95 protein-coding genes (2 of these 95 running past the window's edge) are annotated in these 112,948 nt (G+C 68.5%); 51 read left to right on the top strand and 44 right to left on the bottom strand.

Translation table 11 applies throughout. From position 1 onward, the window contains the following. The 4 genes in view from AC1RGU_RS02390 to AC1RGU_RS02375 are tightly spaced (each overlapping or abutting the next) and all read left to right on the top strand, a layout consistent with a single transcriptional unit that may run on beyond the window. A protein-coding gene (locus tag AC1RGU_RS02390) for an acyl-CoA dehydrogenase family protein (protein ID WP_492694466.1) crosses the window boundary here: on the top strand, nt 1-868 show its 3' portion. Its footprint begins 365 nt before the window's first position; only the last 868 of its 1,233 coding nucleotides appear in the window; its start codon lies off the left edge, out of view; its stop codon occupies nt 866-868. Continuing rightward, a complete protein-coding gene (locus tag AC1RGU_RS02385) occupies nt 865-1,836 on the top strand; it encodes an ABC transporter substrate-binding protein (RefSeq protein ID WP_492694464.1) in 972 nt (323 codons plus the stop codon). The genes AC1RGU_RS02390 and AC1RGU_RS02385 overlap by 4 nt, the downstream gene beginning before the upstream one ends. Continuing rightward, a complete protein-coding gene (locus tag AC1RGU_RS02380; protein ID WP_062477560.1) occupies nt 1,833-2,432 on the top strand; it encodes a cysteine dioxygenase family protein in 600 nt (199 codons plus the stop codon). The genes AC1RGU_RS02385 and AC1RGU_RS02380 overlap by 4 nt, the downstream gene beginning before the upstream one ends. Continuing rightward, nucleotides 2,429-4,057, top strand: coding sequence for a rhodanese-related sulfurtransferase (locus AC1RGU_RS02375; protein ID WP_492694462.1), 1,629 nt, complete (start codon nt 2,429-2,431; stop codon nt 4,055-4,057). The genes AC1RGU_RS02380 and AC1RGU_RS02375 overlap by 4 nt, the downstream gene beginning before the upstream one ends. 72 nt (nt 4,058-4,129) lie before the next feature. Here AC1RGU_RS02375 and AC1RGU_RS02370 read toward each other — a convergent pair whose 3' ends face one another. From AC1RGU_RS02370 to AC1RGU_RS02350, 5 genes are all read right to left on the bottom strand, one after another. Continuing rightward, nucleotides 4,130-5,599 carry a DEAD/DEAH box helicase gene (locus tag AC1RGU_RS02370; RefSeq protein WP_062477554.1) on the bottom strand — a complete coding sequence of 490 codons (1,470 nt, stop codon included), beginning with the start codon at nt 5,597-5,599 and terminating at the stop codon, nt 4,130-4,132. Nucleotides 5,600-5,729: 130 nt separating this feature from the next. Beyond that, the gene (gene ypfJ / locus AC1RGU_RS02365; RefSeq protein ID WP_159277955.1) at nt 5,730-6,617 is read right to left on the bottom strand and encodes a KPN_02809 family neutral zinc metallopeptidase; all 888 of its coding nucleotides are present in this window, start codon (nt 6,615-6,617) and stop codon (nt 5,730-5,732) included. Nucleotides 6,618-6,729: 112 nt separating this feature from the next. Further along, nucleotides 6,730-7,296, bottom strand: coding sequence for a dCTP deaminase (gene dcd / locus AC1RGU_RS02360; RefSeq protein WP_062477547.1), 567 nt, complete (start codon nt 7,294-7,296; stop codon nt 6,730-6,732). A gap of 85 nt (nt 7,297-7,381) precedes the next feature. Next, the gene (guaD, locus tag AC1RGU_RS02355; protein ID WP_095744216.1) at nt 7,382-8,668 is read right to left on the bottom strand and encodes a guanine deaminase; all 1,287 of its coding nucleotides are present in this window, start codon (nt 8,666-8,668) and stop codon (nt 7,382-7,384) included. Between the two features lie 102 nt (nt 8,669-8,770). Continuing rightward, nucleotides 8,771-9,886, bottom strand: coding sequence for a BMP family ABC transporter substrate-binding protein (locus AC1RGU_RS02350; RefSeq protein ID WP_095744215.1), 1,116 nt, complete (start codon nt 9,884-9,886; stop codon nt 8,771-8,773). Between AC1RGU_RS02350 and AC1RGU_RS02345 the strand changes: the two genes are divergently transcribed. Further along, nucleotides 9,885-10,823 carry a hypothetical protein gene (locus tag AC1RGU_RS02345; RefSeq protein ID WP_157754981.1) on the top strand — a complete coding sequence of 313 codons (939 nt, stop codon included), beginning with the start codon at nt 9,885-9,887 and terminating at the stop codon, nt 10,821-10,823. The two genes, AC1RGU_RS02350 and AC1RGU_RS02345, sit on opposite strands and share 2 nt — an antisense overlap. 89 nt (nt 10,824-10,912) lie before the next feature. Here AC1RGU_RS02345 and AC1RGU_RS02340 read toward each other — a convergent pair whose 3' ends face one another. Together AC1RGU_RS02340 and AC1RGU_RS02335 are read right to left on the bottom strand one after the other, a co-directional pair. After that, the gene (locus tag AC1RGU_RS02340) at nt 10,913-11,740 is read right to left on the bottom strand and encodes an SDR family NAD(P)-dependent oxidoreductase (protein WP_492694458.1); all 828 of its coding nucleotides are present in this window, start codon (nt 11,738-11,740) and stop codon (nt 10,913-10,915) included. Between the two features lie 104 nt (nt 11,741-11,844). Then, nucleotides 11,845-12,792: a GlxA family transcriptional regulator gene (locus AC1RGU_RS02335; protein WP_492694456.1), complete on the bottom strand. Its 948-nt coding sequence runs from the start codon at nt 12,790-12,792 to the stop codon at nt 11,845-11,847. A 175-nt stretch (nt 12,793-12,967) separates the two neighbouring features. Between AC1RGU_RS02335 and AC1RGU_RS02330 the strand changes: the two genes are divergently transcribed. Continuing rightward, nucleotides 12,968-14,233, top strand: a complete 1,266-nt coding sequence (locus AC1RGU_RS02330) for an MFS transporter (protein ID WP_492694454.1) — start codon at nt 12,968-12,970, stop codon at nt 14,231-14,233. Here the strand turns inward: AC1RGU_RS02330 and AC1RGU_RS02325 are convergent. From AC1RGU_RS02325 to AC1RGU_RS02315, 3 genes are all read right to left on the bottom strand, one after another. Continuing rightward, the gene (locus AC1RGU_RS02325; RefSeq protein WP_492694452.1) at nt 14,223-16,760 is read right to left on the bottom strand and encodes a penicillin acylase family protein; all 2,538 of its coding nucleotides are present in this window, start codon (nt 16,758-16,760) and stop codon (nt 14,223-14,225) included. The two genes, AC1RGU_RS02330 and AC1RGU_RS02325, sit on opposite strands and share 11 nt — an antisense overlap. Nucleotides 16,761-16,876: 116 nt before the next feature. After that, nucleotides 16,877-17,686 (bottom strand): helix-turn-helix domain-containing protein, encoded by an 810-nt coding sequence (locus tag AC1RGU_RS02320; RefSeq protein WP_492694450.1) that lies wholly within the window; start codon nt 17,684-17,686, stop codon nt 16,877-16,879. A gap of 88 nt (nt 17,687-17,774) precedes the next feature. Continuing rightward, nucleotides 17,775-18,728 (bottom strand): LysR substrate-binding domain-containing protein, encoded by a 954-nt coding sequence (locus AC1RGU_RS02315; RefSeq protein WP_492696437.1) that lies wholly within the window; start codon nt 18,726-18,728, stop codon nt 17,775-17,777. Nucleotides 18,729-18,834: 106 nt separating this feature from the next. Between AC1RGU_RS02315 and AC1RGU_RS02310 the strand changes: the two genes are divergently transcribed. Beyond that, nucleotides 18,835-20,148, top strand: coding sequence for an MFS transporter (locus tag AC1RGU_RS02310; RefSeq protein ID WP_492694448.1), 1,314 nt, complete (start codon nt 18,835-18,837; stop codon nt 20,146-20,148). Here AC1RGU_RS02310 and AC1RGU_RS02305 read toward each other — a convergent pair. Beyond that, nucleotides 20,109-21,176, bottom strand: a complete 1,068-nt coding sequence (locus AC1RGU_RS02305) for an adenosine deaminase (RefSeq protein ID WP_369631876.1) — start codon at nt 21,174-21,176, stop codon at nt 20,109-20,111. The genes AC1RGU_RS02310 and AC1RGU_RS02305 overlap by 40 nt on opposite strands. Nucleotides 21,177-21,409: 233 nt before the next feature. Between AC1RGU_RS02305 and fabA the strand changes: the two genes are divergently transcribed. The 3 genes from fabA (at nt 21,410) to AC1RGU_RS02290 (ending at nt 23,653) form a co-directional block, all read left to right on the top strand. Then, a complete protein-coding gene (gene fabA / locus AC1RGU_RS02300) occupies nt 21,410-21,925 on the top strand; it encodes a 3-hydroxyacyl-[acyl-carrier-protein] dehydratase FabA (protein ID WP_095744206.1) in 516 nt (171 codons plus the stop codon). 10 nt (nt 21,926-21,935) lie between these two features. After that, complete coding sequence (gene fabB / locus AC1RGU_RS02295) at nt 21,936-23,156, top strand: beta-ketoacyl-ACP synthase I (RefSeq protein WP_492694446.1); 1,221 nt, start codon at nt 21,936-21,938, stop codon at nt 23,154-23,156. 104 nt (nt 23,157-23,260) lie between these two features. After that, on the top strand, nt 23,261-23,653 hold the full coding sequence (locus AC1RGU_RS02290; protein WP_095744204.1) for a nuclear transport factor 2 family protein: 393 nt from the start codon (nt 23,261-23,263) through the stop codon (nt 23,651-23,653). Between the two features lie 6 nt (nt 23,654-23,659). Here AC1RGU_RS02290 and AC1RGU_RS02285 read toward each other — a convergent pair whose 3' ends face one another. From AC1RGU_RS02285 to AC1RGU_RS02235, 11 genes are all read right to left on the bottom strand, one after another. Beyond that, nucleotides 23,660-24,037 carry a hypothetical protein gene (locus tag AC1RGU_RS02285; protein ID WP_492694444.1) on the bottom strand — a complete coding sequence of 126 codons (378 nt, stop codon included), beginning with the start codon at nt 24,035-24,037 and terminating at the stop codon, nt 23,660-23,662. An 84-nt stretch (nt 24,038-24,121) separates the two neighbouring features. Next, nucleotides 24,122-25,291 carry a BMP family ABC transporter substrate-binding protein gene (locus AC1RGU_RS02280; RefSeq protein ID WP_062477516.1) on the bottom strand — a complete coding sequence of 390 codons (1,170 nt, stop codon included), beginning with the start codon at nt 25,289-25,291 and terminating at the stop codon, nt 24,122-24,124. A gap of 52 nt (nt 25,292-25,343) precedes the next feature. Then, a complete protein-coding gene (locus AC1RGU_RS02275; RefSeq protein WP_492694442.1) occupies nt 25,344-26,264 on the bottom strand; it encodes an ABC transporter permease in 921 nt (306 codons plus the stop codon). Nucleotides 26,265-26,267: 3 nt separating this feature from the next. After that, nucleotides 26,268-27,431, bottom strand: coding sequence for an ABC transporter permease (locus AC1RGU_RS02270; RefSeq protein ID WP_062477508.1), 1,164 nt, complete (start codon nt 27,429-27,431; stop codon nt 26,268-26,270). Continuing rightward, the gene (locus AC1RGU_RS02265; protein ID WP_492694440.1) at nt 27,418-28,968 is read right to left on the bottom strand and encodes an ABC transporter ATP-binding protein; all 1,551 of its coding nucleotides are present in this window, start codon (nt 28,966-28,968) and stop codon (nt 27,418-27,420) included. Before AC1RGU_RS02265 ends, AC1RGU_RS02270 begins: the two co-directional genes overlap by 14 nt. Before the next feature lie 99 nt (nt 28,969-29,067). Next, nucleotides 29,068-30,465, bottom strand: coding sequence for an NCS2 family permease (locus AC1RGU_RS02260; RefSeq protein ID WP_095744200.1), 1,398 nt, complete (start codon nt 30,463-30,465; stop codon nt 29,068-29,070). Nucleotides 30,466-30,541: 76 nt separating this feature from the next. Then, on the bottom strand, nt 30,542-31,534 hold the full coding sequence (locus tag AC1RGU_RS02255; protein WP_095744199.1) for a LysR family transcriptional regulator: 993 nt from the start codon (nt 31,532-31,534) through the stop codon (nt 30,542-30,544). Between the two features lie 94 nt (nt 31,535-31,628). Next, the gene (gene xdhB / locus AC1RGU_RS02250; RefSeq protein ID WP_492694439.1) at nt 31,629-34,088 is read right to left on the bottom strand and encodes a xanthine dehydrogenase molybdopterin binding subunit; all 2,460 of its coding nucleotides are present in this window, start codon (nt 34,086-34,088) and stop codon (nt 31,629-31,631) included. A gap of 2 nt (nt 34,089-34,090) precedes the next feature. Continuing rightward, nucleotides 34,091-35,704 carry a xanthine dehydrogenase small subunit gene (xdhA, locus tag AC1RGU_RS02245; protein ID WP_492694438.1) on the bottom strand — a complete coding sequence of 538 codons (1,614 nt, stop codon included), beginning with the start codon at nt 35,702-35,704 and terminating at the stop codon, nt 34,091-34,093. 186 nt (nt 35,705-35,890) lie between these two features. Beyond that, the gene (locus AC1RGU_RS02240; protein WP_083259231.1) at nt 35,891-36,670 is read right to left on the bottom strand and encodes a sulfite exporter TauE/SafE family protein; all 780 of its coding nucleotides are present in this window, start codon (nt 36,668-36,670) and stop codon (nt 35,891-35,893) included. A 277-nt stretch (nt 36,671-36,947) separates the two neighbouring features. Then, nucleotides 36,948-37,862 carry a LysR family transcriptional regulator gene (locus AC1RGU_RS02235; protein WP_095744196.1) on the bottom strand — a complete coding sequence of 305 codons (915 nt, stop codon included), beginning with the start codon at nt 37,860-37,862 and terminating at the stop codon, nt 36,948-36,950. A gap of 87 nt (nt 37,863-37,949) precedes the next feature. On the opposite strand from AC1RGU_RS02235, the gene AC1RGU_RS02230 reads away from it, so the two are divergent. Genes AC1RGU_RS02230 through AC1RGU_RS02215 form a run of 4 tightly spaced genes read left to right on the top strand, consistent with a single transcriptional unit; the run spans nt 37,950 to nt 43,220 of the window. Further along, a complete protein-coding gene (locus AC1RGU_RS02230) occupies nt 37,950-40,109 on the top strand; it encodes a thiamine pyrophosphate-dependent enzyme (protein WP_492694436.1) in 2,160 nt (719 codons plus the stop codon). Nucleotides 40,110-40,123: 14 nt separating this feature from the next. Next, entirely contained in the window at nt 40,124-41,746 is a 1,623-nt protein-coding gene (locus AC1RGU_RS02225) for an indolepyruvate oxidoreductase subunit beta family protein (protein ID WP_492694434.1), read from the top strand. 14 nt (nt 41,747-41,760) lie between these two features. Beyond that, nucleotides 41,761-42,753: a Bug family tripartite tricarboxylate transporter substrate binding protein gene (locus AC1RGU_RS02220; RefSeq protein WP_492694432.1), complete on the top strand. Its 993-nt coding sequence runs from the start codon at nt 41,761-41,763 to the stop codon at nt 42,751-42,753. Between the two features lie 20 nt (nt 42,754-42,773). Further along, nucleotides 42,774-43,220 (top strand): acyl-CoA thioesterase, encoded by a 447-nt coding sequence (locus AC1RGU_RS02215; protein WP_492694431.1) that lies wholly within the window; start codon nt 42,774-42,776, stop codon nt 43,218-43,220. A 15-nt stretch (nt 43,221-43,235) separates the two neighbouring features. On the opposite strand, the gene AC1RGU_RS02210 is transcribed toward AC1RGU_RS02215, so the two are convergent. Beyond that, on the bottom strand, nt 43,236-43,712 hold the full coding sequence (locus AC1RGU_RS02210) for a low molecular weight protein-tyrosine-phosphatase (protein WP_492694429.1): 477 nt from the start codon (nt 43,710-43,712) through the stop codon (nt 43,236-43,238). 201 nt (nt 43,713-43,913) lie between these two features. Here AC1RGU_RS02210 and AC1RGU_RS02205 point away from each other — a divergent pair, with 201 nt between their 5' ends. From AC1RGU_RS02205 to AC1RGU_RS02185, 5 genes are all read left to right on the top strand, one after another. Further along, nucleotides 43,914-44,192, top strand: a complete 279-nt coding sequence (locus AC1RGU_RS02205; protein WP_492694427.1) for a hypothetical protein — start codon at nt 43,914-43,916, stop codon at nt 44,190-44,192. 289 nt (nt 44,193-44,481) lie between these two features. Beyond that, nucleotides 44,482-44,697: a hypothetical protein gene (locus AC1RGU_RS02200; RefSeq protein ID WP_095946751.1), complete on the top strand. Its 216-nt coding sequence runs from the start codon at nt 44,482-44,484 to the stop codon at nt 44,695-44,697. A gap of 218 nt (nt 44,698-44,915) precedes the next feature. Continuing rightward, a complete protein-coding gene (locus tag AC1RGU_RS02195) occupies nt 44,916-45,659 on the top strand; it encodes a PA4824 family protein (RefSeq protein ID WP_492694425.1) in 744 nt (247 codons plus the stop codon). A 24-nt stretch (nt 45,660-45,683) separates the two neighbouring features. Beyond that, a complete protein-coding gene (gene mgtA, locus AC1RGU_RS02190) occupies nt 45,684-48,449 on the top strand; it encodes a magnesium-translocating P-type ATPase (protein WP_492694423.1) in 2,766 nt (921 codons plus the stop codon). Between the two features lie 88 nt (nt 48,450-48,537). Continuing rightward, nucleotides 48,538-49,254, top strand: a complete 717-nt coding sequence (locus AC1RGU_RS02185; RefSeq protein WP_062480849.1) for an MgtC/SapB family protein — start codon at nt 48,538-48,540, stop codon at nt 49,252-49,254. Here AC1RGU_RS02185 and AC1RGU_RS02180 read toward each other — a convergent pair whose 3' ends face one another. The 4 genes from AC1RGU_RS02180 to xdhC all read right to left on the bottom strand — a co-directional run bounded on the left by AC1RGU_RS02180 (nt 49,255) and on the right by xdhC (nt 54,516). Continuing rightward, complete coding sequence (locus AC1RGU_RS02180) at nt 49,255-50,697, bottom strand: NAD-dependent succinate-semialdehyde dehydrogenase (RefSeq protein ID WP_307584601.1); 1,443 nt, start codon at nt 50,695-50,697, stop codon at nt 49,255-49,257. It abuts the gene before it with no gap. A gap of 175 nt (nt 50,698-50,872) precedes the next feature. Further along, nucleotides 50,873-52,213 carry a glycerate kinase type-2 family protein gene (locus AC1RGU_RS02175; RefSeq protein WP_492694421.1) on the bottom strand — a complete coding sequence of 447 codons (1,341 nt, stop codon included), beginning with the start codon at nt 52,211-52,213 and terminating at the stop codon, nt 50,873-50,875. Between the two features lie 69 nt (nt 52,214-52,282). Then, nucleotides 52,283-53,494 carry a urate hydroxylase PuuD gene (locus AC1RGU_RS02170; RefSeq protein ID WP_159274485.1) on the bottom strand — a complete coding sequence of 404 codons (1,212 nt, stop codon included), beginning with the start codon at nt 53,492-53,494 and terminating at the stop codon, nt 52,283-52,285. A 215-nt stretch (nt 53,495-53,709) separates the two neighbouring features. Further along, the gene (gene xdhC, locus AC1RGU_RS02165) at nt 53,710-54,516 is read right to left on the bottom strand and encodes a xanthine dehydrogenase accessory protein XdhC (RefSeq protein ID WP_492694419.1); all 807 of its coding nucleotides are present in this window, start codon (nt 54,514-54,516) and stop codon (nt 53,710-53,712) included. 53 nt (nt 54,517-54,569) lie between these two features. On the opposite strand from xdhC, the gene AC1RGU_RS02160 reads away from it, so the two are divergent. Next, nucleotides 54,570-55,073: a hypothetical protein gene (locus AC1RGU_RS02160; RefSeq protein WP_095946742.1), complete on the top strand. Its 504-nt coding sequence runs from the start codon at nt 54,570-54,572 to the stop codon at nt 55,071-55,073. A 2-nt stretch (nt 55,074-55,075) separates the two neighbouring features. Here AC1RGU_RS02160 and uraH read toward each other — a convergent pair whose 3' ends face one another. Then, nucleotides 55,076-55,426: a hydroxyisourate hydrolase gene (gene uraH, locus AC1RGU_RS02155; protein ID WP_070061690.1), complete on the bottom strand. Its 351-nt coding sequence runs from the start codon at nt 55,424-55,426 to the stop codon at nt 55,076-55,078. A gap of 94 nt (nt 55,427-55,520) precedes the next feature. Between uraH and AC1RGU_RS02150 the strand changes: the two genes are divergently transcribed. The 9 genes from AC1RGU_RS02150 (at nt 55,521) to AC1RGU_RS02110 (ending at nt 67,053) form a co-directional block, all read left to right on the top strand. Continuing rightward, complete coding sequence (locus AC1RGU_RS02150) at nt 55,521-56,195, top strand: GntR family transcriptional regulator (RefSeq protein ID WP_056574067.1); 675 nt, start codon at nt 55,521-55,523, stop codon at nt 56,193-56,195. 8 nt (nt 56,196-56,203) lie between these two features. Continuing rightward, nucleotides 56,204-57,166, top strand: coding sequence for an allantoinase PuuE (gene puuE / locus AC1RGU_RS02145; protein ID WP_062480836.1), 963 nt, complete (start codon nt 56,204-56,206; stop codon nt 57,164-57,166). Then, nucleotides 57,163-58,950 carry a 2-oxo-4-hydroxy-4-carboxy-5-ureidoimidazoline decarboxylase gene (gene uraD, locus AC1RGU_RS02140; protein ID WP_139702711.1) on the top strand — a complete coding sequence of 596 codons (1,788 nt, stop codon included), beginning with the start codon at nt 57,163-57,165 and terminating at the stop codon, nt 58,948-58,950. Before puuE ends, uraD begins: the two co-directional genes overlap by 4 nt. 23 nt (nt 58,951-58,973) lie before the next feature. Beyond that, entirely contained in the window at nt 58,974-60,200 is a 1,227-nt protein-coding gene (locus AC1RGU_RS02135) for a M20 family metallopeptidase (RefSeq protein WP_492694416.1), read from the top strand. 185 nt (nt 60,201-60,385) lie between these two features. Continuing rightward, nucleotides 60,386-62,083 (top strand): CehA/McbA family metallohydrolase domain-containing protein, encoded by a 1,698-nt coding sequence (locus AC1RGU_RS02130; protein WP_492694414.1) that lies wholly within the window; start codon nt 60,386-60,388, stop codon nt 62,081-62,083. Nucleotides 62,084-62,302: 219 nt separating this feature from the next. Continuing rightward, nucleotides 62,303-63,796 carry an NCS1 family nucleobase:cation symporter-1 gene (locus tag AC1RGU_RS02125; RefSeq protein WP_492694412.1) on the top strand — a complete coding sequence of 498 codons (1,494 nt, stop codon included), beginning with the start codon at nt 62,303-62,305 and terminating at the stop codon, nt 63,794-63,796. 30 nt (nt 63,797-63,826) lie between these two features. Beyond that, the gene (locus AC1RGU_RS02120; protein ID WP_492694410.1) at nt 63,827-64,564 is read left to right on the top strand and encodes an aspartate/glutamate racemase family protein; all 738 of its coding nucleotides are present in this window, start codon (nt 63,827-63,829) and stop codon (nt 64,562-64,564) included. Nucleotides 64,565-64,578: 14 nt separating this feature from the next. After that, nucleotides 64,579-65,340: a GntR family transcriptional regulator gene (locus AC1RGU_RS02115; protein ID WP_062479384.1), complete on the top strand. Its 762-nt coding sequence runs from the start codon at nt 64,579-64,581 to the stop codon at nt 65,338-65,340. 222 nt (nt 65,341-65,562) lie between these two features. Next, nucleotides 65,563-67,053, top strand: coding sequence for a nucleobase:cation symporter-2 family protein (locus AC1RGU_RS02110; protein WP_062479381.1), 1,491 nt, complete (start codon nt 65,563-65,565; stop codon nt 67,051-67,053). 4 nt (nt 67,054-67,057) lie between these two features. Here AC1RGU_RS02110 and AC1RGU_RS02105 read toward each other — a convergent pair whose 3' ends face one another. After that, entirely contained in the window at nt 67,058-67,915 is an 858-nt protein-coding gene (locus tag AC1RGU_RS02105) for an aldo/keto reductase (protein ID WP_492694408.1), read from the bottom strand. Between the two features lie 273 nt (nt 67,916-68,188). Between AC1RGU_RS02105 and AC1RGU_RS02100 the strand changes: the two genes are divergently transcribed. From AC1RGU_RS02100 to AC1RGU_RS02060, 9 genes are all read left to right on the top strand, one after another. Then, nucleotides 68,189-69,280, top strand: coding sequence for a tartrate dehydrogenase (locus AC1RGU_RS02100; RefSeq protein ID WP_070061680.1), 1,092 nt, complete (start codon nt 68,189-68,191; stop codon nt 69,278-69,280). A gap of 197 nt (nt 69,281-69,477) precedes the next feature. Continuing rightward, nucleotides 69,478-70,428: an ABC transporter permease gene (locus AC1RGU_RS02095; RefSeq protein ID WP_070061679.1), complete on the top strand. Its 951-nt coding sequence runs from the start codon at nt 69,478-69,480 to the stop codon at nt 70,426-70,428. After that, nucleotides 70,425-71,309 carry an ABC transporter permease gene (locus tag AC1RGU_RS02090; RefSeq protein WP_492694406.1) on the top strand — a complete coding sequence of 295 codons (885 nt, stop codon included), beginning with the start codon at nt 70,425-70,427 and terminating at the stop codon, nt 71,307-71,309. The genes AC1RGU_RS02095 and AC1RGU_RS02090 overlap by 4 nt, the downstream gene beginning before the upstream one ends. 6 nt (nt 71,310-71,315) lie before the next feature. Continuing rightward, the gene (locus AC1RGU_RS02085; protein ID WP_070061677.1) at nt 71,316-72,308 is read left to right on the top strand and encodes an ABC transporter ATP-binding protein; all 993 of its coding nucleotides are present in this window, start codon (nt 71,316-71,318) and stop codon (nt 72,306-72,308) included. Between the two features lie 8 nt (nt 72,309-72,316). Next, on the top strand, nt 72,317-73,132 hold the full coding sequence (locus tag AC1RGU_RS02080; RefSeq protein ID WP_492694404.1) for an ATP-binding cassette domain-containing protein: 816 nt from the start codon (nt 72,317-72,319) through the stop codon (nt 73,130-73,132). Between the two features lie 52 nt (nt 73,133-73,184). Next, nucleotides 73,185-74,678: an ABC transporter substrate-binding protein gene (locus AC1RGU_RS02075; RefSeq protein WP_492694402.1), complete on the top strand. Its 1,494-nt coding sequence runs from the start codon at nt 73,185-73,187 to the stop codon at nt 74,676-74,678. A 7-nt stretch (nt 74,679-74,685) separates the two neighbouring features. After that, entirely contained in the window at nt 74,686-76,086 is a 1,401-nt protein-coding gene (locus AC1RGU_RS02070; protein WP_492694400.1) for an amidase, read from the top strand. Nucleotides 76,087-76,122: 36 nt separating this feature from the next. Beyond that, the gene (locus tag AC1RGU_RS02065) at nt 76,123-77,571 is read left to right on the top strand and encodes an aldehyde dehydrogenase family protein (RefSeq protein WP_492694398.1); all 1,449 of its coding nucleotides are present in this window, start codon (nt 76,123-76,125) and stop codon (nt 77,569-77,571) included. Between the two features lie 4 nt (nt 77,572-77,575). Then, nucleotides 77,576-78,472, top strand: a complete 897-nt coding sequence (locus AC1RGU_RS02060; protein WP_447741999.1) for an NAD(P)-dependent oxidoreductase — start codon at nt 77,576-77,578, stop codon at nt 78,470-78,472. A gap of 182 nt (nt 78,473-78,654) precedes the next feature. Here the strand turns inward: AC1RGU_RS02060 and pyrF are convergent, their stop codons facing one another. The 3 genes from pyrF to AC1RGU_RS02045 are packed head-to-tail and all read right to left on the bottom strand — an operon-like array spanning nt 78,655 to nt 80,313. Continuing rightward, the gene (gene pyrF / locus AC1RGU_RS02055) at nt 78,655-79,365 is read right to left on the bottom strand and encodes an orotidine-5'-phosphate decarboxylase (protein WP_492694396.1); all 711 of its coding nucleotides are present in this window, start codon (nt 79,363-79,365) and stop codon (nt 78,655-78,657) included. Nucleotides 79,366-79,406: 41 nt separating this feature from the next. Continuing rightward, nucleotides 79,407-79,733, bottom strand: coding sequence for an EthD family reductase (locus AC1RGU_RS02050; protein ID WP_492694394.1), 327 nt, complete (start codon nt 79,731-79,733; stop codon nt 79,407-79,409). Nucleotides 79,734-79,770: 37 nt separating this feature from the next. After that, complete coding sequence (locus tag AC1RGU_RS02045) at nt 79,771-80,313, bottom strand: carboxymuconolactone decarboxylase family protein (RefSeq protein ID WP_492694392.1); 543 nt, start codon at nt 80,311-80,313, stop codon at nt 79,771-79,773. Between the two features lie 115 nt (nt 80,314-80,428). Here AC1RGU_RS02045 and AC1RGU_RS02040 point away from each other — a divergent pair, with 115 nt between their 5' ends. The 3 genes from AC1RGU_RS02040 to AC1RGU_RS02030 all read left to right on the top strand — a co-directional run bounded on the left by AC1RGU_RS02040 (nt 80,429) and on the right by AC1RGU_RS02030 (nt 83,556). Next, nucleotides 80,429-80,695 carry a winged helix-turn-helix transcriptional regulator gene (locus tag AC1RGU_RS02040; RefSeq protein WP_492694390.1) on the top strand — a complete coding sequence of 89 codons (267 nt, stop codon included), beginning with the start codon at nt 80,429-80,431 and terminating at the stop codon, nt 80,693-80,695. Nucleotides 80,696-80,835: 140 nt separating this feature from the next. Further along, the gene (locus AC1RGU_RS02035) at nt 80,836-81,282 is read left to right on the top strand and encodes a hypothetical protein (protein WP_492694388.1); all 447 of its coding nucleotides are present in this window, start codon (nt 80,836-80,838) and stop codon (nt 81,280-81,282) included. Between the two features lie 144 nt (nt 81,283-81,426). Further along, nucleotides 81,427-83,556: a tripartite tricarboxylate transporter substrate-binding protein gene (locus AC1RGU_RS02030; protein ID WP_492694386.1), complete on the top strand. Its 2,130-nt coding sequence runs from the start codon at nt 81,427-81,429 to the stop codon at nt 83,554-83,556. Between the two features lie 27 nt (nt 83,557-83,583). On the opposite strand, the gene AC1RGU_RS02025 is transcribed toward AC1RGU_RS02030, so the two are convergent. The 4 genes from AC1RGU_RS02025 to AC1RGU_RS02010 form a co-directional block, all read right to left on the bottom strand. Then, the gene (locus AC1RGU_RS02025) at nt 83,584-83,979 is read right to left on the bottom strand and encodes a hypothetical protein (protein WP_062479336.1); all 396 of its coding nucleotides are present in this window, start codon (nt 83,977-83,979) and stop codon (nt 83,584-83,586) included. A 467-nt stretch (nt 83,980-84,446) separates the two neighbouring features. Continuing rightward, nucleotides 84,447-90,065 carry an alkaline phosphatase D family protein gene (locus AC1RGU_RS02020; RefSeq protein ID WP_492694384.1) on the bottom strand — a complete coding sequence of 1,873 codons (5,619 nt, stop codon included), beginning with the start codon at nt 90,063-90,065 and terminating at the stop codon, nt 84,447-84,449. A 30-nt stretch (nt 90,066-90,095) separates the two neighbouring features. After that, nucleotides 90,096-91,865, bottom strand: coding sequence for a hybrid sensor histidine kinase/response regulator (locus tag AC1RGU_RS02015; protein ID WP_492696436.1), 1,770 nt, complete (start codon nt 91,863-91,865; stop codon nt 90,096-90,098). A 2-nt stretch (nt 91,866-91,867) separates the two neighbouring features. Next, nucleotides 91,868-92,551, bottom strand: coding sequence for a response regulator (locus AC1RGU_RS02010; RefSeq protein ID WP_062472054.1), 684 nt, complete (start codon nt 92,549-92,551; stop codon nt 91,868-91,870). 208 nt (nt 92,552-92,759) lie between these two features. Between AC1RGU_RS02010 and AC1RGU_RS02005 the strand changes: the two genes are divergently transcribed. Further along, entirely contained in the window at nt 92,760-94,472 is a 1,713-nt protein-coding gene (locus AC1RGU_RS02005; RefSeq protein ID WP_492694382.1) for a phospholipase D-like domain-containing protein, read from the top strand. 168 nt (nt 94,473-94,640) lie between these two features. Beyond that, nucleotides 94,641-95,021, top strand: coding sequence for a cupin domain-containing protein (locus AC1RGU_RS02000; protein WP_062472060.1), 381 nt, complete (start codon nt 94,641-94,643; stop codon nt 95,019-95,021). A 129-nt stretch (nt 95,022-95,150) separates the two neighbouring features. Here the strand turns inward: AC1RGU_RS02000 and AC1RGU_RS01995 are convergent, their stop codons facing one another. Further along, nucleotides 95,151-95,384 (bottom strand): ATP-binding protein, encoded by a 234-nt coding sequence (locus tag AC1RGU_RS01995; protein ID WP_492694380.1) that lies wholly within the window; start codon nt 95,382-95,384, stop codon nt 95,151-95,153. A 200-nt stretch (nt 95,385-95,584) separates the two neighbouring features. On the opposite strand from AC1RGU_RS01995, the gene AC1RGU_RS01990 reads away from it, so the two are divergent. From AC1RGU_RS01990 to AC1RGU_RS01980, 3 genes are all read left to right on the top strand, one after another. Then, nucleotides 95,585-96,229, top strand: coding sequence for a hypothetical protein (locus tag AC1RGU_RS01990; RefSeq protein WP_492694378.1), 645 nt, complete (start codon nt 95,585-95,587; stop codon nt 96,227-96,229). 182 nt (nt 96,230-96,411) lie between these two features. Further along, complete coding sequence (locus AC1RGU_RS01985) at nt 96,412-96,675, top strand: DUF7336 domain-containing protein (protein ID WP_307637269.1); 264 nt, start codon at nt 96,412-96,414, stop codon at nt 96,673-96,675. Between the two features lie 249 nt (nt 96,676-96,924). Next, nucleotides 96,925-97,422, top strand: coding sequence for a hypothetical protein (locus AC1RGU_RS01980; RefSeq protein ID WP_492694375.1), 498 nt, complete (start codon nt 96,925-96,927; stop codon nt 97,420-97,422). Nucleotides 97,423-97,594: 172 nt separating this feature from the next. Here the strand turns inward: AC1RGU_RS01980 and AC1RGU_RS01975 are convergent, their stop codons facing one another. Both AC1RGU_RS01975 and AC1RGU_RS01970 read right to left on the bottom strand, forming a co-directional pair. Further along, nucleotides 97,595-98,080 (bottom strand): hypothetical protein, encoded by a 486-nt coding sequence (locus tag AC1RGU_RS01975; protein WP_492694373.1) that lies wholly within the window; start codon nt 98,078-98,080, stop codon nt 97,595-97,597. 190 nt (nt 98,081-98,270) lie between these two features. Continuing rightward, nucleotides 98,271-98,615, bottom strand: a complete 345-nt coding sequence (locus AC1RGU_RS01970) for a hypothetical protein (RefSeq protein ID WP_492694371.1) — start codon at nt 98,613-98,615, stop codon at nt 98,271-98,273. Nucleotides 98,616-100,084: 1,469 nt separating this feature from the next. Between AC1RGU_RS01970 and tuf the strand changes: the two genes are divergently transcribed. After that, on the top strand, nt 100,085-101,281 hold the full coding sequence (gene tuf, locus AC1RGU_RS01965; RefSeq protein WP_492696435.1) for an elongation factor Tu: 1,197 nt from the start codon (nt 100,085-100,087) through the stop codon (nt 101,279-101,281). 64 nt (nt 101,282-101,345) lie between these two features. Here tuf and AC1RGU_RS01960 read toward each other — a convergent pair whose 3' ends face one another. Further along, the gene (locus AC1RGU_RS01960; RefSeq protein WP_492694368.1) at nt 101,346-101,780 is read right to left on the bottom strand and encodes a VOC family protein; all 435 of its coding nucleotides are present in this window, start codon (nt 101,778-101,780) and stop codon (nt 101,346-101,348) included. A 71-nt stretch (nt 101,781-101,851) separates the two neighbouring features. Between AC1RGU_RS01960 and AC1RGU_RS01955 the strand changes: the two genes are divergently transcribed. Next, a complete protein-coding gene (locus tag AC1RGU_RS01955) occupies nt 101,852-102,505 on the top strand; it encodes a dihydrofolate reductase family protein (protein WP_492694366.1) in 654 nt (217 codons plus the stop codon). Between the two features lie 9 nt (nt 102,506-102,514). Here AC1RGU_RS01955 and AC1RGU_RS01950 read toward each other — a convergent pair whose 3' ends face one another. Continuing rightward, nucleotides 102,515-103,402 carry a LysR family transcriptional regulator gene (locus tag AC1RGU_RS01950; protein ID WP_062472076.1) on the bottom strand — a complete coding sequence of 296 codons (888 nt, stop codon included), beginning with the start codon at nt 103,400-103,402 and terminating at the stop codon, nt 102,515-102,517. 263 nt (nt 103,403-103,665) lie between these two features. On the opposite strand from AC1RGU_RS01950, the gene AC1RGU_RS01945 reads away from it, so the two are divergent. Next, complete coding sequence (locus AC1RGU_RS01945) at nt 103,666-107,211, top strand: indolepyruvate ferredoxin oxidoreductase family protein (RefSeq protein ID WP_492694364.1); 3,546 nt, start codon at nt 103,666-103,668, stop codon at nt 107,209-107,211. 25 nt (nt 107,212-107,236) lie between these two features. Here AC1RGU_RS01945 and AC1RGU_RS01940 read toward each other — a convergent pair whose 3' ends face one another. Beyond that, a complete protein-coding gene (locus AC1RGU_RS01940) occupies nt 107,237-108,706 on the bottom strand; it encodes an HD domain-containing phosphohydrolase (RefSeq protein ID WP_492694362.1) in 1,470 nt (489 codons plus the stop codon). Between the two features lie 149 nt (nt 108,707-108,855). Between AC1RGU_RS01940 and AC1RGU_RS01935 the strand changes: the two genes are divergently transcribed. Next, nucleotides 108,856-109,470 (top strand): DUF308 domain-containing protein, encoded by a 615-nt coding sequence (locus AC1RGU_RS01935; RefSeq protein ID WP_492694360.1) that lies wholly within the window; start codon nt 108,856-108,858, stop codon nt 109,468-109,470. Here AC1RGU_RS01935 and AC1RGU_RS01930 read toward each other — a convergent pair. Further along, a complete protein-coding gene (locus AC1RGU_RS01930; protein WP_492694358.1) occupies nt 109,439-110,413 on the bottom strand; it encodes a metallophosphoesterase family protein in 975 nt (324 codons plus the stop codon). The two genes, AC1RGU_RS01935 and AC1RGU_RS01930, sit on opposite strands and share 32 nt — an antisense overlap. Nucleotides 110,414-110,510: 97 nt before the next feature. Beyond that, nucleotides 110,511-112,301, bottom strand: a complete 1,791-nt coding sequence (locus AC1RGU_RS01925) for a SulP family inorganic anion transporter (protein ID WP_492694356.1) — start codon at nt 112,299-112,301, stop codon at nt 110,511-110,513. A gap of 207 nt (nt 112,302-112,508) precedes the next feature. Here AC1RGU_RS01925 and AC1RGU_RS01920 point away from each other — a divergent pair, with 207 nt between their 5' ends. Beyond that, nucleotides 112,509-112,948, top strand: the beginning of a protein-coding gene (locus AC1RGU_RS01920) for a 3-methyl-2-oxobutanoate dehydrogenase (2-methylpropanoyl-transferring) subunit alpha (protein WP_492694354.1). The gene runs 802 nt beyond the window's last position; only the first 440 of its 1,242 coding nucleotides appear in the window; it begins with the start codon at nt 112,509-112,511; its stop codon lies off the right edge, out of view.

Genomic DNA, 112,948 nt, shown 5'->3' with positions numbered 1-112,948 from the left:
GCGCGACGCGGTGGCGCACGGCGCGCTCATCAACGCACTGCGCGTGGAGCCCGCGCTGGGCTCGCCGGCGCGCGGCGGCCTGCCCGGCACCGTGGCGCGGCGCACGCCCGAGGGCTGGCGCATCGACGGCCACAAGCTCTACACGACGGGCATCGAGGGCCTGTCGTGGCTGGCGGTCTGGGCGCGCACCGACGAGGCCGCGCCGCGCACCGGCGTGTTCCTGGTGCCGCGCGACGCGCCCGGCATCCGCGTGATCGCGAGCTGGGACCACCTGGGCCTGCGCGCCTCGGGCAGCCACGAGGTGGTGTTCGAGGACGTCGCCATTGCCGCCGACCACGCCGTCGACCTGCGCGCGCCCGCCGACTGGGCGCCCAGCGCCGGCAGCCAGACCGACATCGACGCCCATGCGGCGCAGCAGGCCTGGATGGTCGTGCTGCTGGGCAGTCTCTACGACGCCGTGGCGCGCGCCGCGCGCGACTGGCTGGTCCACTTCCTGAACCGGCGCGCGCCCGGCAGCCTGGGTGCGCCGCTGGCGAGCCTGCCGCGCGTGCAGGAGCAGGTGGGCGAGATCGAGGCGCTGCTGCGCACCAACCGCGTGCTGCTCGACGACGCCGCCGCCGCGGTCGACAGCGGCCACACGCCGCCCGCCGCCGACAGCGGCCTGCTCAAGCACACCGTGACCACGCACGCCATCCGCGTGGTCGAGCTGGCGCTGCAGCTGAGCGGCAACCACGGCCTCACGCGCCAGAACCCGCTCGAACGCCACTACCGCGACGTGCTGTGCAGCCGCATCCACACGCCGCAGAACGACGCGATCCTGGTCGCGGCGGGCCAGCGTGCGCTGCAGGCTTCAGGAGCTGCAGCATGAGCGCGCTGCCAATTTCTCGCCGCACCTGGCTCGCACAAGGCGCCGCGCTGTCGCTGGCCGTGGCCGGCCCGTTGCGCGCCCTGGCGCAACCCCAGGCCACGCTGGTGCTCGGCGACCAGGCCGGCGGTCTGCGCTCGCTGTTCGAGGCCTCCAAGGCCCTCGACGACGCGCCCTTCGCCTACCGCTGGGCCAACTTCCAGGGCGCCGCGCCGCTGTTCGAGGCGCAGCGCAGCGCCGCCGTCGACACCGCGATGGCCGGCGACCTGCCCGTGCTCGCGGCGGCCGTCGGCAAGACGCCGCTGAAGATCGTCGCCACGCGCGTGGGCAAGGCCGAGTCGCTGGGCATCGTGGTGCAGCCCGACTCGCCGCTGCGCCGCGTGGCCGACCTGCGCGGCCAGACGGTGGTCGTCTCGTCGGCGCGCGGCAGCATCTCGCAGTACCAGCTCTACGGTGCGCTCGAAGAGGCCGGCGTGCGGCGCGACGAGGTCACGGTGAAGTTCGTGCTGCCCACGGACGCGGCCGCCGCGTTCGCGTCGAAGCAGATCGACGCCTGGGCCATCTTCGATCCCTACTACGCGATCGCGCTGCAGCAGGGCGGGCGCATCCTGCGCGACGGGCGCGGCATCAACACGGCGCTGGGCTTCATCACCGCGAGCGAGCATTCGCTGGCCGATGCGGCCAAGCGCGCGGCCATCGTGCAGTTTCTCGAGCGGCTTGCCCGCGCGGGCGACTGGGCGCTGGCCAACCCCGAGGCCTATGCGCAGGCCTACAGCCAGCTCACGCGGCTGCCGATCGCGTCGGCGCGCCTCATCACGGCGCGCGCCTCGGTAGCGGGGCGGCCCGTGAGCGAGGCCGACATCGTCGCGCTGCAAACTGTGGCCGACCGCTCGGCGCGTGACGGTATCCTTCCCACACGCGTGGATGTGCGCGCGATCACCGACACCCAACTCTGGAAACGCCCCGCATGATTGCTCCGCTGCGCGATTTCGTCGGCGCCTTCGGCCGGCTGCTCGACAGCCGGCCCGACGAGCCGCGCATCCTGTCCGAAGGCGGCGCGCTGCTGCGCACGCTGGTGGCGCGCGACGACTGGCTGCCCGACGCCTTCGCCGTGGCCGACCCGACCTACTACCAGCAGTTTTTGCTGCACGCCGACAGCACCGAGCGCTTCTCGGTCGTGAGCTTCGTCTGGGGACCAGGCCAGGCCACGCCGATCCACGACCACACGGTGTGGGGCCTCATCGGCATGCTGCGCGGCGCCGAGTACAGCCAGCCCTACGCGCTCGACGCCGACGGCACCGCGCGGCCCCAGGGCGAGCCGGTGCGGCTCGACGCGGGCCATGTCGAGGCCGTGTCGCCCACCGTGGGCGACCTGCACCGCGTGCACAACGCGCACGCCGACCGCGTGTCGATCAGCATCCACGTGTACGGCGCCAACATCGGCGCCGTGCGCCGCCACACCTACCCGGCCGAAGGCGGGCGCAAGCCCTTCGTCTCCGGCTACTCCAACACGCTGCTGCCCAACCTGTGGGACCGCTCCGCCGAACTCCGAAACACTGCCGCATGACGACGACAACGACCGCCTCCTTTCCCCTGCTGCCCTTCGCCGCGCTGCGCGAACGGCTGATCGCGCGCGAGGAGACCGCGCTGCTCGACCTGCGCGAGGAAGACCCGTTCGCGCAGGAGCACCCGCTGTGGGCCGCCAACCTGCCGCTGTCGCGCATCGAGATCGAAGCGTGGCGGCGCATTCCGCGGCGCGACACCTTCATCGTGCTGTACGGCGCACACGACGGTGTCGATCTCGCGCCGCCGGCGGCACGCACCTTCGCCGCGCTCGGCTACACCAACGTGCACCTGCTCGACGGCGGGCTCGAAGGCTGGCGCGCGGCGGGCGGCGAGCTGTTCCGCGACGTGAACGTGCCGAGCAAGTCCTTCGGCGAACTGGTCGAGCACGAGCGGCACACGCCGTCGCTGTCGGCGCCCGAGGTGAAGGCGCTCATCGACAGCCGCGCCGACGTGGTCGTGCTCGACGCGCGCCGCTTCGACGAATACCAGACCATGAGCATCCCCTCGGCCACCAGCGTGCCGGGCGCCGAGCTGGTGCTGCGCGTGCGCGAGCTCGCGCCAAACCCGGCCACGCGCGTGATCGTGAACTGCGCGGGCCGCACGCGCAGCATCATCGGCACGCAGTCGCTCGTGAACGCGGGCATCCCGAACCCGGTCGCGGCGCTGCGCAACGGCACCATCGGCTGGAAGCTCGCGGGCCAGGAGCTCGACCACGGCGCGGGCCGGCAGGCACCGGCTGCAGTTTCGGAAGCCAACCGCGCCCACGCACAAGCCGACGCGCGCCGCGTGGCCGACGCCGCGGGCGTGCGCCGCATCGCGCTCGACACGCTCGAGGCCCCGGGCCGCACCGTGTACCGCTTCGACGTGCGCACGCCCGAGGAATACACCGCCGGCCACCTGCCCGGCTTCGCGAGCGCGCCCGGCGGGCAGCTGGTGCAGGAAACCGACCACCAGGTGCCGGTGCGCGGCGCACGCATCGTGCTGGCCGACGACGACGGCGTGCGCGCATCGATGAGCGCCTCATGGCTCGCGCAGATGGGCTGGGAGGTGTATGTGCCCGATGCGGTGCCGCCAGCCGCAGCGCACAGCGAGACCGGCACGCCGACGTCGGCCTACCCGCCCGTCGCGGCCACGGTCGCCGAGATCGCGCCCCAAGCCTTGGCCGAGTTGCTGAAGCAGCAACCCGCCACCGCCGTGATCGACGTGACCACAAGCGCCAACTACGTGAAGCGCCACATTCCCGGCGCCTGGTACGCGATCCGCGCGCAGCTCGCCCAGGCGCTCGACCGCCAGGCCCTTCCGTCCGCGCCGCGCTACGTGCTGACCTGCGGCAGCAGCCTGCTCGCACGCTACGCCGCCGCGGACCTGCGCGCCCTGCTCGACGCACGCGGCCAGCGCGATGTGGAGGTGCAGGTGCTCACGGGCGGCAACACCGCCTGGTTCGCCGCCGGGCTGCCGGCCGAGACCGGCGAGACCCGCCTGGCCACCGCCCGCACCGACCGCTATCGCCGGCCCTACGAGGGCACCGACGCACCCGCAGAAGCCATGCAGGCCTACCTGGACTGGGAGTTCGGGCTGGTGGAGCAGCTGGGGCGCGACGGCACGCATCACTTCCGCGTGGCCTGAGCGCGCAGAGCGCAGACGAAAAAAAGCCGGGCATGCCCGGCTTTTCTGCTTTCACTGTCGCGCGACCCCGGCTCAACCCGGCTCGGCCGCCTTGAACAGCGCCGCGACCTTGCGCTTGCTCTTGATGTTGCTCGAGATGCCGCGTGCGGGCGCGGCCTTGGCCGACGCTTCCCAGGCCGGCGCGGCTTCGCGTTCGCCGGATTCGTAGGGCTTGTCGAAGAACGGATCGCGCGGCGCGGACGGTGCGCGGTGCGGGCGTCCGCCTCCGCTCATGCTGCGGCGGGTATCGGCTTCGCGGCGTTCGCGCGGCTGGTCGAGCACGTCGCGTGCGTCGCCGGCTTCGCCTTCTTCACGCCAGTGGCGGCGTCCGTCGTTGATGCGACCGCGCGGGCGGTCTTCTTCGAACTCGACGGGTTCGAGCTCGATCTTCTTCTTGATCAGCTTCTCGATGTCGGCCACCAGGCGCGCATCGTTGCCGCCGCTGGCGAAGCTCACGGCCAGGCCCGAAGCGCCGGCACGACCCGTGCGGCCGATGCGGTGCACGTAGTCTTCGGCGTTGAACGGGATGTCGAAGTTGAAGACGGCGGGCACGTCCTTGATGTCGAGGCCGCGGGCCGCGACGTCGGTGCACACCAAGAGGTCGACTTCGCCGGCCTTGAACGAGGCGAGCGCCTTCAGGCGTTCGTCCTGGCTCTTGTCGCCGTGCAGTGCGGTGGTACGCAGACCGTCGCGCTCCAGCGAGCGTGCGAGGCGCGCGCAGCCGAGCTTGCTGTTGACGAACACGAAGGCCTGCGTAATGCCGCGCTGCTTGACGATCTGCTTGAGCGCACGGCGCTTGTCGTCGTCAGAGACGCTGTAGAAGTGCTGTTCGACGGTGGAGGCCGTTTCGTTCGGCCGCGCCACTTCGATGGTGACCGGGTTCTGCAGGTAGCTGCTGGCCAGTCGCTTGATCTCGGGCGAGAAGGTGGCCGAGAACAGCAGCGTGGTGCGCTGCTTGGGCAGGTAGCTCAGGATGCGCTGCAGGTCGGGCAGGAAGCCGATGTCGAGCATGCGGTCGGCCTCGTCGAGCACGACGTATTCGACCTGGTTGAGCACCGCGTTCTTGGCTTCGATGTGATCGAGCAGACGGCCCGGCGTGGCCACGAGCACTTCGACGCCCTTCTTCAGCTCCAGCGTCTGGGGCTTCATGTCGATGCCGCCGAACACGACCGTGCTGCGCAGGTTGGTGTACTTGGCGTACAGCTTGACCTGTTGCGCGACCTGGTCGGCCAGTTCACGCGTGGGCAGCAGCACCAGCGCACGCACCGGATGCCGCGCGGGCGAGGTAGAGGCGTTTTCGTGCTTGAGCATGCGCTGCAGCAAGGGCAGCGAGAACGCCGCCGTCTTGCCGGTGCCGGTCTGCGCGGCGCCCATCACGTCCTGGCCTGAAAGCACGACCGGAATGGCCTGTGCCTGGATGGGCGTCATGGTCTCGTAGCCCATTTCGGCCACGGCGCGGGCCAGCGGTTCTGCCAGCGATAGATTGGAGAAGGACATTGTCATTGAGCCTTCTATTGTCGCATTGCCGCAAAAAACGGCAGTGACAACGAAACGACAACATCCGCGCAGGCCGAATTGCTATTTATTCAATAGCAAAAACCCCAATGAATCCGGGGCTCTCGGGAGACAATCTTTACAGATTGCGCGCGTTGAAGGTGTCGCAGGACTTCATTTCACCCGTCTGGTAGCCCGTGCCGAACCAGCGTTGGCGCTGTGCACTGGAGCCGTGGGTGAAGCTGTCGGGCACCACGGCGCGGCCCGCCGAGCGCTGCAGGGCGTCGTCGCCGATCTTCTGCGCGGCGTTCATGGCGGCCTCGATGTCGCCCGGGTCGAGCCACTTCTTCGACTCCTGCGAGTGGTGCGCCCACACGCCGGCGAAGCAGTCGGCCTGCAGCTCGACGCGCACGCTGATGGCGTTGTTCTGCGACTGGCTCAGGCGCCCGCGCATGCCGTCGACCTTGGCGGTGATGCCCAGTTCGTCCTGCACATGGTGGCCCACCTCGTGCGCGATGACGTACGCCTGCGCGAACTCGCCCGGCGCGCCGAGCTGGTTCTTGAGGGTGTCGTAGAACGCCAGGTCGATGTAGACCTTCTTGTCGCCCGGGCAGTAGAACGGCCCCATGGCCGACTGACCGGTGCCGCAGGCCGTGGGCGTGGCGCCGCGGAACAGCACGAGCCGGGGCGCCTGGTAATTGCCGCCGCTCTTGCGGAAGAGATCGGTCCAGACCACTTCGGTGTTCTTCAGCACGGTGGAGACGAAGGCCGCCTCGCGGTCGCCGGTGGGCGGCTTGGGCGCGGGGCCTTGTTGCTGTTGCTGCACCTGGACTGGGTCGCCGCCGCCGCTGAGCAGGCTCAGCACGGTGAGCGGGTTGATGCCGAAGATCCAGCCGGCGATGAGCGCGACCGCTATGGTGCCGATGCCGATGCCTCGCCCGCCGATGAAGCCGCCGCCTCCGCCGCCACCCCCGCCGTCACGGCGGTCTTCGACGTTGTCGGATTGTTCGTTGCCTTCCCATCTCATCGCAGTCTCCTTGCCGGCTTGCTGAACGGCGTATTTGCCGGAACGTCGCAGGATGGTACTTGGCCCGGCCGCCCGGAACGTAACCGGCAGTCAGGATGCCTGTATCAGGCTGTCAGGTCTTGGGCAGCGTGACGCCGCGCTGGCCCTGGTACTTGCCGCCGCGGTCCTTGTAGCTGGTCTCGCAGACCTCGTCGCTCTCGAAGAACAGCACCTGCGCGCAGCCTTCGCCCGCGTAGATCTTGGCGGGCAGCGGCGTGGTGTTGCTGAACTCCAGCGTCACGTAGCCTTCCCACTCGGGCTCGAACGGGGTCACGTTGACGATGATGCCGCAGCGTGCGTAAGTGCTCTTGCCCAGGCAGATGGTCAGCACGTTGCGCGGGATGCGGAAGTACTCCACGGTGCGCGCCAGCGCGAAGCTGTTGGGCGGAATGATGCAGTAGTCGCCGTGCATGTCGACGAAGCTCTTCTCGTCGAAGTTCTTCGGGTCGACCACGGTGCTGTGGATGTTGGTGAAGACCTTGAACTCGGGCGCGCACCGGATGTCGTAGCCGTAGCTCGAGGTGCCGTAGCTGATGATCTTGTGGCCGTCGTTCTCGCGCACCTGGCCCGGTTCGAAGGGATCGATCATTCCTTCGTTCTCGGCCATGCGCCGGATCCATTTGTCGCTCTTGATGCTCATATGCGCTCGCTGATGCTGCTGCGGGGGAAATCGGGGCCGAATTGTGGCATGGGCGCCCTGCGCGCCCTCCCCCTGCCGGCGCCGCTCAGCCCGCCTGCGAAATCACCGTGCGCTCGACCAGCCGGTCGTCGCCCAGCACGATCATCGCGAACAGCAGCTCTTCGAGGTTGTTGGCCAGCGAGGTCTTGCGCGCCAGGAGCGGCGTGGCGGACGGGTTCAGCACCAGGAAGTCGGCCTCACAGCCCGGCTGCAGGTTGCCGACCACGCCGTCCAGCCCCAGCGAACGCGCCGCGCCGCCGGTGTGGTGCCACCACAGCCGCGAGGGCGCGATGCTCAGGCCGGTTTTGGTCTGGCCCTCGCGGCCCACGTAGTACGCGGCCAGCATGGTGTGGAAGGGGCTGAAGCTGGTGCCGCCGCCCACGTCGCTGGCCAGGCCGTAGGGTTGCTCGAGGCGGTCGGCCGCGCCGAAGTCGAAGAAGCCGCTGCCCAGAAACAGGTTGCTCGTGGGGCTCACGGCGGCGGCCGTCTTGGTCTCGTGCATGAGCGCACGATCGGTGTCGTCCAGGTAGATGCAGTGGGCGTACACGGCGCGCTCGCGCAGCAGGCCGAAGTCGGCGTACACGTCCAGGTACGAGCGCGACTTGGGGTACAGCTCGCGCGCCCACTTCACCTCGTCGCGGTTCTCGGCCACGTGCGACTGGATCCAGGTGTCGCCGTACTTCGCGGCCAGCTCGCCGGCACCGCGCATCTGCGCGTCGGTGCTGGTGGGTGCGAAGCGCGGCGTGATGGCATAGCCCAGGCGATCGACGTTGTGCCACTTGCGGATCAGCGCCTCGGTGTCGACCAGGCTCTGCTCGGTGTCGTCGCGCACGCCGTCGGGCGAGTTGCGGTCCTGCAGCACCTTGCCGGTGATCATGCGCAGCTGGCGGCGCTGCGCGCTCTCGAAGAAGGCGTCGACCGAGGCGACGTGCGAGGTCGCGAAGGTCAGCGAGGTGGTCACGCCGTTGCGCAGCAGCTCGTCGAAGAACACGTCGGCCACCACGCGCGAGTGCGCGGGGTCGGCGAACTTGCTTTCGGCCGGGAAGGTGTAGTTCTCGAGCCAGGGCAGCAGGCCGGCGGCGGGCGCGCCGATGATGTCGGTCTGCGGGTAATGCACGTGCATGTCCACGAAGCCCGGCGCCAGGATGCGGCCCGGCAGGTGGGTGGTGTGGGCGCCGGCATGGCGCTGCGACACGTCGGCATGGCTGCCGGCGTCGAGCACGCGCTGGCGGCCGGTGCTGTCGGGGGCGACGACCAGCAGGCCGTCCTCGTCGAAGACAGGCAGGCCGGCGGCGTCGAATCGCAGGAGGGAGGCGCGGTAGGCTTTTTTCATCGTAGATGCGGAGGGTAATCCAGCCTCGGACGGCGGGAATTGCCCTGCGCGTATGAGTGCTATACGCGCAACGCTCTCTTCAAACGGGGCAAAAGGCCGCGCTCAGCGCGTCACCCGCCCCTGCACGCCCTCGGCCAGCCAGTTCATCTGCAGGATCTGTTCGTCGCTCAGCTGCGCACCCTTGGCGATCGCGACGCGGCCTTCGTTGTCGCGCACATCGGCCGCCACCGCGCGGAACGGCTGCAGCTTGCCGGCCGCGATGTCCTTCTGCCGCGCCAGCACCTCGTCCTGCACGGCCTTGGGTACCTTCGTGCCGAAGTCGCCGACGCGGATCATTCCTTCCTTCACGCCGCCCCAGAGGTTGCTGCTCTTCCAGGTGCCGTCGAGCACGGCCTTCGCGCGTTGCGTGTAGTAACCGCCCCACTGGTGCGTGACCGCGACGATCTGCGCGTCGGGCGCGATCTTGCGCATGTCGGAGTGGTAGGCCACGGCCATCTTGCCGCGCTCCTGCGCGGCGGCCATCACGGCGGTCGAGCCCGTGTGGAAGGCGAGCACATCGGCGTTCTGGTTGAACAGCGCCATGGCCGCGTCGCGCTCCTTCGGCGGATCGAACCACTCGTTGAGCCACACCACGATCACCTTGGCCTTCGGGTTCACCGAGCGCATGCCGAGCGTGAAGGCGTTGATGCCCTGCAGCACCTCGGGAATCGGAAAGCCCGCCACGTAGCCGGCCACGTTCGTCTTCGTCATGCGCCCGGCCGCGATGCCCGCGAGGTAGCGGCCTTCGTAGTAGCGGGCGTTGGCGGTCGCCACATTGGGCGCGGTCTTGTAGCCGGTGATCGATTCGAACTTCACGCCAGGAAAGTCCTTCGCGACCTTCAGCGTCGGCTCCATGTAACCGAAGCTGGGCGTGAAGATCAGCTGGCTGCCCTGCTGCGCAAGGTCGCGGATCACGCGCTCGGCGTCGGCGCCCTCAGGCACGTTCTCGACGAAGACGGTGTTCACGCGGGGGCCCAGCGCGGCCTCGACAGCCTTGCGGCCTTCTTCATGCTGGCGCACCCAGCCGGCATCGGTGACCGGCGTGACGTAGACAAAGCCGACCTTCAGCGCATCCTTGGCGAGAGGCGGCTTCGGCGGCGCGGTCTGGGACAGGGCGGGAGATAAAAAGCAAGCGGCTGCCAGCGCCAGAACGGCGCGGCCCGCGAGGTTTTTGTACATGGTGGTCCTCTACATGGCCCCGGAAAAGCAAAACCCCGCAGCAGGCCGGGACGCCCTGCTGCGGCGTTCGGATTTTAATGCCGCAGCCTCCCGCCAGCCATGGCCGCCGCAGAACGCGAACGCATCCTGCCGAACAGACGCATCGGATGCCGCGGCCAGGAACGCCGCACACTCACTACGATCCGTGCCTCCGCATCACACCCTGCCAGCCATGACCCTCAGCATGCATTTCGACTTCACGCCGCTGCCCCGAACGCCCGTGCTCGAGCCATGCATCGTCGCCAACGCGGCGGGCTACGACCTCTTCACCAACGAGACCGTCACCCTGGCCTTCGGCACGAAATGCGTGATGGTGAAGGCCAAGAACCGCGATCCGATCCCCTTGCCCTACTTCGAGCTGGCCGAGCTCACGATCGAGAACCGCGAAGTCGCGACAACGGGCGAGACCACGCAAGGCCTGGCGGGCCGGGAACACATCTCCGCCACGACGCAACCGACCCTGCAGAGCTTCATTTCCTTCGTCACGCATCTCGGCGAACTGCACCTGTTCTACCGCGGCATGCCGCCGACCGTGCTGCGCATGGCACTGGCCGAGGCCTTCGCCGTCTGGCGCCAGCACCAGCCGGAATGGCTCGAGAAGCGACGCAAGGTCGTGGATGCCTATGCCGACAGCGAAGGACTGGACGCGCAGACACGCGACGCGCTGAAAGCAAGGTTGCTGACGCCGATCGTGCCGCCTGCGTCGGCCGCGCCGCTCTCGTTTCCTTCCGCGGGCTTCCCCACCGACGACATGCCGGCGCCGGACACCTTCGACCCCGCGACCCGCCTCGGCGTGTGCCCCTCGTGCAATGCGGAGATTCCGTACTTCTCCGAGGAATGCCCCCAGTGCCGGGCACTTTTCGGACCGGACTCCGCATGGCAGGTGCGGCCGCTCTGACCGACCCTGAAGTGAAGTCTGGCAGGCGGAGTTCCCGGGGCACATCTTCTTCGTGCACGACCGACGGCCTCACCTGCCGAACGCAGGCGTCATGCAGGTAGCGCGGCGGCACCGGCGCCATAGCGCGCGGCCGGCGCCGTGCTGGACAACCGGCCCGACATCGCACGCCGCGCCGCATCGAACGCATCCCACTCGGCCGGATCAGGCAGCGCCGGAATCGTGACCTGCTCGCCCTGGTCGAGCCCCGCAAGGGCGGCATCGACCATGTCTTCCGCGGTCATCACGATCTCCTTGGGCAGGTGCGCCATCGGCACGCCCGCGACGCCCCAGAACTCGGTGGCTGTCGCGCCGGGCAGCACCGCCTGCACGCGCACGCCCTTGTCCTTCAGCTCGTGCTGCAGCGACTGGCTCAGCGCCAGCACGAAGGCCTTGGTGCCGCCGTACACGCCGTTGAGCGTCTCGGGCGAGATCGCCACGATGGAGGCGATGTTCACCAGCGTGCCGCCGCCGCGTTCGACGAAACCCGGCACAGCCGCGTAGGTGAGCCGCGTGAGCGCGCTCACGTTGAGCTCGATCATGTCCGCCATCTTGTCGATGTCCGAGCCGAGCAGCGGCGCGGCGGCGCCGAAGCCGGCGTTGTTCACCAGCAGGGTGATGTCGCCGCGGGTGCGCAGCACGGCTTCCACGGACGCGATGTCCTTCCGGTCGGACAGGTCGGCCGGGAGAACCTCGACCTTGCGCCCGGTCTCGTCCGAGAGCTTCGCGGCCAGCGCGGCGAGGCGTTCGCGGTTGCGCGCCACCAGGATCAGGTCGAAGCCGCGCCGCGCGAGACGGTCCGCGTACACGGCGCCGATGCCCGACGACGCGCCGGTGATGAGGGCCGTGCCCTTGTTCAGATTTGCTTGCGTTGCAGTCATGGAGTTTCCTTCGTCGCCACGGGTGTGTGGCCGTGGGGAGAAGTCTCTTCCTGCAAGGAGATGGCGTAAATGTCATATAAGCCACCTTTCAGGACATACGCTGCTCAAGCCGCCGCAGCCTCCCGACGGGCCACGCGGCGCACGCTCTGCGGCGGATGCCCCAGCGTGCGCAGGAAGGCGCGGCGCATGCGCTCGGGGTCGCCGAAGCCCGTTTCGCGCGCGACCACGCCGAGCGCGAGGCTGCCCTCGTCGATCAGCGCGCGTGCCGCCTCCACGCGCAGGTTCTCGACCGCATGCGCCGGCGACTGCCCGGTCTCGGCCTTGAAGGCGCGGCTGAACTGGCGCGGGCTGAGGTGCACGACCTCGGCCAGCTCGTCCACCGACAGCGTCTCGCGCAGGTTGGCGCGCGCATGCACCAGCGCCTTCTGGATGCGGTCCGACTTGGGCGCCAGTTCGAGCAGCGCGGAATGCTGCGACTGCCCGCCCGCGCGGCGGTGGTACACGACCAGTTTCCTCGCCGCGAACCGCGCCGCCTCCACCCCGAGGTCTTCTTCCACCAGTGCCAGCACGAGGTCGATGCCCGCCGTCATGCCGGCCGAGGTCCACACCGGCCCGTCGTTGATGAAGATGCGGTCGGGCTGCACCTTGACGGCGGGATGGCGCTTCTGCAGCTCGCCCGCAAAGGACCAGTGCGTGGTCGCCCGGCGTCCGTCGAGCAGGCCCGCGTCCGCCAGCCCGAAGGCGCCGGTGCAGATGCTGGTCACGCGGCGCGCGTTGCGCAGCCCCGCGCGCAGGAAGCGGCACATCTTCTCGGACGTGGGCGCGATGAAGAGCGCGCCGCTCATCACCAGCGTGTCGAACTTCCCCGTGCCGAAGCGCTTGCTGTCGGTGACCACGCCCGACGAGCTGGTCACGGGGCCGCCCTCCTCCGACAGCAGCTCGACCTGGTAGACCGGCTTGCCGGCATGGATGTTCGCGAGCTCGAACGCGGCGATGGCAGCGAGGTCGAGGATCTGAAAACCGGGGAAGACGAGCATGCCGATGCGTTTCATGGCCATGTCCTGAAAAGAGGGTTGTTTGAGGTAGCAGACGCAAGGCTAGACCAACCCGTCCCACCGCGCCAGCGGGAGGGATACGGCCTGCGCCCTTCCCGCACGGCGATGGGTGCCCCCACCAATCGGCAAGCGCCAGCCCGCGCGGGTCGTCCCACAATGGGCGTTCCCCACCATGACCAACCCGACGACAACGACAACAGGCGCCCCCACAGCCGAACCGGGCGCCCACGCACACTGGCAGCGCAACCTCGCCGTCTGCATGTTCGGCTCCTTCACGACCATCATCGCGATGACGCTGCTGCTGCCCTTCCTGCCGCTGTACGTCGAGCAGCTTGGCGTGAAGGACCACGCGGCCATCGTGCAGTGGTCGGGCGCGGCCTATGGCGCCACTTTCCTGAGCGCCGCGCTGGTCGCGCCGCTGTGGGGCCGGCTGGCCGACCGCTACGGGCGCAAGCCGATGCTGATCCGCGCGAGCCTCGGCATGGCCGTGGCGATGGCGCTGATCGGCCTGGCGGCCAACGTGTGGCAGCTCGTGGGCCTGCGGCTGCTGGCGGGGCTGCTCGGCGGGTACGCCTCGGGCTCGATGGTGCTGGTCGCCACGCAGACGCCCAAGGACCGCACCGGCTGGGCGCTGGGCACGATGTCGTCGGCCATCATGGCGGGCAACCTCGTGGGGCCGCTGGTGGGCGGGGTGCTGCCGCCGCTGGTCGGCATCCGCAACACCTTCTTCGCGGCGGGCGCGATGATCTTCATCGCCTTTCTCGCGACGGCCTTTCTCATCCGTGAAGAGAAGAAGGCGCCTTCCGCAGCGAAGCAGCGCGGCGCCTCCGACGACATCGGCTGGGCCGCCGTGCCCGACAAGCGCCCGCTGGTCGCGATGCTCTTCACCGGCATGCTGCTGATGCTCGCGAACATGTCGATCGAGCCGATCATCACGGTCTACGTCGCCACGCTGCTTGACGACCCGCAGCGCGTGACGATGATGGCCGGCCTCGTGATGTCGGCCGCCGCGCTCGGCAGCATCCTCTCGGCCTCGCGGCTGGGCAGGCTGGCCGACCGCGTGGGGCACTGGAACGTGATCGTCGGCTGTCTCGCGGTGTCGGCGCTGCTGCTGATTCCGCAGGCCTTCGTCACGGCGGGCTGGCAGCTGGTGGTGCTGCGCTTCCTGATGGGGTTGTCGCTCGGCGGGCTGCTGCCCTGCATCGCGAGCGTGATCCGCCACAACGTGCCCGAGCGCGTGGCCGGCAACATGCTGGGCTACTCGACCTCGGCGCAGTACACGGGCCAGGTCGCCGGCCCGCTGCTCGGCGGCTTCGTGGGCGGGCACATCGGCATGCGCGCCGTGTTCCTCGGCACCTGCGTGCTCATGGCCGCAGGCGCCGGGTGGAACTGGCTCGCGCAGCGAGCCGCGTCCCGTACGTCGTCCGCTACTCGCTGACGACCGCGCTGCGGTAGGCCGCGTCGGCCTTGATCTCCGCTTCGGAGAACGGCACCTTCAGCCACTGCCCCGCGCTGTAGGCCCGGGTGTAGTCGGCGTTGTGCGCCGAGGCCGGGTCGTCCGACAGCGAGAACGTGAGGAAGGTGTGGGCCTCGACGCCGCCCTCGGGGAACCGCACGATCTGCATGTAGCTGTTGCCGTTCGGGTTGCCGTCCATGGTGTAGCCGCCCTTGTCCAGACGGTTCTCCGAGCACGCGATGGTGAAGTAGCCCGGGCCGTGGCAGCCGCCGTACAGCGGGATCTTCTGGCCGCCGCGCGTGGCGAACAGGTAGTCGCCGCGCTGTGCATCGAGTGCGAAGCCGCTGGCCTCCACGCGCGCGACCGCCGCGCCGAAGGCCTGCTGCAGCGCACTCGCGGCGCCTGCCTTCAGGTCACGTGGCGTGTGGATCGGATCGCTCGCGCTGAAGGGCACGTTGTAGAGCGTGGCGGCGGATTGCAGCGACGCGCGGTTCCAGAACTCGTCCCAGATGTGTGCGCCGCGCGCGCCGAGCGTGCCCGTGTTGTTCCAGGCCCTGAGCACCGCGCAGGCCGGGCCGGTGTCCACGTCGCGTCCGATGGCGCCGCCGCCTTGCGGATCGGTCGCCACGTTGATCGTCGGCGTCGCGCACACCATGGCCAGCGCCTGGTCCTTGAACAGTTCGGCCGTCAGCACGCGGCTGTTGAGCACCATCTGCTTGACGGTCTCGGGCGTGGCCGCCTTGCCGGCGTAGCTGTCGGTGCCGTCGATGCGCGCCTGCGCCATCAGGTTGCCCAGGCGCGTGCGGAAGCTCACTGGCGCCGTGCCCGCGGGTCCCATGATCGCCGGGTAGCCGGTCATCGGCGCCTTCGGGTTCGCGAGCCAGTAGCTGTCGTTCGAGTTCTCGACATAGTCGTCGCGCAGCAAGCTCGGCAGCCGCGCCGCGCCGATGGCGCCCTTCTGCGCCGAGTCGGCATCGGTCTGCCAGTCGCATTCGCTCTTCGAGCCGTCGAAGAACGGCGCGAGCGGGAACGAGGAGGCGGCTGCCGCACCCAGCGGCGTCGTGCAGCTGGCCACCTGGGTGGGCGACACGTTGGGAACCGCGCCGATGTCGGCATACCAGGCCTTGGCCGCGCCGCGGCCCACGGCCACGGTGTTGACCCACGGAATGGCCGCTTCCTCGCGCTGGATGGCAATGAACTCGTCGAGCGACTTGGCCTGGTTCCAGCGCAGCCAGTTCTTGAAGGTGCGGTAGTTCTCGCCGTTGATGTCGCGGATCGCGAAGGCGGTGGTCTGGCTCCAGGCATAGGGCGCACCCGCCGCGGCCAGGTTGACCATCGGCCCGTACTCCGACTTGTAGAGCGTGCGCGTCACCGGCGCCACGCTGCCGTCGGCCTGCTTCACGTTGACGGTGATGTTCAGCGCCTGCATCTTCACGGGCTTGCCGTCGCGCATGTAGCTGGTCGGGTCGCCCGCCGCGAGCTTCAGTTCGTAGAAGCCGAAGCGGCGCGCGGTCGACACCGTGTGGCTCCACGCGATGTTGTCGTTGAAGCCGATGAGGATCACCGGAATGCCGAGGAACGAGGTGCCGCTGATGTTGAGCTGGCCCGGAATCGTGAGTTGCGCCTGGTAGAAGCGGTCGGGCCCGCGCCAGTACCAGTGCGGGTTGCCGAAGAGCAGCGGGCTGCTGTCGCCGGTGGCGGCCGTGCCGAAGCCGATCATGTTGCTGCCCACGCCCTCCTTGCCGCCCACCTGCAGCAGCTTGGGCACGGGCACGCTGGCCGCCGCCAGCTGCAGCGCAGGCTTCTTCGCGCCGCCGCGCGCGGCCATCTTGGTGGGCGCGGCCGGTGCCGGTGCGATCGCATTGGCGATGTTCGCAAGGAAGACGCTGTAGCCGCCCGCGAGGTTGGCCGCGTACATGCGGCGGTAGATGTCCTCGGCCGTGATGGGCTTCACCCAGGCTTCGTTGCGGCAGGCCTGGTGCGCCGTGCCGCCGGCCTTCACGTCGCGCACGTAGCGGTTGTAGCCGGCGGCGAAGCCCTCGACCAGCTGCTTCAGGTTGTCGGGCTGGGCCGCGATCATCTTCGCGAGCACGTCGGCCGAGATCACCTGCTTGTGGAAGAAGTCGGAGTCGATGTTCTTCGGCCGCGCGATGGTGCTGCTGGCCACGAGCTGCGCATCGCCGCCGAGGTACTGCGAACGCTCGCCGCGGTAGGTGAGGAAGGAGTCGGCCATCGTGCACAGGTCGTCTTCCGCCTGCGCAAAACCGTAGCCGTAGCCCACGCCGGGCCAGTTGTCGGCCTTGATGTGCGGCACGCCCAGGGCGGTGCGGCGGATCTCGGCCTTGTAGCTGCCTTCGGCCGGCGGGTTGGTGGGCGGGGTGCCGCCGATGGGAAAGAACGGGAACCCGTTGCCGCCTCCACCACCGCCACCGCAGGCGGTGAGCGTGGTCGCTGTGACCAACGCGAGCAGGGACAGCGGCATGGCGCCGCGCGAGGATGTCTGTCTCATGGATGTCTCCGGTTGATGCTCTCTTGATGGAGCACCGCCAGCTTAGGCAGGCAGACCTGTTGCGGCTTGAACGCAGCCGCTGTCCTGCGCCGCGCCTGGAGACCTTCGAAGGCGCCTCAGTGCGCGAGCCCGCGCCCCCACGCGTGCGAGGCCTGCTCGTCGGCCGTCACGCGCACCTGGTTCGACAGGAAGGACGGCGACAGGCCGAAGTAGCGCTGGAAGGTGCGGCTCATGTGCGCCGCGTCGGTGAAGCCGCTGACCAGCGCCACGTCGGTCAGCGGGCGGCGCGCGGTGAACTGCTGCACCGTGCGGCGCACCTTGGTCCACAGCGCATAGCGCTTGATCGACACGCCCACCTGCTGCGCGAACAAATGCGTGAGCCGGTCGGGCGAGAGAAAGGCCAGCGCCGACAGCTCGCGCAGCGGGATCTGCCCCGCATGCGTGCGGATGGCCTGCAGCACGCGGTCGATGCGCGGGTCGATGACGGCCTGCAGCTCGGGGCACTCGGTGATCGACGTGACCAGCTTCGAACTCAGCACCTGCAGGCGCCGGTCGGACAGCACGCCGTGCTGCGCCGGCTCGAAGTCGTCGCGCGCGCGGCCGAAGCGGCGCGCGTCGAGCGGCTGGATGCCGTGGCCGCCCAGGTGCCGCGAGAGCATGCGGTAGGCGCTGGAGGCCGGGTCGAGGTTGAGCGACAGCAGCCCGCAGCCGTCGACGTCGAGCCGGCGCGACACGTGCGGCCCCACCAGCGCGGCGGTGCAGCGCACGCGCGTGCCGTCGACCGCCTCCAGCGTGAAGGGATGGCCGCTCACCGAGGCCAGCAGCGTGGCCGACGAACGGGCCGTGAGCCCCGACTGGATCGCCGGCGTGATGTAGAGGAACCTGTCGTCCCACAGGTGCAGGGAGTTGTGCCGCGTGGTGGTCATGCCGTCTCGCTTGGGTCTTGTCTCTTGTACTTGTCTCCAGCGGCGGATTCTCACGCATCGCGGCAGCGGCCCGCGCAAGGGCCTGCGCTCAGCGGGGTTGCACGGTCTCGAGCTGCAGATGCTGGCGCACGGCCTCCAGCAGCAGCGTGGCCAGCCGGCTCGCCGGCGCCTCGGCGCGGGCCTGCGCGCGGTACAGCACGAGCGAGATCTGCGGCAGCGCCGGCAGCGAGAGCACCGCGCGGTCGAGCGCGCGCACATGCGCAGGCAAGCCGAACGGCGTGCGCACGGTCAGGCCCAGCCCGGCCGAGGTCGCGGCCCACAGCGCCGCCAGGCTGGCGCTGCCGAAGGCGCGGCGCCACGGCAGGCCGGCGCGGTCGAGCGCGGTGATGACGATCTCGCGCAGCGGGCACGGGGCGTCCAGCATGATGAGCGGCAGCGGCTCCTTGCTCTTCACGGCGCGAACGCCCGCGCGGTGCTCGCGCTCGGTCCACCAGGGCGCATCGACGCGCTCGGGCGCCGTGGGGCCGATCCACAGTAGCGGCATCCGCGCCACGCGCTCGGCATGCGGCGACAGCGGCTGGTCGCCCGCGTCCCATGCCAGCGCCAGGTCGAGCTGGCCCAGCTCGAGCCGCTCGCGCAGCTCGGCGCTGCGCGCCACGCAGGCCTCGATGCGCACCTTGGGGTGGGCGCGCGCGAAGCGGCCGAGCACGGCCGGCAGCAGGGTCTCGCCGAAGTCTTCCTGCAGGCCCAGCCGCACCCAGCCCTGCAGGTCGGCGCCGCGCAGGGCGGCGCTGGCCTCGTCGTTGAGCTCGAGCATGCGGTGCGCGTAGGCCAGCAGCGTCTCGCCCGCATCGGTGAGCGCCAGGCCGCGCCCCTCCTTGCGGAACAGCACGGTGCCGGCCTGCGACTCCAGCTTCTTGAGCTGTGCGCTCACGGCCGAGGTCGAGCGGCCCAGCTTGTCGGCCGCGCGCGCGTAGCTGCCGAGGGCCATGCCGGTGGAAAAGGTGCGCAGCACGTCGAGGTCGAACATCACCTGGGTCATCGCGGGTCCTTGCATGAGGCTTTTCGATCATCCTGAATTTCAGGATGATCCGCTCATTATTTTCTGATTTTCAAAACCTTTGCAGCGGCGGACACTGCGCTGCAACATGACCCATTCGCCCTCCTCCACCCCGCTGTCGCCCCGCCACCGCTGGAAGGTGCTCGCCGCCGGCGTGGCCGCCAACGCGGCCTTCTCGGTCGCCTTCAGCGGCATTCCCATGACCGCCGTGCTCATGCGCACCGGCTACCAGCTGGACAACGCCGCGCTCGGCCTGGTGCTCGGCCTCATGGGCCTGGGCATCGCCGTGAGCGAGCTGCCCTGGGGCCTGCTGACCGACCGCTGGGGCGACCGCCCCGTGCTGCTGGCCGGGCTGGGCAGCACGGCGATCGCGCTGGTGGCGATGGCGCTGTGGGCCGCGCCGGGCGCCGGCCATGTGCCGGGCCTCGGCGTGCTGGGTGCGGGGCTGCTGCTGGTGGGCCTGCTCGGCGGCAGCGTGAACGGCGCCAGCGGGCGCGCGGTGATGACCTGGTTCGACGCCGGCGAACGCGGCCTGGCCATGAGCATCCGCCAGACCGCCGTGCCGATGGGCGGCGGCATCGGTGCGCTGGTGCTGCCCTTCGTGGCGCTGCACTACGGCTTTGCCGCGCTGTACGGCCTGCTCGCGCTGCTGTGCGCGCTGAGCGCGGCGATGAGCTGGGCCTGGGTGCACGAGCCGCCCGTGGCGCCCCGCCACACGAACATGGAAGCGCCGGCGCCGAAGACCGGCCCGCTGCGCGATGTGCGCGTGTGGCGCATCGTGGCCGGCATCGGCATCCTGTGCGCGCCGCAGTTCGCGGTGCTGTCCTTCGGCACGGTGTTCCTGCACGACTTCGGCCACGTGGGCCTGGGCACGATCACCGCGGCCATGGTCTTCGTGCAGGTCGGCGCGATGGCGATGCGCGTGTGGAGCGGCCGCTGGACCGACCGCCGGCGCAACCGCCCAGCCTACCTGCGCGCCTGCAGCGCGCTCAGCGTGCTGCTGTTCGCAGGCTTGGCTGCGCTGGTGATGGCGGCGGGCACCGAGCCGCCGTCCATGTCTCTACGCTTGGCGCTGATCGCGCTGCTGACCGTGAGCGGGGTGTGCGTGTCGGCCTGGCACGGCGTGGCGTACACCGAGCTGGCCACGCTGGCCGGCGCGGCGCGTGCCGGCACCGCGCTGGGCATGGCGAACACCAGCGTGTTCCTCGTGTGCTTCGTCACGCCCTTCTCGATTCCGCACCTGCTGGCGCTGCAGGGCTGGCCGGTCGTGTGGCTGGCGGCCAGCGCCTGTGCGCTGGTGGCGATGCCGCTGCTCGTGCCGCGCCGCGACGCCGGTCCCGGCGCCTGCACGGCAGAGCTGGCTCAGAAGGTCGCGAAGACGGCGTTGAGCCGGTCGACGTAGGCGCGCTTGGCGGCCGCGTCGATGAAGCTGCCCTCGAAGCTGTTGGCCGCGAGCTGCCAGGCCTGCTGCACGCCCAGGCCGGTGGCGGCGAAGGTCTGCGTGAAGTTCTGGTTCATGTAGCCGCCGAAGTAGGCCGGGTCGTCCGAGTTGACGGTGGCGACCAGCCCCGCGTCGAGCAGCGCGCCCAGGTTGTGCTGCGACAGGTCGGGGAACACGCACAGCTTGAGGTTCGACAGCGGGCACACGGTGAGCGGAATGCGGTCCTGCGCCAGCCGCTTCATCAGTGCCGGGTCTTTCGCGCTTTGCACGCCGTGGTCGACGCGCTCGACCTTCAGCACGTCGAGCGCGCTCCACACGTAGGCCGGCGGGCCCTCTTCGCCCGCGTGCGCGACGAGGTGAAAGCCCAGTTCGCGGCAGCGTGCGAACACGCGCGCGAACTTCTCGGGCGGGTGGCCGACCTCGCTCGAGTCGAGCCCCACGCCGATGAACTTGTCGCGGTACGGCAGCGCCTGCTCCAGCGTCTCGAAGGCCTCTTCCTCGCTCAGGTGGCGCAGGAAGCACAGGATGAGCGAGGCGCTCACGCCCAGCTTGGGCAGCGCATCGACGCAGGCGCGGTGCAGGCCGTTGACCACCGTCTCCATGGCCACGCCGCGCGCCGTATGCGTCTGCGGGTCGAAGAACATCTCGGTGTGCACCACCTGGTCGGCGGCGGCGCGCTCCAGGTAGGCCCAGGCCATGTCGTAGAAGTCTTGCTCTTTCAGCAGCACGCTGGCGCCGGCGTAGTAGATGTCGAGGAAGGTCTGCAGGTTGGTGAAGGCGTAGGCCTTGCGCAGGTCTTCCACGCTGGCATACGGGATCGAGACACCGTTTCGCTGCGCGAGCGCGAAGATCAGCTCGGGCTCGAGCGAGCCTTCGATGTGCATGTGCAGCTCGGCCTTGGGCATGGCGCGCAACAACTCGGGCAGGCGTTCGGCGGGGATGCGCTGCGCGAAGCTGGGGTCGAAGAGGGGGCGGCTGGAATCGGTCATGGGGCGTGGGAAATCGACGTTGTGATCGCGCACAGCATAAGGGCAGACACCCTGCGCGGCATCCCCGAAAACGTATACGCTGCCAGCCCCATTTCCCCCAAACTGATCTGGGTCAAATCGGGCCATGGCGGATGCGCTAGGCTTGGACCCCGGCAGGCCCGGCATCGGGCGTGTTCCCTCCAATCCGCGCGCAGCGTGCATTCGTGCCCTGGCGCCGTCCTTGATCGACTCGCATGACCCTACAAAACGCCTTCACCCGCGAAGACCTGCTGCGCTGCAGCCGCGGCGAACTGTTCGGCCCCGGCAACGCACAGCTGCCCGCTCCGAACATGCTGATGGTGGACCGCATCACCCACATCAGCGCCGAGGGCGGTACCTACGGCAAGGGCGAACTCACGGCCGAGCTCGACATCACGCCCGACCTGTGGTTTTTCGCCTGCCACTTCGAAGGCGACCCGGTCATGCCCGGCTGCCTGGGCCTGGACGCCATGTGGCAGCTGGTGGGCTTCTTCCTCGGCTGGCAGGGCCTGCCGGGCCGCGGCCGTGCGCTGGGCTCGGGCGAAGTGAAGTTCACGGGCCAGGTCCTGCCGACCGCCAAGCTCGTCACCTACAACATCCAGATCAAGCGCGTGCTCAAGGGCAAGCTGAACCTGGCCATCGCCGACGGCTCGGTGAGCGTCGACGGCCGCCAGATCTACACCGCCGAGGGCCTGCGGGTCGGCGTGTTCACTTCCACCGACAACTTCTGAGGGTTTCGCCATGCGACGCGTCGTCATCACCGGTCTGGGCATCGTTTCGTGCCTGGGCAACGACAAGGAGACCGTCTCCGCCAACCTGCGCGCCAGCCGCCCCGGCATCCGGTTCCAGCCGGCCTACGCCGAAATGGGCCTGCGCAGCCAGGTGGCCGGCTCCATCGACCTTCCCCTCGAAGACCTCATCGACCGCAAGCTCTACCGCTTCGTCGGCCACGCGGCGGCCTACGCCTACCTGGCCATGAAGGACGCCATTGCCGATGCCGGCCTGACCGAGGAGCAGGTGTCCAACCCGCGCACCGGCCTCATCGCCGGCTCGGGCGGCGCCTCCACGCTGAACCAGATGGAAGCGCTCGACCTGCTGCGCGAAAAGGGCGTCAAGCGCGTCGGCCCCTATCGCGTGACGCGCACCATGAGCAGCACCGTGTCGGCCTGCCTGGCCACGCCCTTCAAGATCAAGGGACTGAACTACTCCATCGCCTCGGCCTGCGCCACCAGTGCGCACTGCATCGGCAACGCCATGGAGCAGATCCAGATGGGCAAGCAGGACATCGTGTTCGCCGGCGGCGGTGAAGAAGAGCACTGGACCCAGTCGTTCCTGTTTGACGCCATGGGTGCGCTGTCCACCAAGTACAACGACACGCCTGAAAAGGCCTCGCGTGCCTACGACGCCGACCGCGACGGCTTCGTCATCGCCGGCGGCGGCGGCATGGTCGTGGTCGAGTCGCTCGACCACGCACTGGCACGCGGCGCAAAAATCTACGCCGAGATCGTCGGCTACGGCGCCACCTCCGACGGCTACGACATGGTCGCGCCCAGCGGCGAAGGCGCCGTGCGCTGCATGCAGATGGCGCTGTCGACCGTCGACACGCCCATCGACTACCTGAACACCCACGGCACCTCGACGCCCGTCGGCGACGTCATGGAAATGAAGGGCGTGCGCGAAGTCTTCGGCGACAAGGCGCCGGCCATCAGCTCCACCAAGAGCCTGTCGGGCCACTCGCTGGGCGCCGCCGGCGTGCACGAGGCGATCTACTGCCTGCTGATGATGGAAGGCAACTTCATGGCCGGCTCGGCCAACATCGAGGCGCTCGACCCCGAAGTGGCCGACATGCCCATCCTCACCGCCACGCGCGAGAACGCTACCGTCGACACCGTGATGAGCAACAGCTTCGGCTTCGGCGGCACCAACGCCACGCTGGTGCTGAAGCGCTGGCAAGGCGCGTAGCCCGGCCGCCTGCCGGCCCCGTCGCGCCCGCGACGACGGGCCCGCAGGCGCTTCGCTAGACTGGGTTTTCCGTTCTTCCATCCATCCACCGCGCGAGGAGACCCATGGCGATCGACACCCTTTCCACCTGGCACCGGCTCGTCAAGACACGCGACGTGGCGGGGCTCGACGCCCTGCTGGCCGACGACGCCGTCTTCCTCTCGCCCGTGGTGCACCGGCCGCAGGTCGGCAAGGCGATCACCAAGCAGTACCTGGCCGCGGCCTTCCAGGTCTTCTTCAACGAGAGCTTTCGCTACGTGCGCGAACTCCAGGGCCCAAACGACGCCGTGCTCGAGTTCGAACTCGAGCTGGACGGCATCGCCATCAACGGCGTGGACATGATGAAGTGGAACGCCGAAGGCCGGATCACCGAGTTCAAGGTGATGCTGCGGCCGTTGAAGGCGGTGAACCTGATCCATCAGAAGATGGCGGCGCAGCTGCAGGCGGCGGCGCAGTAAGCGGGCTCAGGGGCAGGCCAGTTCCGTCTTGGCCACGGCACACAGCCGGGCCTTCTCGGCCGCGGGCAACGTGAGCCCCGGCATCAACCCGTCCAGCCGCAGCACCGCCGGGTAGAGGCGCGTGTCCTGCGGGTTCTTGCGGTAGGCGCGCAGCACCAGTTGCTGGCCTTCCTTGCCGCAATGCTGGCGCTGCTGGCGCGCCACTTCCTTGTCGTGCGCCGAACCGTCGCCGTTGAATTCGCCGGCGAAGTGAAAGCACATTTCCGCGTCGTCCACGGCCTTGCGCAAGCGCTGCTCCTCTTTCGAGAACGCCGGCGGTGCGGCGAACGACATCGACACGGCCAGCAGTGCCGCACCTGCCGCCATGACCCTCTGCAGCTTCATGGTGTGAATCCTTTTCCTGAATGAAAAAAGGGCCGTCCGCAGACGACCCTTCTCGTGGCAATCGCCGAAGCGATCGACCAATGATTACTTCTTGTCGCCGCCCGGCACCTTGCCTTCGACGCCCTTGACGTAGAAGTTCACGCCCGACAGGAACTTGTCGTCGGCGACCGCGTCCTTGGCGATCAGCTCCTTGCCGTCCTGGCCGACGATCGGGCCCTTCCAGATCGAGAAGCTGCCGTCCTTCAGGCCCTTCTTGATTTCCTCGACCTTGGCCTTGGCTTCGGCCGGCACGTCTTCGGCGATCGAGACGATGTCGATCGCGCCTTCCTTCACGCCCCACCAGGTCTGGCCGGTGGCCCACTTGCCGTCCAGCGCGTCCTGCGTGGTCTTGATGTAGTACGGCGCCCAGTTGATGATGGCCGAGCCCAGGTGGGCCTTCGGGCCGTAGGCGGTCATGTCGGAGTCCCAGCCGAAGGCGCGCTTGCCCTTCTCTTGGGCGGTCTTGAGCACGGCCGGCGAGTCGGTGTTCTGGAACAGCACGTCGGCGCCGCCGTTGATGAGGGCGGTGGCGGCTTCGGTTTCCTTGGGCGGGCTGAACCACTCGTTCACCCACACGACCTTGGTCGTGATCTTCGGGTTGACCGACTGCGCGCCCAGCGTGAAGCTGTTGATGTTGCGCAGCACTTCAGGAATCGGCACCGAGCCGACCACGCCCAGCGTGTTGCTCTTGGTCATCGAACCGGCGATCACGCCGGCCATGTACGCGCCTTCGTAGGTGCGGCTGTCGTAGGTGCGCATGTTCTCGGCGGTCTTGTAGCCGGTGGCGTGCTCGAACTTCACGTCCTTGCTGTCGTTGGCGACCTTGAGCATGGGTTCCATGTAGCCGAAGGTGGTGCCGAAGATCAGCTTGTTGCCCTGGCCCACGAAGTCGCGGAACACGCGCTCGGCATCGGCCGACTCGGGCACGCTTTCGACGAAGGTGGTCTTGATCTTGTCGCCGAATTCCTTCTCGAGCGCCTTGCGGGCGTTGTCGTGCGCGAAGGACCAGCCGCCGTCGCCCACGGGACCGACATAGGCGAATGCGATGTTCAGCGGGGCCGCCGGTGCGGGCGCCGGGGCGGCCGCGGGGGCCGGCGCCGGCGATGCTGCGGGGGCGGCCGCCTCTTCCTTCTTGCCGCAGCCGATGAGGGCCGCCGAAGCCACCGCGGTGAGGGCGGCGAGCTTGAGAAGGGAACGCTTGTTCAGATCATTCATTGTCGAAATCCTCGGAAGAAAAGGACGGGTTGGCAAAAAAACGAGAACGCGATTATGAGCCGGGGTAGAACGGTTTCCCCATCGAAGCCGGCATGTTGATGCGGATGAAGGCGGGGTTGCGCGAGATCAGCGCCAGCACCACGATCGGCGCGATGTACTGGGCCATGCTGAGGAACTGCGAGGGCACGTCGACGCCGCTGCTTTGCAGGTGGAAACCCAGCATCGAGACGCCGCCGAACAGGTAGGCGCCGAGCAGCACGCGGATCGGGCGCCAGGTGGCGAAGGTGGTCAGCGCCAGCGCGATCCAGCCGCGGCCGGCGACCATGCCCTCGACCCACAGCGGCGTGTACGCGGTCGACAGGTACGCGCCCGCCAGCCCGCACAGCGCGCCGCCCGCGATCACCGCCAGGAAGCGGATGCGCCGCACCGGGTAGCCCAGCGCATGCGCCGACTCGGGCGACTCGCCCACCGAGCGCAGCACGAGGCCGGCGCGGGTGCGGTACAAAAACCAGATGAGCCCGATGGTCAGCAGCACGGCCACGTACACCATCGGGTGGTGCCGGAACAGCGCCGGGCCGGCCAGCGGAATGTCGGCCAGCACGGGAATGGCGAAGGGCGTGCTCTCGGGCAGCTTGGCCTGCACGAAGCTGATACCCGCGAAGGCCGAGAAGCCGACGCCGAACAGGCTCAGCGCGAGCCCCGTCGCGTACTGGTTGGTGTTGAGCCAGATCACCAGCACGCCGAAGAAGGCCGCGAGCAGGGCACCGGCCGCCATGCCGGCCAGGAAGCCGAGCCACGGGTTGTGCGTGATGACCACCGTCGCGAAGCCCGCGATGGCGGCGCACAGCATCATGCCCTCGGCGCCGAGGTTGACGACGCCGGCCTTCTCGTTGATCAACAGGCCCAGCGCCGCGATGGCGAGCACGGTGCCCGCGCTCAGGGTGGAGCCCAAGAGGAGTGCGTAGCTTTCCATGGTTCAGAGACCCCCTTCGGTGGCACGCGCGGTCGGCGCAACGGGCGCGGTCGGCGCGGTGATGGGCGTGCTGACCTGCAACGAACTCGTGGTCAACGTGGCGGCCTTGGCGCCGGCCTTGCGGCGGATGCGGTAGGCGATGAGCGTGTCGCAGGCCAGGAGCGTGAACAGCAGCAGGCCCTGGAACACCCCGGTGAGCGACTTGGGCAGGCCCAGGCGCGACTGCGCGAGTTCGCCGCCGATGTAGAACATGCTCATCAGGATCGCCGAGAAGATCATGCCCACCGGATGCAGCCGCCCGACGAAGGCCACGATGATGGCCGCGAAGCCGTAGCCTGCGGGCACATAAGGCGTGAGCTGGCCGATGGGGCCCGCCACTTCGAGCGCGCCCGCCAGGCCGGCCGCGCCGCCCGAGGTGAGCAGCGCGATCCACACCGCGCGGCGTGCCGAGAAGCCGGCATAGCGCGCCGCCGCAGGCGCCAGCCCGCCGACCTGCTGCGCGAAGCCCGCGCGCGTGCGGAACAGGAACACCCACAGCGCGCCCGCGCCGACGAGCGCGATGATCAGCCCGATCGACACGCGCGAGCCCTTCATGAGCCGCGGAATCTGCGTCACCGCCTCGAAGGTCTTGGTCTGCGGGAAGTTGTAGCCCTGCGGATCTTTCCAGGGCCCGAAGACCAGGTAGCTCAGCATCAGCGTGGCCACGTAGACCAGCATCAGGCTCACGAGGATTTCGTTGGCGTTGAACTTGTCGCGCAGGAACGCGACGATGCCCGCCCACACCATGCCCCCCAGAATGCCCGCCAGCAGGATGGCCACGACGATCCAGCTGCCGGTGCTCTTGTCGGCCAGCAGCGCCACGCCGCCCGCCGCGATGGCGCCGCACACGAACTGCCCTTCGGCGCCGATGTTCCAGACGTTGGAGCGAAAGCACACGGCCAGGCCCAGCGCAATGATGAGCAGTGGCGTGGCCTTCACCATCAGCTCGCCGATGGCGTAGCCGCTCTTGATCGGTTCGTAGAAGAACACCTGCAGGCCCTTGACCGGGTCCTTGCCGAGCGCGGCGAACAGCGCCACGCCGATGAGCACGGTGATCAGCAGCGCCAGGATCGGCGAGCCGTAGCTCCAGAAGCGCGACAGCTCCGGGCGGGGTTCAAGCTTGAGCATGCGCGCCCTCCTTCGTGTTGTTGTTCTGGTGGGGCTGTGCCTGCGGCCACAGGCCGCTCATCCACTCGCCGATCTGCGGCAGCGTGGCCGCCGCGCGGTCGATCGAGGGCGACAGCCGCCCCTTGGCGATCACGTGCAGCCGGTCGCAGATGTTGAACAGCTCGTCCAGCTCCTCGCTGATCACGAGCACGGCGCAGCCGGCATCGCGCAGCGCCAGGATCTCGGCGTGGATGAGCGCGGCCGCACCCACGTCCACGCCCCAGGTGGGTTGCGAAACGATGAAGAGCTTGGGGTTGGCGTCGATCTCGCGACCGACGATGAATTTCTGCAGGTTGCCGCCCGACAGCGAGCGCGCCGCCGCGCCCGGGCCGCCGGCCTTCACCTTGAAGCGATCGATGATGGAACGCGCCTGCTTGTCGAGCTCGGCGGTGCGGATCCACCCGCCCTTGCCCACCGCGTTGCTGCGCGTGAGCAGCAGGTTGTGCGCCAGGCCCAGCGTGGGCACGGCACCGCGCCCCAGCCGTTCCTCGGGCACGAAATGCAGGCCCAGCGCACGCCGCGCACGCGGGCGCAGCCGGCCGGCCGGCTGGTCGAACACGCGCACCATGGCGGGCTCGGCGCGCACGTCCTCGCCCGAGAGCGTGTACAGCAGTTCCTTCTGGCCGTTGCCCGAGACGCCGGCGATGCCGACGACCTCGCCCGCGCGCACGTCGAACGAGATGCCGTCCAGGTCGACGCCGAACTGGTCTTCGCGCGCCAGCTTCAGGCCCTGCACGCGCAGCGCCACCGCGCCGGCATGCAGCGGGCGGTGCTGCAGCGGCGGCGGCTCGCTGCCGATCATGAGGCGCGAGAGCGACTCGGTGCTCTCGTTGCGCGGGTTGCACACACCCGTGACCTTGCCGCCGCGCAGCACGGTGCAGGCCGTGCACAGCTCCTGGATCTCGTTCAGCTTGTGGCTGATGTACAGGATGCTGCAGCCTTCCGAGGCCAGCTTGTTCAGCACGCCGAACAGGCGGATCACGGCCTGCGGCGTGAGCACCGAGGTCGGCTCGTCCAGGATCAGCAGCTTGGGGTTGGTGAGCAGCGCGCGGATGATCTCCACCCGCTGCATCTCGCCCACCGACAGCGTGTGCACGGGGCGCGAGGGGTCGATGTCCAGCCCGTATTCGCTGGCCTTGGCCGTGATGCTGCGGGCCACCTCGGCCAGCGCGAGCGACTTGTCCAGGCCCAGCCAGACGTTCTCGGCCACGGTGAGCGTGTCGAACAGGCTGAAGTGCTGGAACACCATGCTGATGCCCAGCGCGCGCGCCTGCTGCGGGTTGCGCAGGTTGACCGCCTGACCGTCGAAGGTGACGGTGCCTTCGTCGGGCTTGACCGAGCCGTAGATGATCTTCATCAGGGTCGATTTGCCCGCGCCGTTCTCTCCGAGCACGGCATGGATTTCGCCGGGCTGCACGGCCAGGGAGATGTCGCTGTTGGCCACCACCGCGGGGTACCGCTTGGTGATGTGCGCCAGCTGGAGTCTGGGGGTTGTCATGCCGGGTTTCGTGGGTTTGTCTCGTTCAACATCAACAAGCGGGGACAGCTATAAGTTTAATAGCGTCCCCGCGACCATCGGCGCCCGACGGCGCGTCCTTCAGTGTCCGCCGATGTAGGCGAACTTGAACAGGAAGATCGCCGCGATCACCCACACCATCGCATGCACTTCCCGTGCCCGGCCGGTGCACAGCTTGAGCACGGCGTAGGTGATGAAGCCGAAGGCCAGGCCGTTGGCGATCGAGTAGGTGAAGGGCATGGCCAGCGCCGTGACGGCGGCCGGGATCACCTCGGTGGTGTCTTCCCAGTCGAGCTCGACCAGGTCGCGCAGCATCAGGCAGCCCACGAACAGCAGCGCCGGTGCGGTGGCGTAGGCCGGCACCGAGCCCGCCAGCGGCGAGATCATCAGGCAGGCCAGGAACAGCACCGCCACCACCACGGCCGTGAGGCCGGTGCGGCCACCGGCTTGCACGCCGGCCGCGCTTTCCACGTAGGCCGTGGTGCTCGAGGTGCCCAGCAGCGAGCCCGCGAAGATCGCGCCGCTGTCGGCCAGCAGCGCCTTGTTCATGCGCTCCATCTTGCCCGGCACCAGCAGGCCCGCGCGCTTGGCCACGCCCATCAGCGTGCCGGTGGCGTCGAACATCTCGACCAGGAAGAACACCAGCACCACGTTCAGGATGCCGCCCTTGAGCGCGCTCAGGATGTCCAGCTGCATGAAGGTGGGCGCGATGGACGGCGGTGCGTCGAACACGCCGTGGAACTTGTTGCCGCCGAAGAAGAACGACAGCACCGTCACCGTGAGGATGCCGATCAGGATGGCGCCGCGCACCTTGAGCCGGTCGAGCGCCACGATCATGAGGAAGCCGATGGTCGCCAGGATCACGGGCGCCGAGTGCAGGTCGCCCAGCGTGACGAAGGTGGCCGGCGAAGCCGCGACCACGCCCGCGCTCTTGAGCGCGATGAGCGCCAGGAACATGCCGATGCCCACGGTGATCGCCGTTCGCAAGGACTGCGGTATGCCCGCGATGAACAGCTCCCGCAACCCGGTGACCGTCACGATCAGGAACAGGCACCCGGAGATGAACACCGCGCCCAGCGCGGTCTGCCACGTGTAGCCCATGCCGAGCACGACCACGTAGGCGAAGTAGGCGTTCAGGCCCATGCCCGGCGCCATGGCGATCGGGTAGTTGGCGTACAGGCCCATGATCAGCGTGCCGATGGCTGCGATCAGGCAGGTGGCGACGAAGACGGCGCCCTTGGGCATGCCCGCGTCCCCGAGGATCGACGGGTTCACGAAGATGATGTAGGCCATCGTCAGGAAGGTGGTCAGCCCTGCGATGACTTCGGTGCGCACGGTGGTGTTGTGCTCGGTCAGCTTGAAAAAGCGTTCCAGCAGACCCGTGCTGGCCGGTGCGGTGGCCGCGCGCAACGGCGCCGCCTCGGTGGCCCCGGCGGCCCGGGGAGTGGTGGCCTTGGGCACCTCTTCATACCTGTTCATTTCGCTTGTCTCCAGCTGTTGTATGTGGCGGTTCGTTCATCGTTGCCTCGGTCGCGACGCCGGCGCGACGGAGGGCTCAGGGAGGATCGGAAAGCGGCTCAGCCGGCAGGGCTCGGGCGGCAGCAGGCGCGGCATCGAAGCCGGGCCGCAGCGACGCCGCCACGCCCTTGATGCATTCGCGCAGCCAGCGCGCGGAGCTCGACGAATGCGTGCGTTCGTGCCAGAGCTGGTAGTACATGAGGCGCGGCAGCGCGGCCGGGCACTCGAGGATCTTCACGGGCAGCCGTGCGGCGAAGCGTTCGCAGTACTGGCGCCCGGTGGTCAGCACCAGCAGGCTGGAGGCCACCATGTCCGGGATGAGGCTGAAGTGCGCGCAGCGCGCCGTGATGTTGCGCTGCCGCCCCAGCTCGTCGAGCATCTGGTCGATGATGCCGCGCCCGCCCGGATGCATGGGCGTGGGCGCAATGTGCTCGGCCGCCAGCCAGGTCTCCAGGTCCCAGCCGCGGCGCACCGCCGGATGGTCCTGGTTGACCAGCGACACCACCTCGTCGCCAAAGAGGCGCGCCATGTGCAGGTCTTCCGGCGGCTTGAGCCAGTTGCCGATCACCAGGTCGACCTGCCCGAGCGCCAGGTGCCCGTGGTAGTCCGAATCGGGCGAGAGCGCATGGATCTCGATCTGGCACAGCGGCGCCTCGCGCTTGACCTGCGCCACCAGCATCGGCAGGAACAGCGGGTCCATGTAGTCGCTGGCCGCGATGCGGAAGGTGGTGGCCGCCGACTGCGGCTCGAAGCCGCGCGCATCCGAGAACAGCATCTCGGCCGCCCGAAGAATGCTGGCCGCGGGCTCGATCATGCGAAGCCCCGCATCGGTGGGCACCATGCCCGAGCCCGATCGCACCAGCAGCGGGTCGCCCGACAGCTCGCGCAGGCGCTTCAGCGCGGCCGAGACGGCCGGCTGGTACATGCCCAGGCGGATGGCGGCGCGCGAGACGCTGCGGTCGGTCAGCACGGTATGAAGCACCCGAATCAGATGAAGGTCGATCTTGTCGAAAAGCGCCTGGTCTCTCATGGCTGTTCACACCTTTCTTGTCTGTGCGAACAGTTATACAGCGCAGCATTTGGAGAACGGAAGGACGCTCGGACCGTGCGAGCACGGCCGGTGCTCATTCGCCAGAGGCTGCCTGCACCGCGATCAGGGCGCGGAGGATGGATTCGCTCGTGGCCGGCGCCTTCAGCGGCGGATCGACCCGGTGCCCGCCCGCGGCCGACACGGCATCGCGGATGGCGAAGAACACCGAGAACGGCAGCAACAGCGGCGGTTCGCCCACGGCCTTGCTGCGGTGAATCGAGTCTTCGAAGTTCTGGCCCTCGAACAGGCGCACGTTGAACACCGGCGGGCAGTCGTTGGCCGTCGGGATCTTGTAGGTGCTCGGCGCGTGCGTGGTGAGCTTGCCGCTCGCCGGGTGCCACACCAGTTCTTCGGTGGTGAGCCAGCCCATGCCCTGGATGAAGGCGCCCTCGACCTGGCCGATGTCCACGGCCGGGTTCAGCGACTTGCCCGCGTCGTGCAGGATGTCGGCGCGCAGCAGCTTCCATTCGCCCGTGAGGGTGTCGACCACCACCTCGCTCACCGCCGCGCCGTAGGCGTAGTAGTAGAACGGGCGGCCCTGCATCTTGTCCTTGTCCCAGCTCAGGCCGGGCGTGGCGTAGAAGCCGTCGGACCACAGCTGCTTGCGGTCGAGGTACGCCTCGCCCACCACGGTGCTGAAGGCCAGCGTGCGGCCGTTCACCTCGACCTGGTCGTTGGCAAAGCGCACGTCGGCGGCGTTGCCGCCATGGCGCTCGGCGGCGCAGGCGGCCAGGCGTTCGCGGATCTGGCGGGCGGCGTCCTGTGCGGCCTTGCCGTTCAGGTCGGCGCCGGTCGAGGCGGCCGTGGCCGAGGTGTTGGCCACCTTGGTCGTGTCGGTCGCGGTGACGCGCACGCGCTCGAAGCTCACGCCCAGCTCGTGCGCCACCACCTGCGCCACCTTGGTGTTCAGGCCCTGGCCCATCTCGGTGCCGCCGTGGTTCACGAGGATCGAGCCGTCGGTGTACACATGCACCAGCGCGCCGGCCTGGTTGAAGTGCTTCACGTTGAACGAGATGCCGAACTTCAGCGGCGCCAGCGCCAGCCCGCGCTTGAGCACCGGGCTCTTGGCGTTGAAGGCGGCGATCTCTTCGCGGCGCAGGCGGTAGTCGCTGGTTTCTTCCAGCTCGGCCACGAGTTCGTGGACGATGTTGTCGGTCACGGTCTGGCGGTACGGCGTGACGTTGTTCTCGCCCTTGCCGTAGAAGTTGACGCGCCGCACGTCGAGCGGGTCGCGCTTCAGTTCGCGCGCCACCGAGTCCATGATGTTCTCGATGGCGATGGCGCCCTGCGGGCCGCCGAAGCCGCGGAACGCCGTGTTGCTCTGCGTGTTGGTCTTGCCCGAGAAGCCGTGCATGCTCACGTTGGGCAGCCAGTAGGCGTTGTCGAAGTGGCACAGCGCGCGCGTCATCACCGGGCCCGACAGGTCGGCCGAATGGCCGGCGCGCGACACCATCGTGATCTCGGCGCCGAGGATGCGGCCCTCGTCGTCGTAGCCCACCTCGTACTCGTACCAGAAGCAGTGGCGCCGCCCGGTGACCATGAAATCGTCGTCGCGGTCCAGGCGCAGCTTCACGGGGCGCTGCAGCTGGCGCGCCGCGATGGCCGCCACGCAGGCGAACAGCGCCGACTGCGATTCCTTGCCGCCGAAGCCGCCGCCCATGCGCCGGCATTCCACATGCACCTCGTTCGAGGACAGGTGCAGCGCGTGCGCCACCAGGTGCTGCATTTCGCTCGGGTGCTGCGTCGAGCAGTGGATGTGCAGCGTGCCGCCCTCCTTCGGGATGGCGTAGCTGATCTGGCCTTCGAGGTAGAACTGTTCCTGCCCGCCCACGTCGAGCGTGGCCTGGTGGCGGTGCGGTGCCTTCGCGATGGCGGCGCGCACGGCGGCCTCGTCGCCTCCGTTGGCGGCCCCGCCGCTGCGCACGATGTGCATCGGCGGCACCACGTACTGGCCGCGCGCATGCGCGTCCTGCGGCGTGATGACGGGCGGCTGCGCCTCGAGGGTGATCGCGTCCTTGGCCTTGGCGGCGGCGCGGCGCGCGGCATCGCGGGTTTCGGCGATCACGGCGAACACGGGCTGGCCGAGGTAGCGGATCTCACCGCCGTCGTTCACGGGCAGCAGGATCGGGTCGTCGTGAATGATCGAGCCGCAGTCGTTGGTGCCGGGAATGTCGTCGGCGGTGAGCACCGCGACCACGCCGGGCATGGCGCGGATGGCGTCGAGCGACAGCGCCGTCACGCGGCCGTTGGCGGCCGGCGACAGGCCCAGCGCGCAGTGCAGCGTGCCGGCGAGCTCGGGAATGTCGTCGATGTAGGTGGCTTCGCCGGCCACGTGCAGGTGCGCCGACTCATGCGGGCGGCTGATGCCCACGCGCATGCCGCGGCCGTGCGCCAGCGCTTCGGCGCCCACGTCGATGCGGGCGGCGGTGTTCTTCAGGTAGTCGGCAAAGGCCTCGGCGGGCTGCAGCAGGCGGGCGTCGATGGGTTTGTTCATGGTCAGAGTCCTTCCGCCGCAACCTTGGCAACGACATGGGGCATCACGCTCCAGACGCTGGTTTCTTCGATGGACAGCGCGTCCTGCGTGCGGGTTTCGAGCCACAGGCGCTGGATCAGGTTCTGCGCCACCTGCAGGCGGTAATCGGCCGAGGCCCGCATGTCGGAGAGCGGCTTGAAGTCCTGTGCCAGCGCCAGCTTGGCGGTGGCCACGCTGGCCTGCGTCCAGGGCTTGCCCACGAGCGCGGCTTCGGCGTTGGCGGCGCGCTTGACGGTGGCGGCCATGCCGCCGAAGGCCAGGCGCACGGCCTTCACCGTGTCGCTGCCGGCTTCCAGTTCGATGGCGAAGCCCGCGCACAGCGCTGAGATGTCGCAGTCGAAGCGCTTGCTGATCTTGTAGGCGCGCACCTGGCGGCGCATGGCGGCCAGCGGCACGGCCAGGCCCTGCACGAACTCGCCGGGCTGCAGCTCGTTCTTCATGTAGTCGAGGTAGAACGCGGGCAGCGGCATGCGGCGCACGACGTCGCCGCGGCGCAGCTCGATCTCGGCGTCGAGCGACATCAGCACCGGCGGCGAGTCGCCGATGGGCGAGCCGTTGGCGACGTTGCCGCCCATGGTGCCGGCGTGGCGGATCGGCGGCGAGGCAAAGCGCAGCCACACGTCGGCCAGGCTGGGCACGCGCTCGACCAGCGCGCCGAAGGCGGCTTCGAGCGAGGCGCCAGCGCCGATGTAGAGCTCGTCGGCGCGCTCTTCGACCGTCTTCATCTCGGCCACGTCGCCGACATAGATGATGTCGCCGAGGTCGCGGAACTGCTTGTTGACCCACAGGCCGACGTCGGTCGAGCCGGCCAGCAGCTGGGCGCGCGGCTTCTGCACGCGCAATGCGGCGAGCTGGGCCAGGGTCTTGGGGGCGTGGAAGTGGTCGATGCGGGCGCCCAGCGGGGCCGCGTAGTCCAGGCCGTCGTTTTTCAGCGCGGTGAGCGCGGCCACCACGGGGGCGGTGTCCAGGCGCACGGCCGGCAGGTCGAACATGCGCTGGCCGGCGTCGAGGATGGGGCGGTAGCCGGTGCAGCGGCACAGGTTGCCCGACAGGTCGTCGGCCAGCTGCTGGCGCGTGGGCTGCGTGCCCTCGGCCTGGTGGTGTTCGTAGGTGGCCCACAGCGACATCACGAAGCCCGGCGTGCAGAAACCGCACTGCGAGCCGTGGCAGTCGACCATGGCCTGCTGCACGGGGTGCAGCGGGTGGACGGCGTGCTTGGCGGCGGGTTCCGTCTTGGGCTTGCACTGCGATGCGCACTGGCCCTTGAGGTCTTCGACCGTGAACAGCGCCTTGCCGTGCAGCGTGGGCAAAAACTGGATGCAGGCGTTGACGGTCTGCAGCTGCAGGCCGTCGACCGCGCCGGGTGCGTGGGCGTCGGTGGCCAGCTCGCCGATGACGACGGTGCAGGCGCCGCAGTCGCCTTCGTTGCAGCCTTCCTTGGTGCCGGTGCAGCGCGCATCTTCGCGCAGCCAGTCGAGCACGGAGCGGGTCGGATGGACCCCGCTGACGTCGACGATCTTTCCGCGATGGAAGAAGCGGATCGGTTGAATCGGTGTACTGCTGCTCTCGGTGCTCATGCTTTTTCAGGCTCGTGGGCGGCCCGTCATGGGCCAGTCATGGACGTTAGCGGCTTGCGTGGGGTCTTGCATACGGGCACGCCCATAACGCGTATGTGAGGGTCGGTATGCCACGTCCGGGGAAACCCTTGGATTGACGCTGCAATTCCCGGGCCACGCCGGAAACCGAGGGTTTTCAGCCGTTTTTCAGCCGTGTGCGATGGCGGTCCAGGCGGTGGCAAGCAGCGTCACGCCGGCCACGAAAAGCAGCCCGGCGACCAGCCATTGCAAGGTGCGCGGCTGCAGCTTGTTCGGCAGACGGTGGTGCAGCCGCGTCGCGGCGTAGACCACGGGCATGGCGCAGCCGGCCAGCAGCGCCGAGTGCCACGAGAAGTGGCCCGTGGGCACCACGATGACGAGCCGCACGAGCGAGTTGAAGGCGAACATCAGCAGCAGCGCGCGGCGCACGAGTTCGCGGTCCAGCGGCTGGCGGTACATGTGGAAGACGATGGGCGGTCCGGAGGCGGAAAACAACCCGCCCAGCACGCCCGAGAGCCCGCCGATGAGGGCGAAGCTGGTGCGGCCCGACACGGCCGGCAGCGGCTTGCCCTGCAGCAACAGCAGCACGGCGCAGATCAGGATCGACACGCCCAGCAAGCCCCGCAGCCACGACACGGCGCTGCCGCTGAGCCACACGAGCAGCATGAGCCCGACGATGACGCCGACAGTGCTGCCGTTGAGCGCGGGCTTCATCAGCTGCCAGGGCACGGGGCCGGGGCGCGCGCGGAAGTAGGTCCAGGCGTTGATGAGGCTCAGCACGGTCGCGGCATTGGCCGCGTCGTTCACGCTGGCGATGTCGAACACCGACACGAGGCCCAGCAGGATGAGGCTGAACGCAAAGCCCGTGAGGTTCTGCGCGTAGGTGGCCAGGCCCACGCAGGCCATGAAGATCAGGACCGGGACGGCCCCGGAAAGAATCGCTTGCACCGGGGGTTTCGTCAGCGCGCGCCGAAGCTTGCGGGACGGTGAAGGGAGACGGGGGAAAGGGGATGCGGGACGGACATTCGGACGGGGATCGGGGGACGGGGCGCGAGGCGGGAACGCTTGAGAATAACGCGACCTGCGCATGAGCGTTCGGGGTGCGCGCCCAGGCCACCGGGTACTTCCCTCCGCGAATGTCCCCCGGCCTGCGGCCTCCTCCTTGATTTCGCTGCGGGAAGCACCCAGTGCCCTGGTCACGAGGGGCGCTGCGGGTGTTCGCAGGTCAGCCGCGCTCCGAGAACAACGCCACGATCACCTGCCGCAACCACCGGTTGCCCGGGTCGGCCTCGAAGCGCTTGCTCCAGTGCAGCGACACGGTGAAGTCGCGCAGCGGAAACGGCGGCTCGACGATGGCGTAGCCGCCCTCGGCCGCGAAGCCGCGCGCGATGTTGCGCGGCATCACGACCGCGAGGTCGGTGGCGCGCACGATGGCCGGCAGCACCATGAAGTGCTCGGTCGTCAGGCGCAGGCGGTCCTCGAGGTTCAGCAGCTGCAGGATGCGCAGCGTGTCGGCGTGGGTGCGCACGGCCACGTAGTCGAGCTCGTGCAGCGCGGCCAGCAGCGCCTGGCCGCTGCGCCGGCGCTTCACGAAGGGATGGTCGTGGCGCAGCAGCACGATGTAGCGGTCTTTCAGCAGCTGCGTGCGCTGGGTGTCCTCCACGTGCGGCAGGAAGCCGAAGGCGAAGTCGACCCTGCCGCTGTCCAGCGCGGTGGCGATCTCGCCCGGCGCGAGCGGCATGGTCTCCACGCGCACGCCCGGCGCCAGCTCGCGCAGCCGCGCCATCAGCGCGGGCAAGAAGCGGCCCTCGCCGATGTCGCTCATGTGGATGCGGAACAGCTTGCGCGACGCGGCCGGGTCGAAGCGCTCGGGCTCGGCCAGCGCCTGCTGCAGCATCGCCAGCGCCGACTGCACGGGCACCGCCAGCCGCTCGGCGCGCGGCGTGGGCGCCACGCCGCCGAGGCTGCGCGTGAACAGCGCGTCGCCCAGCAGCAGGCGCAGCCGCGTGAGGCCGTGGCTGGCCGCCGGCTGCGTGAGGCCCAGCGCCTCGGCGGCGCGGCTCACGTTGCGGGTGCGGTAGACGGCGTCGAACAACCGGAGCAGGTTGAGGTCGACCGAATCAATATGCACCCCATTCATATTCGATAGCTGGCTCATTGCATTGAAGTATGACGCAGGCCCGCCCACACTCCCGCGTTCTCCCCACGACAAGAAGCACGAGACACGATGGAAGTTTCATTCAGCAAGGAAGTGGAAATGCTGCGCCTGGGCGCGGGCGATACCTTCCACGGCGAGGGCATCCTCGCGATCACCAAGGGCCTGCTGCAGTCGGGCGTGGCCTACGTCGGCGGCTACCAGGGCGCGCCGGTGTCGCACCTGCTGGACGTGATGGTGCAGGGCAAGGCCTACATGGACGAGCTGGGCGTGCACGTCGAGGCCTGCTCCAACGAGGCCTCGGCGGCGGCGATGCTCGGCGCGTCCATCCACTACCCGCTGCGCGGCGCCGTGACCTGGAAGTCGATCGTCGGCACCAACGTGGCGGCCGATGCGCTGTCGAACCTGTCGTCGCCGGGCGTGACGGGCGGCGTGCTGATCGTGGTGGGCGAGGACTACGGCGAAGGCGCCAGCGTGATCCAGGAGCGCACGCACGCCTACGCGCTCAAGTCGAGCATGTGCCTGCTCGATCCGCGGCCCGACCTGGGCGTGATGGTGCGCATGGTCGAGCAGGGCTTCCAGCTGTCGGAGGCCTCGAACATGCCCTGCCTGATGGAGCTGCGCATCCGCACCTGCCACGTGCGCGGCAGCTTCGACTGCAAGGACAACATCGCGCCCGCCGTGTCCACGCGCGCGCTGATGGACGAGCCCGCGGGCTTCGACTACATGCGCCTGGCACACCCGCCCGTCACCTTCCGCCACGAGAAGCTCAAGGGCGACGAGCGCATGCCGGCCGCGCGCCGCCACATCATCGCCAACGGCCTCAACGAGCTGATGCCCGGCCGGCGCCACCCCGACCTGGGCATCGTGGTGCAGGGCGGGCTGTACAACGCGCTGATCCGCAGCCTGCAGCAGCAGGGCCTGGCCGATGCCTTCGGCGACACCGACATCCCGATCTTGGTGCTCAACGTGACCTACCCGCTGGTGCCCGAGCAGGTGGCCGACTTCTGCATCGGCAAGCGCGCGGTGCTGGTGGTGGAAGAAGGCCAGCCCGAGTACATCGAGCAGGACATCGCCACCTTGCTGCGCCGCCGCGACATCCAGACCCCGCTGCACGGCAAGGACCTGCTGCCGCAGGCCGGTGAGTACGGCGTGGAGGTGCTGTCGGGCGGCCTCGCGGCCTTTGCCGAACGCTACCTCGGCGCGAGCGAAGCCGCCACGTCGGCGCAGGCCTGGCTGGCCGGCAACCGCGAACGCCGCGAAGCGGTGGCGCGCCGACTCGATGCGCCGCTGCCCAACCGCCCGCCGAGCTTCTGCGTGGGCTGCCCCGAGCGGCCGGTGTTCTCGGCCCTCAAGCTGGCGCAGCAGGAGACCGGGCCGGTGCACATCGCGGCCGACATCGGCTGCCATGCCTTCGGCACCTTCGAGCCGTTCTCGATGGGCCACTCGATCCTCGGCTACGGCATGAGCCTGGCCAGCCGCGCGGGCGTGGCGCCGATGATGAACCGGCGCACGCTGTCGATCATGGGCGACGGCGGCTTCTGGCACAACGGCCTGCTCACGGGCGTGCAGAGCGCGCTGTTCAACGACGACGACGCGGTGCTGCTGATCTTCAAGAACGGCTACACCTCGGCCACCGGCACGCAGGACATCATCTCCACGCCCGACGACGAGATCAAGGAACGCGCCGTCGACAAGCAGCAGAGCCTGGTCGACAAGAACCAGACCATCGAGGCCACGCTGAAGGGCCTGGGCGTGCAGTGGATGCGCACCGTGACCACCTACGACGTGGAGCGCATGCGCAAGACCCTCACCGAGGCGCTCACGAGCGACTTCAACGGCCTGAAGGTGGTGATCGCCGAGGGCGAGTGCCAGCTCGAGCGGCAGCGCCGCATCAAGCCGTGGATCGCCGGCCTGCTCAAAAAGGGCAAACGTGTGGTGCGCGTGAAGTACGGCGTCGACGAGGACGTGTGCAACGGCGACCACGCCTGCATCCGCCTGTCGGGCTGCCCCACGCTCACGCTCAAGGACAACCCCGATCCGCTGAAGGTCGACCCGGTGGCCGTGGTCATCGACGGCTGCGTGGGCTGCGGCCTGTGCGGCGCCAACGCGCACGCGGCCACGCTGTGCCCGAGCTTCTACCGCGCCGAGGTGGTGCAGAACCCGAAATGGCACGAACGCCTGCTGCACGGCCTGCGCAGCGCGATCGTCGGCGCCCTGCGGCCGGCATGAAAGAGAACCGAGACATGGAACAGAACCGTCCCACCACCCTGCTCGTCTGCGCCCTCGGCGGCGAAGGCGGCGGCGTGCTCACCGAATGGCTGGTCGACGCCGCACGGCACGCGGGCTACGCGGCGCAGAGCACGTCGATCCCCGGCGTGGCGCAGCGCACCGGCGCGACCACCTACTACCTCGAAGTGTTCCCGGTGCCGATGGCACAACTCGGCGGCCGGCGCCCGGTGTTCAGCCTGGGCCCGGTGCCGGGCGCGCTCGACGCGATCGTCTCGTCCGAGCTGCTGGAGACCACGCGCCAGATCGGCAACGGCATGAGCGCGCCGCTGCGCACGCTGGTCATCAGCTCGTCGGCGCGCGTCCTCACCACGGCCGAGCGCATGGTGCCCGGCGACGGCCGCGCCGACGCGCAGCGACTGCTGGACGTGGTCAAGGCCTTCAGCCGCGAGCACCACGTGCTCGACATGGGCGCCATGGCGCGCGAGGCCGGCACGGTGGTCAGTGCCGTGATGCTGGGCGCGATCGCGGGCAGCGGCCTGTTCCCGTTCCCGCGCGAAGCCTACGAGCGCGCGGTGCGCGGCGGCGACGCGGTCGCGCCCGACAAGCTCGGCAAGATGGCCGCCGCCAGCCTGCGCGGCTTTGCCGCCGCCTTCGAGGCCGTGCGCGCGCCGCGCGCCCAGGCCGCCTTCGTGCAGGGCGTGCTGGCCGGCGACGACACGCGCGACGCGCCCCCGCCGCCGCAGGCCCTGCCCGACGACGTGGCGCGCCGCTTTCCGCCGGCCGTGCACGACATGCTGGCGCTGGGCCATGCGCGGGTGCGCGACTACCAGGACGGCGCGTATGCCGCGCTGTACGCCGAGCGCCTCGCGCGGGTGCTCGAGGCCGAGCGCGCCGCCGATCCGTCGGGCGCGCAGGGCTTCGCGGTCACGCGCGAAATGGCGCGCTGGCTGGCGCTGTGGATGGCCTTCGACGACATCGTGCGCGTGGCCGCGCTGAAGGGCCGCGCCAGCCGTGCGCAGCGCGTGCGCCAGGAAGTGCGCGCGGGCGACGACGACCTCGTGAAGGTCTTCGACCACTTCAAGCCCGGCGCGCCCGAGTTCGCCGCGCTGCTGCCGCCGTCGCTCGCACGCCGCGTGACCGCCTGGGACCGCGCCCGCCAGTCGCGCGGACTTGCACCCTGGGCGCTGCCGCTGCAGGTGGGCAGCCACTCGGTGCTGGGCATGGCTTCGCTGCGGCTGCTGGCCTCGCTCACCTGGCTGCGCCGGCGCGGCAGCCGCTTTGCCGAAGAGCAGGCGCTGATCGAACGCTGGCTGGCCGCCGTCGAGGCCGGCACGCGCGCGCACTGGGCGCTGGGCCGCGAGCTGGCGCTGTGCGGCCGGCTCATCAAGGGCTACGGCAGCACCAACGAGCGCGGCAAGCACAACCTGCTGCACGTGATCGACGAGCTCGCGGGCCGCGCCACGCTGCAGCCCGCCGCGCGCGCCGAGGCGATCGCGGCGGCCCGCGAGGCCGCGCTCGCGGACGAAGGCGGCAAGGCGCTGGACGCCGCGCTCACGCGCCACGGCGCCGCGCCGCGCCCGGTGCAGGCGCAACCCATCCGCTGGATGAAGCGGCCCAAGACAACGACCACGATCTGAGGAGACAAAGAACCATGACCCCACGTTCCGCCCCCGTTTCATCGCGCCGCCTGCTGCTGGCGTTCGCCCTGGCCGGCACCGCCCTGTGCGCGCCCGCCGTGCACGCCGACACCTGGCCCTCCAAGCCCATCAAGGTGATCGTCAACTTCCCGGCCGGCGGCGCGGCCGACCAGCTCGCGCGCGCCGTCTCGCAGCCGCTGCAGGAGGCGCTGAAGCAGCCCGTGGTGATCGAGAACCGCGGCGGCGCCAACGGCAACGTCGGCGGCGAGGCCGTGGCGCGCGCGGCGGCCGACGGCTACACGCTGCTCATGAGCTCGGGCGGCATGGTGTCGGTGAACCCGCACCTGTATGCGCGCATGAGCTTCGACCCCGCCAAGGACCTGGTGCCCGTGGCCGCGGCCGCGCGCGTGCTGGTGTTCCTGGTCACGCGGCCGTCGCTGCCACCGACCGACGTGAAGTCGTTCATGGCCTACCTCAAGGCCAACCCCGGCAAACTGTCGTACGGCTCGCCGGGCAACGGCAGCTCGCCGCACCTGGCAGGCGAAATGTTCAAGAGCCAGGCCGGCCTGTTCGCGCTGCACGTGCCGTACCGCGGCGCGGCGCCCGCCTTGCAGGACCTGCTGGCCGGCCAGATCGACTACGCCTTCGACCCCGGCATTGCCCTGAACCAGGTGCGCGCCGGCAAGCTCAAGCTGCTGGCCGTGGGCAGCCCGCACCGCTCGTCCCAGTTCCCCGACGTGCCCACACTCGACGAGGCCGGCCTGCGCGGCTTCGACGCCGACACGGTGTTCGGCTTCTACGCCCCGGCCGGCACGCCACCCGAGGTGGTGGCGCAACTCAACACGCAGGTCAACCGCGCGCTCGCGCTGCCGGCGGTGAAGGAGCGCATCGCGGCCATCGGCGGCGAGCCGGCGCCGGGCACGCCGGCCGATTTCCAGCGCCGTGCGGCGGCAGACTCGCAACGCTTCGGCGCGCTCATCCGCGAGCGCGGCATCAAGGCCGACTGAGCAGCCGGGACAATCGACGGATGAGCAGCACTCCCTCTCCCCACGACGTTTCCGGCAAGGAAGTCGTCTACACCGCACGCGTCGAGTTCGGCGACTGCGACCCGGCCGGCATCGTCTGGTTTCCCAACTTCTTCCGCTGGATCGACGCGGCTTCGCGCCACTTCTTTGCCGAGTGCGGCGTGCCGCGCTGGGAAGAAACGGCCCAGACCCTCGGCGTGATCGGCACGCCGCTGGTCGACACGCACACGCGGTTCGTCAAGGCGGCCAGCTACGGCGACACGCTGAACATCGCGGTGCGCATCACCGAATGGCGCGACAAGAGCTTCGTGCAGACCTACCGCGTGACGCGTGGCGACGACCTCATCCTCGAATGCGAAGAGGTGCGGATCTTTGCCGCGAAGCGCGAAGGCGGCGGCATCCGCGCAGTGCCGATTCCGCCGACGATCCGCGCGCTCTGCACGGGCTGAACAAGGCACGCAGGTTCAGGCCGCGTCGCGACGCAGCTGCGCGAGCAGGCCTTCCACGCCGAGGTCGATCAGGTCGAAGGCCTCGATGAAGGCCTGGTGGCCGCCGTACCACGGGTCGGGCACGTCGCCGCCGATGGCCTGCGCAAACTCCGAGAGCAGGCGCACCTTGCGCGCCGCATCGGCGGGCGCACGCCGGCGCAATGCGGCGCAGTGCTGCTGCGTCATGCCGATGAGCCAGTCGAAGCGTTCGAAGTCGGCCGCATGCACCTGGCGTGCGCGGTGCGCGGGCATCGCGATGCCGCGCCGCAGCGCCTCGGCCACCGAGCGCGGGTCGGGCGGATTGCCGCGCTCCTCGTCGGAGATGGCGGCGCTGTCGACCTCCACCGCGAAGCCCGCGCGCTGCGCCTTGTGAAGCAGCAATGCGTGCGCGGTCGGCGAACGGCAGATGTTCCCTGTGCACACGAACAGGATGGCGGGAGTGCTTGATTTCATGCGCGTCGACTATAGGCACAGAGGGCAGGCATTCGGCATAGGCCACCCTACCCCTGGCATCCCCCGGTCGGGGGATGCCACGAGGGAGCGAGGGCGAATCGCACCCCCTCTCTCCAATGGACAGCTCCCATATCTTCGGTATCGCCTGACACAACTCCTTGCGCTTCACTACGGCCCTTGGTCAGTGCAAAGGAGGTCACGATGCCCCGACCCAGTCTTCACAGCGCGAGCATCACGCTGAAACTTCCCTTCGACATGAGTGCCGCGCAAGAGGTCGAGGCCCTGCGCGCCGCGGGCATTCCGGTGGACGACCTGGGCAATGCCATCTCGGGCTTCCTGTTCGTGCGCTTCAGCAACGGCTGGCGCAGCGACTCGAACATCTTCCGCTGGTTTCCGGCCCCTATCGAACGCAGCGCGAACGAGGTCCGGCTCCACGCCACGCAGCCCCGACGCAGCCTGTTGCTTCATGCCAAGGGTTGACGCTGCCAATGATGCGGTGCAACAATCCGGAAATCATCATTTCGGAGCCCCGTGCGTGGACAGTGCCAGTTGGATCAGTGACAAGACGCGTGCCTCGGCAGGCGTGACACCCCCGGCCCTCTAGCGCAGGCAGCTCCCGCGCTGGCGGCCGCCGTGTCCGCAGCGCGAACCCCTTGCCCCTCGGGCAAGCGGCTCTCCCTACCGATTCCCGTTGTTCTTCGTCGCTGACTTTGTCAGTCAGCTTGCGTGCGTCCGTGCGCGAGGCCCTTCAGCGTGAAGGAGCCTTGTCATGCGCCAGTTTCAGATTCGTCCGCTGCATCCGCAGGTGCAACCGTCGCACGGTCGCCCGTCGGCGCACGCCGGTGCGCCTGTGCGTGTGAACCCGGCCCCGCACGTCGACGACGAGCAGGCCCTGGACCGCGCCGCCGCGCTGTGGACCACGCGCCGCATCCGCAGCTTCTTCCTGCTGCTCGACCCGCCCGGCCACGGCACCACGCGCCGCTGAAGCCCGCCCCTGCCACCCCACAGAACAGGAGGCCCTCATGGACCCGGACCCTTGCTTGCGCCGCTGTGCGCCGCCTTCACTGCCCGATCGATCCCCCACTCACCTCGCAGCCTGCCGCGCTGCGGAGGAGCGCCGCCGGCTGACTGCTGAGTAATTAAGCAAGTCGTCACGGGCGTTTCCTTCCTTCGCGGCGCGCCGCACCCGAAGGAGAAACCCCCATGACCCGCGAACGCCTGCGGCGTGTCGTGCGGACGGCCACGGCCGCCCGTTCCACCGCCCGCCCCTTTGCCCCCCGCCGCCCCGCGCCAAGCCGCGCCTGGCTCGCCACCCTCTGCGGCCTGGCCGCCACGCAGACCCACGCCGCCGGCGGCCACCATTCGGTGGACGACGCCGCCATCCTCGATCCGGGCCAGTGCCAGATCGAGACCTGGGGCGGCCAGCGCCTCGTGCACCTCGGCCCGGCCTGCCGTGTCGGCCCCATCGAGCTGGGCCTGAACCTCGAGCGCGAGCGCGGTGCCGACGGCCGCACCGTGCGCGCCGGCCCGCAGATCAAGTGGGCCTTTGCGCTCACCGACACGCTGAGCACCGGCGTGCTGGCCTCGGCCACGTGGCAGCGCAGTGATGCCGGCCACGCCTCGCTGCGCCTGGCCGACAGCAGCGTGGTGATCCCCGTCACCTGGCAGTTCGACGACGCCTGGCGCGCCCACCTGAACCTGGGCCGCGACTTCCATCGCGCACAACCGAGCACCAGCCACTCGGGCGCGGCGCTCGAATGGGCCGCCCTGCCCGCGCTCTCGCTCGTGGCCGAGCGCTTCCGCGAAGGCGGGCGCAACGCCTGGCGCGCCGGTCTGCGCTGGACGGCCACCCCGTCCGTCAACGTCGATCTCAGCCACGCCCGCGACCTGCGCCACGACGGCCCGCGCGGCTGGACGCTGGGCCTCACCTGGGCGTTCGCTCGCTGAGCGCCCCCACACAGGAGAAAAACAATGAAGAACGTCCTGAAGTCCTTTTTCGAAAGCTTCCTGCGCAGCCGCCACATGCGGCATCACTTCGAGCGCTGGCAGACGCTGCTGAGCGCCAAGCCCAGCAGCCTCGGCTCGGCCGCGATGCCGGCCGAGATCGCCAAGGCGCTGGCCGCCGCCTCGCACACCGACGCGGGCGAGGTGCTGGTGCGCATGAACAGCTCGTCGCAAGGCCTCACCGAAGCGCACGCGCTCGCGCTGCGCAAGCGGCTGGGCAGCAACGAGGTGCGCCACGAGCAGCCGCTGCCGTGGTGGAACCACCTGTGGCAGTGCTACCGCAACCCCTTCAACCTGCTGCTGACGGTGCTCGCGCTGGTCTCCTACATCACCGAGGACACGAAGGCCACGGTGGTGATCGGCAGCATGGTGCTGCTGTCGACCGTGCTGCGCTTCCTGCAGGAGTCGCGCTCCAACAAGGCGGCCGACCGGCTCAAGGCGATGGTGAGCAACACCTCGACGGTGCTGCGCCCCGCGCCGGGCGAGAAGGCTGGCCGCGCGGGTGACGACGGCTTCGACCTCGCGCACGCCGGCACGCAGCGCATGGAAGTGCCGATGCGCGACCTCGTGCCCGGCGACGTGATCGCGCTGTCGGCCGGCGACATGATCCCGGCCGACGCGCGCCTGCTCTCGGCGAAAGACCTGTTCATCAGCCAGTCGGCGCTCACCGGCGAATCGATGCCGGTGGAGAAGTTTGCAGCCACCGCCGCCGACCACCAGGCCGGCGTGCTGGAGCGCGACAACCTGCTCTTCATGGGCACGAACGTGATCAGCGGCACCGCCACTGCCGTGATCGTGCACACCGGCGAGCGCACCTTCTTCGGCGCGCTGGCCCAGCGCGTGAGCGCGACCGACCGCGGCACCACCGCCTTCCAGGCCGGCATCAACCGCGTGAGCTGGCTGCTGATCCGCTTCATGCTGGTGATGGCGCCGCTGGTGCTGGTGATCAACGGCGTGACCAAGGGCGACTGGTGGGAGGCGGCGCTGTTCGCGCTGTCGATCGCGGTCGGCCTCACGCCCGAAATGCTGCCGATGATCGTGACGGCCACGCTGGCCAAGGGCGCGGTCGTGATGTCGCGCCGCAAGGTGATCGTGAAGCGGCTCGAGGCCATTCACAACTTCGGTGCGATGGACGTGCTGTGCACCGACAAGACCGGCACGCTCACGCAGGACCGCATCGTGCTCGAACGCCACACCAACGCCTGGGGCGAAGACTCCGACCACGTGCTGCAGCAGGCCTACCTCAACAGCTTTCACCAGACCGGGCTGAAGAACCTGCTCGACAAGGCCGTGCTGAGCCACGCCGAGGTGCAGCTCGATGCGCAGCTGCAGACGAGCTGGCGCAAGGTCGACGAGGTGCCCTTCGACTTCTCGCGCCGTCGCATGTCGGTGGTGGTGGCGCACGGCGAGGACGAGCACCTGCTGATCTGCAAGGGCGCGCTCGAAGAGATCCTGTCGGTGTGCACCTCGGTCGAACGCGGCGCCGAAGTGCTCGCGCTCGACGCCGACGTGATGGCGCGCATCCATCGCGTGGCCTCGGAACTCAATGCCCAGGGCCTGCGCGTGGTGGCCGTGGCCAGCCGCACGCTGCACGCCGACGCGCGCAAGCCGGCCTACGGCGTGGCCGACGAGGCGGGTCTCACGCTGCTGGGCTACGTGGCCTTCCTCGATCCGCCGAAGGAATCGACCGCGCCCGCGCTGCAGGCGCTGGCCGCGCACGGCGTGGCGGTGAAGGTGCTGACCGGCGACAACGAACTGGTCACGCGCAAGGTCTGCGGCGACGTCGGCATCGACGCCGGACGCATGGTGCTGGGCCACGAGGTCGAGCGCATGAACGAGGCCGAGCTGCGGCAGGTGGTGGAAATGCGCCAGGTGTTCGCCAAGCTCACGCCCGCGCACAAGGAACGCATCGTGCAGGCGCTGCATGCCAACGGCCACGTGGTCGGCTTCATGGGCGACGGCATCAACGACGCGCCCGCGCTGCGCGCCGCCGACATCGGCATCTCGGTGGACGGCGCGGTGGACGTGGCCAAGGAATCGGCCGACATCATCCTGCTCGAGAAGAGCCTGATGGTGCTGGAGCAAGGCGTGGTCGAAGGCCGCCGCACCTTCGCCAACATGCTCAAGTACATCAAGATCACGGCCAGCTCGAACTTCGGCAACGTGTTCTCGGTGCTGGTGGCCAGTGCCTTCCTGCCCTTTTTGCCGATGCTGCCGCTGCACCTGCTGGTGCAGAACCTGCTGTACGACGTGTCGCAGATCGCGATCCCTTTCGACAACGTGGACGAAGAGTTCCTGAAGACGCCGCAGCGCTGGAACCCGGCCGACCTGGGCCGCTTCATGGTGTTCTTCGGGCCGCTGAGCTCGGTGTTCGACATCCTGACCTACACCGTGATGTGGTTCGTGTTCGCGGCCAACTCGGTGGAGCACCAGACGCTGTTCCAGTCGGGCTGGTTCATCGAGGGCCTGCTGTCGCAGACGCTGATCGTGCACCTGATCCGCACCCGCAAGATCCCGTTCCTGCAAAGCCGCGCGGCCTGGCCGCTGCTGGCGATGGGCGCGGCCATTGCGGCCGTGGGCATCTGGCTGCCGATGGGGCCGCTGGCGCACTACTTCAAGCTGCAGGCGCTGCCGCTCGCGTACTTCCCCTGGCTGGTGCTGATGCTCGTCGGCTACGCGACGCTGACGCAGGCCGTGAAGGGCTGGTACGCACGCAAGTACGGCTGGCAGTAAGACAAGAACCACCCGGCGAACGCAGGGTCGCGGCTGTCACACAAGGCCGCTACCCTGCTTCGCACACAGAGGATCAGGAGGATCACTCATGGAAGCCATTCGCCACATCAACCTGCCCTCGCTGCTGGACACCCTGGTCAGCGTGGGTGCGGCCTTTCTGCTGGGCTCGCTGATCGGCTTCGAGCGCCAGGTGCGCCAGCGCACCGCGGGGCTGCGCACCAACACGCTGGTGGCCGTCGGCGCCGCCGTGTTCGTCGACATGGCGGCCCGCCTGGGCGGCCCCGACGGCGCGGTGCGCGTGGTCGCCTACGTGGTCTCGGGCATCGGTTTTCTGGGCGCGGGCGCGATCATGAAGGAAGGCGCCAACATCACGGGCCTGAACACGGCCGCCACGCTGTGGGGGTCGGCCGCGGTGGGCGCCTGCGCGGGCGCCGACCTGCTGGGCGAGGCGCTGATCGCCGCGCTCTTCGTGCTGGCGAGCAACACGCTGCTGCGGCCGGTGGTGAACCGCATCAACCGCCGCCCGGTGCACGAGGAATCGAGCGAGGCGACCTACACGGTGCGCGTGATCTGTTCGCGCGCGGCGCGGCCCGAGGTGATGGACCAGCTGCTGGTGCAGCTGGAAGCCGCGAACTACCCGGTGCGCGACATCGACCAGCACGCCTTCGGGCAGGCCGACACGGAGATTGCCGCGACGCTGTATGCCACCGCGGTCGAGCCCGAGGAGCTCGACCAGGTGATCGCGGAGCTGGAAACCCTGGAAGGCGTCCAGCAGGCGTTCTGGAACGCCTCCGCCGAAGACTAGTTAAACGCCGAGGATCGAAACAGCCTTGGTGTTGAGGTAAGCCTCGATCGCCTCGGGGCCACCTTCCGAACCGTAGCCCGAATCCTTCACGCCGCCGAACGGCATTTCCGGCGAGGGCGTGGCGGGCTGGTTGATCCACAGCATGCCCAGCTCGAGCTTCTGGCTCAGCAGGTGCGCGCTCTTGATCGACTTGGTGAAGGCATAGCCGGCCAGGCCGAACGGCAGGCGGTTGGCTTCGGTGATGGCTTCTTCGAGCGTGTCGAAGCCGCGGATGGCGGCGATGGGGCCGAAGGGTTCGTTGTTGAACACGTCGGCGTCCAGCGGCACGTCGGTGATGACGGTGGGCGCGAAGAAGTTGCCGGTGTCGCCGACGCGTTCGCCGCCGGTGGCGATGGTGGCGCCCTTCTTGCGCGCGTCTTCCAGCACATGGGCCATGGCCGTGAGGCGGCGGGCGTTGGCCAGCGGGCCGAGGTTGGTGCCTTCGACCAGGCCGTCACCGAGCTTGAGGCCTTCGGCGTGCTTGACCAGCAGGCTCGCGAACTCATGGCGCAGGCTGTTGTGCACCAGGAAGCGGGTCGGCGAAATGCAGACCTGGCCGGCGTTGCGGAACTTGGCGGCACCGGCGGCCTTGACGGCCAGCGCCACGTCGGCGTCTTCGGCCACGATCACCGGGGCGTGACCGCCCAGTTCCATCGTGACGCGCTTCATGTGCGAACCGGCCAGCGCGGCCAGTTGCTTGCCGACCGGGGTCGAGCCGGTGAAGGTGACCTTGCGGATGATCGGGTGCGCGATGAGGTAGCTCGAGATCTCGCCCGGGTTGCCGAACACCAGGCCCACCACGCCGCCCGGAATGCCGGCGTCGACGAAAGCCTTCAGCAGCGCGGCCGGCGAGGCCGGGGTTTCCTCGGGCGCCTTCACCAGGAAGGAGCAGCCGGTGGCCAGCGCGGCGCCGAGCTTGCGCACGATCTGGTTGACGGGGAAGTTCCACGGCGTGAAGGCCGCGACGGGGCCGACCGGCTCCTTGATGACCAGCTGCTGCGCGGCCAGGTTGCGCGAGGGCACGATGCGGCCGTACACGCGGCGGCCTTCGTCGGCAAACCACTCGATGATGTCGGCGGCGGCCATCATTTCGACCTTGGCCTCGCCCAGCGGCTTGCCTTGCTCCTGCGTCAGCAGTTTGGCGATGTCCAGGGCGCGTTCGCGGATCAGGCCGGCGGCGCGGCGCATCACGGCGGCGCGCTCGTTGGCGGGCGTGTCGCGCCAGGCTTCGAAACCGCGCTGGGCGGCGGCCAGGGCGCGGTCGAGGTCGACGATGCTGGCGTGCGCCACCTTGCCGATGGCCTTGCCGGTGGCGGGGTTCAGCACGTCGAGCGTCTTGCCGTCGGCGGCGTCGACCCATTGGCCGTCGATCAGCAGGCGGGTGTCGGTGTAGGTGGCGGTCATGGCGAACTCTTTCCTTCGAGGACTGGATGGTGAAAACGAAACGGGAAATCGGGCGCGCGGCGCGGCACCCCGTGGGGGTGCGCATGCGACAACGGCGGCCAAGTGCCGCCGGGGCCGTAGATTAACCTGAGTTCACAAAGCTTGCCGGCGGCCCCCGCCAGGGGCCGGGGCGCGCCTACAGCACGAGGATCGCGCGGAAGTCGTTGACGTTGGTGTTCGTCGGACCGGTCACGAACAGGTCGCCGATGGCGTCGAAATAGCCGTAGGCGTCGTTGCGGTCGAGGTGGTCGGACAGCTTCTTGCCCTGCGCCGTGGCGCGCGCCAGGGTGTCGGGCGTGACGAAGGCGCCGGCGTTGTCTTCCACGCCGTCGATGCCGTCGGTGTCGGCCGCCAGCGCCCACACCTGCGGCTGGCCCATGAGCGCGCCGGCCAGACCCAGGCAGAACTCGCCGGCCCGCCCGCCGCGGCCCTTGGCCTGGCCGGGCTGGCGCGGGCGGATCGTGACCGTGGTTTCGCCGCCCGACAGGATGACGCAGGGCCGGGCGAAGGGCTCGCCGCGCAGGGCCACGGCGCGGGCGAGCGCCGCATGTACCTTGCCCACTTCGCGCGATTCGCCTTCCATTTCGTCGCTCAGCACGTGCACGCCGATGCCGGCGGCGCGCGCGGCGGCGGCAGCGGCTTCGAGCGACTGCTGCGGCGTGGCGATGAGGTGGGTGCTGTGGCCGGCGAACACGGCGTCGTCGGGCTTGGGGGTTTCGAGCGTGCCGCTTTCGAGCTGCGCACGCACGGGCGCCGGCACCTCGATGCCGTAGCGGTCGAGGATGGCCAGCGCGTCGGCGCAGGTGGTGGCGTCGGGCACCGTGGGGCCGCTGGCGATCACGGCCGGGTCGTCGCCGGGCACGTCGCTGATGGTGAGCGTGACCACGCGCGCCGGCGCGCAGGCCGCCGCGAGCCGGCCGCCCTTGATGCGCGACAGGTGCTTGCGCACGCAGTTCATCTCGCCGATGTGGGCGCCGCTGTCGAGCAGCTGCTTGTTGATGCGCTGCTTGTCGGCCAGCGTGAGGCCCTCGGCCGGCAGCACCAGCAGCGACGAGCCGCCGCCGGAGATGAGGCACAGCACGAGGTCGTCGGCCGTGAGGCCCTGCGTGAGCGCCAGGATGCGCTCGGCCGCCTGCTGGCCGGCCGCGTCGGGCACGGGGTGCGCAGCTTCGACGAGCTCGATGCGCTGCGGCACGCCTGCGGGGCGCGGCGGGATGTGGTCATAGCGCGTGACGACCAGGCCCGACAGCGGGGCGTCGGCCGGCCACAGCGCCTCGAGCGCCTGCACCATCGAACCGCCGGCCTTGCCGGCGCCGAGCACCACGGTGCGGCCCTTGGGCGGCTTGGGCAGGTGCGCGCCCAGCGTGGACAGCGGCAGTGCGCGGTCCACCGCCACGCGGTACAGGTGTTCGAGGAAGGCGCGCGGGGCTTCGCGCGGATCGGGAGCTGTTGCTGAGGGCGAGGTCGATGCGGTCATGGCTTGCGTGTTGTCTCCATTCGGCGATTGTGCGACGACCGGTGGCCCGCCCTCGCAGGCCACGGTCTTCTAGTTCGTCTTGGCGCCGGCCTGGAACCAGCGGCTGATCAACGCCCGCTCTTCGTCGGTGATGTTCGTCGCGTTGTTCATCGGCATGATCTTGGTCACCACGACCTGCTGGTAGATCGCCTGGGCATGCGCCGTCACCTGGTCGGGCGTGTCGACGCGCACGTTCTTCATCTGCACGGCCGCGCCGTGGCACATGAAGCAGCGCTGCTCCAGCACCTTCTGCACGTCCTGGTAGGCCACGGCGGGCGCGGCCTGGGCGGCGGTGGCCGCCACGGGTGCGGCCGGCTCGGGCTTCATCCACACGATGGTCAGGCCCAGCACCGCGATGCCGACCATGGCGTAGGGCAGCGGGTTGCCCGCGTTGCCCAGCTTGAAGCGGTGGCGCACCACGAAGAACTGCCGGATGGCCGCGCCGCCGAGCATGATCAGCAGCAGCACGATCCAGTTGTACTTGTGCGTGTAGGTGAAGCTGTAGTGGTTGCTCAGCATCGCGAACAGCACCGGCAGCGTGAAGTAGGTGTTGTGCACGCTGCGCTGCTTGCCGCGCTGGCCGTGCACCGGGTCGACCGGCCGGCCTTCGCGCAGCGCCTTCACGTTCTTGCGCTGGCCCGGGATGATCCAGAAGAACACGTTGCCGCTCATGGTGGTGGCCATCATGGCGCCCACCAGCAGGAAAGCCGCGCGGCCCGCGAACCACTGGCAGGCCAGCCAGGTCGCGAAGGCGATGAAGACCGCGATCAGCACGCCGACGATGGTGTCGCCGTGCTTGCGGCGCCCGAAGATCTGGCAGATGCCGTCGTAGACCATCCAGAACACGACGAAGAAGGCCAGCGCCACGGCAATGGCGGCGCCGGGCTGCCAGTCCATCTTGCTCTTGTCGATGAGGTACGTGCTCGCGTTCCACAGGTACGACATCGTGAAGAGCGCAAAGCCCGTGAGCCAGGTCGAGTAGCTTTCCCAGTACGACCAGTGCAGGTGGTCGGGCAGCTTCTTGGGCGCCAGCGCGTACTTCTGGCTGTTGTAGAAGCCGCCACCGTGCACGGCCCATTGCTCGCCGCCTACGCCCTTGTCGAGCGATTCCTGGTCCTGCGGCTTCTCGAGGCTGTTGTCCAGCATCACGAAGTAGAAGGAGGCGCCGATCCAGGCGATGGCGGTGATGACGTGGACCCAGCGCAGCAGCAGGTTGGCCCAGTCGAGGTAATAGCTTTCCATGTGCTCTCTCTCAACCCTGTTGGCGCGTGGGGGCGCCAAGGAGGGGTTTCAGCCTGCTCACCACCGCGGGCGCTGTAAGCAGAGAAAGTGCCGCGAACGCAGGTCCGTTGAAATGGACCTCGCTCCGCTGCGGCTTGTTGTGGACCGAAAGTGTATACAGTTTTGGCGCGAGGCGGGATGCTTTTTGCGGCGTCGCCGCCAAGGGAAAACCCTGTTCAGCCCAGCGATTGCAACAACTGTGCCGCCACGGCGACCGCGATCACCTCGGGTTCCTTGCCCGTGATGCCGGGCACGCCGATCGGGCAGGTGACGCGCGCCAGCTCGTCGGCCGTGAAGCCGCGCGCCTCCAGCCGGTGGCGGAAGGTGGCCCACTTGGTCTTGCTGCCGATCAGGCCGATGTAGGGCAGGTCGTTGCGCGCGCGCAGGCGCTTCAGGCAGGCGATGACGATGTCCAGGTCTTCGGCATGGCTGAAGCTCATGATCAGCACGCGGCTGCCGGGCGCGAGCGCGGCCACGGCGTCCTGCACGGGCTCGGAGTGCTCGGTGTCGATCTGCGCAGGCAGTTCGTCGGGGAACACGCCGTCGCGGCTGTCGATCCAGCGCACCGAGAACGGCAGCACGGCCAGCAGGCGCGCCAGCGCGGCGCCCACATGGCCGCCGCCGAACAGGGCCACGGGTTCGAGCTGCGCGACCAGTTCTTTTTGCAGCGCGGGCGCGTCGGCCGCGCCGATGCGCCGGTAGGTCAGGAACATCACGCCGCCGCAGCACTGGCCCAGGCTCGGGCCCAGCGGGTAGCGCTGCACGCCGTCGAGGCTGCGGGTGCCGGCCAGGATCTCGCGCGCTTCCTGCGTGGCCTGGAACTCGAGCTGCCCGCCGCCGATGGTGGCCGTGAGCCCGTCGGCCCAGACGGCCATCCAGGTGCCGGCCTCGCGCGGGGCCGAGCCCTGCGTCGACTCGACGCGCACCAGCACGGCGTCTTCCTGTTGAAGACGCGCCAGCAATTGATCGACCGCACCGTTCATGCCCGAAACCTTCGGTTGCCTGGCCCGCAACGACTCACGGTATAAACCCGGCGATGATGACGAACCGCCAGCTTACGCCGCGCCGCCTCGCCTGGGCCGCCACTGTTCTTTCCGCCTTGTGGCTCGCCGGCTGCGGCTCGACGGGCTCGGTGCCCGGCCAGCTGAGCGGCGCCAGCAACGCACAGGGCAGCGGCCCCGCGCCGCGCGCCTCGAGCGCAGCCACCGCGCGCGAGTACCGCCGCGACGCCGCACGCCACATCTACAACGCCAACCCCTCGCGCATCTACAAGGGCCAGATGCCGCCGCTGCTGTACGCGGTCGGCACCCTGCAGGTGAACCTGGACGCCGGCGGCAAGGTGGTCTCGATGCACTGGCTGCGCGCGCCCAAGCACGCGCCCGAGGTGATCGCCGAGATCGAGCGCGCCGTGCTGCAGGCCGCGCCCTTCCCGCCCGCCCAGCGCCTGGGCGCGGTCACGTGGACCGACACCTGGCTGTGGGACAAGAGCGGGCGCTTCCAGCTCGACACCCTGACAGAAGGACAGCAACAAGGCGACTGACCTCAGGAGCCCCGATAGGTGGAGTAGCTCCACGGGCTGACGAGCAAGGGCACGTGGTAGTGCTGGTCGGTGTGCGCCACGCCGAAGTCCAGCGCCACCTTGTTCAGGAAGTTCGGCTCCGGCAGCGTCACGCCGCGGGCCTTGAAATAACCCGCCACGTCGAACACCAGGCGGTAGGTGCCGACCTTGATCGAGTTGTTGTCGTACAGCGGACCGTCGCTGCGGCCGTCCGAATTCAGCGTGAAGCGCTTCACCAGCGTCGCGGCGTCGCCGTCGGTGGTGTACAGCGCCACCTCCATGCCGGCCGCGGGGCCGCCGTGCATCGTGTCCAGTACGTGAGTGCTCAAGCCCATGGGGCCTCCTTCAAAGGGTGTCGGATCGGTGAGATCGGGGTGCGGGAAATTCCGGTGGACAAAAGTGTATACAGTTACCGGCTTTGGGTCTATCATGAAAAACATGGAGTCCTCCACCACCCGTTCGATCGTCGATGCCCTCACGAAGGCCATCGTCGAGCACCGCCTTCAGCCCGGCACCAAGCTCGCCGAGCAGAAGCTGGCCGATCACTTCGGCGTGTCGCGCACCTTGGTGCGCCAAGCGCTGTTCCAGCTCTCGCAGAACAAGCTGATCCGGCTCGAGCCGGCGCGCGGCGCCTTCGTGGCCGCGCCCGCCGTCGACGAGGCCAAGCAGGTGTTCGCCGTGCGCCGCATGCTCGAGGCCGAGATGACCCGCGCCTTCGTGCGCAGCGTCACGCCCGCCAAGATCAAGGCGCTCAAGGAGCACGTGGCGCTCGAGAAATCGGCCGTCGGCGGCGAAGACGTGTCGGGCCGCACCGAACTGCTGGGCGACTTCCACGTGCGCATGGCCGAGCTCATGGGCAACCAGGTGCTGGCGCAGATCCTGGGCGAGCTCATCTCGCGCTGCGCCCTCATCACGCTCATGTACCAGAGCACCAGCGCCGCCGAGCACTCCAACGACGAGCACGCCGACATCGTGAAGGCGCTGGCCGCGCGCGACGAGGAGCTCGCCGTGCGCCTCATGACCGAGCACCTGGAACACGTCGAGGCCAACCTCACCTTCGACCGCAAGGTCCCGACCAACGACATATCCCTCGCGCTGTCCTGATCCACACCATGACCGTCTACGACACCACCCTGCCCTACCCGCGCGACCTGATCGGCTACGGCCGCAACCCGCCCCACGCCCGCTGGCCCGGCGGCGCGCGCGTGGCGGTGCAGTTCGTCCTCAACTACGAAGAAGGCGGCGAGAACGCCACGCTGCACGGCGACGCGGGCTCCGAGCAGTTCCTTTCCGAGATGTTCAACCCGGCGAGCTTCCCCGACCGGCACATCAGCATGGAAGGCATCTACGAGTACGGCTCGCGCGCCGGCGTGTGGCGCATCCTGCGAGAGTTCGAAAAGCGCGGCCTGCCACTCACCGTCTTCGGCGTGGGCATGGCGCTGCAGCGCTACCCCGAGCTCACGGCCGCCTTCAAGGAACTCGGCCACGAGATCGCCTGCCACGGCTGGCGCTGGATCCATTACCAGAACCTCGATGAAGCCACCGAGCGCGAGCACATGCGCCTGGGCATGGAAGCCATCGAAAAGCTCACCGGCGAGCGCGCGCTCGGCTGGTACACCGGCCGCGACAGTCCGCGCACGCGCCGCCTCGTGGCCGACTACGGCGGCTTCGAGTACGACAGCGACTACTACGGCGACGACCTGCCCTTCTGGATGAAGGTGCAAAAGACCGACGGCAGCGTCGTGCCCCAGCTCATCGTGCCCTACACGCTCGACTGCAACGACATGCGCTTTGCGCTGCCGCAGGGCTACTCGCACGCCGACCCGTTCTTCCAGTACATGAAGGACACCTTCGACGCGCTGTACGCCGAAGGCGACCCGAACGGCGACGACAGCCCCAAGATGATGAGCATCGGCATGCACTGCCGCCTGCTCGGCCGCCCCGGCCGCATCACGGCGCTGCAGCGCTTTCTCGACCACATCGCCACGCACGACAAGGTCTGGGTCTGCCGCCGCGTCGACATCGCACGCCACTGGAAGCAGGCACATCCTTTCGAAGCCGGAGCCGCATCATGAGCACCCCTCTCCTCACCCTTGCCCAACTCAACGCCGCAGGGCCGGCCGCTGCCGTTGCCATGCTCGACGGCGTGTACGAGCACTCGCCCTGGATCGCGCAGCGCGCGCTGGTGCAGCGCCCCTTCCGCTCGCTCGCGCACCTCAAGCATGCGCTGGTGCAGGCGCTGGCCGCGTCGTCGGCCGACGAGCAGATCGGCCTGATCCGCGCCCACCCCGAGCTCGCCGGCAAGGCCATGGTCAGCAAGACGCTCACCGCCGAGTCGACCAACGAGCAGAACAAGGCCGGCCTGACCGACTGCACGCCCGAAGAGTTCGCGCAGATCCAGAAGCTCAACGCCGACTACAACGCGAAGTTCGGCTTCCCGTTCATCCTGGCGGTGCGCGGCCCGCGCGGCACGGGCCTGGCCAAGCGCGAGATCATCGAGACCTTCGCGCGCCGGCTGCACAACCACCCGAGCTTCGAGCTCGGCGAGGCGCTGCGCAACATCCACCGCATCGCCGAGATCCGCCTGAACGACAAGTTCGGCGCCGACATCACGCTGGGCAACGACGTGTGGGACTGGCAGGAACAGCTGTCGGTGCACACCGACCCCGGCTATGCCGAGAAGGGCCAGCTCACCGTCACCTACCTGACCGACGCGCACCGCGCCTGCGCCGCGAACATCTCGGGCTGGATGCGCGACTGCGGCTTCGACTCCGTGCACATCGATGCCGTGGGCAACGTGGTCGGCCGCTACGAAGGCGCCACGCCCGACGCCAAGACCCTGCTCACCGGCTCGCACTACGACACCGTGCGCAACGGCGGCAAGTACGACGGCCGCCTGGGCATCTTCGTGCCCATGGCCTGCGTGCGCGAACTCAAGCGCCAGAACCGCCGCCTGCCCTTCGCCTTCGAAGTCGTCGGCTTCGCTGAAGAAGAAGGCCAGCGCTACAAGGCCACCTTCCTCGGCTCGGGCGCGCTCATCGGCCACTTCGACCCGCGCTGGCTCGACCAGAAGGACGCCGACGGCATCACCATGCGCGAGGCCATGCAGCACGCCGGCCTGAAGGAAGAAGACATTCCGAAGATCCAGCGCGACCCCGCGCGCTACCTCGGCTTCGTCGAGGTGCACATCGAACAGGGCCCCGTGCTCACCGAGCTCGATCTGCCGCTGGGCATCGTCACCTCCATCAACGGCAGCGTGCGCTACGTGGGCGAAGTCATCGGCATGGCCAGCCACGCCGGCACCACGCCCATGGACCGTCGCCGCGACGCCGCCGCGGCCGTGGCCGAACTCATCCTCTACACCGAGCAGCGCGCCGCGAAAGACGGCGACTCGGTCGGCACCGTGGGCATGCTCGAAGTGCCCAGCGGCTCGATCAACGTCGTGCCCGGCCGCTGCAAGTTCAGCCTCGACCTGCGCGCGCCCAACAACGCGCAGCGCGACGCACTGGCCAACGACGTGGTCGCTGCACTGAAGGACATCTGCGAACGCCGCGGCGTGCGCTACGAGCTCGAGGAAACCATGCGCGCCGCCGCCGCGCCGAGCGCACCGGCCTGGCAGCAGCGCTGGGAACAGGCCGTCGACGCACTGGGCATTCCGCTCTTCCGCATGCCCAGCGGCGCCGGCCACGACGCGATGAAGCTGCACGAGGTGATGCCGCAGGCCATGCTCTTCGTGCGTGGCATCAACTCGGGCATCAGCCACAACCCGCTCGAGTCGAGCACCAACGACGACATTCAATTGGCCGTGCAGGCGTTCCAGCTGCTGCTGGACAACCTCGCCGCCGAACAAGCCCACTGACCGACCCCACAAGAACAACCACCATGACCGACTACGCCAAACTCGACGCCTGGATCGACGCCCACTTCGACGAGGAAGTGCAATTCCTGAAGCAACTGGTGCAGGTGCCCACCGACACGCCGCCCGGCAACAACGCGCCGCACGCCGAGCGCACCGCCGAGCTGCTGAAGGACTTCGGCCTCGACGCCGAGAAGCACGCCGTGCCCGCGCAAGAGGTGAAGGACTACGGCCTCGAATCGATCACCAACCTGATCGTGCGCCGCAAGTACGGCAACGGCGGACGCACCGTGGCGCTCAACGCCCACGGCGACGTGGTGCCGCCCGGCGAAGGCTGGACGCACGATCCGTACGGCGGCGAGATCGTCGATGGCAGCCTGTACGGCCGCGCCGCCGCCGTCAGCAAGAGCGACTTCGCCAGCTTCACCTTCGCGCTGCGCGCGCTCGAGGCCGTGGCCAAGCCCACCCAGGGCAGCATCGAGCTGCACTTCACCTACGACGAAGAGTTCGGCGGCATCCTCGGCCCGGGCTGGCTGCTCGAGAAGGGCCTGACCAAGCCCGACCTGATGATCGCGGCCGGCTTCAGCTACGAAGTGGTCACCGCGCACAACGGCTGCCTGCAGATGGAAGTGACCGTGCACGGCAAGATGGCCCACGCCGCCGTGCCCACCACCGGCATCGACGCACTGCAGGGCGCCACCAAGATCCTGAACGCGCTGTACGCGCAGAACACGCTCTACCAGAAGGTCACCTCGAAGGTCGAGGGCATCACGCACCCGTACCTGAACGTGGGCCGCATCGAGGGCGGCACCAACACCAACGTCGTGCCCGGCAAGGTCGTGTTCAAGCTCGACCGCCGCATGATCCCCGAAGAGAACCCGGTCGAGGTCGAAGCCAACATCCGCCAGGTGATCGCCGATGCCGCCGCCGAGAGCGCGGGCATCACGGTCGAGATCAAGCGCATGCTGCTCGCCAACTCGATGAAGCCGCTGGCCGGCAACAAGCCGCTGGTCGACGCGATCCAGAAGCACGGCGGCGAGCTGTTCGGCGAGCCCATCAAGGCCATGGGCACGCCGCTGTACACCGACGTGCGCCTGTACGTCGAGGCCGGCATTCCCGGCGTGATCTACGGCGCCGGCCCGCGCACCGTGCTCGAGTCGCACGCCAAGCGCAGCGACGAGCGCGTGGTGCTCGAAGACCTGCGCCGCGCGACCAAGGTGGTGGCGCGCACGCTCAGCGACCTGCTGGCCTGAGCGCCCTGAACTGCGGCTGAAAGCGCATGCCTTCGGGCGTGAACTTTCATCGCAGTTTCATCGAAGCGTCACGACAGGATTTCAGACTCCGGGGTTCTCCGGCGGATGCGCTTTCACGCCATCCGCCTCGTTGAAATCCCGATGCGACGGCCAGCCATGCGCTGGCCGTTGCTGCTTGTGTCGCCATGAAAACCCTGTCTCCCGCACCCCGCTTTCGCACCACGCTTTTCTCTTCCCTCGCGCTCGGCGCGGCCCTGCTGACCGCGTGCGGCGGCGGCTCCGGCGGCGGTGCGCCGTTCGCCGGCCTGCCCATCGCACCGCCGGCCCCTGCACCGGCGCCCTCGCCCGCCACGCCGCCGCCCCCGGCCGAGCCCGCCGGCCGCTGGACCGTGGGCGACCTGCACGTCCACACCATCCAGTCGGAAGACACGCAGCAGATTTCCACGCTCGACCAGGTGCTCGCCAAAGCCTTCGACACCTTCGGCCTCGACTGGGTCGCGCTGTCGGACCACCTGCGCATGTCTTCCTATGACAACGACGGCCGCAAGCTGGACCCAGCGATTCCGTTCTCGCGAGGCATGGCCCTCTATCAGGTGCCGCGCATCAAGGCGCTGCAGGCCGGCGGCAAGTACGCCGACAAGACGATCTTCGCGTCCTTCGAGTGGGACATGGCCACGCACGACCACGGCAACGTCGGCATCCTGACCGACAGCCCGATGTCCGACGCGGCGCTCAAGGCCGTGAGCCAGTTCGAATACCTGTTCACCAACCGCGACCCCGCGCTGTTCCCGGCCGCCGACGTGGCCGCGTGGAACGCCAAGGACGCACGCGCCTTCACCACGCACGAAGACGTGCTCAAGGCCATCGCCTGGCTCAAGAAGAACTACCCCGATTCCAGCTACCTGCAGATCAACCACCCCTCGCGCAGCCCCGGCAAATACACGGCCACCCAGCTGCGCGAGATGAACGACGCCGCGCCCGACATCGTGTTCTCGCTCGAGGGCATGGTCGGCAACCAGATGGAGCCCGACCGCGGCGGCTACGAGAGCGCCTACACGCCGGCCAACCTGCCTTCGCGCACCTACGGCGGCGTCGACTACCTCGTCGCCAAGCTCGGCGGCACCTGGGACGCCCTGCTGTCCGAAGGCCGCCGCATCTGGAACGTGGCCGATTCCGACTACCACTTCACGACCTCGAAAGGCCTGTACAGCAGCGGCTACGCGCCCGGCGAGTACGCCAGGAACCACCTCTGGGGCGACATCAAGGACCCGAAGTCGCTGCTCACCGCGATGCGCTCGGGCAAGCTGTTCGCGGTCAACGGCGGCCTCATCGACGCGCTCGACTTCAAGGTGCAAAGCGCCAAGGGCGCGGGCGAGATGGGCGCCGAAGTGAGCGCCAAACCCGGCGAAGACCTGAAGATCACCATCCGCTTCAAGAGCCCCGAGCGCAACAACTTCGAGTACCAGCTCGGCAGCGGCGTGTATGCCAACGTGAAGCCGGTGGTCGACCACATCGACCTCATCGCAGGCGACGTGACGGGCCGTGAACTCCCGGGCACACCCGGCTACGCACGCGACACCAACCCGACGACCCGCGTGGTCAAGCGCTTCACCCGCGCCGACTGGACGCTCGACACCGAAGGCTATTTCGCGGTGAGCTACACCGTGAAGGCCGGCAACAACCAGTACTTCCGCCTGCGAGGCACCAACCTGGGCACCGACGTGCCGAACGAAACGGCGGGTGGCGAGCCGCTGTTCGATGCACGCACGCCCACGCCGGCCGGCGACGACCCGGTCACGCGCTTCAACGCGATCAATGCGCGCAACTACAACGACCTGTGGTTCTATTCGAATCCTGTGTTCGTGAAGGTGGCGGCGCAGTAGGCGGCGCCCTCGCCCCGGCCTCCAAGGCGCCATGTCCCTCGCGGGGCATGGCGCTTTTTCTTTGCCCCGGCCCGCCCCGCATCAGGGAATCTACGGATATATGATTCCCCGCATGGTCTTGATTGAGTTCAATTTTTGTATACAAATAACGCACCCATAAAGACGGCGCGAAATTTGCGTCAAAAAGTCCCTCATCCCAACCAAGTACGAGGAAAGACCATGAGCACAGTCGCCAGCCATGCCCCCGCCGGGGCCAGCGAAGCCGGCATCGCGCCGCACGCGGAATCGAATGCCCTCATCAAGCCGGGCTACGACCCGCGCCTGACCAACGAGGACCTCGCCCCGCTCAAGAAGCAGACCTGGGGCCAATACAACATCTTTGCGTTCTGGATGTCCGACGTGCACAGCGTGGGCGGCTACATCACGGCCGGCAGCCTGTTCGCGCTGGGCCTGTCGAGCTGGCAGGTGTTGGTGGCGCTGCTGGTGGGCATCGTGATCGTGCAGATCTTCTGCAACCTGGTGGCCAAGCCCAGCCAGGTGACGGGCGTGCCCTACCCCGTGGTGTGCCGCGCCTCGTTCGGCGTGCTGGGCGCGAACATCCCGGCCATCATCCGCGGGCTGATCGCGGTGGCCTGGTACGGCGTGCAGACCTACCTGGCCTCCGCCGCCTTCATGGTGCTGGCGCTGCACATGGCACCCGGCCTGGCGCCGTACGCCGATGTGGCGCAGTACGGCTTCGTCGGCCTCTCGGCCCTGGGCTGGGTGGCGTTCATGGTCATGTGGGTGCTGCAGGCCTTCGTGTTCTGGCACGGCATGGAAGCCATTCGCAAGTTCATCGACTGGGCCGGCCCGGCGGTGTACGTGGTGATGGCGGTGCTGTGCGGCTGGCTCGTATGGAAGGCCGGCTGGCAGAACATCGACCTGAACCTGGGCGGCATCAAGTTCCAGGGCTGGGACGCGCTGCCGGTGATGCTCTCGGCCATCGCGCTGGTGGTGAGCTACTTCAGCGGCCCGATGCTCAACTTCGGCGACTTCTCGCGCTACGGCAAGAGCTTCGACGCGGTGAAGAAGGGCAACTTCTGGGGCCTGCCGGTCAACTTCGTGTTCTTCTCGCTGCTCACCGTGATCACCACGGCGGCCACGCTGCCCGTTTTTGGTGAACTGATCACCGACCCGGTGCACACCGTGGGCAAGATCGACAGCACCACGGCCGTGGTGCTGGGCGCGCTGACCTTCATGATCGCCACCATCGGCATCAACATCGTGGCCAATTTCGTGTCGCCGGCCTTCGACTTCTCGAACGTGGCGCCGCAGCACATCAGCTGGCGCACGGGCGGCATGATCGCCGCGGTGGGCTCGGTGTTTCTCACGCCCTGGAACCTTTACAACAGCCCCGAGGTCATTCACTACACGCTGGACGTGCTGGGCTCGTTCATCGGGCCGCTGTTCGGCATCCTGATTGCCGACTACTACATCGTGCGCAAGCAGCGCATCGACGTCGACGCGCTCTACACGATGAGCCCGAAGGGCCAGTACTGGTACAGCGGCGGCTACAACCCGAAGGCGATCCAGGCGCTGGTGCCCTCGGCCCTCGTGCCCATCCTGTGCGTGATGGTGCCGACGCTGCGCGGCGCCGCCAACTATGCGTGGTTCATCGGCATGGGCCTGGGCTTCGTGCTCTACGTGCTCTTGAACCGCAACAACAAGACTTGAAACTGTAGAGAGTAAGAAAGGGACCGTGCCGTGCGCATCAAGATCATCAACCCCAACACCACCTGGAGCATGACCGAGAAGATCGGTGCCTGCGCCCGCGCGGTGGCGCACGCCGGCACCGAGATCGTGGCCGTGAGCCCGGCCATGGGGCCGGCCTCCATCGAGAGCCACTACGACGAGGCGCTGGCCGTGCCGGGGTTGCTGCAGGAGATCGCGGCAGGCGAGCGCGACGGCATCGACGGCTACGTGATCGCCTGCTTCGGCGACCCGGGCCTGAAGGCGGCGCGCGAGCTGGCGCGCGGCCCGGTGGTCGGCATCGCCGAGGCGGCGATGCACCTGGCCAGCATGATCGGCAGCCGCTTCAGCGTGGTGACCACGCTGGGGCGCACCATGGGCCAGGCCTGGCACCTGGCCGAGATCTACGGCATGGAGCGCTTCTGCGCCAACGTGCGCGCCTGCGAGCTGCCGGTGCTCGAGCTGGAAGAGCCGGGCTCCAACGCCCGCGAGCGCATCGTCGACGAATGCCGGCGCGCGCTCGAAGAAGACGGTGCCGACTGCATCGTGCTCGGCTGCGCCGGCATGACCGACCTGTGCGCGCACATCGAGCAGGTGCTCGGCGTGCCGGTGATCGACGGCGTGGCCGCGGGCACCAAGCTCATCGAATCGCTGGTGGCGCTGAAGCTGCGCACCAGCAAGCGCGGCGAGCTGGCAAGGCCCTTGCCCAAGCCCATGATCGGTGCGCTCGAGGCCTTCACGCTCACGCGCTGAGCCACAATCGACGGATGCCCCGCGCCAGTTCCAAAACCTCCGTCCCTTCCGCCGCCCCCGTTGCCGCACCGGCCGAGAACGGCACGGCGCCGGCCGACAAGAACAGCTCCATCGAGAGCATCGCCAACGACATCGCCACCGCGATCGTCGAGAAGCGCCTGCCGCCCGGCACCTGGCTGCGCGAAGAGGCGCTGGGCCGCGTCTACTCGGTGAGCCGCACCAAGGTGCGCGCGGCGCTCTTGATGCTGTCGAAGGACAAGCTCATCGAGATGATTCCCGACAAGGGCGCCTTCGTCTGCCAGCCCACGGTGGACGAGGCGCGCGAGGTGTTCGCGGTGCGCCGCATCCTCGAGCGCGAGGTGGTGCGCCTGTTCATCGCCAACGCCCGGCCGCGCGACTACCAGACGCTCGAGCAGCACATCAAGTTCGAACGCACCGCGCTGCGCCAGAGCACCACCATGGGCACGGTGCGCGAGAAGCTGCTGGGCGACTTTCACGTGGCGCTGGCCGAAGCCACCGGCAACCACACGCTGGCCGAGATGGTGCGCGAGCTGGTGGCGCGCAGCTCGCTGATCGCGATGCTCTACCACTCCTCGAACGACCCGCACTGCTCGTCCGACGAGCATTCCGACTTCCTGCGCCTGTGCCGCAAGGGCGACGTGGAGGCGGCCGTGACCTGCATGATCGAGCACCTGGAACGCATCGAGGCCAGCCTCGAACTGGGCACCGAGAAGCCTGATCGCCAGCTCGACCTGGTCAAGGCGCTGCTGGCCTGAACCTGCGTCGCTGACGCGCCCCACTCCCGATACCTGAGAGCCGGCCGAACCGCCGGATGCCCCGCCGCGCGCCTCCTACAACGCTTCTTCACCGGATTCGGGTTTACCTGAATCCGGATTGCCGCATAAATTGTATACAGTTTCGCGTACACAACTGGTGTGCGCGACGGCTCTGCGACGCGCATCACTGCTCCGTTCCCCTCGCCGCGCCAGGAGACAACGATGACGGCAGATTCCCTTTCCAGCAATGTCCATCCCGTGGACCAGCGCCTGCCCTCGGGCAAGCTCGCGGCCCTCGGCCTGCAGCACGTGCTCGTGATGTATGCGGGCGCCGTCGCGGTGCCGCTCATCGTGGGCCGTGCGCTCAAGCTCTCGCCCGACGAGGTCGCGCTGCTGATCTCGGCCGACCTGTTCTGCTGCGGCATCGCCACGCTGATCCAGGCACTGGGCGCCACGCAGTGGTTCGGCATCAAGCTGCCCGTGATGATGGGCGTGACCTTCGCCTCGGTGGCGCCCATGGTCGCCATCGCCAACGCCAACCCCGGGCAGAACGGAGCGCAACTGCTGTTCGGCGCCATCATCGGCGCGGGGGTCATATCGATACTCATCGCGCCGCTGGTGAGCCGCATGCTGCGGTTCTTCCCGCCGGTGGTGACGGGCACGATCATCGCGGTCATCGGCATCAGCCTGATGCGCGTGGGCATCAACTGGATCTTCGGCAACCCCGTGGGACCGACGGCGCCCGCGCTGGTCGACCCGGTGTACGCCAAGTGGCTGGCCGAGGTCACCTCGCCGGGCAGCTCGATCCCCGCGGTGCCCAAGGGCTTCGCGATCATGCCCACCGTGCCCAACCCCAAGTACGCCGATCTGTCGGGCTTCGGCGTGGCCGCCCTGGTGCTGGTGTCGATCCTCCTGATCGTGAAGTACGCCAAGGGCTTCATCGCCAACATCTCGGTGCTGCTGGGCATCGTGATCGGCGCGGTGGTGGCGTCGATCACGGGCCTCATGACCTACGAGAAGGTCGGCAAGGCCGCCTGGGTCGACATCGTGCTGCCCTTCCACTTCGGCATGCCGCTGTTCGACCCCATCCTGATCCTCACGATGACGCTCATCATGATCGTCGTGATGATCGAATCGACCGGCATGTTCCTCGCGCTGGGCGAAATGACCGACCGCAAGATCAGCCAGCAAGACCTGGCCAAGGGCCTGCGCACCGACGGCCTGGGCACGCTCATCGGCGGCATCTTCAACACCTTCCCGTACACCAGCTTCTCGCAGAACGTGGGCCTGGTCGCCGTCACCGGCATCAAGAGCCGTTATGTCTGCGTGGCCGGCGGCGTGATCCTGATCGTGCTGGGCCTGCTGCCGAAGATGGCCGCGCTGGTCGAGTCGCTGCCCACCGTGGTGCTCGGCGGCGCGGGCCTCGTGATGTTCGGCATGGTGGCCGCCACCGGCATCCGCATCCTGTCGGGCGTGGACTTCAAGACCAACCGCCACAACGCCATGATCGTCGCCGTGGCCATCGGCGTCGGCATGATTCCGCTGATCGCCCCCAACTTCAAGCAGTGGATGCCGCACTCGATCCACTCGCTGATCGAGTCGGGCATCCTGCTGGCGTCGATCACGGCCGTGCTGCTGAACCTGTTCCTCAACGGTGCGAAGCACGACGAAGAGGCGGTGATCGCGGCGGCCAAGCACGCCGACGCGCACTGATGAACTAGATCATCGCCAACGGCGTCTTGCGCTTCGGCACCGGATAGATCCGGTCCAGCGCCGCCAGGGTCGTCGCATCGAGCTGCAGCTCGGCGGCGGCCCTGTTTTCTTTCAGGTGCGCGCTGCGCACCGCCTTCGGAATCGCCGCCACGCCCGGGCGCGCGATGACCGCGGCCAGCGCCAGTTGCGCGGCGCTCACGCCGAGCTCGACCGCCAGCCGGCCCAACGCCTCGTCGCCCGCCAGCGCGCCCTGGTCGATCGGGCTGTAGGCCATCAGCGGCATGCCGCGTTCGCGCTGCCAGGGCAGCAGATCGAACTCGGGGCCGCGCTCGCCGAGCGACAGGTACACCTGGTTGGCCGCGCAGGCCGGTCCCTGGCCGATGACCTGCGCCAGCTCCTGCATGTCGTCGGTGTCGAAGTTGCTCACGCCCCAGTGGGCGATGCGACCGGCCGCCACCAGTTCGTGCATCGCCTCGACCGTGTGCGCCAGCGGGTGGTTGCCGCGCCAGTGCAGCAGGTACAGGTCGATGCGCTCCAGCCCCAGCCGCGCCAGGCTGCGCTCGCAGGCCTGCCCCGTGCCGCGGCGGCTGGCGTTGTGCGGGTAGACCTTGCTGACGATGAAGAGGTCTTCGCGCTGCACATCGCCCGCGCGCAGCGCCTCGGCCACGGCCTGGCCGACCACGGTCTCCGCGCCGCCCTCGCCGTACATCTCGGCCGTGTCGATCAGGCGGTAGCCCAGGCCGATGGCCTCGCGCACCGCGGCCACCTCGGCCGCGTGGCGGGTGGCGTCTTCGCCCATGCGCCAGGTGCCGAGACCGAGAACCGGCATCTCGCCGCCGGTGGGGAGTGGAAGTGTTCGCATGGGCACGATGGTACGCAGGCCCTTTCGGCGGGTGCCCGGATGCGGGTTTTCCGCCCCCGGCGCCTTCTAATTTTTCGAAGCTCAAGTCAGTTCGATGACCATCAATTGCTTATCTTCCACCGTGTTCCGTCGTTTTGGCCTTCGCTTTTTGTCAATGCCCGGTGGGTGCCAACCCCCATCGCGCGCGCCCCACCCGCTCCTAGAATTTTTTGACGGCCTGATGTCACAAGCGTCGGCGCTCTTATCGAAACGGTTCAGGAACAGGTTGAGTCAATGCAGCAGAAGCAAAAGCACAGGATTGCCGTCATTCCCGGAGACGGCATCGGCGTCGAAGTCATGCCCGAGGGCCTTCGCGTGCTCGACGCGGTCAGTCGGCGCTTCGGCATCGATTTCGCGTACGACCATTTCGACTGGGGTTCCGACCACTACGTGCGCACCGGCCTGATGATGCCGGCCGACTGGGCCGACAAGATCCAGGGCCACGACGCGATCTACTTCGGCGCCGTGGGCGATCCCGCCAAGGTGCCCGACCACATCGCCGTGTGGGGCCTGCTCATCAAGATCCGCCGCGACTTCGACCAGTACGTCAACCTGCGTCCCGTGCGCCTGATGCCCGGCGTGCCCGGCCCGCTGGCGCACCGCAAGCCCGGCGACATCGACTTCCTCGTGGTGCGCGAGAACACCGAGGGCGAATACACCTCGGTGGGCGGGCGCCTGTTCGAAGGCACGCCGCGCGAGATGGCGATCCAGGAAGCCGTGTTCACCCGCGTGGGCGTGGACCGCATCATCGACTACGCGTTCCAGCTCGCCAACCGCCGCAAGCGCAAGAACCTGGTGGCCGCCACCAAGTCGAACGGCATCTCCATCACCATGCCCTACTGGGACGAGCGCCTGGCCGAGATCGCCACGCGCTACCCCGACGTGGCCACGAGCAAGTACCACATCGACATCCTGTGCGCGCACTTCGTGCAGCACCCCGACTGGTTCGACGTGGTCGTGGCCTCCAACCTGTTCGGCGACATCCTCTCCGACCTGGGCCCGGCCTGCACCGGCACCATCGGCATCGCGCCCAGCGCCAACCTGAACCCGGAGCGCAAGTTCCCCTCGCTGTTCGAGCCCGTGCACGGCTCGGCCCCTGACATCGCGGGCAAGGGCATCGCCAACCCCATCGGCCAGATCTGGTCGGCCGCGCTCATGCTCGACCACCTGGGCGACAACGACCCCGTGTACGCACAGGCCTCGGCGGCCGTGCTCTCGGCGATCGAGACCGTGCTGAGCGAAGGCCCGCGCACGCGCGACATGGGCGGCACCGCCAACACGGTGGACGTGGGCCGCGCGATTGCCGAGTGCATCGCTTCGGCATGACGCCTCCCGACCCTCTTTTTCGCAGGAAGCGAAACGCGCTGCGCACACCCGCAGCGTGCCCCCGTGCCCAGGGCACTGGGTGCTTCCCGCAGCGAAATCAAGGAGGAGGCCGAAGGCCGGGGGACATTCGCGGAGGGAAGTACCCGGTGGCCTGGGCACACGCCCTGAACAGCGACAAACAACGGAGCCACTGAACCATGGGCCTGTTCCTGCTCAAGCGCACCTTGACGCTCATCGGCACGCTGATCGGCGCGTCCGTCATCGTGTTCCTGGTGCTCGAAATTCTCCCCGGCAACGCCGCGCAGATGCTCATGGGCCCCGACGCCTCGCCCGACGCCGTCGCCGCCCTGGCCACCAAGCTCGGCCTCGACCAGCCCGCGTGGACCCGCTACTGGCACTGGATCGGCGGCCTGCTCACCGGCAACCTCGGTGACAGCTACGCCTACAGCTCGCCCGTCATCGACCTGATCCTCGAACGCCTGGCGCTCACTGTGCCGCTGGCCGTGATGGCGATGGCCCTCACCGTCGTCATCGCATTGCTCGTGGGCGTGACGGCAGCCGCGCGCCACAACAAGCTCGGCGACGTCGGCCTCATGGGCATGGCCCAGGTCGGCATCGCCATCCCCAACTTCTGGTTCGCGATCCTGCTGATCCTCGTGTTCTCGGTGCAGCTGCAGTGGTTCTCTGCCGGCGGCTTCGAGGGCTGGGGTGAAGGCATCTTCGCGGGGCTCAAGTCCCTGCTTCTGCCCGCGCTGTCGCTCGCTGTGGTGCAAGCCGCGATCCTTGCGCGCATCACACGCTCGGCCGTGCTCGAGGTGATGCGCGAAGATTTTGTGCGCACCGCGCGCGCCAAGGGCGTGTCGCAGCGCATGGTGCTGTGGACCCACGTGCTGCGCAACGCGATGATCCCCGTCATCACCGTCATGGGCATGCAATTCTCCGAGCTGCTGGCCGGCACCATCGTGGTGGAGAACGTGTTCTACCTGCCCGGCCTGGGCCGCCTGATCTTCCAGGCCATCAGCAACCGCGACCTGATCGTGGTGCGCAACTGCGTGATGCTGCTCGCAGCCATGGTCGTCATCGTGAACTTCGTGGTCGATGTGCTCTACGCCGTGATCGACCCGCGCATCAAGGCGAGCGACATATGAGCGCCATCCTCTCCCCTTCCGTGCCCGCTTCCGGCGCGCCCCTCGCGCCCGGCTTCTGGCGCCGTGCGGTCAAGCACCGCAGCTTCGTCATCGGCGGCGTGTTCGCGCTGCTGCTGTTGCTGGCGGCCTTGCTCTCCTTCGTCTGGACGCCGTGGTCGCCCTACGCGATGGACATGGCGAACAAGATGCAAGGCCCTTCGGCCACCCACTGGCTCGGCACCGATGCCTTCGGGCGCGACGTGGCCTCGCTGCTGCTGGTGGGCGCGCGTGCGTCCATCCTCGTGGGCGTGATTGCCGTCGGCATCGGCCTTGTGGTCGGCACTGCGCTGGGGTTGCTCGCTGCTGCGAGGCGCGGCTGGGTCGAAGAGGCCGTGATGCGCCTGTCGGACTTCACGCTGGCCTTCCCCGCGATCCTCTCGGCCATCATGATGACCGCCGTGTTCGGCGCCGGCATCGTCAACGCCATCGTCGCGATCGGCATCTACAACATCCCGACGTTTGCGCGCATCACACGCGCCTCGGCCAACGCCATCTGGTCACGCGAATACGTCGCTGCCGCACGCGCCTGCGGCAAGGGCAGCTTCGCGATCACCATGCAGCACGTGCTGCCGAACATCTCGGCCGTGCTGATCGTGCAGATCACCATCCGCTTCGCCATCGCGATCCTGGCCGAGGCCGCCCTCTCCTACCTCGGCCTCGGCACGCAGCCGCCGCAGCCTTCGTGGGGCCGTATGCTCAGCGAAGCCCAGACCCTCATGTTCCAGCAGCCGCTGCTGGCCGTCTTCCCCGGCATGGCCATCGCCTTCGCGGTGCTCGGCCTGAACCTGCTGGGCGACGGTCTGCGCGACCTGCTCGATCCACGCCTGGCCCGCGCAAGGTAGACCGCCATGCCCCTCCTCGAAGTCAACGACCTCCACATCGGCCTGCAGACACAGCGCGGCCCCGCCGAAGCCGTGCGCGGTATTTCCTTCTCGCTGGAGCGCGGCGAAACGCTGGGCATCGTCGGCGAGTCGGGCTGCGGCAAGTCGATCACCGTGATGTCGCTCATGGGCCTGCTGCCGTCCACCGCGAAGGTCACGGGCAGCATCAAGCTCGACGGCCAGGAACTCGTCGGCCTGCCCGAAAAGCAGATGTGCCAGCTGCGCGGCAACCGCATCGGCATGATCTTCCAGGAGCCGATGACGGCCCTGAACCCTGTGCACACCATCGCGCGCCAGGTCGGCGAGCCGCTGATGCTGCACCGCGGCCTCACCAAGGCGCAGGCGCGCAAGGAAGCGCTCGACCTGCTCGACCGCGTCGGCATTCCCGATGCGGCTTCGCGCCTCGACGCCTACCCGCACCAGTTCTCGGGCGGGCAGCGCCAGCGCATCGGCATCGCGATGGCGCTGGCCTGCGGCCCCGACCTGCTGATCGCCGACGAGCCCACCACCGCGCTTGACGTGACGATCCAGAAGCAGGTGCTCGACCTGATCCAGGGCCTGGTCGCCGAAATGGGCATGGCGCTGATCCTCATCTCGCACGACCTCGGCGTGATCGCCAGCAGCGTGCAGCGCATGCTCGTGATGTACGGCGGCAGCGCCGTGGAAAGCGGCCCGACCGAAACGGTCTTTGCCGACCGCGCCCACCCTTACACGCGCGGCCTGTTCGCGGCGCGCCCCGCGCTCGGCGCCGTGCGCGCGGGCCGACTGCCCACCATCCGCGGCAGCGTGCCCGAGCTGGTCGACATCCCGCGCGGCTGCGGCTTCGCGGGCCGTTGCGACTTCACGACCGACGCCTGCCACACCACGAAACCGCCGGTGGCCCGCCAACCCAACGGCCATGCGGTGAGCTGCCTGCACCTCGACGCCGTCGCCGCGCACGCCACGCTGGCCGCCGCATGAGCACCCCGATGACTTCGACGTCTTCCTCTTCGACCCCGCTGCTGCAGGTGACCGACCTCGTGCGGCACTACGCATTGCCGCGCGAAAAGCTCTTCGGCCCGCCGCCCACCGTGAAGGCGCTCAACGGCGTGAGCTTCGAGGTGCAGGCCGGCAAGAGCGTGGGCATCGTCGGCGAATCGGGCTCCGGCAAATCGACCATCGCGCGCCTCGTGATGGCGCTGGACACGCCCACCTCGGGCAGCGTCGCCCTTGAAGGCCGCAACCTGCACGCGCTCTCGAAGGCCGAGCTGCGTACCGCGCGGCGCGACTTCCAGATGGTGTTCCAGGACCCGTACGGCTCGCTCGACCCGCGCCAGACCGTGGCGCGCATCGTCGCCGAGCCGCTCGAAGCCCTGGCCGAAACGCGCCGCGCCGAGCAGCGCGAGCGCACCGCCGAAGCGCTCGCCGCCGTCGGCCTGCGCACCACCGACCTCGACAAGTACCCGCACGAGTTCTCCGGCGGCCAACGCCAGCGCATCGCCATCGCGCGCGCACTCATCACGCGGCCCAAGCTCATCGTCGCCGACGAGCCCGTGAGCGCGCTCGACGTATCCGTGCAGGCCCAGGTGCTCAACCTCATGCAGGACCTGCAGCAGCAGTTCGGCATCAGCTATCTGCTCATCAGCCACGACCTCGCCGTGGTCAACCACCTGTGCGACGAGGTGTGCGTGGTGTTCAAGGGCCAGATCGTGGAACGCGGCCAACCCGCCGAACTTTTTGCCCACGCGCAACACCCATACACACGCACCTTGCTGTCGGCCGTGCTGCACACGCCATCGCGGTAGGCCCGAACGGGTCGAACCGGCAGCCTCTTTTTTCTTCCAGGAGAACCCCCGAATGTTGAAGCGACGCACCCTCATGGGCACCGCCATCGCCGCCGCGATCCCCGGCGCCTTCCCGCTGTTCGCGCAGGCCCAGACCGGCAAGAACATGCTGACCATCGGCATGCCGCTGGAACCGCCGGGCCTGGACCCGACGACCGCCGCCGCCTCGGCCATCGCCGAGATCGCGCACTACAACATCTTCGAGACGCTGACCAAGATCAACGCCGACGGCAGCGTGACGCCGCTCCTGGCCGAGAGCTGGACCGCGTCGCCCGACCTGAAGACCCACACCTTCAAGCTGCGCAAGGGCGTGAAGTTCGAGAACGGCGAGGCCTTCGATGCCGCCGCCGTCAAGTTCAGCTTCGAGCGCGCGGCCGGCGAGAAGAGCACCAACAAGGACAAGCGCTTCTTCAGCGAGATCAGCCTGAAGACGCCGGACGCCGACACGGTGGTCCTCACCACCGCGCAGCCCAACCCCGACCTGCTCTTCATGCTCGGCCAGGCCACCGCCTGCATCGTCGAGCCCAAGAGCGCCGACACCAACGCCACCAAGCCCGTGGGCACCGGCCCCTACAAGCTGGACAGCTGGCAGCGCGGCTCGGCCTGTTCGCTGGTGAAGTCGCCGACGTACCGCAACCCGGCGCTGGCCAAGGTCAACAAGTTCGTCTTCAAGTTCATGTCCGACTCGGCCGCGCAGACCGCGGCGCTGATGGCCGGCGACATCGACATCTTCCCGCGCGCCGGCACGCGCAGCGTGGGCCAGTTCCGCGCCAACCCGCGCTTCCGTGTGCTCGAAGTGGGCACGCGCAGCAAGGTGATCCTGGCGATCAACAACAAGCGCAAGCCGCTGGACGACGTGCGCGTGCGCCGCGCCATCCTGGCCGCGGTGGACCGCAACGTGGTGATCCAGGGCGCGGCCGACGGCTTCGGCAAGGCCATCGGCAGCCACTACCCGATCGGCGCGCCGGGCTATGTCGACACCACCGGCATCAACCCCTTCGACATCGCCAAGGCGAAGAAGCTGCTGGCCGACGCGGGCGTGAAGACGCCGTTGGAGCTGCGCATGACGCTGCCGCCGCCTTCGTACGCGCGCCAGGGCGGCGAGGTGATCGCGGCCCAGCTCGCGGCCATCGGCATCCACGTGAAGATCCAGAACGTCGAATGGGCCCAGTGGCTCAGCGGCACCTTCGGCGGCGGGCACGACTTCGACCTGAGCATCGTCGCGCACGTGGAGCCCTTCGACCTCGTGAAGTACACCGAGCCCGACTACTACTGGGGCTACGACTCGAAGAAGTTCCGCGACCTGTACGCCTCGGTGCAGAGCGAGCCCGACGAGAAGAAGCGCAACGCGCTGCTCGGCGAGGCGCAGAAGATGCTCGCCAACGATGCCGTCAACGGCTTCCTGTTCCAGGCCGTGTTCCCCACGGTCGCGCGCAAGGAAGTGAAGGGCCTGTGGCCGAACATGCCGATCGTTGCGAACGACCTGGCTGCCATCTCGTGGGGTTGATGCGGCCATGACGAAACCTCTTTACGCCCTGGGCGTGCAGGAACTGCACGCCGCCTACGCCGCCAAGGAACTCTCGCCGGTCGAGGTGACGCGCGCGGTCAACGAGCGCATCGCGGCCTGCGAGCCGCAGCTGCGCGCCACCTGGCTGTTCCGCCCCGACGCCGCGCTCGAGCAGGCGCGCGCCTCCGAACAACGCTGGCGCGCCGGCACGCCGCGCGGCACGCTCGACGGCGTGCCCGTGACCATCAAGGAAAACCTCGCGACCGAAGGCGACCCGATGCCGCTGGGCACCGCCGCCTACGAGCTCGTGCCGGTGACGTACGACTCGCCCCCCGCCGCGCGCCTGAAGGCCGACGGCACGGTGATGGTGGCCAAGACCACGATGCCCGACCTGGGCATGCTGTCGTCGGGCCTGTCGAGCTTTCACGACCTCTCGCGCAACCCATGGGACACCTCGCGCACGCCGGGCGGTTCCAGCGCGGGCGCCGGCGCGGCCGCCGCCGCAGGCTACGGCCCGCTGCACGTGGGCACCGACATCGGTGGCTCGCTGCGCCTGCCGGCCAGCTGGTGCGGCATCTTCACGCTCAAGCCCAGCTTCGGCCGCATTCCGCTGAGCTCGCCCTACATGGGCCGCTGCGCCGGCCCGATGACGCGCACCGTGGCCGATGCGGCGCTGATGATGGCCTCGGTCGCGCAGCCCGACGACCGCGACTATTCCGAGCTGCCGCCGCCCGCGATCGACTGGAACGCCTTCGAGGTCGATCCGTCGTTCCTCAAGGGCAAGCGCGTGGCGCTGCACATGGACGCCGGCTGCGGCCTGCCGCTCGATCCGCAGATCGCGCAGGCCGTGCGCGATGCCGCCAGGCGCATCGAGGCGGCCGGCGCGCACGTCGAGGAAATCCCGGCCTTCATGACGCCGCAGATGCTGCAGGGCATGGACCACTTCTGGCGCATGCGCTCGTGCCTGGACATGCAGGCCATGAGCGCCGAGCAGCGCGCGAAGATCCTGCCGTACATCCGCGAATGGGCCGAAAGCGCAGCCGATTTCTCGGGCGCGCACGTCTTCGACGGCTACAGCCAGTTCGTCGCCACGCGCGCGGCCACGGTCGCCGCCACCAAGGCGTACGACTTCGTGATCTCGCCGGTGTCGCCGAACATGCCCGCGCCCGCGGACCATGCCTCGCCCACCAACGACCCGATGCGGCCGCTGGAACACATCGGCTTCACGGTGCCCTACAACATGTCGGAGCAGCCGGCCGCGTCGGTCAACTGCGGCTACTCGGCCGAAGGCCTGCCCATCGGCCTGCAAGTGGCCGGCCGCCGCTTCGACGATCTGGGCGTGCTGCAGTTCAGCCGCGCCTTCGAACAGATTCGCGACGTCCAGAAGCCCTGGCCTGAGCTGGCCTGAACTGATCTGACCCGCCACACGGAGACACACCTTCCCATGAACGCCACCCACTACATCGACGGCCGCCGCGTGGCGTCCGAAGGCAATGCCACCATCGACGTGATCGATCCGAGCGACGGCCAGAAATTCGGCGCCATCGCACGCGGCACCGCTGCCGACATCGACGCCGCCGTGCGCGCCGCGCGCCAGGCCATGGGCGAGCATTTCGACGGCCCCTGGGGCGCCACCACCGCGCTCGAACGCGGCCGGCTGCTCGCCACGCTCGGCGCCGCCGTGATGCAGCACCACGAAGAGCTGGCCCAGCTCGAGGCGCGCGACACCGGCAAGGCGCTGCGCGTGGCGCGCAACGACGCGACCGCGCTGGCACGCTACTTCGAGTACTACGCCGGTGCCTGCGACAAGCTGCACGGCGACACCCTGCCCTACGAGCGCGGCTACACCGTGCTCACCGTGCGCATCCCGCACGGCGTGACGGGCCACATCATTCCCTGGAACTACCCGATGCAGATCGCGGGCCGCAGCGTGGGCGCCTCGCTCGCCGCGGGCAACGCCTGCGTGGTGAAGCCGGCGGAAGACGCGAGCCTGTCGCTGCTGCGCCTGGCCGAGATCGCGACCGAGGTCGGCTTTCCGGCCGGCGCGCTCAACGTGGTCACAGGCTACGGCAAGGAAGCCGGCGCCGCGCTGTGCGCGCACCCGGGCATCGACCACATCTCGTTCACCGGCTCGACCATGACCGGGCGCAGCGTGGGCCTGGCCGCAGCCGAGCGTCACTGCCCCGTGACGCTGGAACTGGGCGGCAAGTCGCCGCAGATCGTGTTCGCCGACGCCGACCTCGACGCGGCCGGGCCCGTGCTGCTCAACGCCATCATCCAGAACGCCGGCCAGACCTGCTCGGCAGGCAGCCGCGTGCTGGTGGAGCAGTCGATCTATGAAGAAGTCGTGCAGCGCCTTGCGAAGCGCTTCACGGCCGTGCGCGCGGGCACGCCCGCCGAAGACCTGGATATGGGCCCGCTCATCAACGAGAAGCAGTTCCGCCAGGTGCGCGACATGGTCGCGACCGCCGAGGCCAGTGGCATGAAGGTGGCGGCGCGCGGCACCGTGTCACCGCAGGCACCGTCCACCGGCTACTACCAGGAGGCCGTGCTGTTCCGCGACGTGCCGCATGACAGCGACCTGGCCCAGCGCGAGGTCTTCGGCCCGGTGCTGGCCGTGATGCCCTTCGCCGACGAAGCCGAGGCGGTGCGCCTGGCCAACGGCACGGACTTCGGCCTGGTGGCCGGCGTGTGGACGCGCGACGGCGCGCGCCAGCTGCGCATGGCGCACAAGCTGCATTGCGGCCAGGTGTTCGTGAACAATTACGGGGCGGCGGGTGGTGTAGAACTGCCCTTCGGCGGCGTGAAATCGAGTGGTTTCGGCCGCGAAAAGGGCTTCGAGGCCCTGCTCGGCTTCACGACCCTCAAGACCATCGCCATCAAGCACGGATGAATTCATGACCACCACTGAACAACAACCACAAACCTCGCGCAAAGTCGGCCTTGTCGGCGTCGGCCTCATGGGCCACGGCATCGCCAGCAACATCGTCAAGCACGGCCACCAGCTCACGGTGCTGGAGCACGCGGGCAACCAGCCGATCGACGACCTGCTGAAGGCCGGCGCCACCTCGGTGAAAGACGTGGCCACGCTGGCCGCGCAGGTCGACGTGCTGATCCTGTGCGTCACCGGCACGCCGCAGGTCGAGGCCGTGATGCTGGGCGACAACGGCGCGCTGAGCACGCTGCGCCCCGGCACCGTGGTGATCGACTGCTCCACCGCCGTGCCCGCCTCCACCGCCAAGGTGGCGCAGGCCGTGCTCGCCAAGGGTGGCCGCTTCCTCGACACGCCGATGACCCGCACCGCCAAGGAGGCCGCCGAAGGCCGCCTGAACCTGCTGGTGGGCGGCGACGCCGAGGTGCTGGCCTCGTGCCTGCCGCTGCTGCGCTGCTTTGCCGAGAACGTCACGCACGTCGGCGATGTGGGCGCGGGCCATGCGATGAAGCTGCTGCACAACTTCGTGTCGCTGGGCACCGTGGCGCTGCTGTGCGAAGCCGCAGCCTGCGCGCAGCGCGCCGGCGTGAAGCCCGAGGTGTTCGTGGACGTGCTCGCCAAGGGCGGCGGCAACGGTGTGGCGCTGGAACGCCTCAAGCCCAAGCTGCTGACGGGCAGCACCGATTCGCTGAAGTTCTCGATGGCGAATGCGAAGAAGGACCTGGGGTACTACAACGACATGGCGGAGCAGTCTTCTTCGAGCCATGGCATTGCGCAGGCTGTGGATGCCTTGCTGGCGCACGGGGTCGAGGTCTTCGGGCCGGATCGCATGGTGCTGGATCTGGTCGAAGCGCTGCGCTGAAACTCTTCAGGGCGCGTGCACAGGCCACCGGGTACTTCCCTCCGCGAATGTCCCCCGGCCTGCGGCCTCCTCCTTGATTTCGCTGCGGGAAGCACCCAGTGTCCTGCGCACGATGAGCGTGGCTGTGGTGCTGGCTGTTCAGGCACTGCGGCGAAGTGCCAGCCCCAACCCGCCTGACCGCTTCAGTGTTGTTGGATGGCGGTAGCCAGTTCTGCGCGCACGGCGGCGAACACGGCTGCAGGATCTGGGGCACGCGATATCGGGCGGCCGATGACCACGTGCGTCGCGCCAGCCCCGATGGCCTGCGAGGGCGTCGCAGCCCGAGCGTGGTCATTCTTTTCATCGCCTGGCAGCTGCGTGCCTGGCGTCACGATCAGGGCATCGGGCGGCAGGATCTCGCGAAGCAGCCTCACCTCCAACGGCGACGAAACAACGCCATGGCAACCGGCCGCGGCTGCCAGGCGGCCCAGTCGTGCGACCTGCTCTGGAACCGTCGACGCAACGCCCACCTCTTTCAGATCCTGGTCACTCATGCTGGTGATGACGGTGAGCGCAAGCACCTTCAGTTGAGGGAACGGGCTCGCGGCCTGGACGGCCGAGCGAAGCACGGCGGAACCGCCTGAGGCGTGCACCGTCACCATCGACGCACCCAGATGTCCGGCTGCGGTGACCGCGCCCGCCACCGAGCTGGGAATTTCCAGCAGCTTGAGGTCCAGGAAAACGCTCTTCCCTGCCTCTGCGAGCTCGCGGACGACCGAAGGTCCCGCCGCGGTCAGCAGCTGCAGGCCGACCTTGTAGTGCGTGGTCGCTGCGCCCAGCTGCTTCACGAGGTCCGCCGCCAATGCGGCGGCTGGGAAGTCGAGCGACACGATGATGCGGCTGTCCGTACTCATTGGCTTGTCCTCCATGCCGACGCCCCGTGCTCGGAGGGAACTCAAACCTCCGAACGCTCCACGACCACCTCGCTGATCTGCACCATGGGTTGAATGTCCGTGTAATTGGCAATGTCGCCCCGGATCTCCTCCTGGTGCTGGGCAGAGGCTGCCCGGTAAGCGTCGACGGAAGTGCAGACGAAGTCGCACTTGGCGATGTACGCAGGGTCGGTGCCCGCACCACGCCCCGAGATGCCTTTGTCCACCATGTAGTACAGGCACGCAGCGCCGAGCAGTCGCTTCATCATGGGCATGTGCCTCTCGCGGTAGTACGCGTGATCGAAGCGCGCGCCTGCGGCGTAGGGGTACATGACACTGACCTTGATCATCGAGATTTCTCCTGGGGTTGCACGCTGGTTGATCGCCTCAAGCGGGGAATCGTGCGCCCGACGCTTCCAGGGGCAGGCGCAGCCCGTTCGTGAGGTAGCTGACGGTGCGATAGAAGCCAGCCAGCATCAGCAGTTCGATGATGGCTTCTTCGCTGAAGTACGTTCGCAACGCGTCCCACAGTCCATCGTCGATGTCGGCGTGCGCGTGCAAGGAGTCGCACAGGCGCAGAAGCACCTGGTCCTCGGCCGACCAGCAGGCGTCGTTCGCTGAAGCCGTGACACTCGCCTGAACCTGCTCTGGCGTCAGGCCGGCGAGCCTCGAGAAGACCGTGACGTGGACGCCCCATTCGTATTCGGATTTGCACAATGCCGTCGTGCGGTGAATCACGATCTCGCGCTGTCGGATGCTCAGGTGGCCTTTGTCCAGCAACCCGCCGGCAAAGAACTTCTGAAACAGATGCGGGTCGCGTGCCAAGGTCGTGAACAGCCGCAAGGGAGGCTGTCCCTTCATCACCCCGTCGAGTGACCTGGAAATGTCTTCACCGAATGGTGGCGTTGCTGGCTCGATGCGTGCGGGCATGCAGACTCCTGATTCAAGGGCCACGCCATCGTAGGTCCGTTGCTGTATAAAGTAAAGCATGACAACACCTCGCATCGGCCGTCCAGTTCGCGGCTCCACCACCGGCCGCCCCCTCATGGTCGCGCTGGACCTGCTGGGCCGGCGCACGGCGCTGCGCGTGCTCTGGGAACTTCGGGAGGGCTCGCTGACCTTCAGGGCCCTGCAGGACGCTTGCGAGACGAACACCCGGTTGCTCAACACGCGGCTCACCGAACTGAGGGAAGTCGACCTGGTCGAACATGCCGAGGGTGGCTATCGACTGACGGACGAAGGGCGGCGGCTTTCGAAGGCGCTGAAGCCGCTGTCAACCTGGGCGGACCAGTGGGGGCATGGAAAGCGATGAGAAGCGGAGCATCCGCGGCGAATGGCTCCACCTATGATCAGAAACGTTTTTGTGGAGGAGCCCGTGACCGGCATGTTCGCGCTGCCCAGCCTGTCTCGCAGGTCGTGCGGGATGCATCGCGTCAGTGCCTTGGAGAACCTATGAGAAAAATCTTTCCTCTCTGCGCCCTCGTGTTGCTGTCCGCCCTCTCGGGTCAGGCCCTCGCAGGTGCCAATACGGCGCGACTGAACTGCACGGGCAGTCACGCGGGGCAGGCACTCATCTTGGTGGGTGATGTTCCCGCCTCCATCGTGGAGGTCGATCTGAAGCTCTCCTATGGCGGGAAAACCATGCGCCTGGTTTCACCCCAGGCGGAAACCTCCGAGTCCACCGATTTCCGCCATGGCGTCTTCAGGTTGGAGGCTGCGCTGTCCGGTTCGAACAAGCTCCAGCTTCAAGCCAAGCCCAAGAGCATCAAGTACAAAGGCAGCATGGGTGCCGGCAAACTCAACGCCAGCTTTGGCGCCATCCTCAAGAATGCGCCTGAGCCCTTTCAATCCGCGCTGAAAGGGGCCGAGCTCACTTGCATCTATGCATACGAAGTTTGAGCGTGGGCCCACAAATCGTTCAAGCAGGCAAACAGCCGCCGCGCGTTCAACCGCGAGCGCCTCGACGAACTGCGATGCCTGCGATGGAATGGCCTCCATCTGCGGCCACGACCCGAGGCTGAACCCTTGTTTCTCGCTCGCCCGATGAAGCGGCTGCGTCTCTTTGCCGCCCTGCTGTGGCTCGGCCTCGCCCTCGGTCCAGCCCGCGCAGCGCCACCGACCTACCAGGCGCTGTACGCCAACCCGGAACGCGCGTTGCCGATGCAGCCGACCTGGCACCTGCAGCCGGTGGATGCACAGGCGCCGCCGTGGGAAGACATCTTCACCTTCACCATCGGCATCGCCCCCAACCTGATCGAACGGGCGCGTTGGCTGAGCCTGAATCCGGGCAAGCACAGCGAGCGCGCCCCCGCGTTGTTCGACGCCCTCGACGGGCGCGTGCTTTTCCTGTCGCCGACGGCGCGCAGCTTCTGCGACGGACGCTGGCAGGTCGTGCGGCAGGAATACATCTCCGTCAATCCCGCACTGCAGCCGCTGCACCGGGTGTGGCTGGTGGAGCGAAAGCCCGGCGGCGGACTGCGCACCACCACGGCCAACGGGCGCATCGATGCGCAAGGCCAGTGGGCCGTTCCGCCCGTGAGCTGCGATGGCAAGGACACGATCTCCGCCGACTCCCCCGCCGCCCTCTCTTACCTGATGCCCGAAGGATCCAGGCCCGTGCCCTCCGAGCTGCAGGTGGACACGGTGTTCGCACAGCCCGGCCTGCGCGATGCGCGGGGACAGTGGCGCCCCCCCGCCCCGCCGCGGGACATCACCACTGCACGGTGGATGGACTACAAGCGGCAGATGGTGACGCCTGGCTCCACCGGCTCGGGCCTGATCGACGCGCGCGGACGCATGGTGATCCCGTTCATCTTCGGCGAGCGGCCCGACGCAACCGCCCAGCGGCGCATCCAGCTGTGCACCGCCGCCGGGCTGGATCTGCAGCGCAACGCCAGCACGCCGCAGGTGTGTCGCTGGCAACGACTGCACGGCAGCGGTGATACCGGCGCCGCGCTGCGGCCGGTCAAGGACGCGGTCACCGGCCGATGGGGCTACCAGAACGCGCGGGGCCAATGGGCGATCGCGCCGCAGTTCGAATCGGCGCGCCGGTTCCGTCATGGCTACGCCGTCGTCTCGGGCGCGTTCCCAGAGGACTGGCGGCCGCCCGGGTGGCAGGACGAACGGCCGATCATCCGGCAGTTCCACCGCGTGGGCCGCCATTGGGTGGTCGACGCCCTGGTGCGCAACGCGTCCACGGGCGGCGCGTGGGAATTACGCTATGGCCTGATGAACGATGCAGGGCAATGGCTTGCCGCCGTGCCGCAGCCCGCGCTGCACGTCACCGTGCTGGTTCCGCCCGGTGGCCGCAGCGGCCACTATGCCGAGATGCTGGCCAGCCACTTGCCCACCCTGCTGGGACGCAGCGTGCAGGTCGATCACGTGCCGACAGCCACCGAGGCCGACTATCGCCGGCTGATGACGGAGGGCGGCAACGAGAAGGTCTTGCTCGCGGCACTGCGGCTGCCGCGCGGAGGCATCGAGGGCGTGCACCAGGCCGCGCCGATCGATGCGCTGATGCATTCCCTTCGCCCCGTCACGCTGCTGGCGTCGGAGCCTCTGGTGCTGGCCATCGACAGCACGAAGGCCGACACGCTGGGCATTCACAGCACGGACGACCTGCTGGCCTACGCACGGGCCCACCCGGGCAGCCTGCGCATCGGCACGGGCGACGACGGCTGGACGGGCCACCTCGCCTTCGGCCAGTTCCGCGCAGCGAGCGGCGTCGACGTGCAGCGCGTGGTCTTCAAGGGCATGTACCCCGACTCGGACGTCATCACGAAGGCGCATGCGGTGGACCTGCTGTTCGCGCCCGTGAACGGCGTGGCGGTCGCCGTGCGGCGCGGCCAGTTGCGTGTGCTGGGCACCACCGCCGACCCGGCGCACCCGCAAAGCTTCGAAGGTGTGCCATGGCCGACGCTGGGCTCGAGCGCGCCCTTGGCCGGCTACACGACCTACGATCACTTCAGCCTCTGGGCGCCCGCGAATTCGGAGGCCGCATCCAATCGCACCCTGCAGGAAGCCGTGGCCCAGGTGCTTGCCACGCCCGAGGTGCGCAAGCAACTGCAAGACCTTCGCGTGGTCGGCGGCGGCGGTTCGCCAGAGAGCCTGCTGGCGCTGGAAGACGAAGAGCGCGAACGCTGGATGCGTGCGCTTTCATCACCGGCGCGTTGAGCGCGTTGAGGGCGCTGTCCCGCACCATCACTCGAACCGTATCTCGGCCACGGTCGGCGCATTCGGCTCCCTGGTCCTGGCATTCGCAATGGCGCCGTCTTTCTCGTTCCTGAACCAGTAGCGGCATCCGGTTCGGGAAATCATCGTCACGCACATCGAGCCGTCGGCGTTGAGAACCCATTTGCCCGACGCCTTGCCCGGTCCGCTCTGGTTGACAAAGTCGACGCGGCCATCCGTATAGAACTGCCAGCGCGAGACCATGCCGGTCGACAGATTGCTCGAAACGATGGGCTTGCCGATCAAGGTGCTCTCGACCTCGGCTTTGCTCAGGAACACGCGGCCATGAATGGGTGCGGGCTCCTCGGAGATGGCCGGCACGACGGCGATGCACAGCAGCGCGCGGATGGCGTAACGGGTGAACATGACATGCCCCTCTGACGTCGCGCAGTCGGCATGCGTTCAGCCGAGCGCGTGCGTCCAAGCGCCTGGTTGGCCTGTCGGTAACGCCCGAGGGCGTTACATGGCATTAACTAAAAAGCGCTACTTTTCTGCGCGCCAGATCCAGCCGGCGTACGCGAACGAGGCCTGCTTCTTCCTGCGCGCCACGGCCACGCCGGGAGGCGGTGGCCCGAGGTCGAGACGAGGAAGGCGGCGTTCTTTTTCTGCGACAACACGGCTTGTGCTCCGATGGCCCCTCGGCAAGGTGGCCGAAGGGCGTTGTGGGTGGCCTACGCAAACTCCGTGGCAACGGCGCCGGCGACGGCGGAAGAGCACTGTGAAGGCAACTGTGCAATGGCTTGTATGGCACTGTGTCGTGCGTACGGTGCCTGTAAACGGCCTGTCGATTTCGCGCGCCCGTTTCGCCTGCCGGCTGTCGCGGATCACAGGCCCTACTTGCGTGCGAAGCGCGCCGGCCCCTGCACCGTCCAGCCACCGCCGGCCGCATCGAGCTCGCGAAGGCACTGCGTGAGCCCGTCGTCCAGGTCGAGGGTGACGCCGAGCCGCCAATGCCCGGTGGCACCGCGCTCCACCTGCAGCACGGCGAAGCCGTTGCCGGTGCCCACGGCCGCCGTGACCATGGTGGCGCCGAAGGCACCCGGCACGGCGCCGAGCTCGACCTGGCCGTCGAGCCAGAACGCGTCGGGCCGCGCATTGACAAAGGTCCAGGGTGCATACAGGCCCGAGGACACGACCGAGATCACCTCCACCGGTCCGCCCGCCGCCTGCAGCCAGAGGCTCGACACGCTCGACATGTGGCGGTCGCCCGACAGCACCACCACGTGGCGCGCGGTGGTGTCGCGCAGCAGTTCGAGCAGCGCGCGCTGCGAGGCCGGGTAGCCGCTCCAGTCGTCCATCCCCAGGCGTTGCGCCGGGTCGCCGAAGACCGCCGCGCGCGGCATCGGGAACAGCGCCACCGGCGACACGATGAACTTGGGCAGTTCGGCGGGCGCAGCCTCGAGCCACTTCTTCAGGTCGCCCATGCCGGCCTCGGCACGGATCGCCGCCTGGTCCAGCGGCGTGGCTTGCGCGTCCGTGCGCAGCGCCCGCCGCTGTCGCGTGCTGCGCGTGTCGAGCATGTAGAACGGAAAGCCGGCCGGCGCCATGCGGTAGTCGAAGGGACGCGGGTCGCGCTGCGGGCCGATGCCCCGCACCAGCTTGTGCTGCTGCGCGACGTAGCCGTCGAGCGCGGCGCGCACGGCCGGCGTTCCACAGGGGTCGGGGCCCGGCTCCCAGTCGTCCATCACTTCGTGGTCGTCGAGCAGCGGACAGGTCGGCAGCGAGGCCATCACCTGGCGCAGCGCCTCCAGCCTGAAGGTGAGCGCATAGGCCTGGCCGACGTCGTCGCCGCCGGCCGGCACGAAGAGCCCGGCGGTCTGGTCGACATACACCTGGTCGCCGGCCAGCACCAACAGCTGCGGCTTGTGCGGCGGCGCGAGCACCTCGAGCCGCTGCGCGAGCCGCCGGTACGACGCCTGCGCGGGCACCCGGTCGACCAGGCCCGGCACGTACTGGCAACTGGCGAGCACGAAGCACAGCGAGGCCTGTGCGGGCTCGCCCTCGCGCTGCACGGCGCCCATCCATGCGGGGTCGAGGCGCACCACGGCGCGCTCGCGCTGCGCGTCGGTGGCGGCGCCAAGCGTCTTCATCACCTGGTTGCGGATGGGCTCGATGGGCTCGTCCTGCGGCTGCGCGAACAGCCCGGCCGGCAGCCGCCGGCCCAGCACCTCGAAGGGGCCGCGCGCCATGGGCAGGTCGTCGTGCGCCGTCAGCACCGCGAAGCCCTGGTAGTCGGCGAGCCGGTCGTCGAACAGGTCGATCTCCACCGCCTCCTGCAGGAGCTTTTCGCGCGTGGTCTCCAGGCCCACCATCCATTCGAAGTCGAAGCACCAGCGCCCGTCGCGGCGCCACGCGGGCACGAAGACCACGGCGCGCGCCGACACATGCGCGGGCGGCGCGCGCAGCGCCAGCCGGCAATGCAGCCGGCCCGCGTTGTCCGCCGACCGGCTCGCAAGGCCGAGCCACGGGCCGGTCCACGGCAGGCTGGCCCGCCAGTCGGGCGGCACCGGATGGCCGCGGGCGGGCTTGTGATCGAAGGCCTCGAGAAACCGCACGATGTGCGGGAACACGTCGGTGCAGGCCTTCTCGCCGATCAGCGTGTCCTGGTGGCCGTAGTCACCGAGCACCAGCAGCTGGTGCGGGGTACCTTCGCCGAGGAACAGGTCGCCCCCGGAAGGCTTCGAAGCGTCCGACGGCTCCGGCAGCTGCGGAGGTTCCCGCGGCAGGCCTTCGTCCTTGCCGAACACGCGCTTGAGCAGCCAGAAGCTCTCGTAGGAGCCGCGCCAGTCGAACACTGCGTTGCGCTGCCCGTGCAGCATGAACACCGGAAAGCCGAAGCGCTGGCCGACCTGCTCGAAGCCGACCGAGTGGCCCTGTCCGCCGGCATCGGTCAGCACCTCTTCGCGGGCGTAGTTGCCGACCTGGGCGAGGCCGCGCACCTTCACGAAGCCGTAGATCGAATCGAGCGCATCGAGCGTGTCCTTGCCGATGTTGTGCAGCCGCATGGTCTGGCCGAAGATGGCGTCGGCCCGGTGCCGCACGGCCGCGAAGCCCGGCGCCTCGCGCAGGCGCTGCGCCTCCCCGTCGTCGTCGGGGTAGGGAAAGGTCGCCAGCAGGCCGTCGACGAGCAGGCGCTTCATGCGCGTGAGCGGGGGTCGCGTGTCGAACTCGTCGATGCCGATGAACTGCTGCAGGTAGCCCGCCACATAGCCCCGGAAGCGGTTGAAGGCCGTGGCGCGCAGCAACGGCCCCACCTGCGACAGCACCACCGCGCCGATGGACGCATGCAGCCCCGGCAGGCGCAGCACCGCCACGCTGAACATGGCAGCGCCGATGCAATGGGCCACCACGTCGACCTGGATGGGCGCCGCTTCGTCGGGTGTCGCATGCGCCGCCTGCACGGTGCGCAAGGCGTCCGGAATGTCGGTCTCCGCCACCTCGTCGAACGACCAGTAGCGCCGCGGCCGGTTCGGAAAGCCGATGCTGGTGCGCAGGTCGAGCACCCAGACCTCGCGCCCGGCCGCGAGCAGGCTGTGCACCAGATTGCCGGGAATGCTCCTGTGCGCGAAGGTGGAACCGCTTGCGCCATAGCCGTGGATCAGCATCACGGGCCGCGTGCCCGCACGGCGCACCGGCGGGTGGTAGCGCGACAGCAGCCGCGGCGGCGCGCTGCCCGGGCCCGCCGCGGTGACGAGCTCGACCGGCTCGGGCCGCACGCCGTACACCTCACCCGGCAGGCGCTCCCAGTCGCGCTGCGGCGAGTCGGGCGGCGGCACGAAGTGCAGCAGGTGAACCTGCAGCACGATGCGCAGCACCCACAGCGCCAGCTCGGCCAGGTCCGCCAGCTGGTTGGGCATGTCCTGCTGGTGCTCGACGCGCAGCAGGGGTTGCAGCGTCTCGACGAAGTACGAAGGGTCCAGCACCAGCCGGCCCAGCGGCTTCGGCGCATCGGGGCCGAGCAGCTGCAGTTCGCCCTCGCTCAGCTGCCGCCACGGGTTGCCGCCTTCGACGAACGCGATGCGCTTGGTGAGCCGCAGCCGGTCGCCCTCCTTCAGCGGCGCGCCGTGCGCGACGCGCGCCACCGTCCAGTCGTACTCGATGAGGCGCACCTGCCCCAGGTGCGAGCACAGCGCCAGCAGGTCGGCCATGGCGGGGCCCTCGAAGACGGCATCGTCCTCATCGATCGCGCCGCCGGCCGATGCGGCGCGCGCGTCCAGCAGGCTTTGCACCAGCGCCAGCAGCTTCTTGCGCGCCAACCCGTGGCTGCGCAGGATGCGTTCGATGCTGTCGCTCTTCTCGCGCACGAGCATCGATGCGGTGCCGGTGCAATGCGCGACGGGCGCGTCGCCGCCCTTGCCGAAGCGCAGGACCACCACCGGCTGGGACAGCACGCGCGGCGTCGCGCGCAGGGTCGGCACGTCGAACGGCTCGAATTCGACCTCGGCGCTCAACGCGAAGGCCTGGCCGTCGATGTGCACGCGGCCCGTCATGCGTTCGCGCAGCGAGACGCGCGTGGGCGCGGGCGCGCGGGGACGGGTCAGGTCGCGCCGCAACGGGCGCTGCGACGGCGGCGGCTGCGGCGAACCGGCCAGCGCCAGGCCCCAGTCCTCGGCCAGCACGGGCACCGCGCGCTCGGCCAGCGCGGCGATGGTGAGCGAGGGGTTGGTGCCGAGCGACACCGGCACGATCGAGCCATCAAGCACCGCCAGGCCCGGCAGCAGCGACGGCACGGCAGAAGCACCCGCAGCGCCGTCGTAGACGCGGCCCCAACTGTCGACCACGCCGCGCTCGCACCGGTCGGCCATGCGGCAACCGCCCAGCGGGTGCACGGTCAGCACCGAGCCCACGTCCTCCAGCTGGCCGACCAGGTCGGCGAGGCTGCCGAACGGCGGTATCGGTTTCCACAGCGGGTTGGGCAGCACGCGCCCGCCGAGTCCACCCGCGCCATCGTGGGCCGCATGCAATGCGCGCATCTGCGCCTCGAACACGGGCAACGCGGCCACCTTCGGCCATGCCACGCGCACCTGCGCGTCGGCCAGCACGGCGCCCTCGCCGCCATGACCGACGAAGCCGATCTGGCCGGCCGCCCCGTCGTCGCCCATCATTCCGTAGACCGGCGTGCGGCGCAGCATGTCGTCGTCCACGGCCAGCGGATCGCGCCCTTCGTCCGGCGCGTGCAGGTCGAGGTCCACGTGCGCGAGCGCCTGCAGCGCGTCGGTGGTGGTCACCACCTCGGCCAGCAGGCGGCGCAGCGGCGCGGGAATGGCGAACTCCTCGATCACCAGCGGGCGCTCGCCCTGCGTCGCGCAGGTGCGCAGCAACCCGGTGATGGTCGGCCCGATGCCGCGCTGTGCCGGCGCCTCGCCTTCGGGCGCGCTGGACAGCGCTTCGTCGTTCTGCGCGGCCGCCACCGCGATCATGTCGCCGTTGGCCGAGAAGCCGCGGCCCACCGCCAGCGAGACGGGCAGGCCCGGCCCCCTGGAGCGCAACAGCAGCTCGGTGGAGCCCAGCGTGCCGGCGGCCACCACCACCCGCCGCGCGCGCACCACGTAGGGCCGGGCGTTGTCGGTGCGCGCCTTGCGCCGGTCGGTGAAGAAGAACTCGACGGCATAGCCGCCGCCTCCCGGCAGGGCCGCGATGCGGTGCGCGGTGCCGCCGGTGAACAGGCGCGCGCCCCGAGCGTGGGCCAGCGCCAGGTAGTTGGTGTCCAGCGATTTCTTGGCGCGGTGGTTGCAGCCGCTCACGCAGTCGCCGCAGCGCAGGCAGCGGTGCATCGCCACCTGGGCCGGCGTGTGCGTGCCGTCGGCGAAAGCGATGGCGACATGGGCCTTGCCGCTCGCCGCATGCAGCCGCGCGCCGGCCTTCAGCAGGGAGTCGAGCTTCGACACGCTCTCGGGGATCTGCTCCAGCGCCAGCATGGCCTCGGCCTTGCCGTAGCCTTGCGCCAGCGCGGCAAGGTCGAGGCCCCCGGGCCAGGCGCCGCACTCGAAGGCATCGGGCGTGGCGCGCTCCATCACCGCCGCATTGATGAGCGACCCACCGCCCAGCCCGTTGCCGAGCAGCGCGTTCACTTCGCCGCCCAGGCGCAGGTCGAACAGCCCCGAGGCGTTGCCGCGCGCGGGCCGGCCGTCCTGCATGCTGAAGCGCACATGCCCCGGCAGCTCGGCGAAGGTGGCCGGAAATTCGCCCGGCAGGTATTCGCTGCCGCGCTCCAACACGTAGACCTTGATCGGCACGGCGCCCGGTGCGATGCCGGGCGCCGTGTCCAGCGACAGCGCGCCCGCCAGCCGTGCCGCCGCCACCGCGCCGCCGTAGCCGCTGCCGATGACCAGCACATCGCAGTGCAGCGCGTCGGGCGGCGCCGCGGCGATCTCGCGCACCAGCACCTCGGCGCCCTGCGAGAGCAGGCGGTCGCCGGGGGCATCGTCATCGTCGCAGCCACCGTCGTTCATGTTCGGCTCCTCGCGGAATGGATCGCGGATTCAGGAATGCCCGATGGCTGCGGCCAGCGCGCGGCCGAGCGTCTGGTCGTCGACAGGTTTGCGCAGCAGCGGCAGCGCCTGCCGCCGCGCCGCTTCGACCACCGCCGGGTCGGTGTCGGCCGTGACCATGACGATGGGCAGCGCAGGCTGTGCGGAGCGCTGCGCGCGCAGGCGCCCGGCGGCATCGAAGCCCGAGACGCCGCCGCCGAGCCGGCAGTCGAGCACCACCGCATCGGGCTCGTCGACCTGCGCCAGCGCCTCGTCGAGCGTGGCGGCGGACAGCACGCGGCAGCCCATCGCGCCCAGCGCGTTGAGGTAGGCGCCGCGCACCATCGGATCGTCCTCCAGCACCAGCACGCAGCGCCCGGCCAGGCTCCACGTCGCGTCGGCGCCCTCACCCCCGCAGCCGTCGGCACCGACAGGCGCGGCGCGCGGCAGCCGCAGGCGGAAGCAGGCACCCGCGCCGAGGCTGGACTCGAGCTCGACCGGCACGCCCAGCAGCTCGGCCATCCGCCGCACGATGCCCAGGCCCAGGCCATGCCCTGCGGCAGGCGCGGTGCCGGAGCCCGTTGCCTGGAGTTGCACCAGGTCCTCGAACACGAGCCGGTGGTTCTCGGGGGCGATGCCGGGGCCGCTGTCCTGCACGGTCAGCTCGACCCCGGCATCCGATGCATCCAATGGGTCCTGCGTACGGACCCGCACCTCGACCTGCCCGCCCGCGGGCGAGAACTTGATCGCGTTGTCCACGAGGTTGGCCAGCATGCGGCGCAGCAGGTCGGGGTCGGTGCGCACCGCCAGGCCGGGCGGGCAGGCGGTGTGCAGCGCGACCCGGCGCGCCGCCGCCGCGGCGCCGAAGCTGGCCATCACGGCGGTCAGCAGCCGGTCGATCTGCACGCGCTGCGGCTGGGCCACCACCACGCCGGCATCGAGTTTCGAGACGTCGAGCAGCGCGTCGAGCATGGCGCGCAGCTGCTCCAGGCTGCTGTCCACCACCTCGACGATCGCGCGCGCATCGGGCGCCATCGCCACGTGGCGCAGCGCCCCCACGTTGAGCGCCATCGCCTGCAAGGGTTGGCGCAGGTCGTGGCTGGCGCCGGCCAGGAAGCGGCTCTTGTCGTTGTTGGCGCGCACCGCCTGGTCGCGCGCGATGGCCAGCTGCGCGCGCTCGAACTCCAGCGAGGTGGCCAGCGCCTGGTTCTCGGCGCGGATGCCGAACGACTCCTCGAAGGTCTGCAGGTTGCGCCGGGCAAAGCGCGTCTGCACGCCGAAGAACATCAGCACCAGCGCGGCCACGCCCCCGCCGAGCCAACCGCCGGCCACCAGCCACATGGCGGCCGTGGGCACGAAGAGCAGCCCTGCGTAGGCCAGGAAGGCGGGCATCACGGTCGCGCTGGTGGACACGGCGCCCGCGCCCCAGGACACCAGGATCATCGTGAGGACCGCGTCCAGCGTCGGGTCGAGCCGGGCCATGAACAGCGCCGCGGAGCCATTGCAGGCGCCGATCAGCACGTTCCAATGCACCGTGGCACGCAGCCGCGCGGCGATGGGGCGGACGCGGTCGGCAGCCATGCGCGCGAGCGCGGCGGCGCGCCACTCGCGGCTGGCGATCACCGCCGCGAACCAGCCAAGCACCCAGGGCGTCGGCACGTCGCGCCAGACGATGGCCGCGACGACGACGGCGGTGAGCAGGATCTGCCATCGCAACCCCACGGCCTGCTCGGCGACCACCTGCAGGCGCCGCTCGTCCAGTTCGTCCAGCGCGGCCGGCATGCTCACGCCGCCTCGAGCGCCCACGCCGCCTGCGCGTCGAAGACGCGGCACATGGCATCGGTGCGGTTGCGCGCGCCGAGCGCCCGGTAGACCATCGACAGGTGCACCTTCACGGTGCCCTCGGCAATCAGCAGCTGGCGCGCGATCAGCTTGACCGGCATGCCCCGCATCGCCAGCGCCAGCACCTCGCGCTGGCGCGGCGACAGCTCGACGCGCAGGAAGCCGGCGAGGTCCTCGCGCGGCAGCTCGTCGGGGTCGCGCGCGCGGGTCACGTCGTCGGCCAGCACGAACTCGGCCGGCAGGTAGATCTTGTGGCGCAGCACCACGCGCAGGGCGGCCTCCATGTCCTCGAGCCGGTACGACTTGGGAATGAAGCCGGCCGCGCCGGCCTCGATGACCTCGCGCACGCGCTGCGGCGAGCTTTCCGCCGACTGCATGCACACGGGCGTGGCCTCGAAGTGCGCCTTCACGGCCTTGAGCGCCGCCAGCCCGGACAGCTGGGGCAGGTGGTAGTCGAGCAGCAGCAGGTCGATGCCGGTGGGGTCGCGCTGGCAGGCCTGCTCGGCGTCCCGCACGGCGTCGAAATGGAAGGGACGGCCGGGTTCGATCTCGGCGGCCATGCGCTCCAGCAGGAGGCGCGTGCCGTTCCAGACGATCTCGTGGTCATCGACCAGCAGAACCTTCATACAGGCCTCTCGTCTACGGTGACCCTCCCCGTCCTGAATGCAGATTAGCGCAAAGCCCCCCAAGAAGCGAGCGTGCGCACCTACACCAAAGGCCTAGTCGGATGGCCACGCCGGGGACTAGGCGCTGCGCGCAATGGTTGCGGCGGGCGCCGCGCGGAAAACTGGCTGCATCGATCGCCACTTCGCATCCGATGCACCGAGGTCCGCCATGAACACCCCTCAATCTCTTGCCGCGCTGCGTGCCGCATGGGAGCCCCTTGCGTGCCGCTTGTGCATCCTGGCGCTGCAGCATGCGGCGCTCGCCCGCTGGCTGTGCGCCGCGGCCATGCTCGCCGTCTCGCTGCTCGCGGGCTGCGCTGCATTGCCCAACGAGGTACCCCGTGTCGCGTCGCACGCGCGCACCGACCTCGGGAACAGCCCCCTGGCACGCATCGCCGCCGCGTCGCTGCCGGCTGCGGACAGCGCGATGTCCGCAATGCCCGATGTATCCGGCGTGCGCCTGCTACCGGGCGGCGACCAGGCCTTCGACGCACGCATCGCACTCGCGCAGGCCGCACGGCACACCCTCGACGCGCAGTACTACGTCGTGGCCCAGGACAGCGCGGGGCGGCAGTTCCTGCGCGAGCTGCGCGACGCGGCGCAGCGCGGCGTGCGCGTGCGCCTGCTGGTCGACGACCTGTACACGGGCGGAGACGACGAGATGCTGGCCGGGCTGGCCGCGCACGCCAACGTGGAGGTGCGCGTCTTCAACCCGCTGCCGGTGCGCAGCGGCGGCCTGCGCACGCGCGTGCTGCTGTCGCTGCACGAGATCGGCCGCGTGAACCGGCGCATGCACAACAAGCTCTTCATTGCCGACAACAGCTTCGCCATCACCGGCGGACGCAACATCGCCGACGAGTACTTCGGGCGCAGCAAGCCGGCGAACTTCATCGACATGGACGCGCTGCTGGCCGGGCCGGCGGTGCACGCGCTGTCGGCGAGCTTCGACGCCTTCTGGAACGGACCGTTGTCGTATCCCTTCGAAGCCATCGCGACCGCCAGCGCCCCGGCAGCGGCCTCTGCGCGCGAACGCTTCGCCGCGCTGGTGCGCGACCTCGACCGCTTCATGCCTCCCGCCGACGAACCCGATGCGCTCGGACGCGGCCCGGTCGGCGCGCAGCTGGCGCAGGGGCGCGTCGCGCTGGTGCCTGCGCAGGTGCGCGTGGTTGCGGACGCGGCGGTGCAAGGCCGCTTCGCTGATGATGCCGGCGACAACGTCGACGAGACCGCTGAGCCGCAAGGCCGCGAGGGCGCGGTCATGGCCGCGAACCTTGACCTCTTCCGGACCGCGCGCTCGGAGGTGCTCGTCGTCTCGCCCTACTTCGTGCCCATGCCCCGCATGATCGAGGCGCTGAGCCATGCGAGCCGCGAGGGCGCGCGCGTGTCGGTGATGACCAATTCGCTCGCCACCACCGACGAACCGCTGGTGCACTATGGCTACGCGCGCTACCGCAGCGCCCTCTTGCAGATGGGCGCCATGCTGTACGAGCTGATGCCGGCCAGCGAAGCGCATCCGGCCTGGAGCGACGCCGAAAGCGGCCGCGGCTCGCTCGGTCGCCTGCACGCCAAGCTGGCGGTGGTCGACCGGCGCTGGTTCTATGTGGGGTCGATGAACATGGACCGGCGCTCGGCGCACTGCAACACCGAACTGGGCCTGATCGTCGACAGCCCCGCGCTGGCCAGCGAACTGGCCGACCTGATCCAGCGCGTGCGCATGCCCGCGAGCTTCACCGTGAGCGAGGTACCTCTGCGAGGCGGCCTGCAATGGAGCTTCCTGCGCGACGGACGTCGCTGGGTGCTTAACCGGGAGCCCGAATCGAACTGGGCCCAACGACTGCGCTGGTCCGTGCTGTCGCTGGTGGTGGACGAAGATTTTCTGTAACCCGGCTTACGCAAACTGCCACATGACACTCATCGAAAGAGCGGCACTTCCGGGCAAGAAATAGATCACTGCAAGCGTGGCCCAGGACTACCATTCCATCGTTCACGTGCGGTTCGGCACGAGACTGCCGCGGACTGTTTGCTCACTCGTGTCGCAAGGAGAGTCGCGATGGCAAGCCCGATGAACGTCAACAAGCTTCAGACGAAATCCCATGACGAACCGGATGAGGTTCGGGAGCCCGAGAAGACCCGGGTCGAAGTGGTCCGCCTCGAGGGCTACACGCTCGGACGCTTCAAGTTCGAGCCCGGGTGGCGCTGGTCGAAGTGCATCAAGCCGGTCGTGGGCACGGACAGTTGCCAGGTGGCTCACGTCGGGTACGCGGTCTCCGGCCGGGTCACCGTGCAAATGGATGACGGCTCGCAGACCGTCATCGAGGAAGGCATGTCGTACACCATTCCGCCGGGCCACGACGCATGGGTCGAAGGCAACGCGCCGTTCGTCGGGCTGGAGATGATGAGCGCGGAGGAATTCGCAAAGCCCCAAAGCTGAGCCGGGGTGAGAGGCCTCGGGAAGAGACTTCTTCGGGATGGTCGAACGGGGCGTGGCACCCGCGACCGTCCGGCTCACGCGCCCGGGTCTGCGGATTGCCTGGGCGGCGAGCCGGGCGCCGGGAGCGTTTCAGCCCTTTCGCATGGTGATCGCATGAAAAGGGCAAGTCACTGCGCAGTCGCTGCAACCCGTGCACCGATCCGCGCCTTGAAGCGTCGACAACTTCTTCCATTGCTCGACTTCGAGACTGAGAAGGTGAAGGTCGCACGCGGCGACGCACCAGCCGCAGCCCGTGCAACGCGCGGCGTCGACAACGGGCAGCCAACCGGGTCGGTGCGGGCGGCGAGGCTGATGTACGTCCATCTGTGATTCCAACGAGCCGTATCGGTCCGGAAGGTAGCATGCTGCTGGCTCCAGTCGGCCACGACCGGACATTCACTATGAATATTCAGCGTTCGGTTTTCTACCTTAGGCATTTTCAGCGCAAAACAGCCGGTACGATCTAGAGATCGATCCGCGCTGGCAGCGTTCGCGAGAACTCACCGATTTCTGAGGTCAGTACCATGACTTACGGCATCCACCCTTCAGCGGTCCTGCGGGAATACTTCGAGGCGAAGCCGTATCAAGGCGCGGCGCCGGCTTCGGCACGCTTCCTCTTCTTCGGCATTGATGCGAACTTCGATCACGAGGTCGAAAGCTCGGAAGCTTTTCCTGATATCTGCGCATATCTGAAGGACGGCGTGAGGTTCTGGAAGGCGAACAGGCAGCACCATCACCCATTTCTGCTTCCCTACTACCGTGGAAGCGGTCGTCCCTACCATGAACGATTTGCCCGTATCGGGTTCGGCTACGAGCACGCGGACCAAGTGTCGTTTGTCGAGCTTCTGCACTTGCCGACATTCGGCGCAGGATGTCCTGCGGCAGCACAGCTGAAGTCGGCCCATCTCTCTTTGCTTGAGGAATGGGTTGAAGATGGATCTGCGAGGTACATATTCATCCCCAAGACTGTGCTGTCGATGCTGCAGCGTTCAAAGCGATTTCGCTGGCTTCCGTCCAAACCTATCAAGCACCTCGGCTCACTACCAGTGCTTAGTGATTCCAGTCACAAGACAATCTTCGCGCCGTTTCACTTCTCATACCGGTACGCCTCGAAAGAGGAACGAGACCGTCAGCTCTCAGACATCGGTGCACTGATCGACACAGCGTAGCCACCACACGAACAGAGGAAGTTCGAGAGAACGCTCAAACAGGATGTCCGCTGTAGGCCGCTCAGTAACCTTGACGAAGTTCAGGTTCTCTTGATGCCGAAGGACGGCATCGGGCCTTTCGCGACAGTATCTCGACCGACTACAGTCGGCCAGAGCTAGACATACACGCCCTGAGCCCAATAATGAATACCGTCTTTATCGTTCAGCACGTCCACCTGCTTTTGCCGCAGGAAGATGAGGACGTAAAACTGATCGGAGCCTATCGGTCGCTCCAAAGCGCCCATGCAGCCATTAAGCGGATGGCGAGTGCTCCGGGATTTCGAGATCATCCCAACGTCGTCGACTCAACCTACATCGGTGTTGGCGCAGGCGAAGGTTTCCACATCAGCGAGTACCGGCTCGATGAGGACAACTGGACCTCTGGCTATGTAACTCAGACCAATTGAGCCACCGGGAGCCGGCAATCCGCCTTTTTTCTCGCCGGCACGATTCGGCCAAGAGCGGGCATCTAAGTGTGTTAGTCCGTTTGGGTCGCAAACCCACTAAAACAGGTCGGATCCACCGCGAGATTTCACTCGGACTTCATCAAGCTCGAACCCACCCGCGATAGCCTGCGGCAGCAATGTCGCTTTTCGTACGTAGGCTCAAACCAAATGGCACAAGCTCGGCAAGTTGAGGGCAACCGAACGCCGATCTTGGCACGCCTGCTGGAGCTCCTTTGCGTGGCGATCTCTTGGTTCGCTCTGATCCTCGCGGCACCGATTTCTTTTATCGCGTGTTTTGATGCCACGCACCTGACGCATCGAATCAGCCCCTCCGAGCAAGATCACATCGAAATCGTGTCCCGTTACGCACGGACTTTCATCGATCAGAACAAAAGGCTCCCGGACCACGACGAGTATCGAAATTGGGTGGTCGCCACTGACAAACAGCAAGGGACGCATCTCGATGGGCTCGGGTACTCCTTGCACACGGAATGCGCGAAAGAGGTCGGGGACTTCTGTGTGGGCTTCTTGGCCGACGATGTCTGGGTGACCTACAGGTCAGGGCAGGCAAGCCTTGCGGAGGTGGCGATCGATGGCCGTCTGGGCGAGGCATGGCTCGAAGGAGTTGGCTTTGCGGGACTGCTGGCCATCGCCGTCTTCTTCAGGCGGGCAGCCAGTGTCAGGCGGACGTCCCCGCAAATTGAATGACTTCTTCAGAGATGCTATGTCTCTTGTGGGCCCTTTGCGCGAGTCGCACGCGAGGCTACAGTCGGCCAAAAGGTGACGGCCCCGTATTGCAGAAGCGGCCATCCAACGTTCGACATTAGCGGCGGGGAAAGCGGCGCAAAACGGACCTTTGCACGTCCGCTCGACGGAAGGGCTAGGTCACATACGTAGACAGAGCCTCTTGCCCGGTGTGGCCGCGAGCCTTGCCGGCGTTCAAGTGCGGTTGCAGATAGCTGCGCAGAACGGACTCCAGCCGAATCGCAGTTTGCTTCGATCTTACTCCGACGAGCACCAGCCGCAGCGACAAGCCAAGGGCGTGAGCATCGGTGTATTCGGCGATTGAACACACCACCATGATGCGCTTGGGTAGTGTGTTGAACCAGGCATCTTTCCGTTGGTCGAAGTGCGACGGCACTCGCTCAATAAAGCTGCGGCTCGTGGACTTGCCGACATACCAAAGTACATCCTGATCATCGAAGTAAAAGTAGAGCCCGTTGGGGTGGTCGGCCATCGAGCAGAGCTCGGATAGCTGGACGGTTCCGACGACCTTCTTCGGCATGGATCGCAGATGTGCGGCAAAGGCCTCGAGCGTGGAACCCAAATGGTCCTCGAAGGCGACGAAATACTCAGGGTGTGCCATAGGGGTCCTCACATTTGGCGTGAAAGGCAGGCCCCAGTACCCTGCGTTCGCTTGATGGAAGTGATATCCCGCATTGGAGACGCGCCAAAGCAGGCCTGCGCTCGCCGTCACACGATTTGAAGATGTGCTTCCATCCGCACATGAATCTGGGGCGCATGATGGCGACCTAGTTGCCCTGCAACTTCCAAATCTAGCGCCGGCCACCAAGCTCCGTGATCAGGTCTTCAACGCCTCCATAGATCGGCTCCAGAGGGTGATCTCGGCAGTACTTGTCCAGGTACGCCAACACCTTTGTAGGGGCGAGGGTCTTGTTCGGTGTCTGTACCCGCGCCACGTTGTTGAAAGCACTGATGAAGCCCCACGACCACTGAACAACGCCGTCTTCATAGATGACGTTCTTGTTTCTTCGCCATGCGATGTGCTTATCGCAGCCTTCGGCACCAAGACCGTGGAAATAAACCAATTCATCTTTGGCGACAGCGGCCAACGATGTCGTTGCGCAAGCGATGAGAACCGCAAGGATGGGGAGTCGCATTCTTCCTCCAGGATTTTTCGACCCACCATTGTCTTTCGACTCGGACCGGTCTCAACCCGAAGTCTTGAACTCCCAGACACCTCTGAATTGCCTGCTGCAAGATATCTCACTGGCGCATGGACTACTGTCGGCAAGAGCGCTGTGCGATGGCGGTAGACGCGTCTATAGGAAAACGAGAGCGAGTACCTACTCAACATTCCCGGCAACGCACGCTAGTCTTACTGTGTCACAGGAGTAGTCTCGCGCTTGTTCTTCCGCAGCAGGGACACTACCCGGGCCGCGTGATCGGCTGGTAGCTCAGCCGAACATCAGCACCCCGCCCCCCCGCAAGAGCCTAGCGAACTCCTCCATACGGCTTGCGCAATCGACGAGCCCATAGCCGTTGTTGGAGTCAGGAATTTCCATAGGAAACTTTTCGGTCAATCTGAGCTGCCTGCAACCGTCCGGTTGTCGCCGGGTGTTGCCTCAGATCGAGACCATCTTGGCGCACCCACCACCAAGATTTCGCCCTCCCCAATTCAGAACCACACATCCGCGTGTCCGGCAGCCCCACAGAATTTAGTGGGAATCGACCCTCTTTTCAGGCCAATGAATGGCATCTGCCGGTTCTACGAACAGCGGCTCGGCGGCTCGGGTTCAGAAAGGAGTTTCACGTCGGCACTTACCCGCTCGGTAGGCATGGAGCATCAACCGCCCCGCGCGGAACGACCGCTTTGCGGCAGAGCGCATGTCTGCTATGGGCCCGATACGGCCATTCCCGGCCCCAGCTCTTCGCGAAGAATCCGTCATTCAACCCGCCATCATCTGCATCGACCTGCACCACAGCGCCACGAACGCGACCTGCCGACATCTGCGACGAAGCGCTGCGCAACCATTGCTGCGTGCGTGCAACGCCCCTGTTGCCGGATCGCCATCGCGGTGTTAGCCTGCGCTCCCCCCAAAGATCAACCATCGCGTTGCGGCCAACACCGACCGCATGAGAGCCCCATGAAGCAGTTCCTGACCACGCAAGATGCATCGATGACCCGCGCAGCCGCGGTGATTTCGCTGCGCGCCTTTTTTGCCGAATTGCGTTCCTAGAGCCTTTCCACCTGGAGGCTCGGCCTCCTGAGTTTCACAAGACCCGGTAGGCCTCAAGCCACCGGGTTTTTTGTTTTCCGCTTGCCCACTTGGAGATCTGGACATGAGCCCCGAACGAGAGCTTCTTTCTTCCGCCGCACGCGCTGCCGGCGCAGTGCTGTGCGTCGACTCCGTGGAGTGGTTCGTGTAGAGCCTTCAGGCCCTCGTGCGCCTGGAGGTCCATCCTTCAGGCAAGAAAAAAAGCCTGTCGAGTGGTCCACCCCGGCAGGCTTTTCTTTTGCCCGCTTGGCGGGCACCGCGAGTTTGGTGCGCGCGCACCGACAACCCGTCGACCGTTTCGCCTGGCCAGCGAATCGCGTCGGTTTTTCAATCTCAAACTGGAGAGAAACATGATGAACAACAAGGTTCATGTGAATGTCGGAACCATCGGTCACGTCGACCATGGCAAGACGACGCTGACGGCTGCTCTGACCTTCGTGCAGGCCGCGCGCTTTGGCGGCGATGCGCTGTCCTATGGACAGATCGACAACGCAAAGGAAGAGCGCGAGCGCGGCATCACGATCAATACCTCGCACGTCGAGTACGAGTCGGACGTCCGTCACTACGCACACATCGACTGCCCCGGGCATGCCGACTACATCAAGAACATGATCACCGGCGCCTCGCAGATGGACGGCGCGATCCTGCTGGTGGACGGCACCGAAGGCGCCGCGCGGCAGACCATCGAGCATGTGCTGCTGGCGCGCCAGGTGAACGTCGGCCACATGGTGGTGTTCGTGAACAAGATGGACCTCGTTGCCGCAAGTGACCGTGCGGAGATCGAGCAGCTGATCGAAATGGAGATCGGCGCGCTGCTGGCCGCGCACGGTTACCACGATGCCCGCTTCGTGTTCGGCAGCGCGCTGAAGGCCCTGGCCGCCGCCGAACGCGGCGATCTCGAAGGCCCGGACGTGCAATGCATCGTCGAACTCGTGGACGCGCTGGACGCGTGCATTCCTGATCCGGTGCGCGACTACGACGCGCCGTTCATGATGCCTGTCGAAGGCGTGCACACCATCGCGGGCCGCGGCACCGTGGTCAGCGGCCGTGTGGAGCGCGGCGTGATCCGCGTGGGTGACAGCCTGGAGATCGTCGGGCTCAGCGCGGACGGCGACGAGCAGGTGGTCGTCACCGGCGTGCAGTCCTTCCACAAGGACGTCGCCGAGGCGCGGGCCGGCATGAACGTTGGCCTGCTGCTGCGCGGGGTCAAGCGCGACGCTGTCGTGCGAGGCCAGGTGGTCGTGAAGCCCGGTGCACTGAAGCCGTACCGGACGGGGCGCGCACAGATTTTCGTCCTCAGCAAGGACGAAGGTGGTCGCCATACCCCGTTCGGCTCGGGCTACCAGCCGCAGTTCTTCTTCGGCACGACCGACGTGACGGGTGTCATTCGCGTCGACACCGAGACCGGCATGGTCGAGCCGGGCGCACAGGCGCAGATCAGCTTCGAGCTGAACAAGCCCGTGGCCATCGAGAACGGCATGCGGTTCGCCATGCGCGAAGGCGGCAAGACCATCGGCGCAGGCATCGTGACCGAGGTGCTCGGCTGAAAGGCTGATGCGCCATTTGCCCCTGTGGCCCGATTGCCGGGCGGCAGGGGCTTTTTTTTGAGCCTCAACCGAGCTGCTCGGCAAGCCCGACGATGATGCCCTCAGGCCCCCGGATGTAGGCGAGCCGGTACGACTTCTCGTACTGCATCTGGCCGATGAGTTCTGCGCCATGGGCTTGCATCCGCGCAACGACCGCATCGATGCCATCGACGGCAAACATGATGCGGCGAAGACCCAGGGTGTTCACTGGCGCATTCACAGGCCCGAACCTGACCGCATCCGGCGTGTGGAACTTGTCCAGTTCGATTCCCTGCCCATCGGGCGTTCGCAGCATGGCGAGGGTGGCCCGGACGTCCCCCAGCCCGATGAGGCTGCCGACAGCAGGCCCTTCCACCGTGGTCTGGCCCTCGAGCTTCAGGCCCAGCTCGATAAAGAACGCCTTCACCGCTTCCAGATCGTCGACAACGATCAGGATGTTGTCCATTCGCTTGAGTGTCATGTCCTTCGGCTCCTCTTTCAACGGTGTTGCAAGGTCTACACTGCGTCTCCGCTTTTGCAGGAGACGACCCCATGCCTCGATTGCTTGTGCGCAGCTTCGGTGTTTCGCTCGACGGCTTCGCGGCTGGCCCGGACCAGAGTCTGGCGCATCCGCTGGGCGTTCGCGGCCCCGAACTCATGGACTGGTTCATGCCCACGCGCGTCTGGCAGCAGATGCTTCAGACAGGCAAGGCCGATGGCGAGACCGGCATCGACAACGAGATGGCCGAGCAAGGCTTCGCCGATATGGGGGCCTGGATCCTCGGGCGCAACATGTTCGGGCCGGTGCGCGGTCCCTGGCCCGACGAGAGTTGGAAAGGCTGGTGGGGCGACGAGCCTCCCTACCACGTGCCGGTCTTCGTGCTGACCCACCATGCCCGCGCACCACTGACGATGCAGGGCGGCACCACCTTCCACTTCGTCACCGGCGGCATCCACGATGCACTGGCGCAGGCACGGGCCGCCGCGGGTGGGCGTGACGTGCGGGTGGGCGGTGGCGTGGCCACCGTGCGCGAATACCTGAAGGCCGGCCTGATCGACGAACTGCACCTGGCCTTGCGGCCGGTGCTGCTGGGCCAGGGGGAAGCGCTGTTCGCAGGCCTGGATCTGCCAGCGCTGGGCTACCGCTGCGAACGGCAGGTGGCGGGCGAGCGCGCCATGCATGTGTTCCTGCGTCGCTCCGAATGAACCCGCGCCCTACGGCATCCCTCGCGCCAGCAGATGGTCCACCAACCGACGCTGCGGAAAACTCAACGCCTCCTGCCGCGTACACAGGTACATCCGTCGTGACGCCCACGCGTCGGTGAGGTTGATGAAGCGCAGCTTCATCTCCTTGCGGTAGGTCACCGCCGCGCCCTCGGGCAGGATGCCCACGCCCATTCCCGCTTCGATCATCCGGCACACGGCCTCGAAGCTCTTCACGCGCACGCGCAGCCGCAGCACCTTGCGTGCGCTCATCGCGGCGTCTTCCATGGTGCGGGAGATGGCCGAGTCGTCTTCGAGCCCCACGAAGTCGAAGTCGAGCAGTTCTTCGAACGACACCTCGCGCCCACGCCACGGGTGCTTCTGGCGCACGATGGCCACGAGCCGGTCGGTGCGGTACGGAATGAAGTGCAGCGCCGGGTCGACCGCCTCGCTGGTGATCACGCCCACGTCGGCCTGGCGGTCGCGAATCGCCTGCACGATGTAGACGCTGCGGTGCTCTTCCACGCTCACGCGGATCTCGGGGTAGCGCAGGCGAAAGCTGGCCACATCGTCGGGCAGGAACTGGCCCATGGCCGACGCGTTGGCATGCAGCCGCACGCGGCCGGTGGCGCCCTGCGCGTAGTCCGACAGGTCGGCGCGCATGCGGTCCACGTCGCGCAGGATCTGGCGCGCGTGCATCGCCAGCGACTCGCCCGCGCCCGTGGGCGTGACGCCCTTCGAGGTGCGGTTGAGCAGCCCCACGCCGAGCTGGCTCTCGAGGATGGCCAGGCGCCGGCTCGCGGCCGACAGCACCATGTGGCTCTCGGCGGCCGCCTTGGACAGGCTGCCGTGCTCAATGGCGCGCAGGAACAGCGCCAGCGAATCCAGGTCGGGTCTCATCGGGTCCTCGGTCGATCGGGCGGACATTGTCGGGCCTGCGCGGTTGCGGACGCGCAGCCGAAGGCCTTTCGGCGAATCGACTGCGGCGGCGATGGTTCTTCCGGAATGCGGGTTTCCCCGTCGAAACGAAGAAGCACTTTCGGGCCGGGGTGCGAAAGAATCGTCGCTGTCTCGGCGGCAACCCCGGCGAGGCGTTTCGCGGGCCGGCCCTCTACCGGGGCCACGCCCGCATTCCACGAGTCCTACCCGGAGTCTTTTCTCTCATGGCAACCCACGAACTCGCCAGCGTTGCGCTGGACGACAAATACACGGCCACCGAAGGCCGGATCTACCTGAGCGGCATCCAGGCGCTGGTGCGCCTCATGCTCGTGCAGAAATGGCGCGACCAGCAGGCCGGCCTGAACACCGCGGGCTTTGTCTCGGGCTACCGCGGCTCGCCGCTCGGTGGCCTGGACGAAGCGCTGTGGAAAGCCCAGCCGCAGCTCGAAGCCAACGCCGTCAAGTTCCTGCCCGGCGTGAACGAAGAGCTGGCCGCCACCGCCGTGTGGGGCACGCAGCAGGTGCACCTGACCGGCGAGAGCGCGGTCGATGGCGTGTTCGCCATGTGGTACGGCAAGGCGCCCGGTGTGGACCGCTGCGGCGACGTGTTCAAGCACATGAGCCACGCGGGCACCTCGCCGAAGGGCGGCATCCTGCTGGTGGCGGGCGACGACCACGGCGCGTCGTCGTCCACCCTGCCCAACCAGAGCGACCACCTGTTCGCGGCCTCGATGATCCCCATGCTCTACCCGCAGAGCGTGGAGGAATACATCGAGCTGGGCCTGCACGGCTTTGCGATGTCGCGCTTTGCCGGACTGCCGGTCGGCTTCAAGGCGCTGGCCGACACGGTGGAGTCGTCGGGCTCCATTGCCGCCGGCGCGCTCGACGTGCACACGCGGCTGCCGAAAGACTTCGTGTTCCCGCCCGGCGGCGTGCATGCGCGGCTGTCGACCGACACGCTCGGCGTGCAGGCGCGCAAGCAGGAGGCGCTGATGCAGGACTACAAGATCTACGCCGCCATCGCCTACGCGCGCGAGAACCGCCTGAACCGCGTGACCATCGACTCGCCCCAGGCGCGGCTGGGCATCGTGGCCTCGGGCAAGTCGTACCGCGACGTGCTCGAAGCGCTGGAAGAACTGGGCATCGACGCCGACGAGGCCGCGCGCATCGGTATTCGGCTGTTCAAGGTGTCGATGCCCTGGCCGCTGGAGCCCGATTCGATCCGCGAGTTTGCCGACGGGCTCGAAGAAATCCTGGTGGTCGAAGAGAAGCGCCAGATCGTCGAGTACCAGCTCAAGGAGCACCTGTACAACTGGCGCGAGAACGTGCGCCCGCGCATCATCGGCAAGTTCGACGAGCAGGGCGAATGGGGCGCGCACCCGCGCGGCCAGTGGCTGCTGCCGGCCACGGCCGATTTCTCGGTGGCGCAGATCGCGCGCGTCATCGCCGGGCGCGTGGCGCGCTTTCACACCAGCGACCGCATCCGCATGCGGCTGGCGATCCTCGACGCGAAAGACGTGGTGCTCGGCAAGGCCGTGGCCACGCCCTCGCGACCGGCCTGGTACTGCGCGGGCTGCCCGCACAACACCTCGACCAAGGTGCCCGAAGGCAGCCTGGCGCTCGCGGGCATCGGCTGCCACGTGATGGCCACGGCCATCTACCCCGAGCACAACCGCACCACCACGCACATGGGCGGCGAAGGCGCGCCGTGGCTGGGGCAGGCGTGGTTCTCCAAGCGCAAGCACGTGTTCGCGAACCTCGGCGATGGCACCTACTACCACTCGGGTTCGCTCGCCATCCGCGCGGCCGTGGCGGCGGGCGTGAACCTCACCTACAAGATCCTCTACAACGACGCGGTCGCGATGACGGGCGGCCAGCCGGTCGACGGGCCGATCACCGTGCCGCGCATCGCGCACCAGGTGGCGGCCGAAGGCGTGAAGCGCATTGCGCTGGTGGCCGAGGACCCGACACGCTGGGCCGACCGCAGCCTGCTGCCACCCGACCGCGACGGCCTCTTTGCGCTGAGCGTGCACCACCGCAATGACATGGACGCGGTGCAGCGCGAGCTGCGCGGCTTCGAGGGCGTGTCGGTGCTGATCTACGACCAGGTGTGCGCGGCGGAGAAGCGCCGCCGCCGCAAGAAGGGCGAATTTCCGCCCGCCGCGCGTCGCGTGTTCATCAACGACGCGGTGTGCGAAGGCTGCGGCGACTGCGGCGAGCAATCGAACTGCACCGCCCTGCTGCCGAAGCCAACCGACCTGGGCCTGAAGCGCAGCGTGGACCAGAGCGCGTGCAACGCCGACGAGTCGTGCATCAAGGGTTTCTGCCCGAGCTTCGTGACGGTCGAAGGCGTGAAGCCGCGCAAGCACGCACCCGTGGCCGTGAAGGCCGCCGAAGAACCCGCCCTGCCCGCGCCGGTGCCGCTCGCGCTCGAAGGCATGCACAACATCCTCATCACCGGCATCGGCGGCACAGGCGTGATCACCATCGGCGCGCTGATCGGCATGGCGGCGCACCTCGAGGGCAAGGGCGTGAGCGTGCTCGACATGACGGGCATGTCGCAGAAGAACGGCTCGGTCACGTCGCACGTGCGCATCGCGCGCGACGCGGCGCAGCTGAAGGCGCAGCGCATTCCCACCGGCGAGGCCGACCTGATCCTGGGCTGCGACATGCTCACGGCCGGCGCGCCCGACGCCATCGCGCGCATGCGGCCGGGCCGCACCTACGCGCTGGTCAACACCTTCGAGCAGCCGACGGGGCACTTCGCGCAGCAGCCCGAGTGGCAGTTCCCGGCCGCGCAGGTGCGTGCGCTCATCGAGGAATCGGTGGAAGGCCGCGCCGACTTCATCGACGCGACGCAGCTGGCCACGCGCCTCATGGGCGACGCCATCGCGGCCAACCTGTTCCTGCTGGGCTTCGCGTTCCAGAAGGGGTTCGTGCCGCTGTCGGCGCAGGCGCTCGACAAGGCCATCGAGATCAACGGCGTGGCCGTGAAGGCCAACCAGGCCGCGTTCCGCTGGGGCCGCAAGGCGGCGCTCGACCTCGCGGCCGTCACGCGCCAGGCTGCGCCGGCGCAGGTGGTGTCACTGCAGAAGCCCCAGAGCTTCGAAGCGCTGGTGGCGGACCGCACCGCGTTCCTGACCGCGTACCAAAACGCGGCCTACGCACGCGGCTACGCAGACCTCGTCGAACGCGTGCGCGACGCGGAGCAACGCACGCGCGGCAGCACGGTGCTCGCCAAAGCCGTGGCTTCGGGCCTGTTCAAGCTCATGGCCTACAAGGACGAGTACGAGGTGGCGCGCCTGTATGCCGACCCGCGCTTCATGGAAAAGCTCGGCGAGCAGTTCGAAGGCAAGCCGGTGCTGCGCTTTCACCTCGCACCGCCGGTGCTGGGCCGGCGCGACGCCGAAGGCCGCGCGCTGAAGACCAGCTTCGGCCCGTGGATGCTCGGCGCCTTCCGCGTGCTCGCGAAGCTGCGCGGCCTGCGCGGCACGGCGCTCGATCCGTTCGGCCGCACCGCCGAGCGCCGCATGGAGCGCCAGCTGGCTGCCGACTACCGCGCGATGGTCGAAGACCTGCTCGCGCGCTTCGAGCGCATCGACTTCGACACCGCCCTGTCGCTGGCGCGCCTGCCGGAGCAGATCCGCGGCTTCGGGCACGTGAAGGAAGAAAGCATCATGTCGGCGCGCGTGCGGTGGGAGATGCTGCGCGGGCAGCTCGACAACGCGGCGCCTGCGCGGGCGGTTCGGCCGGAGCCTGTGGCCGCCTAGTCGGTGGGGCGGCCGGCGCGGCCCGCTACAGCAGGCCTCTGGCAGAGGCCTTCAGCGTGGCGGCCGCGCGGGTCGAGCAACCCAGCTTGCGGAACACGCGTTCGACGTGCGTGCGCACCGTGCTCGCACTGATGCCCAGCGCACGCGCGACCTGCTTCGTGTTGTCGCCCTGGCTGATGCAGCGCAGGACGTCCAGCTCGCGCTGGGACAGCGACGCGTCGTCCTGCGCAGGGGCCGCGGGCTTCGCAGGCGTGCCCGAGAGCGCGCAGGCGAGCAGCGCGTCGACGACCTCCGCGTCGAAGCGGCCGGCCTCGACGTCCGCCTGCAGGCGATCGCGCGCCTGGGCGTCGGTCAGTTCGGGCCGCCACGGACGGCGGGTGCGGTGCGACACCCACTGCTCGGCCGCCGCGACGACCTGCCCTTCGAGCGGCATCGACGCGCCGGAGCGGCCACGGAAGTAGCCGGAGCCATCACGCCGCTCGAAAGCGAACGAGGCGATCTCTGCTTCTGCCGCAAGGCCGTCGATCTGCCCCGCGGCGCGGGACGTCCAGTACGGCACGAGCCGCAGGCGCTCCATCGACGCGGCCGGCAGCGGCTCGGGCGCATTCCAGATGGCGTTGGGCACCGCGGCCCGCCCGATGCCGTGGATCAGGCCGGCCCGGTGGATGCGATGGCACATCGCTTCGCTCATGCCCAATTGGGCGCCGCAGTCGCGCGCCAGGCGGGCGACGCGCCGCGAGTAGCCCGTCATCCACGGCAGCTTGAGGTCGCTCACGTCGCCGACGAGTTCCAGCCCGACACGCCGGCGCATCGACACCGGCGGGTCGGCGGCATCGCTCCACGGCGCGGGCGATGCATCCAGCCGCTTCATCCACGCCGCAGCGTGCGGTGCACAGGCGTCGACCAGGAAGCCGGGGTAGAGGCTGTCGGCGCGCCCCCGCGCGAGCGTGAGGGCTTCGTCGAGCCCGTAGAGGCGGCTGAAGATTTCGAGATCGCTCGCCAGGGCCACGACGTAGGTGGCCAGCGGAACGCCCTCGCCCTGCAGCAGGCCGGGGACACCGCTGCCGTCGTAGGCCTCGAAGACGGCGCGCAGTGCGGCTTCGGCCTCGGGCCCCAGGCCGAGCATGTTCGCGATGTCGCCGACAATCTCGCAGTGGATCTGGGCCATCGCCACGACGGCCCCGGGAATGGACGCCTGGTGGGGCTGGCGCAGGCGCGGTTGCGCGGAGGCCAGAAGGGCTCGCCGCCCCAGCACGTCGTCTTCCAGGAAGTCCGCGAACTCCTGCGCGTTCGCCGTGCAACCCGACCAGCGCAGCAGCGCCACGTGTCGCGCGACCTCGACCTGCGCCGCGTGGCAGCCGGCCTGCGTCGCGATCATGCCGGCCAGCCAGGCGGTGCGCAGCGAATGGTCGATGGGCTGGCCCATGCTCAGGTCGCCGATGAAGGCGAGCGCGCGGGCCGCGTCGAAAGCGGTGAGGGTGGTGTCGTCGGGCATGGGATCGCGGGGGCGAGCGCACAGCATCGCACAGCCGCCGGTTGGGCGCGTGTCGGTCATTCGACCGATACCGGGGCCCGGGGGAACGCAGAAGAATCGTTGCACCCGCCTCGTGCGAGGCGCGCCCCTCCTCCTACCCACACCTCTTCATGTCCGACATCATCCAACCCCCTCCCCAATCAGCCGCCTGGCTGCGCAAGCTCTACCTCACCCGTGCGGCCTTTTCCTTCGTGTGGGTCGCGCTGGCCTTCAGCGTCGCCAGGCAGTCACCGGTGCTGACGACGATCCTGCTGGTCGTCTATCCGGCGTGGGACGCGCTGGCGAACCTGGTGGACGCCCGGATGACGGGCGGCGCCCGGGCCAACCCCAGCCAGATGCTGAACACGTGGATCAGCGCGCTGGTCACCGTGGCCGTGGTGGCCTCGCTGGTGCTCGGGCTCCAGATCGGCCTGGCGATCTTCGGCGCCTGGGCCATCGTGTCGGGCCTTCTGCAGCTGGCGACGGCCGTTCGCCGCCGAAAGCGCCATCGGGGGCAGTGGGTGATGATGCTGAGCGGCGCGCAGTCCGCGCTGGCCGGCGGCCTCTTCGTCGCACGGCAAGGCACCGACGCCCCGGTCCTGCAGACGCTCGCAGGCTATGCGACGGTGGGCGCGGTGTACTTCCTGATCTCCGGCCTCGTGATCCTGCTTCGCAAGCCGCAGGAGCGGCCCGTGAACCCGCTCGCCGCCACGCCTACAGCATCTTCCACTTCTTGCGGTCGATGACGCGGCGGCGCGTGTCCATGTTCAGCTGCGACAGCTCGATGTTCACCTGGTCCTTCGTGATGTCGACCAGCCCCCAGTTGCATTGCAGCGCGCCGACGGTGACGGCCGTGCGCAGCGCGGCGCCGGAGGACGTGGCCTCGAACAGGCTCCAGGGGCCGGCCGGCCACGGCACGGCGAAGCGGTTCTCGTGCACGTCGCCGCTGAGGATGAGGATGCGGCGCTTCTCCGCGAGCTTGAGGATCGCGGCGTGCTCGGCCGCGCAATCCATCCAGGTCTCGCCGTGGCGGGCTTCGAAGGTGAGGCCGCTGGCGATCAGGTGCACGGTCTTCTCGTCCGAGTCTTCGATGGCCTTCTTCAGCTTGTTCATCTGTTTCTTGCCGAGCACGGCGTCCTCGCCGCCCTTGGTCTTGTAGCTGCGACCGTCGGTGAGGTGCAGCATCACCGGACCATCCGCGTCGCCGACATTGCTCAGCATGAGGGGCCGGTAGCCGGGTTCGGGAACGCCCGAGGCCCAGGGATCGCCGGCCTTGGGAAAGGTCTTCGGATCGTTCGAATCCAGCGCCTTGCGGTATTCCTGGAACGCGGCGCGGGTCGGGTCCAGCAGGTGCCGGTAGGAAGGCTGTCCCTCGATCTGCGCACCGCAGGCACCGTTCCACAGGAAGTCGTGGTCGTCCCAGATCGGATGGATCTGCAGGTCGGTCTTGCGCACCAGCTTGGCGAACTCCTTCTGGTTCAGCTGGTCGCGCAGCCGGCCGAAGGCATGGATCGCGAAGTCGTTGGCGCCCATGGCCTTGATGGCGCCCATGCTGGAGCCGTCCGCGTCGTAGTAGGCCGAGTCGCCCAGCAGCACCAGGTGCGTGGCGCCGGACGCGCCCACCTGGGTCCAGACAGGTTGTTCTTTGAAGGTCTGGGCACTGAAGCAGGAAGTAAAGGCGATCTTCATCGGGAGGCTCCTCGTTGTGGGTGCGCGGATGCTAGGAGTCGCCTCGAAACGTCGCCTCCCCCATCCATGGGAGGCGCATGCCGCGGGCCGCAAGGGCTCAGCGCCCTTCGTCTTCCCAGTCGACCCACTCCACCGGATGGGTCTTGAGGTACCCGCTGACGGCGGCACCGACGGTCGGAAAGAACGCGGCTTCGCCCAGCCGCGCGAAGAGCCCGAAGCGCTTCAGCTTGTCCTTGACGGGGTCCTTCATCTCGGCAAAGCACAGCTGGATGCCCGCGTCCCGCAGGCTGTCGACCAGCTCGGCCAGCATGTCGGCGGAGGTCACGTCCACGCTGGTGACGGGCTCTGCCGCGACGACCAGCCAGCGCACCGGCGCGGGCGACGACGCCATGGCCTCGCCCACCCGGTCGCGGAACAGCTCGGCATTGGCGAAGAACAGCGGCGCATCCCAGCGAAACAAAACCAGGCCCGGAATGAGGCGCGCGTCGGGATAGCGCGTGATGTCGTGGTAGCCCTTGACGCCGTCGGCGCGCCCCAGCACCGCGGAATAGGGGCGCCAGGCATCCCACAGGAATTCGATGACCGCGATCACGATGGCCAGGCCGATGCCCTCGACGGCGCCCAGCACGACCACGCCGACCGTGCAGGCGATCGACAACCAGAACTCCCAGCGCTGGATGCGGTAGATCCGCCGCAGGTCGGCAATCTCGATCAGGCCGATGGCCGATGCGATCACGACCGCGGCCAGTGCGCTGGTGGGCAGGTTCTTCAGCAGGTCGGGCGCCGCCACCAGCAGCAGGGCAACGGCCAGTGCGCCGACGACGCCGGTCAGCTGGGTCCTGGCGCCCGCGGCCTCGGCCACCGGGGTGCGCGACGAACTGCTGCTGACGGCAAAGCCCTGGAAAAATCCGGCCGCCAGGTTGGCGGCGCCCAGCGCCACCATCTCCTGGTTCGGGTCGACGTGGGTGCGGGTGCGCGCCGCATAGACACGGGAGAGCACGCTGGTGTCGGCGAACGAGACGAGCGCGACGGCGCAACCGCCGATCAGCACGGGGCCGATGTCGGCGGCCGTGATCCACGGGATGCCGAACGCCGGCAGGCCTTGCGGGAGGGCACCGAGCACCGGCACCCCCTCGCGTGTCGCCAGGCCCAGCACGCCGACGACCACGGTCGCGCCCACCACGGCGATCAGGATGCCCGGCACGCGCCGGCGGCCCTTGAGCAGCAGGATGACCGCCAGGGTGCCCGCGCCGACCATGAGCGTGGTCGCGTGGGTCTTGCCCTCCATCACCGACACGGCGATGGCCTTCAGGGTCGCCAGCGGTGCGTCGCCCTCGACCGAAAAACCCAGCAGCCTGGGCAGCTGGCTGATCAGCACGGTCAACGCGATGCCGTTCATGTAGCCGTAGCGGATCGGCTTGGAAAGCAGCTCGGTGACGAAGCCCAGGCGTGCAACGCCCGCGAGAATGCACACCGTGCCCGACACGATCGCCATCAGGCCCGCCAGGGCGATGGCGCGCTGCGGGTCGCCGCCCGACAGCGGAAGGACGACGGCCAGGATGAGGGCCGCCAGCGAGGAGTCCGGGCCCAGCACCAGGATCCGGCTGGGGCCGAACACGGCGTACGCGAGCAGCGCGACGATGGTCGCGTAGAGGCCGTGGATGCCGGGGACGCCCGACGCCTGCGCGTAGGCGATGCCGACGGGCACCAGCATCGTGGTCAGCACCAGCCCGGCCACGATGTCGTGCCGCAGCCAGGCCAGTTCGTACCCGCGCAGCGTGCGCAGTCCCGGCAGCCAGCGGCGCCACCCGGCCGCATCGGCGGCCTTCGCCCGCGGCGCACCGCGGCCGGGTTCGGAAAGAGGAGGTGGAGGTTCCAGGTTGTTCATGCGCCGCGGGCCACAGGGTGGACGGACAGTGCAGAGGCGCGCCGGGAAAGGCAAGGGGGAAGACACGGGTGCCTGCGCGGGCCGCGCGCTCCTCCCCGCCCCTGCGCCCCGGGCGCCTGCGAAACACGCACTTGACCGGCTGCGCCCGCGCCCGAAATTCGCTAGGCTGTGGTGGCGCGCGATGCCATCGAGCGCGGAGACAACGCGATGAGCCAAGGCACATCTCTTCGTCTGCATGTACCGGAGCCCACCGGGCGGCCGGGGCACGAGACCGATTTCTCCTACCTGCACTTGTCGCGTGCCGGCGAGGTGCGAAAACCCCCGGTCGACGCATCGCCGGCCGACACCAGCGACCTGGCCTACACGCTGGTGCGCGTGCTCGACGACGACGGCCGCGCCGTCGGTCCGTGGGCGCCGCCGGCCGACCCCGAACTGCTGCGCCGCGGCCTGCGCGCGATGATGAAGACACGCGCCTTCGACGCCCGCATGCTGATCGCGCAGCGGCAGAAGAAGATCTCCTTCTACATGCAGTGCCTGGGCGAAGAGGCCATCGCCACCGGCCACGCGCTGGTGCTGCAGCAGGGCGACATGTGCTTTCCCACCTACCGCCAGCAGGGCCTGCTGCTGGCGCGCGACGACGTGACGCT

Source organism: Variovorax sp. GW823-FHT02B07, assembly GCF_058797695.1.
The sequence above is the reverse complement of the archived record's forward strand: the minus strand, read 5'-3'. Positions and strand labels throughout refer to the sequence as shown.

Excerpts from the sequence above, each read along its gene's own strand:
- AC1RGU_RS02385 (WP_492694464.1), top strand. The coding sequence starts at position 865 with ATGAGCGCGCTGCCAATTTCTCGCCGCACCTGGCTCGCACAAGGCGCC.
- AC1RGU_RS02380 (WP_062477560.1), top strand. The coding sequence starts at position 1,833 with ATGATTGCTCCGCTGCGCGATTTCGTCGGCGCCTTCGGCCGGCTGCTC.
- AC1RGU_RS02375 (WP_492694462.1), top strand. The coding sequence starts at position 2,429 with ATGACGACGACAACGACCGCCTCCTTTCCCCTGCTGCCCTTCGCCGCG.
- AC1RGU_RS02370 (WP_062477554.1), bottom strand. The coding sequence starts at position 5,599 with ATGACAATGTCCTTCTCCAATCTATCGCTGGCAGAACCGCTGGCCCGC.
- ypfJ (WP_159277955.1), bottom strand. The coding sequence starts at position 6,617 with ATGAGATGGGAAGGCAACGAACAATCCGACAACGTCGAAGACCGCCGT.
- dcd (WP_062477547.1), bottom strand. The coding sequence starts at position 7,296 with ATGAGCATCAAGAGCGACAAATGGATCCGGCGCATGGCCGAGAACGAA.
- guaD (WP_095744216.1), bottom strand. The coding sequence starts at position 8,668 with ATGAAAAAAGCCTACCGCGCCTCCCTCCTGCGATTCGACGCCGCCGGC.
- AC1RGU_RS02345 (WP_157754981.1), top strand. The coding sequence starts at position 9,885 with ATGGTGGTCCTCTACATGGCCCCGGAAAAGCAAAACCCCGCAGCAGGC.
- AC1RGU_RS02350 (WP_095744215.1), bottom strand. The coding sequence starts at position 9,886 with ATGTACAAAAACCTCGCGGGCCGCGCCGTTCTGGCGCTGGCAGCCGCT.
- AC1RGU_RS02340 (WP_492694458.1), bottom strand. The coding sequence starts at position 11,740 with ATGACTGCAACGCAAGCAAATCTGAACAAGGGCACGGCCCTCATCACC.
- AC1RGU_RS02335 (WP_492694456.1), bottom strand. The coding sequence starts at position 12,792 with ATGAAACGCATCGGCATGCTCGTCTTCCCCGGTTTTCAGATCCTCGAC.
- AC1RGU_RS02330 (WP_492694454.1), top strand. The coding sequence starts at position 12,968 with ATGACCAACCCGACGACAACGACAACAGGCGCCCCCACAGCCGAACCG.
- AC1RGU_RS02325 (WP_492694452.1), bottom strand. The coding sequence starts at position 16,760 with ATGAGACAGACATCCTCGCGCGGCGCCATGCCGCTGTCCCTGCTCGCG.
- AC1RGU_RS02320 (WP_492694450.1), bottom strand. The coding sequence starts at position 17,686 with ATGACCACCACGCGGCACAACTCCCTGCACCTGTGGGACGACAGGTTC.
- AC1RGU_RS02315 (WP_492696437.1), bottom strand. The coding sequence starts at position 18,728 with ATGACCCAGGTGATGTTCGACCTCGACGTGCTGCGCACCTTTTCCACC.
- AC1RGU_RS02310 (WP_492694448.1), top strand. The coding sequence starts at position 18,835 with ATGACCCATTCGCCCTCCTCCACCCCGCTGTCGCCCCGCCACCGCTGG.
- AC1RGU_RS02305 (WP_369631876.1), bottom strand. The coding sequence starts at position 21,176 with ATGACCGATTCCAGCCGCCCCCTCTTCGACCCCAGCTTCGCGCAGCGC.
- fabA (WP_095744206.1), top strand. The coding sequence starts at position 21,410 with ATGACCCTACAAAACGCCTTCACCCGCGAAGACCTGCTGCGCTGCAGC.
- fabB (WP_492694446.1), top strand. The coding sequence starts at position 21,936 with ATGCGACGCGTCGTCATCACCGGTCTGGGCATCGTTTCGTGCCTGGGC.
- AC1RGU_RS02290 (WP_095744204.1), top strand. The coding sequence starts at position 23,261 with ATGGCGATCGACACCCTTTCCACCTGGCACCGGCTCGTCAAGACACGC.
- AC1RGU_RS02285 (WP_492694444.1), bottom strand. The coding sequence starts at position 24,037 with ATGAAGCTGCAGAGGGTCATGGCGGCAGGTGCGGCACTGCTGGCCGTG.
- AC1RGU_RS02280 (WP_062477516.1), bottom strand. The coding sequence starts at position 25,291 with ATGAATGATCTGAACAAGCGTTCCCTTCTCAAGCTCGCCGCCCTCACC.
- AC1RGU_RS02275 (WP_492694442.1), bottom strand. The coding sequence starts at position 26,264 with ATGGAAAGCTACGCACTCCTCTTGGGCTCCACCCTGAGCGCGGGCACC.
- AC1RGU_RS02270 (WP_062477508.1), bottom strand. The coding sequence starts at position 27,431 with ATGCTCAAGCTTGAACCCCGCCCGGAGCTGTCGCGCTTCTGGAGCTAC.
- AC1RGU_RS02265 (WP_492694440.1), bottom strand. The coding sequence starts at position 28,968 with ATGACAACCCCCAGACTCCAGCTGGCGCACATCACCAAGCGGTACCCC.
- AC1RGU_RS02260 (WP_095744200.1), bottom strand. The coding sequence starts at position 30,465 with ATGAACAGGTATGAAGAGGTGCCCAAGGCCACCACTCCCCGGGCCGCC.
- AC1RGU_RS02255 (WP_095744199.1), bottom strand. The coding sequence starts at position 31,534 with ATGAGAGACCAGGCGCTTTTCGACAAGATCGACCTTCATCTGATTCGG.
- xdhB (WP_492694439.1), bottom strand. The coding sequence starts at position 34,088 with ATGAACAAACCCATCGACGCCCGCCTGCTGCAGCCCGCCGAGGCCTTT.
- xdhA (WP_492694438.1), bottom strand. The coding sequence starts at position 35,704 with ATGAGCACCGAGAGCAGCAGTACACCGATTCAACCGATCCGCTTCTTC.
- AC1RGU_RS02235 (WP_095744196.1), bottom strand. The coding sequence starts at position 37,862 with ATGAATGGGGTGCATATTGATTCGGTCGACCTCAACCTGCTCCGGTTG.
- AC1RGU_RS02230 (WP_492694436.1), top strand. The coding sequence starts at position 37,950 with ATGGAAGTTTCATTCAGCAAGGAAGTGGAAATGCTGCGCCTGGGCGCG.
- AC1RGU_RS02225 (WP_492694434.1), top strand. The coding sequence starts at position 40,124 with ATGGAACAGAACCGTCCCACCACCCTGCTCGTCTGCGCCCTCGGCGGC.
- AC1RGU_RS02220 (WP_492694432.1), top strand. The coding sequence starts at position 41,761 with ATGACCCCACGTTCCGCCCCCGTTTCATCGCGCCGCCTGCTGCTGGCG.
- AC1RGU_RS02215 (WP_492694431.1), top strand. The coding sequence starts at position 42,774 with ATGAGCAGCACTCCCTCTCCCCACGACGTTTCCGGCAAGGAAGTCGTC.
- AC1RGU_RS02210 (WP_492694429.1), bottom strand. The coding sequence starts at position 43,712 with ATGAAATCAAGCACTCCCGCCATCCTGTTCGTGTGCACAGGGAACATC.
- AC1RGU_RS02205 (WP_492694427.1), top strand. The coding sequence starts at position 43,914 with ATGCCCCGACCCAGTCTTCACAGCGCGAGCATCACGCTGAAACTTCCC.
- AC1RGU_RS02200 (WP_095946751.1), top strand. The coding sequence starts at position 44,482 with ATGCGCCAGTTTCAGATTCGTCCGCTGCATCCGCAGGTGCAACCGTCG.
- AC1RGU_RS02195 (WP_492694425.1), top strand. The coding sequence starts at position 44,916 with ATGACCCGCGAACGCCTGCGGCGTGTCGTGCGGACGGCCACGGCCGCC.
- mgtA (WP_492694423.1), top strand. The coding sequence starts at position 45,684 with ATGAAGAACGTCCTGAAGTCCTTTTTCGAAAGCTTCCTGCGCAGCCGC.
- AC1RGU_RS02185 (WP_062480849.1), top strand. The coding sequence starts at position 48,538 with ATGGAAGCCATTCGCCACATCAACCTGCCCTCGCTGCTGGACACCCTG.
- AC1RGU_RS02180 (WP_307584601.1), bottom strand. The coding sequence starts at position 50,697 with ATGACCGCCACCTACACCGACACCCGCCTGCTGATCGACGGCCAATGG.
- AC1RGU_RS02175 (WP_492694421.1), bottom strand. The coding sequence starts at position 52,213 with ATGACCGCATCGACCTCGCCCTCAGCAACAGCTCCCGATCCGCGCGAA.
- AC1RGU_RS02170 (WP_159274485.1), bottom strand. The coding sequence starts at position 53,494 with ATGGAAAGCTATTACCTCGACTGGGCCAACCTGCTGCTGCGCTGGGTC.
- xdhC (WP_492694419.1), bottom strand. The coding sequence starts at position 54,516 with ATGAACGGTGCGGTCGATCAATTGCTGGCGCGTCTTCAACAGGAAGAC.
- AC1RGU_RS02160 (WP_095946742.1), top strand. The coding sequence starts at position 54,570 with ATGATGACGAACCGCCAGCTTACGCCGCGCCGCCTCGCCTGGGCCGCC.
- uraH (WP_070061690.1), bottom strand. The coding sequence starts at position 55,426 with ATGGGCTTGAGCACTCACGTACTGGACACGATGCACGGCGGCCCCGCG.
- AC1RGU_RS02150 (WP_056574067.1), top strand. The coding sequence starts at position 55,521 with ATGAAAAACATGGAGTCCTCCACCACCCGTTCGATCGTCGATGCCCTC.
- puuE (WP_062480836.1), top strand. The coding sequence starts at position 56,204 with ATGACCGTCTACGACACCACCCTGCCCTACCCGCGCGACCTGATCGGC.
- uraD (WP_139702711.1), top strand. The coding sequence starts at position 57,163 with ATGAGCACCCCTCTCCTCACCCTTGCCCAACTCAACGCCGCAGGGCCG.
- AC1RGU_RS02135 (WP_492694416.1), top strand. The coding sequence starts at position 58,974 with ATGACCGACTACGCCAAACTCGACGCCTGGATCGACGCCCACTTCGAC.
- AC1RGU_RS02130 (WP_492694414.1), top strand. The coding sequence starts at position 60,386 with ATGAAAACCCTGTCTCCCGCACCCCGCTTTCGCACCACGCTTTTCTCT.
- AC1RGU_RS02125 (WP_492694412.1), top strand. The coding sequence starts at position 62,303 with ATGAGCACAGTCGCCAGCCATGCCCCCGCCGGGGCCAGCGAAGCCGGC.
- AC1RGU_RS02115 (WP_062479384.1), top strand. The coding sequence starts at position 64,579 with ATGCCCCGCGCCAGTTCCAAAACCTCCGTCCCTTCCGCCGCCCCCGTT.
- AC1RGU_RS02110 (WP_062479381.1), top strand. The coding sequence starts at position 65,563 with ATGACGGCAGATTCCCTTTCCAGCAATGTCCATCCCGTGGACCAGCGC.
- AC1RGU_RS02105 (WP_492694408.1), bottom strand. The coding sequence starts at position 67,915 with ATGCGAACACTTCCACTCCCCACCGGCGGCGAGATGCCGGTTCTCGGT.
- AC1RGU_RS02100 (WP_070061680.1), top strand. The coding sequence starts at position 68,189 with ATGCAGCAGAAGCAAAAGCACAGGATTGCCGTCATTCCCGGAGACGGC.
- AC1RGU_RS02095 (WP_070061679.1), top strand. The coding sequence starts at position 69,478 with ATGGGCCTGTTCCTGCTCAAGCGCACCTTGACGCTCATCGGCACGCTG.
- AC1RGU_RS02090 (WP_492694406.1), top strand. The coding sequence starts at position 70,425 with ATGAGCGCCATCCTCTCCCCTTCCGTGCCCGCTTCCGGCGCGCCCCTC.
- AC1RGU_RS02085 (WP_070061677.1), top strand. The coding sequence starts at position 71,316 with ATGCCCCTCCTCGAAGTCAACGACCTCCACATCGGCCTGCAGACACAG.
- AC1RGU_RS02080 (WP_492694404.1), top strand. The coding sequence starts at position 72,317 with ATGACTTCGACGTCTTCCTCTTCGACCCCGCTGCTGCAGGTGACCGAC.
- AC1RGU_RS02075 (WP_492694402.1), top strand. The coding sequence starts at position 73,185 with ATGTTGAAGCGACGCACCCTCATGGGCACCGCCATCGCCGCCGCGATC.
- AC1RGU_RS02070 (WP_492694400.1), top strand. The coding sequence starts at position 74,686 with ATGACGAAACCTCTTTACGCCCTGGGCGTGCAGGAACTGCACGCCGCC.
- AC1RGU_RS02065 (WP_492694398.1), top strand. The coding sequence starts at position 76,123 with ATGAACGCCACCCACTACATCGACGGCCGCCGCGTGGCGTCCGAAGGC.
- AC1RGU_RS02060 (WP_447741999.1), top strand. The coding sequence starts at position 77,576 with ATGACCACCACTGAACAACAACCACAAACCTCGCGCAAAGTCGGCCTT.
- pyrF (WP_492694396.1), bottom strand. The coding sequence starts at position 79,365 with ATGAGTACGGACAGCCGCATCATCGTGTCGCTCGACTTCCCAGCCGCC.
- AC1RGU_RS02050 (WP_492694394.1), bottom strand. The coding sequence starts at position 79,733 with ATGATCAAGGTCAGTGTCATGTACCCCTACGCCGCAGGCGCGCGCTTC.
- AC1RGU_RS02045 (WP_492694392.1), bottom strand. The coding sequence starts at position 80,313 with ATGCCCGCACGCATCGAGCCAGCAACGCCACCATTCGGTGAAGACATT.
- AC1RGU_RS02040 (WP_492694390.1), top strand. The coding sequence starts at position 80,429 with ATGGTCGCGCTGGACCTGCTGGGCCGGCGCACGGCGCTGCGCGTGCTC.
- AC1RGU_RS02035 (WP_492694388.1), top strand. The coding sequence starts at position 80,836 with ATGAGAAAAATCTTTCCTCTCTGCGCCCTCGTGTTGCTGTCCGCCCTC.
- AC1RGU_RS02030 (WP_492694386.1), top strand. The coding sequence starts at position 81,427 with ATGAAGCGGCTGCGTCTCTTTGCCGCCCTGCTGTGGCTCGGCCTCGCC.
- AC1RGU_RS02025 (WP_062479336.1), bottom strand. The coding sequence starts at position 83,979 with ATGTTCACCCGTTACGCCATCCGCGCGCTGCTGTGCATCGCCGTCGTG.
- AC1RGU_RS02020 (WP_492694384.1), bottom strand. The coding sequence starts at position 90,065 with ATGAACGACGGTGGCTGCGACGATGACGATGCCCCCGGCGACCGCCTG.
- AC1RGU_RS02015 (WP_492696436.1), bottom strand. The coding sequence starts at position 91,865 with ATGCCGGCCGCGCTGGACGAACTGGACGAGCGGCGCCTGCAGGTGGTC.
- AC1RGU_RS02010 (WP_062472054.1), bottom strand. The coding sequence starts at position 92,551 with ATGAAGGTTCTGCTGGTCGATGACCACGAGATCGTCTGGAACGGCACG.
- AC1RGU_RS02005 (WP_492694382.1), top strand. The coding sequence starts at position 92,760 with ATGAACACCCCTCAATCTCTTGCCGCGCTGCGTGCCGCATGGGAGCCC.
- AC1RGU_RS02000 (WP_062472060.1), top strand. The coding sequence starts at position 94,641 with ATGGCAAGCCCGATGAACGTCAACAAGCTTCAGACGAAATCCCATGAC.
- AC1RGU_RS01995 (WP_492694380.1), bottom strand. The coding sequence starts at position 95,384 with ATGGACGTACATCAGCCTCGCCGCCCGCACCGACCCGGTTGGCTGCCC.
- AC1RGU_RS01990 (WP_492694378.1), top strand. The coding sequence starts at position 95,585 with ATGACTTACGGCATCCACCCTTCAGCGGTCCTGCGGGAATACTTCGAG.
- AC1RGU_RS01985 (WP_307637269.1), top strand. The coding sequence starts at position 96,412 with ATGAATACCGTCTTTATCGTTCAGCACGTCCACCTGCTTTTGCCGCAG.
- AC1RGU_RS01975 (WP_492694373.1), bottom strand. The coding sequence starts at position 98,080 with ATGGCACACCCTGAGTATTTCGTCGCCTTCGAGGACCATTTGGGTTCC.
- AC1RGU_RS01970 (WP_492694371.1), bottom strand. The coding sequence starts at position 98,615 with ATGCGACTCCCCATCCTTGCGGTTCTCATCGCTTGCGCAACGACATCG.
- tuf (WP_492696435.1), top strand. The coding sequence starts at position 100,085 with ATGATGAACAACAAGGTTCATGTGAATGTCGGAACCATCGGTCACGTC.
- AC1RGU_RS01960 (WP_492694368.1), bottom strand. The coding sequence starts at position 101,780 with ATGACACTCAAGCGAATGGACAACATCCTGATCGTTGTCGACGATCTG.
- AC1RGU_RS01955 (WP_492694366.1), top strand. The coding sequence starts at position 101,852 with ATGCCTCGATTGCTTGTGCGCAGCTTCGGTGTTTCGCTCGACGGCTTC.
- AC1RGU_RS01950 (WP_062472076.1), bottom strand. The coding sequence starts at position 103,402 with ATGAGACCCGACCTGGATTCGCTGGCGCTGTTCCTGCGCGCCATTGAG.
- AC1RGU_RS01945 (WP_492694364.1), top strand. The coding sequence starts at position 103,666 with ATGGCAACCCACGAACTCGCCAGCGTTGCGCTGGACGACAAATACACG.
- AC1RGU_RS01940 (WP_492694362.1), bottom strand. The coding sequence starts at position 108,706 with ATGCCCGACGACACCACCCTCACCGCTTTCGACGCGGCCCGCGCGCTC.
- AC1RGU_RS01935 (WP_492694360.1), top strand. The coding sequence starts at position 108,856 with ATGTCCGACATCATCCAACCCCCTCCCCAATCAGCCGCCTGGCTGCGC.
- AC1RGU_RS01930 (WP_492694358.1), bottom strand. The coding sequence starts at position 110,413 with ATGAAGATCGCCTTTACTTCCTGCTTCAGTGCCCAGACCTTCAAAGAA.
- AC1RGU_RS01925 (WP_492694356.1), bottom strand. The coding sequence starts at position 112,301 with ATGAACAACCTGGAACCTCCACCTCCTCTTTCCGAACCCGGCCGCGGT.